Consider the following 111,731-nt stretch of genomic DNA (forward strand, 5'->3'; position numbering starts at 1 on the left):
GATTTCCACCCGCCCAACGCAATACGGCCGCGGCCAAATGGGGCGGTGGCGTCGCGGTCACCGGTGCGGCTTTCGCGCTGATCACGATCACCGTGCCGTGGGTGAAGATCTACTACCGCACCTTCACCCTCGGCGAACTCGCCGACTCCGGTATCGGCGGATCCATCAGCGGATCCGCCTCGGCGGCAGTGATTTTCTATCTACTCGGCGGCCTCACCGCGGCCGCACTCGGCATTATCGGAATTGCGGCCAGCACGCGGAATTTGATCACCATCGCGGCGATCGGCACACTCGTCGCCGGACTCGTCCTCGCCGTGGCCACGATGATCGGCCTGTCGATGTTGGACGAACTCGGCCCCGACAGCGCCAGTGGCGGATTCCTCCTCGGCGGATTCGCGGCCCTGGTCACCTTCGCGGGCGGCGCGGTCCTGCTCGCCGGTCGCGGTTGAACCGTCGACCTGACACGCCGCTCGATTCAAGCATCTTCGATAAATCCACGAAGCACGAGAATTCCGGAGGAACCATGTCTGTCACCACGCACCGAATCACCCGATACATGGCGATCATCACGGCATTGGCCGCGTTGACCGGTATCACCACAGCAACCGCGACCGCGACCGCGGGAAATCCCCCGTGCTACCAGAACTTCTGTCTCTACGATCAAGACATCGACCAATACAGTATTTCCTGGGGAATCCCCAGCGACGGCAGATGCTACAGCCTCGCACCGGACACAGCACGCTACGTAGAAAACGGGACCGATCGAGAGTGGGAGGTCTTCTCGAACGCCGAGTGTTCCGAGGGTTCGGCCAAGATCGTTCCCCCGGGGTACTCCGGCCCGACTCCACTGCCCACGCAGTCCGTTCGCGCGGTGTACTAGAAAAACAGTGAAAGGTGCCCCGACCTTCGACGATGCAACTCGCGAAAGTTGAATCTCGAGGGTCTGGGCGCCGCATACCCGCCCTGAGCTGGGCGTATGGAGTTGTACGGACCCCGCGGAATCGCTGGGCGAGACCCCGGTCGCACGGCCATCGTCGAGGAACCACACCGCGAAAGGTGCTGGTGTCCCCCATGGTCGAGATCGATGGAGTCCCGCATGTACGCCACAGACCATCCCTACACCGAATGGCTCGGACGACACCTGGCCGAGGTACCACCCAACGAGCAGTCTCGGGTGTTCGAGTGGGTATTCGGAGCCCAGTTGGCCGAGATCACCCGGTATGCCGAACGGTGCGCTCGCAGTTCCCTCGCCCCGCACCTGCGCCCGCACGCGGACGACATCGCGTCCCGAGTCGCCGAGGATCTGGTGCTGAAACCGCTTCCGCCAGAGCCGGTGCGGAGCTGGCGGGTGTATGTGGAAGTCAATGTGCGACGGTGGAAAGTGAAGGAACTGATGCGGCGCGAGAGCGCGCGTAAACGCGACGCGGGCTGGCGAGTCGATGATGACGAATTGCTGGCGGGCGCGGGTGGGGATTCCGCGACGGACAGTTTCGCCCTATTCGACACCGTCGAATTCTATGCCGCGCTACTCGCCCGGATGCCGGACAAATACCGGACCGTATTCGCGACCATTTTCGTCGTCACACCCGACGGCTACGACCGACGAACGATCATGGAGGTCGCGCGGATGCTGTCGGTCCCCGATGGCACGATCCGCAGACTCAGCGCGGAGGGCATGCCGTTGCTGCGGGAGATCACCCGCGCCGAACTGGGTGCGGCCGCCTGACGAGGCGGGCTACCCCGAGGACAGACGCTCGGCGGTGCGAGGAGGTGCTGTCGCGCGGATCCTCGCACCCCGAGGCGTCAGGTCGTGTTCAATAACGGTGTGCATGGTATGGGTGGGGATTCACCGAATGTCGTTGTCCTGCAAATCGAATCACGCGAACAGCTCGGTGCGGAATTGACCAGGATCCGAATGGCCGCGGGTCTGTCCATCCGCAAGGTCGCCGACCGGGCCGGTGTCCCCGCGCCGACGCTGGGCGGCTGGTACGCCGGTAAGGCCGTGCCCGCGATCGACGCCGCCGCCTACCTGGCGGCGGTGCTGCGGACCTGCGACGCGGCCGAGGAGTTCGATCGGTTGTGGGAGGCCGCGAACCGGCTCCGGAGTACCGCCCGTCCCGCGCGTCCGACGAACTCGCCTTACCGCAGCCTCGAGCCGTACCGTCTGGAGGATGCCGCGCTGTTCTTCGGCCGCGACGATCTGATCGAAGATCTCCGCTCGCGAGTCGAGCGCGCGCTGGCCGGCGAGGGACCGCGCCTGATCGGGGTGCTCGGCTCGTCGGGATCGGGCAAGACGTCGTTGCTGCAAGCCGGGCTGCGACCGAAACTCACTGTGCCGGTGCGGTATTTCGCGCCGGGCGCGGATCCGGTCGGTCGCCTCGATTCTGCACTTGCGGCGTCCTCGTCGGAGGGCCCGCCGTCGGTAGTCGTGATCGACCAGGCCGAGGAGCTGTGGACCTACCGCGCGGCCGCGGAGAATTCCGATGCCCACCCGGTTTCGCCGAAGGAGTTCGTGGACCGACTCGTGGCGGTGACGGAAGCGGGCACCGTCGTGATCTTCGCGCTGCGCGCCGACTTCTTCGAACGCGCGTTGGACGTCCCCGCGTTACGGGAGCCGATCTCGAAAGACGCGGTGGCCGTGGGGCCGATGAGCCGCGAGCAGCTCGAGCAGTCCATCGTGCTGCCCGCGAAACGCGCCGAGGTGACCGTCGAGCCCGCGCTGCTGAGCGTGCTGTTGGACGAACTGGCCGTCGCCGGTGGCGGCGCGCACGACCCGGGCGCGCTCCCGCTGCTGTCGCACGCGTTGCACGCGACCTGGGTGGGTCGAACCACCGCCTCGGCAGTACTGACTGTCGAGAACTACCGCAGTGCCGGAGGCATCCGGACCGCAGTCGAGCAGACGGCGGAGAAGGTATGGGACGGGCTCGGTTCCGAGCAGGCGCAGGCGGCGTGTGAGCGGCTGTTCGTTCGCGCGGTGCACCGCGGCGACACCGCGTTGGCTCGCATCGTGGTCGACCCCACCGAACTGATCTGGTCCGACATCGACAGCGCGACAACGGCGACGGTCGTGGATCACTTCGTCGAGGCCCGCCTGCTCACCACCACCAACGGCGGGGTGCAGATCACCCACGAGGCCCTGCTGCACGCGTGGCAGCGGCTCGGGGATTGGCTCGCCGAGGACGCCGAAGGGCACGCGCTGCACCTGCGCCTCATGGCTTTCGTCCGGGCCTGGGATCGGTCGGACAGTTCCACGCTGCTCACGGCCGCCCGGACCGAGGAGTACCAGCTGTGGTTGGGCAAGCCGGGTCGTCGGCGGGGGTTGACCGTGGCCGAGGGTGAGTATCTGGCGGTGAGCGCCGCGCACCACGAGGCTGTGGCACGGGCCGAGTTGTGGCGGGTGCGACGCCTCTACGCGCTGGTCGGGGCGCTGTTTCTCGTCGCTGTCGTGTCGATCGCCGCGACGCTTGTCGCGGTGCAGTCCTCACGCGCGGAGGCCGAGCAGTTCCGGGTATCGCACGCGCACGAGCAAGCCTCGGCGTCGTACGCGGTGCGCTCCGGGGCGCCGGACGTCGGCGGATTGCTCGCGGTTCAAGCGTTCCGCTCGCAGCCCGACGTCCAGACCCGCAGCGCCCTGCTCGAAGCCCAGGCCGACCGGTTTCTCGGCCGGATCCCGGCGAGCAAGGAGCCGCTCTACGGCGTGGCGTCGAGTCCCGACGGAACGCTGATCGCGGCATCGAGCTATGACGGGTTCGTTCGACTGTTCGACGCGCGGACACGCCAGGAACTGCATCGCTGGCGCAACGGCGAATACGGCGGCTCCGCAATGGCGTTCAGCCGCGACGGCAAGCGGGTAGCCAACGCCGAGGACGAGACCCTTCGGGTCTGGAGCACCGTGGACTACACGCTGGTCGGTGAAGTTCGCGATATCGAAGGCGGGATGGCCAATCTGGCGTTCAGCCCGGACGGGCGCGTCCTGGCCGCGTTCGCCTACAACCGCGACGGCCCCACCGATATTCGCTTCTTCGACGCCACCACACTGGAACCCGTGGCCGGGCCCCGTGGTGATATCCCCGACATCGCGGGCCCGCTGGCCTTCGCGACGGATTCGGGAGCTTTCGCCGTCGCCGGTACGGGGCCGGTACAGGTGTGGCGCCACGTCGACGCGGACCCGATCACGCTCCCCCGACCGTGGGCGGACCGCAAAGCGGTCGCGCTGGGTATCAGCCGCGACGGGCAGAGCGTGATCGCCGCCGACGCCACCGGCTGGACCACCTGGTGGAGCCTGAAAGACGGGGTGCGGGAGATATGGACCGAGAAGTTCGATTCGGCCGCGTGGGGCCTGGACTTCAGTCGAGACGGGTCCGTGCTCGCCATCGGTCTCGACGACCGCACCGTGCGACTCTACGACGCCGACTCCGGAGTAGGACCGTTCACGACGCTGGTCGGACACAGTAAGTCCATTCACCGCATCGCTTTCACCGAGGACGGAACGAAACTGCTCACCTCGAGCTCGGATGGGTCGGTGGGGATCTGGGACACCTCCGATCTGGCGCTGCGGGCCGTACATCCGATCGCGCCGGTGCGCGCACTGGCGCACGGTCTCGGCGGTGCCGTGGCTGTCGCGGCGACCGACGGCAGCGTGCATCAGTGGGACGCGATCTCCGGGCATCGACGCCGGTTCGATCCACGCTGGCGGGAGCCGGTCGCCCTGGCCTTCGCCGCGGGCGATCGCTTCCTCATCGTCGGTGGGCGACACGGTGTGTCCGCGCTCGACACGACCACCTCCTCGATCGTCACCCTGAGTGCCACACCGGTGGTCGACATCGCTGTCAGCGGCGACACCAACACTCTCGCAGTCGCTTTCGATGATCAGACAATCCGACTGTGGGACACCCGTGACTGGCGACCACTCCCGCCCGTTGCCGTACCGGAGGGCGAAGTCCTCGACGGACTCGCCTTCGGCGCGAACTCGATGCTCGCCGCCCACGCCTATACCAACGAGCTGATCGTGTGGAATCTCGCGGACAACGACCCCGGCCCCTCGGACCTGTTCGAGACCGACATCTCAGCGGTCGCTTTCAGCCCGGACCTGCGATTTCTCGTCTACGCCACCGACTCCGGGCAGATCAAGGTCCACACGATCGCGCCGGATCTGCGCGTGAACCGAGACCCGATCGCCGACCTGGCCCTGCTGCACCCGGCCGCGACCGATCAGCGCTCGGCAGGACTACGCCACCTCATCAGCACCCTGACCTTCAGCCCCGACAGCCACCTGCTCGCCGCCGTGAGCGACGACGGCATCACCCGCGTCTGGACCGTCGACAACGACGGCGCCTTCACCCCGCACGCAATCCTGCAGGGCCACAACGGCACAACCACCACCGCGTCGTTCGAACCCACCGGCACCCACCTCGTCACCACCGGCACCGACGGAACGGTACGCCGCTGGGACCTCGACACCGACCGCGCCCTCGCCCGAGGATGTACTGCGGCAGCCACCTCCGACCCGTCGAGATGGCTCCCGCGTGACACCACCCTGCTCGATGGGAACGGCTGTTAGCGGCACGATCGGCGCCCCTAGTTCTTGAGATACCAACGCTGGTCGATGCCGACGAAGCACTCGGGAATCAAGGCGATTCCGGGGTTTCCGTCGGAATCGTAGGGAATTCGAATGCCCATCTCGCGGGACTTCTGGCGGCACTCACACCTGGTGTCGAATGGCCCGTGGTAGACAGCGTCGTAGTCATCAGCACGAGCGATGCCAGCGGGTGCCGAGCTGATGAGAATTGCGGTCAGGACCGAGAGAACTATTTTCACGACGCCCCCTGCGAATTCGGCGAACGAGGTTGTACTGATCAAGATGCGCGGTAAGCGCTATTCGCCTGGTAGGTGCGGTCGCTGGTGGCGCGCGCACCTATTCCAGTAGAACTACCGGCCCAGGTTCTCGATGATGTAGACCAGGTTGGCCAGGGCGGCGGTGGCGTTCGCGGCCAAGGCTGAGCCGGAATTGAGGATCGCGGATCCCAGGAAGAGCGCGTTCATTTCTATCCCCTTGTGTTCTGCCACGATTGCGGCGGAGAATCATCGGACATAGTGGAGATGCGGCTCGAGCTGGAATCGGTTCAAGCGCGGCAACGCCACTCCTGATTCCTCGAGACCCCCCGCGCAATGAAAAATGTTGCGGCTCTTGCAGACAACTCAGTGCACTGATATCGCGTCGAAGCGATGACCGACGGACTCGGTCACTGGACGAGGTGCACTTCGAAGGTCCAGGTCTTCACGGCTGTGCCGTCCGCGCAGGAGGCGACGCGGCCGGTTCTGGTGTTCGTGCCCGCGGTCGGTGTCGAGCAGATCCAGTCCGGGGTGGCGATCCAGTTGGTGTTGCCCGCCGTTGCCGGTGGGTGGTCGCGGTACTCGGTGTAGATCTGTTCGGCTCGGGCGCAGGTGATTTCGCCGGTGAGGGCGCGAATCTCGGCAGCTCGGCCATCGGGCAGGGTGAGGCCGGCGCAGGGTTGGGCGGGGGTCGCGGGGTCCGCCGGGGAGTCGTGGAACGGGTCGGTCTTGTCGGTGGTGCCGGCGGGGACGCGGCGTTCGGTGTGTGGGCAGTCGAAGGGGACGAGGGCGGCGTGGGCGTAGGCGGGGATCGGTTGATTGTCGCGTGAAGTGCCCTGCTGCCAGGTGTTCGCGTCGCGGAAGTGGTGGTCCAGTTCGTAACCGCTCGCCGCGGTATCGCCGATCGAGTCGCCGCCAAGCCGCGTGATCGTGCCCGGCTGATCGGGGGCACACCGGAAGGCTCCGTAGTTCGCGCCGTGGCCGCCGTAAATCGCCCAGGTTTCAGCGTCCGAGTACATTCCTTGCCCGCCGGGTGCCGCGACGATCCGCAACGCGCCGTCGACCACGGTAAGGACCCGGTACCGTGCCGACTGCTCGACGCCGCCGATCCAGAAGATCAACTCCGGCACCCCGTCACCGCTCAGATCGGTCGCCGCGACGAGCCCCTTCTCCTGCTTCTCCACGAAGGTGCCCTCCGGGCCAAGACCGTCGCTGGCCTCGTAGTAGTCGCCGAGGCTGCTCGAGTAGCGGGCGACGGTGTCGGGCAGGCCGACCAGGAGTTCGTAGGACGGCGCTGTCGACAGGGCGATGGCGATCGGGTTCACGGCGTCGGTGCCGCTGATCGGGGCTACCGCGACCACCCTACACATCCGGCCGATACCGTTGCGGCCGGCGCAGGGGTCCTGGCCGGTGTAGTCGGCGGGGTTCACCGGGTCCGACAACGAGTCCCGCGACGGCGGCGAGTCGCCTTCCGGGAGGCAGCCCGTCATCGCGGCGACTGACGTCAAGAGGGCGAGCGCCATGCCAAGGCGGATCACACGTCGGCGTATCTGCATGAACTCTGAGATGCGATCGGGGACGCCGCCGGTTCATCGCGGCCGGATGCGCATCCGGCGGGCAAGTCGTGGTGGTATGTCGAGTTGTTCGAGGACACGGGCCAGGGTGGGTTGCAAGGCGGACCGAAGGGCCGGTGGTGGTTGGTTCAGGTCGGCGACACCGCGCAGCAGTGATTCCGGGGGCATTCCCGCGTCGGAGCACAGGGCGAGCAGGGTAGCTCGGTGGCGCCCGCGCAGGCCGGCGAGCGCGGTGGTCAGGCCGCTCGGGTCGGGCGGGTCGGCGAGGACGCGCGCGGTCCAATCCAGCCGTGACCCGGCGGCTCGGTTGACGATCCGGGCGCGGCGCACGGCGTCTCGGGATTTCGACGCGGCCCGCAGTCCTGCGGCGAACAGGACGTAGTCGCCGCAGGAGACGGCACGCGGCCACAGCGGCGGCCACTTCTCGATCAGTTCGGCGGTCATGGCGTCGGCGAGGGCGGTGGTTCCGGCCGCCCGAATTCGGCGCAGGCGACGCCACGACGGTGGTTGATCTCGGGCGAGGAGGTCGTCGAGTGCGGCGTCGGTCTCCACCTCGGTGGCGGGCGACCGCGATCCGATCGTCCACACACGCGCGGTCTCGAGCCACTGAATATGCTGTGGTGCGCTGTATTTCGTCGGGATCGACAGATCGCGCGCGGTGGGGTCCAGGTCGATCGCGGTCGCGATGGCATGCGGGACGCTCGCCTGCGCCAGCAGCAGTGCGAGCGCGGCCGCGAGGTCAGGGGCGGCGAGATCCAGCTCGGATACGAGGGCGAGGACGGCGGTCGGATGCCAGCGGCCGCGCACGGCGATGTCGGTGACGAGCCGCGCGATCGAGGGCGAGGGTGCCGAGCGCAGGACGAGGTCGAGATCGGGGCCGAGAATGGCCCTTGTCGAACGACTGCCCGTCGCACGCTGGACCAGCAGATCGACCGTCCGCCGCGGTTGCGTCGACACCGCTTCCGCGAGCACGGTACTCGGTGCCGAAGTGCGCGGATCGTCCAGTTCGGCGCGCACACCCGCCTCGAACAGCGAATCGCTCCCCGCGCGCACGGCGTGTACCCGCAGTACGGGGTGGGTGCGAAGATGGTCACCGACGCGTCGCCGGGGCGCACCGTCGAGGTTCCACTGGTGAATCAGCAGCGGCCAGACGTCGACGGCGTCGGTCGTCGAGATCGGCGCGCCGCGATCAAGCGTCGCCGAGATCGCCCGTCCCAGCAGTGTGGCGGTGTCGAGGCCGAGCCGTGTTCCGATGGTTCGCGCGTGTTCTCGGCCGTAGCGACCGGAGTCGATTCCCGCGTTCAGGTCCCGCTCGACACGCTCGCGCAGCGGCGGCGCCGCGACAAACCGTGACAGTACATCAGCAGGAACGGAATCCGCCAGTGCCGCAGTGAGAATCGCCCCCACCACGCCCTCCTGATCACGCCACTGGGTCGGCAGATCGGGGTCGGTCAGCACCAGCCGAAGCTGTCGGGCATCGAGGGTGGTGGGGTCGAGTCGACGCAGTGCTCGGCGGTCCAACCAGCGCTGGATGTCGCCGACACTGTCGAGCCGATCCGGCAGTGCCACTCCGGTTTTCCAGGCTCGGACAATCGTCGCGCCGAGGCCGGCGGGCGCACCGGGCTCGTCGGGACAGATTCGGCGCCGACCGCTGTCCGACGCGCGCGCCGGTCGCACCGAGACGACGATGATCGGCCCCGAACCCGACGGCGGCACCGGCGTCGCGCCGGCCGCGAAGGTGAGCTCGCCGAGCAGCGCACGGGGCAACACCTCATAGACCGCTCGCAACATCGCGATGCCCTCCGCGAGTCCCGCAACACACAGCTCCAGGTCGGGCCCACCCGAATCAGCCTGTGCCAGAACGGCGTCGATCAGCGCGGGCAACCACCCTCGGTCCACGATCGCGGCCACCGTGTCGGCGAATCCGGGCGCTCGCCCCGACCAGATGAGCGGGGCGAGGCGATCGGTCGGCGTCATCGGATCCTCACTCGACAGCTCACGCACGAACACCTCGGCCGCGTACAACTGCAGCGCCGTGTACCCGTCGAGCACGGCGGGATCCCCGGCGACGAGATGGCTCACACACGTCCCGGGCCGGGCTCGTGACGGCGACTTCACCCCGACGACCGCCACGCCCCGCCCGAGCGTGAACTCGAACGCGAATGGTTGCGCGGCATCGGCGACAAGGGTGACCATCGGGCCGAGCTCACGCGCCGTGCGACCGAGCTCGTCAGGCCAGTTCGCCGAACGCGCCACGACCCCGACACCGGCGCCGGAGGAATCGAGTGTCGCCCGAGCCCACCCTGAGATCAACTGGGGGAAAAGGACTTCCGTGCTCATCGCGGCACGTGCAGTTCATGGATCGAGTTGAGCATGAGCACGGCGGGATCGACCACCCCGAACGGCTTGAACACGGGAAAGGAGTCGTCGGACTGTTTGCTGCACCCCACCGCCGACACCGGGAAGTACCGATTGTCGCTGAACTCGGTCGCCATCTTCGCGTCGACCGCGGGAAACAGGGAGCGCACGACCTCGCGGGTCGCCCAGCCGCGCCGCGCGATCTGACCCAGGTTGTAGAGGTTGCCGCTGTCCGCACCGTCGTCGGTGGCCCAGGTGGACGGCGGCGCGACGGAGCCGATGTCGGGGAACTGGAGCAGCGACAACAGGTCGGACTTCGCGACGATGGTCGCCGCGTGGAAGCCGTCGCGCGCGATCGGTACGTTGCGCGGAAATCCGTTGGCCTCACGCCACAGCGCCGCGACCTGATCAATCATCAAGATCGTGCGCTCGACTGTCTGCGAGTGCTCGACCGCGTTGTCCAGGCTCGCCTGATCGACCTCGCCCGCTCCCGCGCGCATCTGGGCCAGGTACCGCTTGTTCAGGGTGGACGGCACCACGCACCACAGAAAGTCGGTGATCGCCAGGTGTGGACTCACCTTCGCCGCGACCTCGGCGTCGGCGATGTCTTCCCCGGCGACGTCGATGAACGCCAGATTGACTGAGGCGCCCGTATACAGCGAGGTCACCTTCACCAGCAGGGGTACCCGAGGTTCGAGCCCGGTCCCGCCCGGCGAGTTGCCGTCCTCGTCGCCTCCGTTCTGCCTGGGGCGGAACCGCGCGCCGCGCGGCTCGTGCCGATTTTCGCTGCCCGCGTGCACAACTCGGCGTGGCGCCGTGGCGTCGAGCGCGCGGCGGGTGTCGACGAGTCGGTAGCGCAGCCGATCCCACAGCGCCACCGAACGCTGCGAGATCGTCATCGAGCAATCGCGATTCAGCAGTGGATCGTTCATCATCGAATAGATCATCGAAACGATCAGATGGCTCTTCGACGACGCGGACTCGCCAATGAACGAGACGACCTTCGTCGGTCGCGCCAACAGTTCCGCGTCGAGCTCGCACCCGTTGGGGCAGCGGGCCGAAAGGCGGTCGGCGAAGGTCCTGACCCGCTTGTCGTAGCCGCCGCCGCTGTGCCGGATCGTGCTCACCCAGCCGGGACCGGACTCCTTGAGTTCGAAGTCGGTGATGCAGTTCAAGCAGACGATGCGCATGATTTCGCCCCTAACTCACGACCAGCAAGGTCAACAACACCAGGGTCGCGACGAACGAGCACACCGACACCCGGAACGCGACACGCAGCCAGTGGGCCGAGCGAGCACCGGGGAACAGAACCTGCTGCCAGGGATGACGATTCATCGGACACCCGTTCCGCTCAGACCGAGAAGATTCACCGCGATCGCGAAGACCGCGACCGCGAGCGCGACCCCGAGCAGGGTCGCGACCGCGAGCAGCGCGGTCACGTACAGCACGTCGTCGCGGTTGAGCGCGGCCAGTAGTCGATTGCGTTCAGCCCGCAGGACGGTCCCGGGTTCCACCTGCGGCGGCGCCGGGAACGGCACCGGCCTGATCTCGGTGGGCCCGACCAGGGTCACGTCGCGCAGGACCGTCCGCTCGGCTTCGCGGGCCGCCGCCTCGAAATCAGCGAGGAACTCGTGCGCCGAGGCGTACCTGGCGTTCGGATCGGCGGCCAGCGCACGATCCAACACCCCGCGCAGTCCGCCGGTGATCGGGGAATCCGGGGGGATCCCGTCCTGCGGTCGGGCGGGGGCCCGATAGCGGTACAGCAGCAGTTCGATGGTCTCCACGCAGACCATCGCCGCCGCGAAGATGTCACTGCGCTCGGTGGCAACGGCGGTCAATCGGTACTCCGGCGCCCAGTACATGCGGGTGCCGATCATGACGTGCAGGCCGGTGAGGTGCGAGGGCCGGTCGATGTCGACGGCGATGCCGAAATCGGTCAGCTTCGCGGTGCCATCGTGGGTGACCATGATGTTGTCGGGTTTGATGTCGCGGTGCAGAATTCGGTTGTCGTGGGCGTAGGCCAGCGCGCGCAGTACCCCTGCCAGCAGGGCGAAGACGTCACCGGGCAGCCAGTGCGCCTGCGTGCGCAGATAGTGGCGCAGGTTGTGCCCGTCGACCAGTTCCATCACCAGGTAGTGCAGGGGGAATCCACGACCGGAGTCCGTCCCGGTCGCGTGGACCCGCACGATGTTGGGATGACGCAGCCGCGCGCTGACGCTGTACTCGAGTTCGAACCGCTTGACCTGCTTCCACCCCGGCTCGAATCCCTCCCCCTCCCTGCTGGAGTCGAGCAGCTTTACCGCGACATCGTTGCCGTCGGCGTCGCGGGCGGCCCACACCTGTGCCATCCCGCCGCGTCCGATTCTCCTCGACATCAGAAATCGTCCGTCTATCACCGTGTTCGCTGTCACCGGCTCCCCTGAGTGCAATGCCCGGTCTCCTTCTCGGTCGCGCCGCGCCCGACGCGTGTGCCCTTGGACACAGTGATGCGGAACGGGCCGACAACGGTTCGAGGCCGGGTCCTACACCTATGGAGATGCGATCGCGACGAATGAGGTTCAGTACCAGTTGAACTCGAGACAGCCAGCCCTCGCCGACATCATCAGGAGTTCGGGCAGGCGCGCACCGGCGAGCGGCCGGGTAGCGCGCCGACCCACTCGTGCGCGGTGATCTGCGCCGTGCCACTCGCGCAGATTCGCCGCGCCTCCGCGTCGGCGTCGGTACTCCACTGGCGCAGCGAGCCGTCGGCCGCGGATTCGATCAGTCGGCCCCCACCCGACGAGAACGCGAGCATCGTTCTCTGCCAGTGCCTTTCAGTTCTGACGATCGCGGCCCTGACGGTGGGTCGGTTCGCGTTGGTGTAGTCCCACAGCAGGATTCGGCCACTGATGATGTCGTCCACGGCGAGTAGCGTGCCGGTGGCGTCGAAGGCGACCGCGCCCACGGGGCCGCTGACACCGGCAGGAGTCGGAAGTCGACGGGGTTGGGTTGTCGCACCCGGCAATTCGTAGAGGAATACGCCGGAACCGGCACCGACGGCCAGGGTGTTCCGGGAGCTCAGGGCAACGGTGAGGTCCCGGCCCCGCAAGCCGACATCGGCGATTTCGGCGAGCGGGGAGTCGCTGGGGGCATCGAGGTCGTAGACGGCGACGGTGCCGGTGCGGTGGCTGCCCACGGCCAGGGTGTGGCCGTCGGGGCTGACCGCGAGGGCGGTCGGAAGACCTCGGCCGAATCGAATGGTCGAGGCGAGGGTGGGGGTTGACGAGTCGTCGATGTCCCAGAGTTCGACCGACTCGGTCAGGCCCCGCCCGACCACCACACGGCCGTCGAGGGTGAAGGTCACACCGCGGATATCGACCATGCCGTTGCTGATCGTGCCGAGCGGGCGCGCGGTGGCGGGGTCGCTGATGTCCCAGACCGCGATCTCATGTGTGTTCAGGGTGGCTGCCCTGGTGCCGTCGGGGCTGATCACGATGGTGTCGAGGAGGCCCGAGGGATCGCCGTTCACCAGGTTCGGCACCCGCGCCGAGGTCGACAGTGCGCGCAGGCGGCGCGGCAGTGCGCTCGGTTCGAGGCCGGAGACCGGTTCCGATCGCGCGGGTGGCAGTCTGACCACGGTCAGCGCACCCACGGAATCGGTGGGTCCGGGGAGCTCGAAAACGTGGACCGCCTGGTCGAATCCGGTGGTGACGAGGGAGCGACCACCCCGAAGGAACCGTGCGCGGGCAACGGAGCCGCTCGGGAACGCGGCGAGTTCGGCGCCGGTGGTGAGGTCGATGACGCGGGCGCGGAAGTCGCCCCCGACCACCACGGCCGTCTTTGCGTCCCGATCCGGCGAAACATCGAAATACTCGTTGGGACCTCGAAATGTCGAGGGGATCGACACCGGCCGGGTGAGATCGGCCCCGATCCCCCATCGGGCGATCTCGCCGGGGTTGAGTCCTACCGACAGCACGCTCCCGTCAGCGCTGAATTCCGCCGATCGAGCTTGCGCGCCGTGCGGCCCGGTCAGCACACGGTCGAAGACGGGCCGCTGGTCACGCTCGAAAGTGCTGGTGTCCCAGGCACGCACGGTCGTCATCCAGCCCGGTGCCGACACGGCCGGGACCGCCGCGACGAGCGCGCGGTCACTCACCGCGACCTGCGCGTACTGCCCCGCGACCCGCAGCGTCGGCAGCGCGGTCGCCCGCGCGGCCTCGAGTCGCCAGGTGAGGATCGACCCGCCGTGGGTTCCGATCGCGAGCAGTCGCGGATCCGGGCTGAACGCGACCGACCACGGCAACTGCCCATCGAGCGGAAGTTGCGTGGCCGCAGTCGGATTCGCCGGGTCGGCGATATCCCAGAGCACGGCCCGCTGATCGCCGGCGACCACCGCCCACCGCTGATCCGAGCTGATCGCCAGCGCCCGAACCGGACCGCTGTCGGCCGCGAATCGTGACCACCGATCGACTCCGGTCTCGTCGACGCCCACCAATTCCACAGTGCCGTCGGCTCTTCCGATCGCGATCGTCGTCCCGTCGGCGGTCGTCGCGATTCGCGGCGCGTCCGCACCGAGCACCGTCGCGTCGCCGAGCCGCACCCCCGGCGAGATCCGCGTGGGGGTGTTGATCGCGGACAACTCCAGCAGGGCGGACCGCGCGTCCTCGGTCGAGCTGGTGCGGTAGGCCGCCACGGCGATCAGTTGGGCCAGTGCGGGATCGACGTCGGCGCTGCCCCTGGCGACGCCGGCGAACAACCGGGAGTTCGACTCGGCCCTGGCCGCCGCGTTCTCGACGCGGGTCCGCACGAGATGGGTCACCGACACCACCGCCATCAACACGGCCAGGACGCCCGCGAGCGAAACGAGCCAGAGCGCGAGATTCGCGCGGGTGCGGGTGCGGGCGATCGCCTCGCTCACGGTGCGCGCGGGCGCGATCCGATCGGTGTAGTTCTGTGGCGCCTGCGCGGTCGCCTCGTCGAAACCGTCGGCCGCGACGACGACCCGCAGCGAAGCGCGTTGCGCGGCGGCCAGTTTGCCTTCGTACCCGCCGACCACCGTCAATCCGGTGTCGGCCAGGCCCGCGGTCACCGCGCAGGTCGGGTCGAGGCGTCGGGGTCGCAACCAGCGCAGCACGTGGCGGCGCGGCGCGAGATCGTCCAGTGCCACCGCGATCGCCGCGCCCATCGACGGCCCGTTGATGTCGTTCGCGGGCGCCCGCCCTGTGCCCGACACCGACCACAGCACACACGCGTCGGTGGTCGCCGATCTACTCACCGACCACGCGCGGGCGAGACTGTCGGTGAACTCCTGATCGGCCTGCAGAAAGCCCATGCGCGCGGGGTCGGGATGCAGCCCGCTCGGGCCGCCGCGAACCTGCTCCACACGCAGCACGCCCACCTGCCCGCAGCCGCTGATATCGACGAACAGGACACTGACCCGCGCCACCCGAACGGTGGGCGGTCGACTGCCCGACAGCTCGAGCGCGGTCATGATCGCGAAGCCGCGCGCCGACCGACCGCCCTGGCCGAGCAGATGCAGCACGACCTCGCCGAGCGGGCCCGCAGTGCCGGTGATCGGTCCGGCGGGCAGCAATTGCGTTCCAGCCGAACGCAAACCGGCCCGCTCCGCGTGATCCAGAAAGATCGAACACGCCCGAGCTGGGTCGAGGTGACCGGTCAGACCCTGCGCCAGCGACGCGATGGCGCGCGCGGCCGAGACGTCCGCGGTGACCCGGCCGCCCTGCAGGTCGGGCTCCTCGGACTCCTCCTCCAGTGGATCCTCGTCCACGCCGAGGGTTTTCCACCGCGCCAACGACTGCCGCGCCAGCACCCCGGTCTCGCGACGTCGTTCGAGTAGCAGCCCCGTCGCTTCGGGACCGTCCGCCACCGCGCGGCGACACAGGGCGAGCCAACCCTGGCGGGCCCCGGTCAGCTCTGCCAGCAGTGCGTCGTCGTGTTGGTCCGCTGACAGCAGCGTCACGTGTGCCCCCCTCGCTCCTCGGCGACGCTGCCGGTTCCCGTTAGGCTGGTGTGCCGATCGCGTCACCCACATGATCGCGCGCACGTCGATCGACCGCACCACCGACCGTCCCGGGGGACCCGCTTGTCCAGACCATTTCTCGCCGCGTGTGGCCTGTCCGCAGCGGTCGCCGCGGCACTGCTGACTGGCTGTTCGACAGCGGACAGCTCGGCCGCGACACCCAGCGTCGCTGTGCCGACCTCCCTGGCCGAGGCACCGCCCTCGCTGCTGACACCCGAAGCGGTCACCGAGCTGATCGCCCGACTGCTGGACCCGACCGTGCCGAACTCGGCGAAACTCGACAGCGTGCAGGGCATCGCGGCCGACCCCGGTCTGCCCAACCGCGTCGCCGAGAGCCCCGGCCGCAACGGCGCGCGGATCACCGTCGCCATCACCGCGACCCGGCTCGGTGCCCCCGGCATGCTGGCCGAGGGCACCGGGGCGATGAACGACGGCCCGCCGCAGCCGGTGATCGTGAATTTCGTGGCCGAGGACGGCACGTGGAAGATCGAGAAGACGTGGTACTGCCAGATCGCCTACTCGTTCATGGTGGCCTCTCCCCTCTGCCCGAGCTAGTTCAGGCGCGACGACTGGGGTGAGATCGCGAATCCGTGCGTGCCGTCGGTGCAGTGCACCGATTCCGCGTCCGTGACCGTGCACCACACGTTCTGCACGAACAGGGTGTCGCCGACCGCGAGCGGTTTCGTCTCGGGTCGCTCGGTGTCGATGTATCGCGGATCGCCCGCGTTGTAGAACGTGGCCGCGGACCCGGCGTCGAAACCGATCGTGTTCGCCTTACGGGGGCTGGCACCGCTGTAGTTGCCGGGCACGACAGGGGTGTCGGCGGGAAGACCGGATTCGGCGCCGCCGTGGCATCCGGCGGTGGTGTCGCGGGTAGTCGCGAGGTTCGACAGCACGATGGCACACCGGAAAGTGCTCGCCGGTGTGCGGAAATAGTAGTAGTGCGACGAGGAACCGGTCGGGATGATCTCGTAGTCGTAGTCGGCGTCCACGACATTGCCCAGGATCGGTTTGGTGGGATCCTTCACCAGGATCTCGTCGGCGCCTCGGGTGCAGGAGATGGTGTAGCCGTTGGTGTTGGACCGGGCGAATGTGGGCGTGGTGCACTGCCAGCCGTCGACGGTGGCATGACTGGACTGTCCGCCCTTGGCCGTGGCGGGGTCGCGGTAGGTGGTGACGACGGCGACGGCCGCGTCGCAATCGAGCTGGCCCCGGTTCACGATGACGTTGTCCGCGCCGGATTTTCCGCAGAGCGTGCCCGGTCCCTGTGCCGGTTTCGCGGGCGTCGAGGTGGGGCCGGCGGTCGGCGCGGGGATGGTGGCCGAGGTGCCGTCGAACGCGAACGAGCCCGTGGGGCCCGCGCAGGTGAGGGCGGTGTCGGAGATCGCGGTGCACGACAGTTCCCCGATGACGAGGCGATGCCCGGCGGGCAGGACCCGGACGCTGGTCAAGTCGCCGCCACCGGAGACATCGAGAGCCAGGCGCGCTCCGGCCGTCTCGATGCTGACCGCGTTCGCGGGCGCGACGATTCCGGTGACCGGGTCGGTGATCGGCGGGTCCGTGCTGGGCAGCGCAAGATTGCAGAACATGTTCGGGCCGGGGTCGTTGCCGAAGTTGAACGAGCACTTGCCGGTTCCGGTCCCCAACCGGAAGGCGTGCTTACCGTCCCGGATGAGGTAGTCGTCCGGGTTCGCGTCCGTCACCGCCGGGGACGACGCGGCCGGATCCCCACCGTCCGTACCGGTTGCGCTGTCGTCGTCGGGCCCGCAGCCGCTGGTCACCGCCACCGCCGCGACCGCGAGCACGCAGAGCAGGCGGGCGAGTCGAGGCGGTGGGGTCGTCGCGTGTTCATCCAGTTCCACATCTAGATGATGCGCGCGGCCCGGTCGGCGGTTCGCGGCACCTCGCGACCGAGGAGCAGCGGCGCCGAGCAGGGGGCGTGAACCGTATCCGCCCCGAACGCATCTCCCCGGTTACCTAGTTCGACAAGCCCAGAAATCGAGGTCACCATGATGAAGAAGAACGCTCTGGCGGCGATTGCGATCACGATGTTCTGCGCGATCGGCTTCGCCGGTCCCGCGAACGCGGACAGCTACGGCCCCTACGCCGAATACGAGGAGTGTGTCGAGGCCGCCTACGACTACGCCACCCAACAGGAGATCGAAGAGTACGACGACGGCGGGTGGACCGACGGCGGCGGCATCTACGAGGACGGGCAGTACTCGTACTGGGACGACGAGGGACCTGATAGCTTCTCGCCGTGCTACCAGGACTACGACGGCTACTGGTACTTCACGGTGTAGTGGCGGCGGTGGGACCGTTGCGTGGCAGCGGTCCCACCGCGCCGACGAACCGTTCGGGGCGGCCAACGCATCTGTGTAGGAGCCCGTTCCGCCGATGGGGAGCGGAACCGCACCGACGGGAGTCGCACGATGAATTCTGCCCCGGAGCGATACTCGGCCAGGCCGAATCGCCCGGTGGCGCGCGCCGCCCCGCGCCTCGCCGTGGCGAATTCCCCTCGCGTCCCGAGGTATCCGGCCGAGTGGGGGTACGAGTTGAGTCCTGATCCCGCCGACGAATGGCTCGGCACGCGCTGGGACGACATTCCCGAACAACTCCGTCCGGCCGTGGCGGAATACATCTTCGGCGCGGACCTGGTCACCATGTCGACCTACGCGGCCGCCAAGGCCCGCTATCTGCTCGAACGGATCGATCCCGATCGGCGATCCGATTTCGAGGACGTCGCGCAGGACACCATGGTCGAGCTGACCACCATCATGCCGACCGAGCGGATCCGGCACTGGAAAGCGCTGGTGCTCAAGCAACTCCAGTGGCAGGTGCTGCAAGACCGGCGACGACGAACCGCCGAGAAACGACACCCCGGTCGTCGAGTCGACTACGAATCGGCGGTGCTGGTTCTCGAAGACCAGACGACACGCGGTTGCGACAGTCGGCTCGTCGACCGCGCCGTCCTGCGGATCGCGCTGGACTCGATCGCCCACGAGGAAACAGCGGCCGTGCTGCGCGCGACCTTCGTGATCGCCTCGGACGGGAGCTACGCCGATGTGCAGACCACCAAGGAAGTCGCCGATGACCTGGGGATCAGCCAGGAGAAGGTGAAGCGGCTCCGCGCGGCCGGGGTGAAGATGCTGCGCGCGACCCTGCGCACCCAGCTCGACACCCCGGATACCGACAACGAGGAGGAACAGTGATGGCGCGGGACCGGGACGCGACGCGGCTGAACCTGCCTGTCGACCTCGACGTACTGCTCGCCTGCGCCGAAGCCGACGACAACACGGCGTCCGACGCCGAGGCGGCGACCGCGGGCGCGCGCGTCGCCGAGCGACTGTTGCGAAGCGATCGTGGCGCGAATTCGGCGACCGTGACCGCACTCGAGTCACGTCGTGAACGGATGCGAGTGCCGGGGTGGACCGTGCGGCCGCTGGCCGCCTCCGCCGACGACGTGGCGACGCACCACGCGGTGCAGCGGCAGGTCGACCGGGAACTCGGCGTCGAGTTCGTCCGCTCCCCCTCGGGTGCCGCGCGGACCCGGATCTCGGTGCGGGCGTTCGGGGCTCGCGCCGTCGCGGGCGATATCGTGCGGGTGGGTGCCGAAGGTACCGAGGTGCTCGTCGTGCTCTACCCCGACGAGGGCGGCACCCTCACCGGTCAGGTGGTCACCCGCGCGCTGACGATGTCGGAGGATCTGGAGATCTCGCTGCTCCCCAGCGCCGCGCTCGACGCACGCCACACGAGCGCGGTCACCGAGGCGGTGCGCTGCTCGCTCACCGCGGGCCGCAACGCGTGGCGCCGAGTCGCCAAGGGCTTACCCAGCGGCGATCCGATCCGGGCGGCGATCGTCGAGGGTTTGAGCTGATTCCCGCGACAGTGGAGCCCGGTTGTCGGAGAACTGTTCTCCGACAACCGGGCTCAGGGACGCCAGGGAAGCGCGGCGATCAGTCGATGGCTGGAACCCCCCTGCGGTTCCACTCCGTCGGCGGCGGTGGCTTCCGGTGGCAATGGTCTCTGCTGTGCCGGTGGCACGTACTCGCAGTAGTGATGCCGTACGGGGGTCGATCGGTTCGCGCGAACCGATACCGGTCCGCGCGGCATCTGTGTGGGTGACGGTCGCGAACGGACCGGTCGTGCGGAACGCGAGGTGACACCCATCGATGAAGGACGAAGCTGGGCTCGCCGTGGCCGCGGCGATGGTTTTCCAGGTCAGCGCGCACGCGCGGGCCGGACAGTGCCTGACGGCACAACATTTCGCGGAGCAGGCGCAGATGTTGCTCGCCGAGGAGGACTCGGCCTATCGCGAGCTGGTGCGCCATGGCGCGGAACCGGTGGTCGAGGCGGCCCGACGGCGGCGGCAGTCGCTCATCGCGGCCATCGCCCGGCACCGACTCGACGAAGACGCGCGGCACCGTCAGCGGGCGGCGGCGATCGAGCAGGCGGAAAAAGCCGCGGAGCGGATGTTGATCGAGGCGAACCGTGGGGATCTGTGCGTACGCCGACCGACCGTGGTCGCGCCCGGCGGGGTGACGGTCGAGGAGTTGGTGGCGGCCTTGGAGTTGGCGGTGCACGAACTGCGGCGTCGGCTGGCGGCCCACCGCGCGGCGATCGAGTCCGATCCCGGCGACGAACGGCGCGTGGCACAGCGGTGAGCTCGACCGATCAGTTCGTCGACGGCGGGATCGCGCGTGAGCGGGGTGTGGGCGGACCGACGCCGAGCCCGCGCCGACTCAGCGCGCTCGCGCCCGAACCGACGACAAGCCGACCCGGCGGCACGTCGAACCACGACGGCGCGACAGCGGTCCGGTCGAGGCCACCGACCCGCTCGTCGACGTCACCCGGCGGCAGCGTTCTGGACAGCGCCCGAGCGTTCGGAATCGTGGTGACGCAGGTCGGTTCGCCCTTCGGTTGAGTCCCCGATCGGCAGAGCCAGCAGCATCCGCACCACCAGCCGCAGGAAATCCAGGTGCGTACGCAGCGCTCGTGGCGATCGGGCGACCGAGGTGACGGTGCACGTGCCGGTGGGCGCGGGCACCCCGGCGAAGCGGTCGGTGATCCAGTCGAGAATCGCTGGGACGATGAGGAATTCGAGCGGCAGGTGCGAGCCCCGCCGGATCCGCAGATACCGCACCGTCGCCCCGGCCCGCCGATATCGCTCCACGTGGGCGTCGATATCGGCAACCGCGATCACCTCGTCACGCACGCCTTGCAGAACGAGCAGCGGGGCCGAGGGCGCGCGGGTGCCGGGTTCGATGTCGGACAGCACCCGTTGCAGCACAGGCTCTTCGAGCAACTCGGCCAAGCCGTCGCGCAGGTGATGGGTGATGTCGCGACGCAGGAACCGCAGCAGCAGGGCGAAGGTGCTGCGTTCCTCGGCTTCGGCCAGCAGCGCGCGGTAGTCGACATCGAGGTGTTCGTTGAGGACCGCGCCGAGTTCGGGGTAGGCATGGCGCAATCCCGCGACGAACGCCGCCGGAAAACCGGCGAACCACCCGCCGTTGAGCCGCACGAACGCCGCGGCCGGATCGCCCACCGGCGACCCCGCCGCCGCGCCGACGATATTCAGCTCCGGCGCGTAGTCGGCGGCCAGTTCCGCCGCCCACGCCGTCGCCAATCCGCCCCCGGAATAGCCCCACAGCGCGACGGCAGTGGTCGCCGTCAAACCCAGCGGCGCGTACCCCAGCGTGGCCCGGATACCGTCCAGCGCACGGTATCCGGGCTCGCGGGCGGCGCCGAACCGACCACCCAACCCCTCGTGATCGGGCACCGAGACCGCCCATCCCTGCGCCAACGCCATCGCGATGATGGGCAGTTCCAGCGGCGCGATGGACCCGATGGTCCGCGCGCCGCGACGCAGGGCATAGGACGGAAAGCACTGCGGGGCAACGGCATCGATCGCACAGTGAAACGAGACCAGGTGCCGGGGCCGCGCGGGCAACCCCCACGGCAGCAACACCGTCGTCACCGACACCTCCGGCGCACCGTCGAGATCGCAGGTGCGATACAGCAACTGCCATGCGGTGATTCGTTGGCGCACCACCCCGAACAGCGCGACCTCGACCGGCCTGGACCGCACCACCGCACCCGGTGCGAGCAGGTCCAGATCGGGCGGGGTGGCGTAGAAGGGGTCGTCGGGCGGGAGCAGCGGCGCGTCCCGCCATGCCGCCGCGAGTTCGAGCCTCACAAGCTGCCGCCGCCACCGAAGAACCACGGGTTGAACGTGCAGACCAGCGCGGGAGCGTGGGCGGGGTCGAGTGCGCGCAGGGTGATCGAGGCGACGCGCGGGGAGTACATCATGGTCAGGTGGTCGGAGATGTCCTGCTCGCAGCCGTCCTGCAGGGTGATGTTGTCGACGGTCGCGTTGGGTCCGGCCGTCAGGAACGCCCAGTCGTAGGGGTTGGTCACCTCGTCGTAGCGGGTGGCGACCGAGGTGTAGGAGACGCCCGGCACGGTGTCGCCGTTGGCGTTGAGGGTGGCGTAGAACTCCGAACCGACGGCCTGTTCGATATTGGCCACCCCGACCATCGGCCGGTAGAAGCCGAGAATGTCGATGCCGATGTTGTTGATCATGCGACCGAGGGTGGCCAGGCCCATCAGCGAGGTGCCGTGGTGGGTGGCGCCGAAGGTGACCAGCTTGTCGACCTTGGCCTGGCCGCCGTTGAACTTGAGGAAGTGGTTGGCCACGGTGCCGCCCTGCGAGTGCCCGACGATGTCGACCTTCTCGGCGCCGGTCGCGGCCAGGACGCGATCGACGAAGGTGGCGATCTGCGCCGACGAGTCGACCATCGAACCCACCCCGTTGCGACCGGGCAGGATCGGCGCGATCCCGCCGCCTTCCAGCAGCCCGGACTTGCCGAAGTTGAAGGTGAACACGCAGTACCCGGCCTCGGCCAGGCGCGGGGACAGGTACGCGAAGGTGTCGTAGGCGTTGAGCCAGGTGCCGTGCAGCAGCACGACCGGGCGCGGGTGCGCGGCCGAGGGCTCGCACCCCCACCGGTTGGCGCCGGCAGGCGAGTCGTCGGGATTGACCAGGCCGTGCACCAGCGCGGGCAGGTAGGCCGACATCGCCGGGCCCTCACGCAGGGCGTCGGTGGCTCGGCTCAGCGAGGCCGAGCCGGAGCTGCTGCCGGAATCGGCGATGACGGTGGGGGTGCGACCGTCGGCGGCGGGGTGCAGGCCCGCCTGGATGAATTCGGCCAGCGAGTCGAGCGTCGGTTCCAGCGGGGTGGCCACCGCCGGTGCGGAGCCCAACGCGGTGGCCGCGCTCAGTACCGCGGCCAGACCGAGCCCACACAGGGCACGACGAAGAGAGTGCGACGTTGCAGTCATGGGTATCACTTCCGTAGATCCGCGCCGGTGAGCAGGGAGCTCGGAGGCGCTCTGCGAATCTATGACCGGCGACACAGTGATGTCACTGCACCCGGAAACGAGAAAACCTGGACCGGCTTGTCGCGGGAACCAAGTTCTGTGCGGATTCGATCTGGCTGCCCCTGTACGGCCTGTCTTCGGTCACAATCGAGTCATGCTCGCTGAACACCCCGTTTCCGCACCCCCCGCCGTGTCGACGCTCACGGCCCGCCTGCTGACCCGCTGGCCGCAGATCGCCGAGCGCATGCTCGCCGAGGGTCTGGGTTCCACGCTGTCGGAGGAACTACCCGACGGGCACTTCACGGCCGAGGTGTTGCCCACGATCTACGCCTGCGGGCGGGCCGTGCTCGAGGCGATCGGCGCCGACCGGGAGTTCTCCCAGGCCGAGGTCGCCACCTTCGTCGGCCCGGTCGCCGAGCGCCACGCCGAGGACCGGTTGCCGCTGCCGATGCTGATCGGCGCGATCCACGGGTCGGCGCAGTCGGTGTTCGCGGAGATGCTGATGGTGGCCGAGCCCACCGAGAGCGCGGCGGTGGCGGTGGTCGGCGCCCGCCTGCTCGACCTGCTCCGGCACATCAATATGACGGTGGTGGAGACCTACACCGAGGTCGAGCAGTCGATCTACCACGCCGAACGCGAGGCGCGGCGGGAACTGTGTTCGGCGCTGGTGCGCGGTCTGCCCGCCGAGGAACTGGCCGCGCGCGCCGACACCGTCCTGGCCGAGCGGTACACGGTGCTGGCCATCCACCTGAGCGAGCCCGCGCGCGTGGGCACCGCCGCCAACCTGGTGACCCGCCGGCGCATCCGGGTGTTGCAGCGCGCGCTCGACGAACTCACCGGCACCACCACCCCGGCCACCTTCGACGGCACCCGCGGCATCGCGCTGCTGAGCGACAACGCCGACACCGATCTCGTCGACGCGCCGAAGTTCGACGAACTCGCGCAGCGGCTGGCGGCCCAGTTCGGGGTGGCGGTCTATCTGGCCGAATTCCCCGGCGTGGAACGCGAACACATTCCGACCACCGCCCAGGACGCCACGGAGCTGACCGAACTCGCGCGGCTGCGCGGCAAGCCCGGCGGCTGCTATCGACTCGACGATCTGCTGCTGGAATATCAGCTCACCCGGCCGGGCCCGGCCCGAGAACGCTTGGCGCAGCGCGTGGTTCCGCTGCTGAACAGCCCGCACCTCATCGAAGCGCTCGAGGCCCATCTGCGCCACGGCGCCGACCGCAAAACCGCCTCACGGCGAATTCACGTCCACCCCAATACTTTCACCTACCGGTTGCGGCGCATTGCCGAACTCACCGGTCTCGACCCGTCCGATCCGACGGATTCACGCATGCTCGCGGCGTCGTTGACGGTGTATCGACTGGATATGTTGGACAACGAAAAAACCCGCTATTCGACGTGTGCATCGAATAGCGGGTAATTCGTTTCCCGACAAGGAAAGTCTTTATCGAGCAGCGGCCTTACAGGTAGGCGCCACACACGGGCCACGCGCCGGGGCCCTGGCCCGCGAGGGTGTTCTCGGCCACGCGGATCTGCTCTTCACGGCTGGCGTTGTGGGCCTGGCCGGTGCCACCGTAGGCTTCCCAGGTGCTCTGCGAGAACTGCAGGCCGCCGTAGTAGCCGTTACCGGTGTTGATGTTCCAGTTGCCTGTGCTCTCGCACTGCGCCACCGCGTCCCAGTTGTTCGCCGAGGCGGTCGCGGTGGTCAGACCGGCCGGAACGGCGATCATCGCGCCGGCGACAGCGGCGATACCAAGGGCACGGGTGGTGAACTTGCGATTCAAAGACATAGAGTATTTCCTGCCTGCGCCCACCGACTCGGTGATGGAAACTACCGCGTCCCTGCCCCTCAGTCATGTCGGGGATCCTCGAATCGCGGGGCAGGATTTCCGGCGTTCTGCGATTCGATTCGGCTCGGGTTGTTGTTCAAGCCGTGATCGAATGTAGCCCGAATGCGCCGAGAGATCACGTACCGATTACGGGGCTTTTTGTAGCGCGCATTGTCCAAACGAACACTGTTCCTCGCAGGTCGGCCGTGACAAATCCGTAATAACATTACTGTGGTTAAGGCCCGTAATTGTGATGGGGCTCACCGGCAACGAGAGACCCCGATCACTCGATCTCCCGGCAATTCGGACACCGAGATCAGGCGAGAAGTCGCTTCTCGGTGGCGACCGCGACGGCCGCGGCGCGGGTATCGACGCCCAATTTGTCGTAGATGCGGCCCAGGTGCGTCTTCACCGTGGCCTCGCTGATGTGCAGGGCGCGGGCGATCTCGCGGTTGCCCAGGCCGTGCGCGAGTTGGCCGAGGATGTCGAGTTCGCGGGCGGTCAGGGTCGGGCCGGGGTTGCGCATTCTGGCCATCACCCTGGCCGCGACCGGCGCGGACAGTGTCGTCTGCCCGCTCGCGGCGGCGTGGATGGCGGCGAACAGCTCCTCCGGCCGCTCGGCTTTGAGCAGGTAGCCGGTGGCGCCGGCTTCGATCGCGCGGGTGATGTCGGCGTCGGTGTCATAGGTGGTCAGGACGAGCACGTGCGGTGCCTCGGCCGAGCTGGTGATGCGGCGGGTCGCTTCGACGCCGTCCATCTCCGCGCCCAGTTGCAGGTCCATGAGCACGACGTCGGGTCTCAGTTCGGCGGCGAGCGCGACCGCGCTCGGTCCGTCGGCGGCCTCGCCGATCACCTCGATGTCGGGTGCGCTGGCGAGCAGGGCGCGCAGTCCGGCGCGCACGACGGCGTGATCGTCACAGATCAACAGGCGCACAGTGGTCACGACGGCGATGCTAGCGGGCGCAAGGGTCGCCGCCCGTCGTGTCCAGCGGGATCGCGGCGGTGAGGACCGTGCCGTCGCCCGGGGCGGACTCGATGGTGCAGGTGCCACCGAGTTGGCGCACCCGCGCGCGGATCGCGGGCAGGCCGTGGCCGCGGTGTTCGGCGCTCGCGGCGTTCGTGGCGGGGTCGAAGCCGACGCCGTCGTCGGCGATGTCCAGCACGATCTGGTCGTCGAGGCTGGTCAGGGTGATCGTGGTGACGGTCGCGCCCGCGTGTTCGCGCACATTGGCCAGCGCGCCCTGGGCCACGCGCAGCAGCGAGGCCTCCACCCGCTGCGGGAGCGGGCCCGGTGTTCCTTCTATATGGCAGCGCACGGTCCAGGTGTCGGTGGACTCGCGGTCGGCCAGCGCGGTCAGCGCGGCGGGCAGGGATCCGCCCGCGGCCAGGTCGGCGGGTGCGAGGTCGTGGACGAAGCGGCGGGCCTCGGTGAGGTCACGTTCGGCGATCGCGGCGGCCGAGCGCAGATGGGTGTGCGCGAGCTGCGGGTCGCTGTCCCAGACCAGGTCGGCGGCCTGCAGCAGCATCCGCTGACTCGACAGACCCTGGGCCAGGGTGTCGTGGATTTCCATCGCGAGGCGTTGCCGCTCGGCCAGGGTGCCCTCGCGGCGCTCGGTGGCCGCGAGTTCGCGTCTGGTCCGCACGAGGTCGTCGATGAGCGCGGACTGCCGCTCGGCCTGCCGACGCATCCCGACGAACAACGCCGTGGTCACCGCCGCCACCGCGGGCGGGGCGAGCACCAGATTGGGATCGAGCCAGCCCGCGATCCGCACCTCGCTGAACACCACCAGCCCGGTGAGCACCACGACCAGGATCACCGCGACCCGCTCGGACAGGATCCGCAGCCCGGTATAGACCAGCGGCACCGCGCACCAGGCGAAGCTCGGCGCGAGCACCACCAGCACCGACCAGGTGAGCACCAGCAGCGAGAACCAGACCAGCCTGCCGGACCGGCGCAGCTCGCTCACCGCGTAGAGCACGGCGATGAGCACCGAGAGCACCACGATCAGCGGCGTCGAACGGGTGTCGCTGTGTTTGATCAGCCAGCGCAACAGCGACGCGGCCAGCAGTACATAGAAGGCACTGTGCACGATCACGGCGAGCAGTCGCGAGTCGTCGCTCTCCTGCCTGATCGCCTGGGTCATACCGGCCATTGTCACCCCGGTCCCGCGCGCGGCGGGTCATCCGATCGGTTGACCCGGGTGTCGACCGATCCGGGCGCCGAGTCCAGCCGCTTCGTCGATTCGCCGACGCCGCCGACCGAACAGGATGGAGAGCACAAGGCCGCGGCACCGCCGAGCGGCCCGAATCCCCTCTAGGAGCAGCTATGACCAGCACGTTCATCACCCGCAACCGTCTCATCGTCGCCGGTGCCACCGCCGCGGTGATCGGCGCGGGCGTGGTCGGCGTCGTATCCGTCCAGGCCCAGGATCAGGACCCCGCCGCCCGCACCCCCGTCGTCGCCGACACCGCCGACGCCAACCTGAGCCGCTCCACCCACCTCACCGTCGCCGCCGCGACCGAGGCCGCCCAGGCCGCCCTCGACGCCGCCGCGAAGGAGAACCAGCGCGTCAGCGTCGCGGTGGTCGACCGCAACGGCAACGTCATCGTCACCCTGCGCGGCGACGGCGCGGGCCCGCAGTCCTACGACGCCGCCCAGCAGAAGGCGTTCACCGCCGTCTCCTGGAATGCCCCCACCAGCGAACTGTCCGAGCGCCTGAAGTCCGCCCCGCACCTGGCCGACATCGACGGCACCCTGTTCCTCGGCGGCGGCGCCCCCGTGAAGTCCGCCAACGCCCCCATCGCCGGCATCGGCGTCGCGGGCGCCCCCAGCGGCGACCTGGACGAGAAGTTCGCCCAGGCCGGCGTCGCGTCACTGGGCAACTGACACCCTCAGCGGCCGCGCTGTAACGTCGCGCGGTTTCGCGGGCACTCCACACCCATGACGCAGATCCGCACCACTGTCCTTGTCGCCGAAGGTAACCCGTTCCTTCTCGAACTCGTGGGCCGCCACCTGCGCAGTCTCGGCTTCGCTGTCGAATCGGGGGACCGGCCGGGTTCGCTGCGGATCCGGTGCGCCGCGACCGCCGAGCCCGACGCGCTCGTCGACGGCGCGATCCGGGTGTTGCCGACCGCGCAGCTGGTCTATCTCGACGACGTGGCGGTGGGGCTCACCGTGCGGGAGTTCGCGCTGCTGGTGTTCCTGATGCGCCATCGCGGCCAGGTGTTCACCCGGCCCGAGCTGTTGCGGTTGGTGTGGGGCTGGGAGGTGGGCGATCTGTCGACGGTGACGGTGCACGTCAAACGTCTGCGCGCCAAGCTGGGCGAACACCACCGCATCGACACCGCGTGGGGTCGCGGCTACGGCTGGGCGCGCGGGGACGCCGGCGAGCAGGCCGGATAGCTCAGCGGTGCTGGAAGTACTGCTCGAGGTGGGTGCGCACCGCGGCGCGGGCCCGGTGCAGGATCACCCGCTGATTGCCCGCGGAGATCTCGAGCAGTGCGCACACCTCGTCGCTGGAGTAGCCCTCGATATCGCGCAGGGTCAGCACCGCGCGGTGTCGTTCGGGCAGCGCGGCGACCGCGGCGGCGAGTCGGCGGCCGAGTTCGGCGCGTTCGGCGGCGTCCTCGGGTTCGGACCAGGGCTGGGGTTTCTGGCCGATCGCCCAGTGGCCCGCGTACCGGTCGCCGGGCGGGCGGAAGCGGTGCGGGTCGACGGCCGGGGCCTCGTCCTCGGGCAGCAGGGTCGCGAACGGGACCGTGCGATGCTCCTTGATCCCGCGTTTCTTGGCGGTGTTGACCAGGATCCGATACACCCAGGTCTTCAGCGAGGACCGCCCCTCGAACCGGTCGATGCCCCGCACCACCGCCAACCACGCCTCCTGGACCACTTCCTCGGCCGAGGCGTCGGTGGAGACGAACGACCGCGCCAACCGCACCATCGACCCGGACCAGGCGTCGACGACGAGAATGAACGTCGAATCGGCCCCGGCGCGCAGTTCGGCGACGAGGACGTCGTCCGGGGGCAGGGTGCCGTGGTCTCGCACGGCGCCAGATTACCGCCGCGGATCGGTGTAACGCGCGGGCCGGGTGCGGGAACGGAACAGCCATGGCAGACAAGGAGAACACCGTGAACCACCGTCGCACCGCGCTCAGCGTCCTGGCGGTCGGGCTCGTCGCCGCGCTGGCGATCGGGCTGTATCTGTTCCAACCGTGGCGACTGTTCACCACGACGACCGTCGACGAGGCGCCGGTCACCGCGATGGGCGGCACCGCGCTGACGGTCCTGGCGACCGGCGAGTTCGTCTCGCACGAACACGCCACGACCGGCACGGTGCAGTTGCAACGCACCCCGGAAGGCACGCTCGTCCTGCGGATCAGTGATCTGCGCACCTCCGACGGGCCCGCGCTGCGGGTGTGGCTGACCGATCAGCCGGTGACCGACGACTGGCACAACTTCGACGACGGCGACCACGTCGACCTGGGCGCGTTGAAGGGCAACGAGGGCAATCAGAACTACGAACTGCCCGCGGGCACCGAGATCTCGACCCTCGAGTCGGTCAGTATCTGGTGCGCCCGATTCCACGTGTCCTTCGGCGCGGCGACGCTGAGCAAAGCCTGAGCTCAGGCGGGGCGGTGCCAGTCGCGAAACGCGGCGAGCAAGGTGGTGCGCGCCTCGCCCGAGAGCTGTTCGGGGCCGAGTTGACCGAGGTCGGCGGTGGTGCGGCGGATCTGATCCAGATACACGTCGCACCCGTCGCACTCGGCGAGGTGGGCGAGGAACGCCGACTCGGTCGGCTCATCGAGGGCGCCGTCGAGGAAGCGGGTGACCAACTCGACGAATTCGTCGCAGTCCATCCGGTGGCTCCTCTCTCGCTGGGCCCAGCATAACGCCGCCCCTGTTCAGAGCCGGTTCGGGCCGCGGCGTTACGCCTGCTCCGCGCGGCGGGCGCGGGCGCGACGTTTGCCCTCGTGCATGGCCTGGACCCGCGCGATCGGGATGGTGTGGCCTTCGTCGATCAGATCCTGCGGAAGTGCTTGGGGCGCGGGCATTTCCGTGGCCCACGGGTCGTCGTCGCCGAGCAGTTCCTCGGCGGTGCGCAGGGTGAAATCGGCCGGGGTGACCGAGTCGATGTCGTTCCAGCGCAAGGGAAACGAGACCGGCACGCCGGGGCGGATGCGGGGACTGTAGGCGGCGATCACCGTGGCGCCACCCGCTCTGGTCGAATCCAGGAAGACCTTGCCGTGGCGGTCCTCCTTGATGAACGCGGTGGTCCCGACGCTCGGATCGATCCGCTCGGCCCTGGCCGCGATCGCCCGGGTGGCGGCCGCCGCGTCCTCGATGGCGACGCCCGGTTCGACCGGCACGAAAACGTGTAAACCCTTGGCACCACTGGTCTTCACCGCCCCCGCCAACCCGTCGGCCGCCAACGCCGCCCGAATCAGCTGCGCCCCCGCAGCCGCGTCCGAGAAGCTCTGTCCCGGCGAGGGATCCAGATCCAACACCAGATGCGTCGGCCCCGCACTGTGGTCCACCGGCAACAACTGCGGGTGATACTCCACCGCCCGCTGATTCCCGAACCACAACAGCGTCCGCACATCATCGCCCACCGCGTAGGTCACCTCCCGATGCGAACTCTCCGCCCACACCGTCGCCCGCGGCACCCACTCCGGCGTGTACTTGGGCAGATTCTTCTGCATGAACGGCTCCTGCCCCGGCCGCACCCGCACCACCGACAACGCCCGCCCCCGCAACACCCCCACCATCCGCTCCCCCACGAACTCCAGATACTCCACCAATTCCCGCTTCGTCACCCCCGCCCCATCGAACAACCCCTGATCAAGATTGCTCATCTCCACCCCACCGCGCGACTCTTTGCTGGTCATCCGCCCACCCTCCCCGCGAACCCGAACCAGGTCAACCACCACTCCGGTGGGTCAGCGCACAGTCGGCGGCATCGCGAAGATCTGGTGCGTCACGGCGCAGGTGATATGCCGGAGGGTCTGGTGAGCCGGTGTCAGCGCCGGTTCGAGGCATCGGTCGACGTCACAACCCGAGAACCAGTCGGACCGCGCCCTCGACTCGTCGCAGCTCGTTCGGCGCAAGCAATCCCAGTCGTCGTCGTAGCCGCGTTTTCGCCACGGTGTGCAAGTCCGCACAGTTCACGTATGACTCGTCGTACTTGGTCAGTCCGCAGTCCGCCCCGATCGGAATGTGCGTGGTGCCCGGCCCTGAAGTGCCGGTGATCAGAGCAACGGACACCGCAGTCAGCGGTTCCGCGATCCGATTCACCGTCAACACAACCACGGGATGGGGCCCGAGAGGATTCGACAACGCGCACGCCCATACCTCGCCTCGCAGCGGCGTGCCGATGTTCACCACGGCATATCGTCCGCTGCCGCAAGTTCTGCGGCGCTGGGTTCCACCACACCATCGGGCAGCGGCGCATGTTGCCCGTAGAACGCGCGAATCTCCTCTGCCGCGTCGATCTCGGCCGCTTCCCGAGCCAGTAGCCTCAACCCCTCCCGGAGCGCATCCGACGTCGAACCGAGCTGAAGCGTCCGCATGACCTGCTCGAGCGCCTCGATTTCGTCACTGCGGAGCCGAACCTGAGCTAGCCTGCTACGCCCGAGCACTGCGCCGGATTCACGCTTGACCGGCACAGGCTTCTTGCCTGCCCGCTTCCGCGATGTTGCGGAGGACCTTTTCTCACCGTCCTGTCGTACAGATGTCATACACACAGCATGGACCGAGGGACGACACGCGTCAAGCGCGGGGCCGCGACTCGACCGGTCCACCAGCGGGACGTCCGACCACTCGTTTTGGTCGATCGACAGGTTGTCGGCTATCGTATGTTCCGCGCGGTTCACCGGTGGTGGGCTGTGGTTCTGGCCCCGTCGTCTAGCGGCCTAGGACGCCGCCCTCTCAAGGCGGTAGCGCGGGTTCGAATCCCGTCGGGGCTACCAGGAACTCCTCGGTCATGTGACCGGGGAGTTTTTCTTTGCCCATCGTGCAACGTATTGACAGATGTTGCATAGTTCATACACTGTAGGAAACGGTGCAGGGAGGTGACGTGATCGAGCAGACGGCGTTGGCCAGGCGGCTCGAGGAAGCGGCGGCGCGTCCCGATGCGGTGAGTGCGTTCCGGGCCGCGCGGGCGGTGTTCCTGGCGGGGCAGCGGCTCGAGATGAAGGAACTGGCGGTCGCGCTCGGGGTGAATCGGGCCACGCTGTTCCGGTGGGTCGGCGGGCGCGACGAACTGCTGGCCGAGGTGATCTGGTCGGTGGCCGAGCCCACGTTGCGGCGCGCGGCCGCGGCGGCGCCGGGTACCGGCGCGCACCGGATCGCCACCGCACTGGGCGATTTCGCGCACGCCACCAACACCAGCGACGCGTTTCGCCAGTTCCTGCTGCGCGAGCCCGAACGCGCCCTTCGTCTGCTCACCACCCGCGCCGGTTCCGTGCAGCACCGGATCGTCGCGATCGTGGAAGACTTGCTCGCCGAAGAGATTTCGGCGCGGACACTCGATCCGCTGCTCCCGGTGCCGGAGTTGGCGCTGCTGCTGGTGCGGATCACCGAGACGTTCATCTACACCGATGTCATCAGCGGTGCCGAACCCGATGCGGCCAAAGTCGTTCAGGCATCGCTGGTTCTGCTGGGCGAACGGCCCGAAAAGTATGTCAGGGAAAGGACACCATGAAGCGCTCCATCTACACCGAGGACCACGAGGCCTTCCGCGCCTCGGTCGCCGAGTTCGTCAAGCGCTCGATCGAGCCCAATGCCGAACGCTTCGTCGAGGAGCGCGCGATCGACCGTGACACCTGGCTCGCGGCAGGCGAATTGGGCTACCTCGGCCTCGGTGTGCCCGAGGAGTTCGGTGGCAGCGACGCGGGCGACTACCGGTTCAACGCGGTGTTCGGCGAGGAGCTGTCCAAGGCGAGCGCCGCGCTGGCCTCCTCCTTCGGCATCCACTACGACGTGTGCGCGCCGTACCTGGTCGAGCTGACCACCGACGAGCAGAAGCAGCGCTGGCTACCGAAGTTCTGCACCGGCGAGATCATCACCGCCATCGGCATGACCGAGCCCTCCGGCGGCTCGGACCTGGCCGCGCTCAAGACCACCGCCGTGCGCGACGGTGACGACTGGATCATCAACGGCTCGAAGACGTTCATCACCAACGGTTTCAACGCCGACCTGGTGATCGTGGCCGCCCGCACCAGCCCGGAGAAGAAGGCCAAGGGCATCACCCTGTTCGCGGTCGAGACCGGAATGGAAGGGTTCACCCGCGGGCGCAAGCTCGATAAGGTCGGCCAGCCCGAATCCGATACGGCCGAACTGTTCTTCGACAATGTGCGCGTCCCCGACGCCAACCGTCTCGGCGAGGTCGACCGCGGCTTCATCGCCATGATGGAGCGCCTGCCGCAGGAGCGCGTCGGCGCCGCGGTCTCCAATCTCGCGCACGCCGCGGCGATTCTGGACGAGACGCTGCAGTATGCCAAGGAGCGCAAGGCTTTCGGGCAGCAGATCGGCAGCTTCCAGTACAACAAGTTCCTTTTCGCCGAACTGGTCACCAAAGTCGAAGTGACACAGGCGTTCGTCGACCAGTGCATCGCCGCGCACGCCGAGGGTGAGCTGTCGGCGGTCGACGCCGCGAAGGCCAAGTGGTGGTCGGCGCAGGTGCAGAACGACGTGCTCGACGCGTGCGTGCAGTTGCACGGCGGCTACGGCTACATGCGTGAATACCGGGTCGCGCGAGCGTGGATGGACGCGCGGGTCACCAAGATCTGGGCCGGCTCCAACGAGATCATGAAGGAACTGATCGGGCGCGATCTGGGCCTGTAGTGCGGCCGCCGCGCCCGGTTCGCGAGAACCGGGCGCGACGATCGACTCAGTTCAGAATGATCGGCAGGGCGGCCAGGTCGTTCTGGGTGAGCACCGGCAGGTTGCCGATCTCGCTGTCGGGCACCGCGAGTCGCAGCTGCGGGAAGCGGGCGAACAGCGCGGGCAGCGCGATCGCGGCCTCGAGTCGCGACAGGGCCGCGCCGGGGCAGATGTGCGGTCCGTAGCCGAAAGCCAAGTGGCGGTTGGCCGTTGCGCGGGTGACGTCGAAGTCGTCGGCGGTCTCGCCGTGCACGGCGGTGTCGCGGCCGATCGCGCGGTAGGACATCACCACGCCCTCACCCTTGGCGATCACGGTGTCACCGACGGTGATGTCGTCGGTGGCGAAGCGCATGAGCAGGTGCGACACGGGGCCGTCCCAGCGCAGCGATTCCTCGATGACCTGCTTCCATTCCACGTCGCCGGCAAGGACTTTCGCCAACTGCTCGGGCTCGCCCAGCAGCGCGCGCACCGTGTTGATGATCAGGCTGACGGTGGTCTCGTGCCCGGCGGCGACGAGTGCCTTGATATTGCCGATCGCCTCCTCCTCGGTGAGCGGTTCGCCGCCCTCGTCGGCGGTGATGAACGCCGAGGTGAGGTCGTCGGCCGGGTCGGCGATCTTGGCCCGCACCAGGTCGGTGAAGTACACGTCGAGATCGCCGATGACCTGTAGTCGCTCGTCCTGCGGGGTCATCACCGAGAAGAACTTCTTGTACCAGTCGAGCAGCTGCTCGTGGTCCTCGCGCGCGACGCCCATCAGGTCGCCGACCACCCGCATCGGCAGCGGGTAGGCGAAGACCTGCTTGAGGTCGACCGGGGCGCCGTCGGCACCGGCGGCGGCGAGGTCGTCGAGCAGTTCGGCGGTGAGCTGTTCGATCACCGGACGCAGCTGCTCGAGCCGGCGCGGGGCCAGCGCCTGGGCGGTCTTGAGCCGCAGGCGGCGGTGCTCGGCCCCGTCGACGCTGAACATCGAGCGGTCCACATCGACCATGCCGATCAGCGGCCACTGGTTGTTCACCACGCCGTCGGCGTAGAGCGACCACGCGTTGATGTCCTTGACCAGTCGGGTGTCGGTGGTCAGCTGGCGCGCGATCGCGTGATCGGTGATGGTCCAGGCGGGGACACCGAGCAGGTCGATCTTGGTGATCGGGCCGAGTTCACGCAGTCGGGCGGTCTCCGCGTTGAGGTCACCGACCATGGGATCGATGGCGAAAGGGCATGGGGAACTCACGAGAAACCTCCGACGGGTCGAACCGGTGTGAAACGAACGGGCAGTGCGGACATGCCCCGAAGGAAAGCCGAAGGTCGCCGGGTGAGTTGATCGGCGGGTACTGCCAGGTCCATGTCGGGCAGCCGGTCGAGCAGCACCTCGATCCCGGTCCTGGCGATGATCTCGGCGATCTGCTGCGCCGGGAAGGGGCAGCGGTATTCGCCGTAGCTGAACGCGAAGTGGGCGTTGTTGCCCGTGGGCACCGAGCCGCCCTCGGAAAACGATTGCCGCACATGCGGATCGAGGTTCGCCGCGGCGAGCCCGAGCAGCAGCATGTCGCCGGCGCGAATCGTCTTGTCGGCCAGGCGGGTATCGCGCGCGGCCCAGCGACCGGCCAGGATCGAGGTGGGGCCCTCTTCCCACAGCACCTCGCTCATGGCCTCGCCGACGCTGCGTCGGCCGCCGCCGAGCGCGTTGGCGAAGCGGTCGTCGGTGAGCATCAGTCGCATGGAGGTGCCGAGCCAGTCGGCGGTGGGCAGGTGACCCGCGGCGGTGATCGCCATCAGGTCCATGATGTATTCCTCGTCGGTGAACGGCTCGGGATCGGCCAGCATCAGCGACACCAGATCCCCACCGGGACGGGCCTTCTTGGCCGCGAGCAGCCGCGCCATGTGTTCGCCGAAGCGCGCGTGCCCGGCCTGGGCGTCGGCGCCGCCGTCGGCGAGCATCTTGATCACCAGGGCCAGATCGGCCGCGTCGACATCGGGCAGGCCGAGGATGCGGGCCAGGGCCAGCACCGGCAGCCGCACCGCGAACTCGGCCATCAGGTCGGCGGTGCCGCGACCGCAGAACCCGTCGATCAGCCGATCGGCGATTTCCTCACAGGCACGGCGTAATTCGAAGTGGTCGACCGCGTCCAGCGCCGGTTCCACCATCGCCAGATGACGGCGGTGTTCGGCGCCCGCGGTGAAGTAGATCGAGGGCATGGGCCGCCCGACCATCGGCAGCAGCGGCCAGTCCTCGGGCACCCGACCCCACTGGTTCCACAGCGACACATCGCGCGGGAACAGCAGCGGATCGCTGGTCACCTGGTGCAGTTCGCGGTAACCGATGATCAACCACGCCGGAAACCCGCCGGGCAGTTCGACTTCCACGACGGGACCGTGATCGCGGCGCATCCGCCGGTAGACCTCGTGCGGTTCGATGTGGAACTCGGGGCCGCTCAGCGGCACCGCGCCGGTGATCGGGCAGGCGCCGGTGGGGGTGCTCATCAGACTGTCTCTTCCTGTGGGACAGCGGAATACAGGTGTTCGACCAGGGCGATCAACACCTGCTTGCTCGATTCGCGCGAGCGCGCGTCACACATCACCAGCGGCACCGCCGGATCGAGGTCGAGCGCCTCGCGCACTGTGTCGGGCGAATGCGACTCACCGAAGTCGTTGCAGGCCACCACGAACGGGGTGCCCTGGTGTTCGAGTCGGTCGATCGCGTACCAGGAGTCGCTGATCCGGCGCTGATCCACGAGCACGATCGCGCCGAGCGCACCGGTGAACAGCCGGTCCCACAGGAACCAGAACCGTTGCTGCCCCGGCGCTCCGAACAGGTACAGCACGTGTTCTTCGTCGAGGGTGATGCGGCCGAAGTCGAAGGCGACGGTGGTGGTCGACTTGCCGGGAATGCCGGCGGTGTCGTCGACCTCGGCGCCGACATCGGTCATGGTGGCTTCGGTGTCGAGCGGGCGGATCTCGCTCACCGAACGCACCAATGTCGTTTTACCGACACCGAATCCGCCGATGATCACGATCTTGAGCCCGTGCCGTGCGGTGTCGTGCAGCGGGGCTCTCGACCGCTCGGGCACGTTCTCAGAGCTTGCGAAGTCCAACGAGCACCTTCTCGAGGGTGGAAGCATCCAGCGACATCGCCGCCGACAGTGGTGGGCGAACGGTGATCTTGCCCGCGAGCAGCAGATCCGAGAGCACCACGGTGGCGACCCCGACGGGCAGGCGCAGCTCGGCCGCGATCTCCACCACCGCGGTCGGGGCCCGACACATCTCCAGGATCGCCGTCTGCTCGGAGGTCATGCCCGCCACCGGCGCGGATTCGCTGACCACCAGCGTGACCAGGTCGAAGTCCTCGGTGACGGGGGCGCGGCCGCCGGTCAGGGTGTAGAACCGGTCGGGGTCGTCGTCGCGCCCCGCCCTTGTCATCGCGCACCCGCCACTCTCGGCTGGGCCGCCAGGTGTTCGCCGAGCTGTTCGACCAGTTCGTGCATGGTGTGCCCGACCAGCCCGGCGTCGGCGTCCTCGGCGGCGACCACCGCTAAGTGCGCGCCGCGTCCCGCCTCGACCACGAACAGGATGCCGCCGTAGAACTCGGTCATCGACTGGCGAACTCCGCCACGCCCGTCACCGAACTCGACGGAAGCCCCGTGCGACAGGCTCTGGAATCCGGCGGCGATCGCGGCCAACTGGTCGGCGCGGTCGACGTCGAGTTCCGGGGTGTGGCAGATCTTCAGGCCGTCACCGGACAGCAGCAGGGCGTGGCGGGTGCGCGGGGTGCGGGCGAGCAACTTCTCGAGCAGCCAACCGAGGTGTGCTGAGGCAGTGGTGGTCATCGGTCCTCCAAGGGGTCGGGAGCCGTGGCGGCGCTGCCAGGTTCGTCGGATGTGGGATTGCGGCCCGGCGCCGAACGCTGAAAGGCCCCGAGCGCAGCGGGTTTCGACGGTGGGGCGGTCGCGGGTGTGGTGTTGGTGAGTCCCTCCGGGTGGACCCGCGCCAGGGTGTCGCCGCGGCGACGTTTCGGCAGCGAGGGTGTCGCGCCGTTGGTCTCGGGGCGCGCGTGCTGACCCAGCGCTTCCACGGCGTCGGTGTCGAAGGATTCGCCGAATTCCATGGTGCCGGTGTCGGTTCGGCGCGGGATGGGGCTGTCGAACTGGCTCAGGGTGGGTTCGGGGGTTCGCGGGGCGGGGAGCACGTGGCGGCTGCGGCGTTCGGCGCGGGCGGTGAGCTCGCGCGGGATGACGACGACCACGGCGGTGCCGCCGATGGCCGAGGGCCGATACGACACGGTGAGTTCGTGTTTGCGCGCCAGGTGACCGACAACGGCGAGCCCGAGCCTGGTCCCCGACAGCGACGCCAGATCGGCGCCCTTGCCCTGCAGGTTGCGCCCGCTCACGGCGGCTTCGGCCCGACGCAGCGCCGAATCGCTCATGATCAGGCCGCTGTCCTCGATCGTGATCACCACGCCCGCAGGCACTTCCGCGGCGTAGACATGCACCTCGGTGGTCGGCGGGGAGAAGTTGCAGGCGTTGTCGAGGAGTTCGGCCAGGGTGTGCATGACGCCCTCGGCGGCGTGCCCGGCGATGCCGATCTCGGCGATGGCACGCAACCGCACGCGCTGATAGCCGGCCACCCGACCCATCGCGCCGCGCAGAATCGATTCCATCGCAATGGGTTTGGCCCAGCGCCGACCGGTGCGGGCGCCGCTGAGCACGGCGATGCTGTCGGCGAGGCGACCGGCCTGGGCGGTGCGGTGGTCGATGTGGAGCAGGTCGGTGAGCACGCGCGGGTCGGCGTGGCGGTGTTCCATCTCGCGCAGCTCGGCCAGCATGGAGGTGGTCATCGCCTGGATGCGGCCCGCGGCTCCCGAGAAGGCGGCAAGGGCGGCGGCCCCGCGTCGCGAATTCTCTTGTGCTTCCCAGGCATACGCGGCGGTGTGTTCGTCGGCGCGGGCCACCCGCTCGTTCGCCTCGGCGACGGTGGCGGCCAGCTGCTGCTCGGCCCGCTCGGCGGCGGCGGCGCTGTCTCGCGCCCGTGCGCCCTGGCGCTGCGCGAACCACACTGCGGGACAGCCGATCAGCGCCGCGGACAGGGCTGCGGCGAGGACCGGGAATCCGATGTGCGGTGGTGCGAAGACCGTGGTCACGATGCCGATCGCCACCAGCGCGACAGCGGCGCCGATCACCGCGAACCCGGTGCCACCGGCCTGTTCCGACGCAGCGTTCGCCGGTGCCGTCGGCCGTACTTCCGCAGTACTCACAGTCCCCCAGCCATCCGGTTGTGAACTCGAACACGCAGCAAGGCAGCCTGTTCCAATTTCGGAGTGAGCATAACGAGGGCTCACGTCGCTTGCCACTCGAGGAGACGGGGTTCACTACTCGTTCCGGCCCGTGTCACCATAGAATCTGGTACGGTCCAACAGTTTTCCTCAGTCCAGCACCGCGGTGGCCTCCACTTCGACCAGCAGGTCCGGCTCGCCCAGTGCGGCGACACCGATCAGGGTGATCGGCTTGACCGGATCCACCCCCAGCTTCGCCGCCGCCCTGGCCACCCCTTCGCCCAACAGCGGATATTTCTCCGGGCCCCAATCCACGACATAGATGGTCAGCTTCGCGACATCGTCGAACGAGCCGCCGATACCCGCCAGCGCGGTACCGATATTGAGATAGGCCTGCTCGACCTGCGCCGCGAAATCGCCTGCCCCCACCGGGTTTCCGTCCGCGTCGCGCGCCACCTGCCCGGCCAGGAAAACCAACCGCGTGCCCGTGGCGATCGAGAGTTGCCGATACACCTCCGGTGCGGGCAGTCCCGCCGGATTGACCAGTTCCACCGTCATGCCGTCTCCCATCGTCGGTTGGCATTTACCATAGCAATGTTATGTATTCTGTGGCTATGGCCAGGACGAAGAATCCCGCGGTGCGATCGATGCTGATCGACCGGGCGGCGCTGCTGTTGCGCGAGCGGCGGCCCGTCACGCTGCGTGGACTGGTGGCCGGGACCGAGGTCTCGACGATGGCCGTCTACACCTATTTCGACGGCATGGACGGTCTGTGGCGGGCGGTTCGCCAGGAAGGTTTCACGCGTCTGGCTGCCCGGTTGGCCGAGGTCGTGACCACCGACGATCCCGTGCACGACCTGGCCGCGCTCGGCAGTGCCTATCTGGCGAACGCCGTGGCCAATCCCGATCTCTACCGGGTGATGTTCGATGCCGGGTTCGAGCTCGAGGACGCGCGAGCCGCCGATGCCACTCTCGAACGGCTGGTGAGCGCGGTGGACGCGGGGCGTTCGGCCGGCCGGTTCCGCCCCGCGACCGACCCGCTGGACCTGGCCACGCAGAGTTGGGCCGTCGGCCACGGGCTGGCCGGGATGGTCGCGACCGGTCCCCTGCCCGCGGCCGCGCTGGGTTACGGCATCCCCATGCTCACGGCGCTGTTCGTGTCGGCCGGTGATGAACCGTCGCGTTGCGCGGCGTCGGTTGCCTCGGGTTGGCGTCTACGTTGAGCGCGTTGCCGGGGATGCCGATCCGACGCTCGGGCGTGGTTCAGAGGGCGATGCAGCCGGAGCCGGTGTCGATGCCGGAGCCGACGCTGACGGGCAGTCTGGTTTCGGGCCAGGCGTCCGGCTGAACGGCGTAGATGTAGGTGATGTCGGTCCTGGACGGCACCCAGGTGGCCGACGCGACACCGTCGACGGGGGTCGCCTCGGCGAAGCCGCTGGGACCCTGGCCCTCCTCGAAGAAGTAGACCTTCTTGGAGTTGTCGTCCACGGTGACGTTGACGGTGTAGGAGCAGGTCGTGCCGTAGGGATGCAGGCCGAAGGAGGCCGAGGGCGCGATGTCGATGCCGGTGACGGTGGCCGACGCCGGGGGCGCGGCGACGGCGGCGAAGCCCGCGACGACGGCGGCCGCGCAGGCGGTGCGACGCAGGGTAGCGGGGGCGGTGAGGGTTCGCTTCATGGGTGAATCTCCTGGTCAGTGAGCCGATCGGGCGCGGGTGACGGGCAGAAGTGTCTAGTCATTTGATCCCGTCGACGGCGACTTTCGTTACTTCGGCTACGAGATCGTTGGATGGTTCGGCGTCCTGTTCGGACTTGGTGGTCAGGACCGCCAGGACCACGGGAGCGCGCCCCGGCGGCCACGCGACGGCCACGTCGAGAGCGGAACCGTAGGCCGGGGTGCCGGTTTTGTCGCCCACCTTCCAGTCGGTCGGCAAGCCCGCTTCGATGCGTTCGGCGCCGGTGGTGTTGGCGAGCAACCAGTCGGCGAGTTGGGTGCGTTCGGGTTCGCCGAGGACGTCGCCGAGCACGAGCGCGCGGTAGTCGGCGACCAGGGCGGCGGCGGTGGTGGTGTCGCGTTCGTCGCCGGGGACGGCGGTGTTGAGCTCGGGTTCCCAGCGGTCGAGGCGGGAGACGGAGTCGCCGAGGGTGCGCAGGAACGCGGTGAAACCCGCTGGGCCGCCCAGCAATCGGAGGATGAGGTTGCCCGCGGTGTTGTCGGAGACGGTGATCGCGGCGTGGCAGATCGCGGCCACGGTCATGCCGGTGTCGGTGTGTTTCTCGGTTTCGGGCGAATTCACCACGATGTCGGCGGGGGTGTAGTGGATGACCTGGTCGAAGTAGCCGGTGGCGAGCGGATGTGCTTGCAGCAGAGCGCCGCACGCGAGTCCCTTGAAGGTCGAGGCCATCGGGAAACGCTCGTTCTCGCGATAGTTCACGGTCGCACCGGAACCGGTGTCGACCACCGAGAGTCCCAGTGTGGCACCATATTTCGTTTCCAGATCGGCGAAAGACGGCGTGGCCGTGACAGTTGTCGTCGGGGCCTGTTCGGTGGTCGAGCAGGCCGTGAGGGCCGAGATCGCCAGGGCGACGGCGGCGATCCGAATGTGCGGGCGGGGTACGCGGGTGGCGGTCACCGGTGCACGACATCACCGAGAGCCGGTGCGTGGCCAATATCGGACAGCACCCTGGACGAGTCGCGGTTGATATCACCGCAGGTAGGGGCTGGTAAATCGGGGGCGACACCGGTGCGCGACCGGGCCGTCCCCGCCGTTCGACCGAGTCGCGGCGCGGGCGCTGGTTCAATGGCGTGATGGATCTGATCCGCCACCTCCGGTTCTTCGTCTCCGTCGCGGAGGAAGGCCACTTCGGGCGGGCGGCAGCGGCTTTGGACATGACCCAACCACCCCTGTCGCAGGGCTTGCGGCGCCTCGAACAGCACCTCGATGTCGAACTCATCCACCGCACCAGCCAGGGCGCGCTGCTCACCACCGCCGGCCGCCAACTGCTGCCGCGCGCCCGGTTGCTCGTCGACGACGCCGACCGGCTGCTCGCCGAGTCCCAGCGGATCGCCCAGCTCAGCGGCACCGTGCGGTTCGCGGGGACGAGCGCGCTGTCCGACCGGTTGGTCGCCGCCTGCGTCGCGGGACTGCGGGCGGCGGGCGGACGGGTGGCGACCACGCTGGGCTCGACCGTCGATCTGGTCGCGGACGTGCGTGCGGGGGTGTGTGATGTGGCGGTGGTCGAGCATCCGGCGCTGGTCGACGGGGTGGAGGCCGGGCCGGTGGTGAAGTTGCCGCGCTGGTTGGTGGTGCCGGCCGATCACCGCACCACCCGCACCGAACGGCCCACTTTCCCGATGCTGGCCGGGCTACATTTCGCCCATCCACCACGGGCGGCCAACCCGCCCGCCTTCGACGCGATGGTCGATCTGCTGCGGGAGCGGGGGCTGGATGTGCCGTCGCTGGCAGCTCCCGACGACCGCGCGGTGTTGGCCGCGGTCGCCGCCGGAACGGGTTTCGGCGTCACCGCCACCTCCCCGACGCCGATGCCCGGAGTCGCGTGGTTGACCCTGGCGCCGCAGTCGGTGGCGTTGCGGGTGCGGGTGATTCGGCGTTCCGATGCCGGTGCGCAGGCCGAGGTGCTCGATCGGGTGCTCTATCGAGAGCGGTTGCGATGAACGGTCCCGAGCGCCACGGTTCCGGATCGGACGACGGGACCGCGGCGGCACGGATTCGCGCGGTGTTCGCGGACGCGGGGTGTGCGGGTCGGCTGCATGCGCGGCGGTGTGACGGCTCGCCCGGTGAGGTGTGGGTGGGCTCGGACGAGCGGGTGGTGATCGCGTCGGTGTACAAGTTGCTGCTGTTGGCGGCGTTCCTGCGCCAAGTCGACCGGGGGCTGATCGATCCCGCGCACCGCCTCACCATCGACCCGGCCGACTGCACGCCCGGCCCGACCGGCCTTGCCGCACTGCATGATCCGGTGACGCTGAGCCGTCGCGACCTGGCCACCTCGATGATGACCGTGTCGGACAATGCCGCCGCCGATGTGCTGCTCGGCGAGGTCGGGCTCGCGGCGGTGAGCGAGCTCGTCGACGAACTCGGACTCACCGGCACCCGTATCCTCGGCGGCACCGCCGACCAGCATCGCAGCCTGGTGCGCGATACCGACACCCACAGCACCGCAGACGCTTTCGCGGCGCTGGCCGACAATGACGAGGCGTGGACGGTGTCGGCCTACGACCCGTCCTATGCCAGTGCGACCACGCCCGAGGAGATGACCCGGTTCCTGGGGAAGCTGTGGTCGGGCGAGGTGGTGTCCACGGCGAGTACGGCATTCGCGCGGGCGGTGATGGCCAAGCAGATCTGGCCGCATCGCATCACCGCCGCGTTCCCGCATCGCGGCGTGCTCGTCGCGGGCAAGACCGGCACCATCGGGGTGATCCGCAACGAGGTCGCGGTGATCGAGTTCCCCGGTGAGACACCGGTGGCGGTCGCCGTGTTCACCCGCGCCGCACGGGCCGATCCGGTGCTGCCCGTGGTCGACGCCGCGATCGGCGAGGCGGCGCGGATCGCCGTCACCGAACTGCGCCGTCCGCGCTGACCGCGAGCCGCCCAACGACCATGGTTAGCATCGTCGTTTGTGGGTGGAGATTCTTCCGGCTTCGGCCGAGTACGCAAGGTCGGAATCGCGGCGGGGGCGCTGAGTGTCGCGCTGGCGGTGGCGACTCCGCTACTGCCGGTTCACCAGCAACGCGCCACCTTGGACTGGCCCCAACCCCAATCGCTGCAACTCAGCGCCCCGCTGGTGGACTACGTGCCGCTCTCGCTCGAGCTGAGCATCCCGTGCACCGCCCTGCGCGATATGACCGGCGGAACCGTGCTGTCCACGGTCCCCGCGCAGGCGCCACGCGCGGGGTCGAAGGGGTTGGTCGCGCGGATCGAGGAACGACCGGGCGACGGTCGAACGCTGTCGGTGGTGTTGCGCGACAAGGTGCTGTTGAGCGCGCCGATCACCGATATCGCCACGCCCCGTCCGCCGGCCGAACCCGATTCCGACGCCGAGGGTCCGCAGGCTCCGGCCGCCAGAACGGGAGTTCCTTCGCAGCCGACGGGTGCACCCGCTGGAGGTGGTGCCCCAACGCCGGCCGGTCCGGCTCAGGACGCGACTCCGCCGAACGGCGCACCGCCCAACGCCACCCCACCGAATGGCGGTCCGCCCGCCGGAAACGGCGCTCCGGCGACCGGCGCACCCGGCGCGGGGTCCGGCCGCCCGCCCGCCGCTGCCCCAGCTGGATCGACGCCGCCGAGCAGTGCGCCGACCGCACCCGGCGCCGGTTCGCCCGCAGCAGCCCCACCGGCGGCAACGCCCCCGGCGGGCAGCGAGGCGCCGTCCGGCTCGGCNNCTCGGCCCAGCCGCCCGCCGCTCCCCCGGCAGGGTCGACGCCGCCCAGCGGAGCCGGTAGCGCGCCCGGCGCTGGTTCGCCGGCAGCCCCACCCGCGGGGACACCTCCGCCGGGCTCGGCCGCACCGACTGCCGACCGGCCCAGCACGCAGGCCGCCTGCGACGCGCTCACGGTGGTCTCCACCGCGACGAGTACGACGGCCGAACTGACCGGGATGAACGGACCTGATGGGCAGCCGTTGAAGGCGACGGTCGCCGGTGATGTGCGGCCGCAGGTCGTGGGGGTCTATACCGAGTTGGATCGGGGGCGGATGGGGGATGCTCGGCTGCGGGCCGAGATCGATGCGCGGTTCTCGTCGAGTCCGAGTGGGTGGAAGCTGGGGGCGATTCTCGGGGCGGTGTTGTTCGCGCTGATCGCGTTGATCTGCTTGCACCGCGGCGATATTCGCGATGGTCGGCGGACGCGACGGGTGCTGCCGGCGCGCTGGTGGCGGTTCACGGGGCTCGATGCGACAGTGGCCGGGACGCTGGTCGTCTGGCATGTGATCGGCGCCAACAGTTCCGACGACGGCTACATCCTGACGATGGCGCGCGCGTCGAAGGAGGCCGGTTACACGGCCAACTACTACCGGTGGTTCCAGGTCGCGGAGGCCCCGTTCGGGTGGCCCTACGAGGTGCTCGCGCAGCTGACGCGGATCAGTGAGGCCGGGGTGTGGATGCGGTTGCCCGCGCTGCTGGCCGGGTTCGTGTGCTGGTTGGTGCTGAGTCGGGAAGTGCTGCCCCGCTTGGGTTCCGGGATTCTGGCGAGTCGAACAGCGCGCTGGACAGCGGCTTCGGTGTTCCTGTCGATCTGGCTGCCCTACAACAACGGCCTGCGCCCCGAGCCGCTGATCGCGGTCGGCGCCCTGCTCACCTGGTGCTCGATGGAGCGCGCGATCGCTACCCGTCGACTGCTGCCCGCCGCCGTCGCCGTGCTGGTCGCCGCGTTCTCCCTGGCAGCGGGACCGACCGGATTGATCTGCGTCGCAGCGCTGTTGGCCGGTTCGCGACCGGTGCTGCACACGATCATCGCCCGCGCCGCCCCGGCATCGGGCGGTTCGCGCGTGCTGCGCTACGCCGCGCTGCTCACCCCGATCCTCGCCGCGGGCACGCTCGTCCTGGTCGTCGTCTTCGCCGACCAAACCCTCGCGACCGTCCTGGAAGCCACCCGCGTGCGCCAGCTCGTCGGCCCCGATATGGCGTGGTTCGAGGAACGCACCCGCTGGGATTCGCTGCTGTCGGTCAACCCCGACGGTTCGCTGGCCCGACGGTTCGGTGTCCTCGCCATGCTCGGCTGCCTGGCCGTCGGCATCATCGTGACCCTGCGCCGTGGTCGCGTCCCCACCACCGCGCGCGGCCCGGTCACCCGGATTCTCGCCGTGGTGTTCATGGCACTGCTGCTGATGATGTTCACCCCCACCAAGTGGACCCACCACTTCGGCGTCTACGCGGGCCTGGCCGCCGCCCTGGCCGCGATCACCGCTGTCGCCCTGACCCACACCCGCCGCGACTATCTGCGCACCCTGTTCGCGGCGGCGGTCCTGTTCCTGCTCGCCGTGACCTTCACCGGCTCGAACGGTTGGTGGTACGTCTCGGGCTACGGCGTCCCCTGGCCCAACCGGGCCCCCACCCTCGCCGGTGTCGAGGTCTCGACCCTGTTCCTCCTCGCGACAGCGGCAGCCCTGATCACCGCCCTGGTGCAGTACTACCGGGCCGCCTTCACCACCGCCGATCGCCCTCAGCGCAGGATCTCGGGCGTCGCGCCGCTGACGGCGGCCGCGGCGGCCATGGTTCTGTTCGAGGTGGGATCGCTGGTCTCAGCCGCGATCTCGCAGTACCCCGCCTACTCTGTCGGCCTCGCCAACCTGCGCGCGCTGAGCGGAGACCAGTGCGCGATGGCGGATGACGTTCTCGTCGAAACCAGTACGGCGGACTCCCTGCTCACGCCCTACACCGGATCCGTCGCCGAGGGGTTGGCCGCCGAGAACACCGGCTTCACTCCCGATGGCATCGGAAGTCTCGCTCCCGACCCTGGCCCCGGCCAATCCTCGGCTCCCCCTTCGGGTTCCGGACCTGGTCCTGGTGGTGCGGGTCCCGGCGGAGGCGCCCCTGGCGGCCCCGGCGGTTCGGCCCCGAGCGGTCCGTCAGCGCCGAGCAGCGGTGCGAACGGCTCCGCACCCGGTGGCGCGAACGGGACGCCGACCAGCCCCGGAAACGGCGGTGCCCCGACCGGCTCGTCAGGCGGTGCGAACAGCCCGGCTCCCGGCGGCAGTTCAGCCCCGAACGCAGGACCCCCTGGAATGCCAGGCTCATCCGCCCCAGCCGTGGCAGGCGTGAACGGCAGTTCCGTGGCCTTGCCCTTCGGTCTGGCCCCCGAACGCACGCCGGTGCTCGGCAACTCCTCGACGGGCGCGCCACAGCGATCACAGTTGACCACCCAGTGGTACAAGCTGGATCTGGCTGCCGCACAGCAGAATCCGGCGTACCGCGTCCTGATCCTGACGGTGGCCGGGCGCATCGCGGGTGTCGGCCCGGATGGTTCGCCGATGCCGGGACAGAAGGTGCGCGTCGAGTACGCCACGCGCACCGACGGCGGAACCTTCACCGCCCTGGGCGATTCGACCCCGCCGACGGTCGGCGGAGCACCGGGCTGGCGAAACCTCCCGATCGACCTGGATCGAATCCCCGCGGGCACCACGGCAGTTCGTCTCGTCGTCGAAGCGGGTGAACCCGACCCCATGCAGTGGCTGGCGATCACCCCACCACGCCTGCCGAAGCTGTCGACCCTGAGCACCGTCGTCGGCAGCACCGACCCCGTTCTCGCGGATTGGCATGTGGGCCTGGCCTTCCCGTGCCAGCGCCCGTTCGATCACCGCGACGGTGTGGCGGAGATGCCGATCTGGCGGATCCAACCCGACAAGCTCAATGCCCAGGTCTCGGAGACCTGGCAGGGCGAGACCGGCGGCGGCCCGCTCGGCTGGACCGGCCTGCTCATGCAGTCGCGCACCATTCCCGCCTACCTGGCCGAGGACTGGACCCGCGACTGGGGCGAACTCCAACGCCTCACCCGCATCGTCACCGCTCCCCCGGCCGACATCACCGTCCACACCGAAACCCGCTGGGGCCTGACCGAGGGCTCCCCCATCCGAACCGGCTAGCCGACGGACAGCGCGACCCGCAGGGCGCAGGGATCTCGCCGGAGAAGCACGAAACCGCCACCACGAGAACGACAGTGGTGGCGGTTTCGATTCCGGCGGTGACTACTTCGGCGGTTCCCCACCGGCAGGCGGCCCACCGGCGGGCGGCCCACCGGCGGGCGGCGCACCGGCGGGCGGCGCACCACCGGCGGGCGGGGTCGCCCCGGCGGGCAGCGGCTTACCGATATTGCGGGCCATGTCCGGCATCAGGCGAATGGCGACCTGTTCCCAGGTACCCCAGTTGTGGATGCCGATCTCGGGGAAGTCGTAGCTGACGTTCTCGTAACCCAGTGCGGTGACACGCTTTTCGAACGATCGGGTGTTGGCCAGCGCGATCGCCTCCAGCGGCATGCCCTGGGTGATCGCGTCGATCGAGGACAGGTCCTGGTCGGCGGGTGTGGCGCTCCCGGAGGAGATGTAGAGGCGGGTGTTGTTCGCGATCAGTTTCTCGGCGAACCCGTAGGGGTCCATCCGACGCCACTTCTCGCTGCCCGCGGGCGCCATCGCCTCGATGTTGTAGCCGCCGCTGGCGATCATCGCCCCGGCCAGCGCCTCGCGCATCCCGGGCATCGACATGTGCAGGTAGCCCGACAGCGACCCGGCGTAGGTGAACTGCTCGGGGTAGTAGGCCGCCATCAGCAGCGCCGCGCTACCACCGCTGGACAGGCCGACCACACCGTTGCGGGTGGCGCTGAACCCGAGCCGGGACTTCAGCGCGTCGGGCAGGGTCTTGGTGATGAAGGTTTCCCACTGGTAGGTGTTGGTCTTGCCCTGGGTGTCCTCCCAGCCGCCGATCGCCGAACCGGAGTCGGCGCTGGGCAGCAGCGAACCGTCGGGGTTGGTGCCGAAGAAGTTGCTCGGCTGGTCCCAGTCGGCGTAGAAGCTGGACTGCCCGCCGACCGGCATCACCACATTGATGTTGAACTTGGCCATCTGGGCGGGGATGGTGGTGTGCTTCTCCCAGCCGTTGAGGTCGTTCTCGGCGCGTTCGCCGTCGAGCAGGTAGACCACCCGATCGGTATTGCCGTCGGCCGCGCGAATGATCCTGGTGTTGATCTCGCCCATCGCCGAGTCCACCCGGAAGTCGATCGCCGACGGATCGGCGTCGGCCGCCGCGGGCGCCACCGACGCGCCGAACGGCAACACCGCCACCACCGCCCCGGCCAGCACCCGTCGGGCCAGCCCTCGGCGCCGCGGCGCCCCTCCCACAATTACGCCACGCATGATCGGTGTGCAGACCTTTCGTTCGTGCGGCCCAGCCGCGTCCCCGCTCGCCCCACCGCGGCAGTTTCGCCTGCGGGTGGGACCCTGCCGGGCAGCATAGCGCGCCCCTGTTCGCACCGGCACATCGAATTGTGATGCCGGGCAACAGCTTCACCCGGGGCGACCGATCAGGGTCGCGGCTGTCGCCTGCGCCACAGTGCTGAGCCGGGCGTGACGCGGCTAGGCTGGCGGTTTATCCGTGGCCACCGGTTCCTCCTTGGCGGCCCAGCCAAGGGACGGGATGTCGTGAAGCTCGCTGTTCGACTGCTGATGATGCTGCTGATTCCGGCGGCGCTGTTCGCCCTGCCCTGGTGGATGCTGGTCGCCGCGCCCACCGGCGGCTCGGGCCCGCTGTTCTGGGTCGGCACCGCGGTGTGCCTGCTCGGCTTCGCGGCCCTGCCCGCCGCGATGTTCCTCGGCCACGGCCCGGCGCAATCCGATCCGGCGGTGATCGTCGGTGACACCCTGCTCGGCGTGGTGTGGGTGGTGTTCGCGTGGTCGGTGATCGGGCTGTTCGCGCGGGGCGCGCTGGCGGTCGGCGGGGTCGACGGGACGCGGGTCGTCGCCGTCGGGGTGCTGGTCGTGTCCGCAGTACTGGTCGCGTGGGGTGTGTACGAGGCGCGCCGGATCCCCCGGGTTCGCACGGTCGATGTCGGGATCCGCGGGCTGGCCGACGGGCTCGACGGGTTGCGCGTCGTGGTCGTCACCGACACCCACTTCGCGGCGCTGGATCGGCGACGTTGGTCCGAGCGGGTCGTCGAGGTGGTCAACGCGCAGCGACCCGATATCGCCTGCCACGCCGGTGATCTCGCCGACGGTTCGGTGCTGAAACGGCAGGCGCAGGTCGATCCGCTCGGCAAGGTGGAGGCGCCGCTGGGCCGGTTCTACATCACCGGCAATCACGAGTACTTCGGTGACGCGCAGGGCTGGATCGACTACATGGCCTCGCTGGGCTGGCAGCCGCTGCACAACGAGCACCGGGTGCTGACCCGCGACGACGACCGGCTCGTCATCGCCGGTATCGACGATCCGACCGGGGTCGGCCTGCCCGGTCACGGCCCCGATCTGCCCGCCGCGCTCGCCGGCGTCGACGCCGCGCTGCCGGTCGTGCTGCTGGCCCACCAGCCCAAACAGATCGCCGACAGCGCCGCGGCCGGGGTCGCGTTGCAGATCTCCGGGCACACCCACGGCGGCCAGATCTGGCCGTTCCACTACCTGGTCCGCCTCGATCAGCCGGTCGTCGCCGGTCTGAGCAGGCACGCCAACGACACCCAGCTCTACACCAGCCGCGGCACCGGTTTCTGGGGCCCGCAGCTGCGGGTGTTCGCACCGAGCGAGATCACGGTGTTGGTGCTGCACCCGCAGCGCTGATCACCGGTGCGGTTGGGTGACCTCCGACGGCAGCGGGCCGCTCATCGTCACACCCGAACCGGTCCACGAGTAGGTGATGGTCGCGGGTCCGCCCTGGGGCGCGGCGAAGGGTTCGTCGGCGACCAGCCAGCGGTAGTTCACGGTGACGGCGTCGCTGCTCGAACCGACCACGCTGGTGAAGGCGTAGGGCTCGGACGTGCCGGTGCCCAAGTACTTTCCGTCGTGGAAGAACAGCACGTGGATCGGGGCGCCCGCGGAGTTGCCGCCGATCGCGCGCAACCAGAGCAGGTTGCCGCAGTTACCGGGCTGATCGGTGGAGCCGTCCCCGGCGACCCAGCTACCCTCCAAGCCCGCCAGGGCGTTCTGCACGCCCGTCGAACTCGGGTCGAGGCACAGTCCCGAGCCGCTGATGTCGTCGGCGGGAGTGGTGGGATCAGCTGTGGCCGAAGGTGTTTCGACTACCGTCGAGGTCCCGGGCGCGGGCTCGGTGTCGCTGGGCGTTTGGGTGACCGGAGCCTGCGTGGTCGACACGGAAGGTGTTGCCCCCGAAGTACTCTCGCTGTCGCACCCGACCACCAACGCCGCGGCAACGGCGATCAGCGCACCCATCCGAATTGTGTTCTTCATGGTTCCTCGATTCCGTGTCCCCTACGCGCGGTGGCGCGCTGTATGCAGGCTTCATCGGGACACCCCGGGCGACCGTTAGGCAGTTGAACGAGATCCTCACCCTAGGGTGGCGTCATCATCACCCTGATACCTAGGTCTGCTAGGTTACGACCTAGATCTTCTAGGTACAGGAGTGCGATGCGGATAGACAAGGATCTGGTGGCGGCCTCGGCGACGCCGCTGGTACTGGGCATTCTGGCCGAGGGCGAATCCTATGGTTACGCCATCCTCGCGCAGGTCAACGAGGTGTCACGCGGGCGGATGCAGTGGACCGACGGGATGCTGTACCCGCTGCTGCACCGCCTCGAACGGCAGGGGCACGTGTCCTCGACCTGGCGGGTGTCCGAGGGAGGGCGTCGCCGCAAGCACTACCTGATCACCGATTCCGGGCGAGCCGCGCTCGCCGAGCGGCGGGCACAGTGGGGCGTGGTCGCCGAGGCGCTCGAGCAGGTCTGGCGCGGGGCGACCCAGCCGCCGGCGGCGGGGTGGGCGTGATGACCCTGCAGGTACTCGTGGACGAGTGGCGCGGCTATGTCCAGCGCCATCGCGCGATCTCCGCGGCCGACGTGGACGAGATGGAAGACCATCTGCGCGAACAGATCTCGACGCTTCAGCAGGCCGGATTGACCGACGACGAGGCGTTTCTCGTCGCGGTCAAGCGGATGGGGAGCGTGGACGCGATCTCGCGGGAGTTCGCGCACGAACATTCCGAAAGGCTGTGGAAACAGCTGGTTCTCGTGCCCGAGGACGACGAGAACTCCACGAAGTCGACCGAACTGTGGGTGGTGCTCGCGCTCGCCGTCGTGGCCGCGCTCGCGGTCAAGGCCGGGTTCACCTGGCTGCCCGGAGAGCGGTTGGCGCTCAACATCAGCCTGCTCGTCCTGCCTTTCCTGGCAGGCTATTTCGCGTGGAAGCGGCAGGTTTCGGTGCGGGTGGGCGCCGTGCTGGTCGTGCCGTTCGTGCTCGCCGCGCTGGTGTTGAACCTGTATCCGTTCGAGTCCGGCGGGTCGACCGAGGTGATCGCCGGCATCCACGCGCCCATCGCACTGTGGTTCGTGGTCGGACTCGCCTACGCGGGCGGTGATTGGCGCTCGGGTCGCCGGCGGATGGACTTCATCCGGTTCACCGGCGAATGGTTCGTGTACCTGACCCTGCTCGCTCTCGGCGGCGGTGTCCTGATCGGGTTGACCGTCGGCGCGTTCAACACCCTCGACTTCGATATCGAACCGATCATCGAGGACTGGGTGCTGCCCTTCGGCATGGCGGGCGCGGTGATCGTCGCCGCCTGGCTGGTCGAGGCCAAACAGAACGTCGTGGAGAACATCGCCCCGGTGCTGACCCGCGTGTTCACCCCGCTCACCATCATCATGCTGTTCGCCCTGCTCATCGCGTTCTCGACCACCCCGAGCCCGACCGGCGTCAACCGCGACCTACTGATCCTGATGGACCTGATCCTGGTCCTGGTCCTCGGCCTGATCCTCTACACGATCTCCGCCCGCGACCCCCTGGCCCCACCCGGCCTCTTCGACCGCCTGCAACTCCTGCTGGTCGTCACGGCCCTCATCGTCGACCTGATGATGCTCACCGCCATGCTCACCCGCATCGCCGAATTCGGCTTCACCCCCAACAAACTCGTAGCCCTGGGCCTGAACCTCGTCCTCCTGGTCAACCTCACCTGGTCCGCCCACCTCACCGTCGGCTTCCTCCGCCGCACCCGAGGTTTCGCCGCCCTCGAACACTGGCAAACCCGCTACCTCCCCATCTACGGGATATGGGCCGCGGCGGTGGTCGTCACCGTCCCCGTGCTTTTCGCCTTCGCCTGAACCGGAGCCCATCGGCACGTAGGTGCTACGCGGAGGCGGCTATGGTCGGTGGTTGGTATCCGTTTCGTCTGGTGCGCCACTCAGCTCGACCGCTTTCACTGATCTCGACGCCGCTCACCAGTCGTAGTACGAGACGGCTGTCGACCAGGCGTGGTGCGGTGTCCATGCGCGGCTACCGGATCTCGCGGCCGACCTCGTTGAGGTGGGTCATGGCCTGGCGGTAGGACTCGAACAGGCCGGTTTCGCAGTAGGGGACGTCGATTTCGGCGCAGAACTGGGCGACCAGGGGTTGGGCGCGGTGGAGGTTGGCGCGGGGCATGTTCGGGAACAGGTGGTGTTCGATCTGGTAGTTGAGGCCGCCCATGGCGGTGTCGACGAGGAAGCTGCCGCGCACGTTGCGGGAGGTGAGGACCTGGCGGCGCAGGAAGTCGGTGTTGTCGCCCTCGGGCAGGACCTCCATGCCCTTGTGATTGGGGGCGAAGGTGGAGCCCATGTAGAGACCGAACAGGCCCTGGTGCACGAGGATGAACACCACGGCCTTGCCGGGCGAGAGGACCAGGAACACCGTCGACGCGTAGCCGATGGCGTGGGCGGCCAGCAGCGCGCCTTCCCAGCCGCGGTTCGGGATGGGCCAGCGGAACACCGCGACCACGCTCTTCCAGTGCAGGCTCCAGCCTTCGAGCAGCAACAGCGGGAAGAACAGCCACGCCTGGTAGCGGAAGATGAATCGGCGCCAACCGCGACCGGCTTTGGCGCGGTCGCCGGAAAAGGCGAGCACGCCCATCGCGTCAGGGTCGGCGCCCTCGGTGTTGGGGTGGGCGTGGTGGCGGTTGTGGTTGCTGGTCCACCAACCGATGCTCAGGCCGATCGCGAGGTTGCCCGCGATCAGGCCGTAGAGGTAGTTGGGTCGGCGCGCGGCGAAGATCTGCTTGTGCCCGGCGTCGTGGCCGAGGAACGCGATCTGGGAGAAGGCCACGGCCAACACCACCGCGGCACCGAGGGTCCACCACGAGTCACCGAGCGCGACGAACAACGCCCACCCCGCGAAGAAGACGACGGCGGTCAGCGCGCTCTTCCACCCGTAATACCGCACTTGCCGGTCGAGCAGGTCCGCCTCCCGGATGCGCCGCAACAGGACCGAATACTCACTGCCGCGCACGGGAACGACATCAGACGCGATAACCACGGCACAAGCATGGACTACGCGGGCCACCACCGGGTGAACGGGTACTGATCGATGCCACATCCGCATGACAAATGTCGATAGGTTAGCCTTACCACATGCGAATCGTCACATTCGGCTTCCAGACCTGGGGACGCAGGACTCTGCAGGCGCTGATCGACTCCCGGCACGAGGTCGTGCTCTCGGTGACCCACCCGGCCAGCGAGTCCTCCTACAAAGCGATCTGGAACGACTCGGTCGAGGAGCTCGCGCGCGAGCGCGGAATCCCGGTGCACCTGACCGAGCGGGCCGACGAGGCGACGATCGATCTCGTCAAGCGGGCTGAACCCGACATCATCGTCGTGAACAGCTGGTACACCTGGATGCCCGCCGAGCTCTACGCGATGCCCCCGCACGGCACCGTGAATCTGCACGACTCCCTGCTGCCCAAGTTCACCGGCTTCTCGCCGGTGCTGTGGGCGCTGATCAGTGGCGAGGCCGAGACCGGCCTGTCGGTGCACCGGATGGACGAGACCCTCGACACCGGCGACATCATCGTGCAGAAGTCGCTGCCGATCGGCCCGACGGCCACCGGCACCGAACTCGTGCTCGCCGGCATGGATCTGATCCCCGCCGCCCTGAACGAGGCCCTGGACGCGATCGAGAACGGCACCGCGGTCTGGCGGCCGCAGGACCGGGCCGAACGCACCTACTTCCACAAGCGCTCCGAGATCGACAGCCGCATCGACTGGACCTGGTCGGCGGTCGACCTCGAACGGTTCGTGCGCGCGCTGTCGGACCCGTATCCGCCCGCCTTCAGCTTCTACCGTGGCCGTCGGGTCGAGATCCTGACCGGCGCCGTGTCGGACTACCGTTTCGGCGGCACGCCCGGTCGCGTGGTCGTGGTCGACGGTGCGGCGGCGGTCGTGTGTGGTCCCGACAGTTTCCGTGGCGGCAACCACGCGCTGGTGATCACCGCCCTGCGCGACGCCGACGGGGTCGACCAGGACCCGGCCCAGTTCTTCGCTCGCGGTGGGTATCTCACCGATTCGGAGTAGTTCCAACGCGATTCGCCCCCATCGATCCTTTGATCGGTGGGGGCGAATCGCGTTGTGGGGTCAGGCCACGGCGGGCAGTAGGCCGGTGGTGACGAAGCCCGTCACGTACCGGTCGAGGACCTCGGTGTCCAGGGCCGGGCAGCGCACGCCGGTCGCCGCCAGCACCGGGCGGGTGCGCTCGTCGGTGACGACCAGGTCGGCGGCGCCGCCGAGGAAGTTCTCCGCCAGCAGGGCCGAGCGCAGCAGGTCGGCGTGCCCGGCCAGGCCGCCGACGCTGTCGGCGAGCAGCTCCGTGGCCCGGGTGGTGTCGACGGTGTCGATGCGATAACCCTTGGCGCGCACCACATCCAGGATGTCGGCGACCTTGGTGGGCGCGGAGTTCACCAGGTGGTAGGTCTGCCCCTGGGCCGGTTCGGTGGTGGCGAGGGTGACCAGCGCTTTCGCGATGTAGTCGGCCGGGGCCAGGGTGACCTGGGCGTCGCCGAGATCGGGGCACACGCCCAGATGCGCGGCGGTGCGGATGAGGGTCCAGAAGGAATCGTCGGACGGGATGACGCCGCTGGCGGTGGCGCCCGAGACCAGGCCGGGCCGGTGAATCATCACCGGCAGGCCCCGCTCGGCGGCGGCCCGAACCAGTTGTTCAGCAACCCATTTGGTGGCCAGGTAACCGTGCTGGGGCACCTGCGCCGCCTCGATCACGCTGTCCTCGGTGACCACGGTGGCGCTGTCGTGGTCGTTGCCGACGGCGGCGGAGACGGTGGAGACGAAGTGCACGGTCGAGGCCCGGTGCCGGGCGGCCAGGCGCAGCACCTCCACGGTGCCGGCGACGTTGGCGGCCCGCATGGCGGCATACGGCTCGAGGTGGTTGACCTTGGCGCCGTTGTGGACGATCGCGTCCACGGTCGCGGCGAGGTCGTCGAAGGCCTGCTCGGTCAGGCCGAGTCGGGGTTCGGCCAGGTCGCCGAGGACCGGGACCACGCGATCCAGCTGGTGGGTCGGCAGCTCGAAGCGGGCCAGGGTCGACGCCAGGCGGGCGCGGCCTGCCTCGGCGTCGGCGGCGCGGACCAGGCAGTAGACCGTCGCCTCGGTGGTGTCGAGCAGTTCGGCGAGCAGGTGGGCGCCGACGAAACCTGTTGCGCCGGTGAGCAGCACGGAGTCGAAGGCGTCGTGGTGCTCGGCGGGGACGGTGATCGCCGGGTCGAGCGCGCAGTCGGCCTCGAGCATCTCGGCCCAGTGCTGCGGGGTCAGCTCGGCGGTGGCGGCCAGGGCGGCGACGAGACCGCGCGGGGTGGGGTTGTCGAACAGCAGGCGCGGCTCGACATCCAGACCGAGCTGGGACTGGAGTTCGGCGCGCACCGAGAACACCAGCAGCGAGGTGCCGCCGAGGTCGAAGAAGTTCTCCCCGACGCCGAAGGTGGGGCGGTCGAGCACGGCGGCGAAGACGCGGGCGACGGCCTTTTCGGGGGCGGTGGCGCGGGCGTGCGGGATCACCGGGGTCGCGGTGGGTTCGGTGGTCGCGCTCGCGGGGCGGCCGGTGGCGTCGATGGCGAGCGGCGCGGTCGAATCGGTGACCAGGACCCGGAGTAGGCGCGCGTATTCCTCGGCGAGGTCGCCGATGGTCTGCGCGTCGAAAAGGTCGGTGGCGTAACGGAATACCGCTGTGTAGCCGTGGTCGCTCTCGCGCAGGGTGAGGGTCAGGTCGAAGTGGGTGGTTTCCTGCTCGATGTCGAACACTTCGGCCCGCGCCTGGCCGAGGGTTGTCGACGGGGGCAGTGCGGGCAGATTCTCGTAGGCGAACACGGTCTGGAACAACGGGTTTCGGGTGTCGTCGCGGCGCGGGTTCACCGCCTCCACGATGTGGTCGAAGGGCACGTCGGCGTTATCGAGGGCCGCCACCGTGGCCGCGCGAGCACGGGCCACCAGGGCATCGAAGGACTCGGCGGGATCGACCGTGGCGCGTACCGGCAGGGTGTTGACGAACATGCCGATGAGCGGCTCGATCGCGGGGTGGGTGCGACCGGCGACCGGGGTGCCGATGACGATGTCGGTGTCGCCGCTCACGTGCGAGAGCAGGGCCAGGTAGGCCGCGCAGGTCACCATGTACGGCGTCGCGCCGTGGCGTCGGGCCAGTTCGGTGACAGCGTTCGCGGTGTCGGGGTCGATCGTGAAATCGACTGCCGCGCCACGGGTTCCGTCGGTGCCGGAGACGCGCACGCGATCGACCGGCAGGGCAAGGCGGTCCGGCGCGTCGGCCAGCGTGCGGGTCCAGTAGTCGAGTTGCCGGGCGGCCATGGACTCGGGATCGCGGCGGTCGCCGAGGCGATTCTGTTGCCACACTGTGTAATCCGCGTACTGGACCGCCAGCGGCTCGACCTCGGGCGCGAGTCCGCCGGTGCGGGCGGCGTAGGCGGTGGTCAGGTCGAGCACCAGCGGGCCGAGGGACCAGCCGTCGGCGGCGATGTGGTGCAGCACCAGCATCAGCACGTACTCGTCGGCGCCGAGGCGGAACAGGCGGACCCGGAACGGGAGCCGGCGGGTGAGGTCGAAGGACTCGGCCGCGAAACGGCGCAGTGCGGGCTCGAGCTCGCCGTCGAGGTCGACCGTCTCGATCACGGCCTCGCCCGCGGGATGCACGCGCAGTGTGGGGCCGGTGGCGGTGCTCGGGTAGGTGGTGCGCAGGACCTCGTGCCGGTCGACCAGGTCGCCGAGGGCGGCGGTGAGTGCGGCGGTGTCGAGCGGTCCGGTCAGGCGCACCGCGATCGGCAGGTGGTAGGCCGACGACTCCGGGTAGAGCTGGTTGAGCAGCCACATGCGCAGCTGCGCCGGGGCGGGGGTCACCGTTTCCGGGCGCCGGCCGGCGACGGGGCCGCTGTCGTGATCGCCCTGGTCGAGGCGGCGGGCGAGATCGCCGACGGTCGGCGCGTCGAACACGACCCGCACGGTGACGCCGAGTCGCGCGGCCACCTGGGTGGCGGTGAGCGAAGTGCCGCCGAGGGCGAAGAAGTCGTCGGTGACGCCGATCCGCGACGCCTCGAGCACGTCCCGGAATGCCTCTGCCACAGCAAGTTCGGCCGGGGAGGTGGGGGCGACGTAGGTGCCGCGACCGAAGACGGGCGTGGGCAGGCGGCGGGTGTCGAGCTTGCCGTTCGCGGTGCGCGGCAGTTCCGGCACCGCCACATACGCGCTGGGGCGCAGGTAGCTCGGCAGCGATCCGGCGATCCGCTCGCGCACAGCGTCGAGATCGAGGTCGCCGGACGCGACCAGGTAGGCGACCAGGTGGGCGCCGCGCGCGTCCTGGTGGGCGGTCACCGCGGCGGCGGCGATCTCCGGCAGGGCGGTGAGCGCGGTTTCGACCTCGCCCGGTTCGATGCGATGACCACGCACCTTGATCTGGAAGTCGCTGCGGCCGTGGTAGATCAGGGCCGGATCTTCGCCGACGGTCACGGTGACGAGGTCGCCCGTGCGGTAGAGGCGACCGCCCCGCGGACCGAACGGGTCGGCGATGAAACGCCCGACGGTCAGGTCGGTGCGGCGGTGGTAGCCACGGGCCAGCGCGGGCCCGCCCAGATACAGCTCGCCGGTGACACCGGGCGGCACCGGACGCAACCGGTGATCGAGGACCACGGCGTGGAATCCGCGCAGTGGTGCGCCGATGGTGACCGCCACCCCGGGCACGAGTTCGGCGATGGTGCCGATATCGGTGGCCTCGGTGGGTCCGTATCCGTTGCGCATCAACCGATTCGGCGCCCACGCGTCGACCAGATCGCCGCGAATCGCCTCACCGCCCACGCCGAGCACCCGCAGGCCGGGCACGTCGGCCGGATCCAGAGTGGCCAGCACGGCCGGGGTGATGATGGCGTTGGTGACATTCTCGCGGCGCATCAGCGCGGTCAGGTCGGGTCCGGCGACCTGGTACTTCCCGGCGATGACCAGCGTGCCCGCACCCGCGATGCCACACAGGATCTCACCGACGGCCATGTCGAAACCCGGTGAGGCGTGGTGCAATACGCGCGGAGTGCGCCCGCGCGCGGGGATGAGGTCGTATCGGTCGCGGCGCTCGGCGGCCAGATTCGCCAGGCCGCCGTGGGTGACGACGACGCCCTTCGGCGTGCCGGTGGAGCCCGAGGTGTAGATCAGGTAGGCGGGGTTGGTGCTGCGCAGGGTGCCCGGTCGTTCCGCGGAAGTCAGTGGGGTGCCGGGGAATTCGGCGATGGTCTCCGGCGCGTCGATGATCAGCCAGTGGATGCTGTCGGGCAGGTCGGGGCGCTGGGCGGCGGTGGTGATGCCCACGGGAGCGCCGCAGTCGCCCAGGATGTGGGCGATGCGCTCGGCCGGGTAGCCGGGGTCGATCGGGACGAAACCGGCGCCGGTGCGGGTGATCGACCAGATCGCCGCGACCGAGGAGTCGGAGCGTTCCAGCACCATCGCGACCAGCACTTCCGGTCCCGCGCCCGCCGCGAGCAGGGCTCGGGACAGGCGGTTGGTGTGGGCGTCGAAATCACGGTAGGTCCACCGGTTTTCGCCGAAGACGACGGCGGTGGCGTCGGGGTCGATGGCGACCGCCTCGTCGATCAGGTCCGCGAGGGTCGCCGGGGTGGTGGCGGCGGGCCCCTGCCACGGCACCAGGGCCGCGGTCTCGGCGGGGGTGAGGACCGGCAGGCCCGCGACCTCGGTGCCGAGCTCGGCGGTGCCGAAGGCGGTGAGGAAATCGGTGAACCGGGCCAGGTGGGCGGCACCCTCGGCCTCGGTGTAGCGGTTGCGGTTGAGTTCCAGCTCGACGCGCAGTCGTCCCGCGCCGGGATACAGGTTCAGGGCCAGGTCGGTGACCGGGCCGGTGCTCACCAGGTGCAGGGTGCCGCTCGCGCCACCGAGTTCGATGCCGGTGCGGAAGTTCATGATGTTGACCGCGGGGCCGAAACTCGCGGCGGCACTGGTGAATCCGGCGTCGCGGAGCATGTCGGCGCCGCGATAGCGCTGGTGTCGCAGGGCGCCGCCGAGTTCACGGCGGGCCGCGTCGACGACTTCGGCGATGGTGCCGAGGCCGGGGGCGCGGACCGGGACCACGTTGGAGATCATGCCCGCGCTGCGGCGCATGAGGGCCGTGGTGCGCGCGGTCATCGGCAGGCTCAGCGCCACCTCGTCGGTGCCGGTCATGCGCGCCAGGTAGGCGGCGAACGCGGCCACGACGACCGGGGCGAGACCGCTGCCGCCGGAGCGCGCGTCCAGGGCTGCCACGAGTTCGGGGGCCAGGTCGGTGCCCAGGATCAGCGGCAGCGGGTCCGGGTCGCCGGTGCGGGTGGCGAGGCTGACGGGTTCGGGCAGGTCGACGAGGCGGTCGGTCCAGTAGGCGCGGTCGGTTTGATAGCGGGTGGAGGTCTCGTAGTCGGCCTGCGCGGTCGCGAGCACGGCGGCGGAGTCGATGTCGGCCCGGTTCGCCGGTTCCTCGCCGCGCAGCAGGGCCTCGTAGTGCTCGGCGGTGCGCTGCTGGAACTGCGTCGCGCCGTACCCGTCGAGGGCCACGTGGTGGGCGCGGGTGTAGAGCAGGTGGCGGTCGGCGCTCAGGCGCAGCACGGTGGAGCGGATCGTCGCCAGGGTGAGCGGGTCGAACTCGCTCGACTGGTCGGCGCTCATCCACGCGAGCGCGGCCGCGTGCGGGTCGGGTTCGGCGCTGACGTCGATCAGGGCGGTGGCGTCGGCGAGACCGGTGTCGACGATCTGGACGACCTCGCCGTCCGACAGCTCGAAGCGGCGGTAGGCGCCCAGGTCACGGGCCGCGCGCCGACCCGCGGTGGCATACGCCTCGGGGTCGAAGGGGCCGCGCAGGTCGAGGTACTGCGCCACGGCCAGCGGAATCGGAGCCAGCAACTGCTGGGCGAACCACATTTCTCGCTGCGCCGGGCTCAGGGGCAGGTGGGGCGCCGTCGGATGGGAAGAACTCATGGCGCCTCGATATCTCGACATCAACTGAACGAGAGATAGGGTAGCCTATCCTCCGCTATGTGACGTGGGCGGGTGCGGTTGCCAGCAGATCACTGACCGCGTCACCCAGCCGCTCGGCGGCGGTGGGCAGCGCGGCGATCTCGTCGCGAGGGGTTTCGGCGGACCGCCGGAAGCGGGGATCTACCAGGAGTCGGTGCACGGCGTCGGCCACGGCCGCGGCGGAGACCGAGGCGGGTGACAGGGTGAGGGCGGCGCCGGTGCGCAACGCCGCGGCGGCGTTGACGAAGTTGTCGGCGGCCTGCGGGAGAACCAGCTGGGGCACACCGTGCGCGAAGGCGGAGAACGTCGTTGCCGCGCCGCCGTGGTGGATCACCGCTCGACATCCGGCCAGTCCCGGAAAGTGCTCGGCGACATGGACATTCGACGGTTGCGAACCCAGGGCCTTCGGGTCGGCGCCGACCACGATGTCCAGGTGCTGGAGGCCCCTGAGAGCTTCGGACAGCAGTCGCGGTGCGGCGTTGTTGCCGAGGGTCAGGTAGACGAAGTCGCCTCCGGTATCGCACTGCACGGCGGGACGAATCGACAGGCTGCGGGCAAATGCCGTGTCGGCGTTCGGGATTCGCAAGGAAGGTGGGCAGGGATCGAGATAGAGGGTCTCGAACAGGTCCGTGTCCGAAGGACCGCCCCAGCGGGCAATGGTGGCTCGCGCGGCGTGTTCGAGCAAACGGCGTTGGGGCGCAACGGGAGTCACGCCGATGCCGTGCACGACCCGGGCCGCGTCGACGGTCCGGGCGATCACCGGGGCGGCGAATTCGGTCGGGTCATGGACGACGAGCTGCGGATTCCACTGACGCATGAGAGGGCCCAGCTCCGTAACCCGGCCCGCGGAGGCGGTGCCGAACACGGCGTGGATGTCGGTTGCCATCTGGTGGGCGGGCGGGAGTGCGTCGAAGTTCTCGCGGGCGCGGCGGAAGTTTCGCATGTCCGCGAAGGTCGGACCCACGGCCCAGGTCGTGAATCCGCGACGGCGCAGGAGCGGGGCATGCTCGGGCGCGGCGGCGAGGACGACCTCGTGGCCCTGCTCGCGCGCGGCCGTCGCCAGGGGCAGCAGGGGCGTCATGTGCCCCGGGTGAGCACTGAAGAGGATTCTCACGCGCGTCCCGTCGACGGTTAGAATGAACCTAGCTCCATTAGTTTGAAGGTGATTCAATCCAATTGTCAACCGTTCAGGAGATCAGGTGACCGACAAGCGTCGATACTCGACGACCCTGCGCACCCAGCAGACCGCGCTCACCCGCGCGCGAGTCATCGACGCCGCCCGCGAACTGTTCCTCGAACACGGCTACATCGGCACCACCGTCGCCGCCATCTCACGCTCCGCCGAGGTCAGCGTGCAGACGATCTACAACACCGTCGGCAACAAACCCGCCCTGCTCAAAACGGTCTACGACACCATGCTCGCCGGCGACGACGAACCGATCCCCATGATCGACCGCCCCGAATTCCGGGCCATGCACGCCGCCGAGACCGCCACCGAATGCCTCGCCCACTACACCGCCATCGGCCGCATGCTCGCCCACCGCGTCCTGCCCCTGGTCTCGATGGCCCTGTCCCAAGCCGCCACCGGCGACCCCGACCTGCGTGCTTTCACCGACACCATCGAAAACGAACGCAACTTCGGCGCCAACCACCTCGCCGCCCACCTCGACCGCCACTTCGGCCTGCGCCCCGGCCTCACCGTCGCCGAAGCCGCCGACACCCTCTGGGCGCTCACCGCCCCCGAACTCGCCGACCGCCTGATCAACCGTCGAGGCTGGAGCTGGGACAAATACCAACACTGGCTCTACACGGTCGCCACCGAATCCCTGCTCGGCCCCAACCCGTGATCATCGAGCCCCTCTCGATCCCCCGCATCGCCGAGGTCATCGCCCTGACCAACACCGGCGCACCCCACCTGCTCCCCCGCACCCGGTCGGACTACTGGGCCTACGCGACCCTGTTCTCCACCACCTGCCCGGTTGCCATGATCGATCAGCGCGTCGTCGGCTCGGTGATCGCCTTCCGCAGCCAGGACGATCCCGACGACATCTACATCCAGGACGTCATCACCCACCCCGACTACCGCCGCCGAGGCATCACCCGAACCCTCATCGACACCGTCGCCGGGCGGGGTGTCGAATGGGGTTGTCGCAGGCTGTATCTGACCTCCGAGCCCGACAACGTGTCCGCCCACGCGGCATGGACGGCGCTCGGATTCACCAATGCCGCAGGCGATTACGAGGTCGGCGGCATCTCGGTGATCACCGACTACAAGGGACCGGGACGATCGCGCGCGGTCTACGAACTGCCGCTGGACCCCGCATGAGCCCCCGCGTTCATCGCCGCTTGAGCACGATCCCGCTCATCCTCGACACCACCCCGAACAACCGAATCGTCGGTCCCCCAGGACGTTTCGGCGGACCGGCCTTGTCCTTGAGACTCGACCACCCCCTGACATCCACACCGCCGTACTGAATCTCCTGATCGGGCCCGACCATCACCTTGACCGTCGACACCGACATCTGCACCTCGACATCGACTGTGTCCCACTCGAACTCGGCCTTGACGAAATCCAGATCCACCGTGCCGAACGACCCGGTGAACAACATCCGAGCGGGCGGATGCCACACACCCTTACGCCGCACAGTCGTCCACTCCGCCGACAACACCACCGGCTGCGCCCCGAACCGAGCCAACACCGCCGGACTCGCCTCCGCCACCACCTCGGGAAACAACTGCACCGCCGTGGGAAGCTGCGCCAACACCCGCCGAAGATCACCCCTGGTCCGCGCGGTATAGGCCAGCGCGGACCGCTCCTCGAACTCGGCAACATCGAGATACCCCGCCGAAAACGCTTCGACGAGCAGCCCTATGGCGCGTTCACGTTCGGGGTTGCCGACCCGAAGATCGTCGTCGGGAAGCGGTTCGGCCATGAGCTACACCCTAACGAAGGGTCACCCACCCCCCGCGAGGCCGTTGGAGGCAACACCGATCACCGCGTGCACGGGTGACATGACCTATCGATCGCGGTTCGCCCGCTCCGCACGCGTGCGTCGATACCACTCCTCGTATTCGGTGCCGACCATGTCGTCGTGGAACCGCTCGGGCTCCTCCTCGCCTGACGACTCACCCTGCGCTCGGGCCTGCGCCCGCAACGCATTCCCCCTGGCAAATGCCGCCTCAGCCTCCGCGAGGAGCTCAGGATCGATCGGATCCGACGAATACTCGAACGTTTTCCCAAAGGCTCTGATCTTCTCGCCGGACATCAGTTTCAACCACTCCCTTGTTGCTATTTCTCGATCATTTCGATGACAGTGCGGCCGGTCTGCCAGTCAGTGTATCGTTTCGTTACGGTGAACTGAGTCTCCGGTTTGAACAGAACTTCCGGGTTCCCTGGCGCAGAGTGCTCGGCAATATCCTTACCCGTCTTGGAGAAGATTCGCATCTCCACCTCCCCTGAGCGAACACCACCTCCATTTGCCAACGGCGATGTCGAGGTGAATCCATGCTCGGTGACTGTAGAACCCGGTGTGTACCGGTCGATTCCACCGGGCGGCAGATCAGTCACTCGGGTCACCTCGCCACGATAGTCAGGCAGCTTGTCCAGTGCGCTGTTCAGCGTGTCGACCCGCTGTTGCGTTGCGGGCGTAACCTCACCTGATCGCAATTCCCCATTGATCTTCTGATGAGTGGATCCGGTGTAGTCGGCGATCTCGTCGAGTTCGCGTTGACTCATCTGGGTCGATGAGGCGGGTCCTGACGGTTTCTTTCCACCTGCATCCGAGGTTTTTATATTGTCGCGAAGTTTTGCGATTTCCCGGAGGCTCTTGCCGTGCGTGGCGAGGTCTTGTTCCTTTTTCACACCGCGGGCGATCCTGCCCGCTTTGAATCCATTCGCGAGTGCGCGAATCGGGATGGCGAACTTCGCCACGATAGCGGTGAACCGAGCACTCGCGACCACCGCGCCGATCCCGAAGGTGACCGTTGACGCGAGCACACCGATGGCCACGGAGATGACGAGTTCCTTCGCCAACTCCTCGACGATGTCCTCACCCATCTTCGCCAGCTCTGTGGCGAGCTCGGCGCGCAGGGTATCCAGGTCGCTCTTGTGCTCACGCAACGACGTCGACAATTCGCCGAAGGCGGCGATCAGGGTGGTCGCGGCATTCCGCAGCTCCGCGAAGTCGGCATCGATGACATCGGTCTCGGGACTCGTGATCTCGGCGAACATCTGCGCCGCCCGGTCCAACTCCGGGACAAGGTTGGCGACAGCGGGCAACGATTGGATCTGGGTCCAGATAGCGGCCGTGGCCTCGAGTTTCGTCGTGTCACCGTTCGGGATGGTGATGCCGACCGCTTCCGCGATCTTCACCACGCCGTCATCGACAAGACCATTCGCGGAACCACCGGCCGATGGCAACGGCACCCGGCACACATAGGCGCCGGCACCGGCGGGCTCGCCCGGCGGCGCGGGCGCGGTCGCGGAGTCACGCATGGTGGCGTTGTACTCGGCGATAGCGTGGTTGTGTCCCATCTGCCGCAGGACCGTCGCGTAGGCATCAACAGCCTCCGCTACGCCGCGGGCGGTATTGAGCACCTCGAAAGCGCGGTCATCGTAGGACGTTGCCCACGTGCGGGCTTCTTCGTATGTTCCGGCCATCGCATTGCCGTTGGTACTGAGATCCGACCACTTGCCGTCGATCTCGGTGTAGAACGCTGCGGCAGCGGTATTGAGTGTGCTCGCGGCGTCGTAGTAAACCTGCGGCGCGATAGTGAGTACCGTCATCGGCTCATCGCCTCAGGATCTGCAGATTTGTTGCCACGGCCTCGTTGTAATGACCGTGCGCCGCGGCCGCAGCGGCCCGCATTTCCTCCACACCCTCGCGGACCTCGCCCGCCGCGGTCATCCATTCCTTATGCGTCGCGGCGTGCGCGACAGCCGCCTCGCCGGTCCAAGTCTGGTGCGCGGCCGCGATGCGGGCATCGAGACCAGCCAATGAGTCCTCGACGAATCCGACCAGTCCCGCGATGCGCGCGGTAACAATGTCGAGGTGTTCCAAATCGACCTGGAAGCTGCCGTCATTCGCCATGATGTCGAGTCCTGTCTCAGATGTTGAGCGTGGGAAGGTCGAGCGAGCTCGCGACGGCCGCGGTATCGGCCGCGTTGCGGTCGTCCACGTCCGACGCCGCGACGGCGGTGACACCCAACAGTTCGGCCATCGTCTCCAGTGCCTCGAGCACGTCCACGGCACCGTCGCGCGCCTCGTCCCACCCCGCGAGGTAGGCGGCGGACGCGCGCCCCTTCCACGTCGACATCAGGCCCTGAATCTCGAGATCCGCCGATCGGATGCCGTTCACCAGCGCCGTCGCGGTCTGCTGGACGAACTTGCCCGCGTCGGAGACATCTGCCGGAACGATCGCGAACGTCGTCGCAGGACTCTGCGAGTCCGTCATGACAGGACCTCCCCCTCTGATCGATGCGATGGACAACAAGCCGCGTGCTTGCTCGAACCTTCCTTATGGAACCGCCGAGCCATGCTACGGAAGACAGCTCCATCCTCAGCAGAGGGGTATTCACATCAGTTCATCCGGCACGGTCGGTAACCGCTCGGCGATCAGCTGCGGTTCGACGCTCCACCGGCGGACGCCACTCCTACAGATTTGACCGGGTCAGACACGTAGCCAGTTGTCGGTGCAACCGCCAGGATCGTGACTCGGAGTGGGTGAGCTCCGGTGCGATCGGACGGCGGATGACCTCGCGCTGGAAGCCCATGCAATCGCGCTAGTTGCTCGCACATAACTCGCGGATCGCACAGACCATCTGGTCGGTGATCGGATCAACCCATACGGGAATTCCATCGACCCGCCGGGGCCTCAGCAGGTGGCGGCCGTGTGAGGGCCACTGCACGAACTCGTACCCCGCAAGTTCGCCCTGCACCGTATCCGCCACCCACACGGCCGCATCACCGAAATCAGCGCCCATCGGCACACCCTCACCCTTCGTGAATCCGCCGAGATCTGAGCCCGGCCGCCAGCCGATCGCCACCGTGTACGCCGCCCCGATAGAGAACTCCCACACCAACCGATCGAGGACGACCTCACGTCCGAACCGCAAGCAGCCCATATCCCCGGCCACGGCGACCACAGCATCCATCCACGCCTGCGGAACATCCAGCCCCGTACCCGGAACCTCCAGATACTCAGGGCCGGACGCACCCACGCGAAAGGCCCACACCAAGCGGTCCTCTAGTTCCGGAATCACATAGGGCACGCCTATCACTCTGACAGTGATCGTCGTCGGGATGCGGTTCGACCATGAGACACGCTGCCGAGCAGACTCGGTGATCCACCTGACGCTCGGGGCACCGAGTTGTCCGGACTGGCTCTGTCGCCCGAGCGGTACCCGTTGGAGACAGAGCCGATCACTGATATTGTAGGTACGTACCTACACAAGGAGTGGTTGCGATGCCGTCGATGAGCGCCCGAGAATTCAACCAGGATGTGAGCGCGGCGAAAAGGGCTGCGGCCGAGGGGCCCGTGATCATCACCGATCGAGGTGAGGACGCTTTCGTGCTCTTGTCGATCGACGAGTATCGACGCATGAAGGCAGACAGCCAAGATCTCGTATCCCGGCTGAGCATGGACGACGATATCGAATTCGAGCCAGCACCACTGCAGGTAGAGCTCAGGGTCGCGGACCTGTGACCTTCCTCCTCGATACCAACGTCATCAGCGAATTGCGCAAGTCACCGCACTCGGCGAATCCAGCGGTGCGCTCATGGGTGGCGCAACGACGACCATCCGATCTATTTCTGAGCGCGATCACGACCATGGAGATCGAAATCGGCATCTGCCGGATAGAACGGCGCGACCCCGTCCAAGGAAGTCGGCTACGCACCTGGCTCGAAGCCGACGTACTCGATGTCTTCGCGAATCGCATCCTGCCCCTCGACGTCGCCGTCGGACGACGCGCCGCGCGCCTGCACGTGCCGGACCCGCGCCCCGAACGCGATGCGATGATCGCGGCAACGGCGAGCGAGCACGGCATGACGGTGGTGACTCGCAATGTCAAAGACTTCGAGCCGATGGGCGTACCAGTTATCAACCCATGGGGGGACTTCTGACTGTCGGTTGATCTGTGCCATCAACAGATACCGGGGAATACCGGCTGCGGCGTGCTGGATTCGCTTGTCGCCTCCGCGTCGACGGACCCGGACGTGGCCGGCATCGTGACCACCACGCACCCGTGGGCCATAATCACGATCAGCGCGCGGCGTTCGCCGAGCCACGTCGGAAGGCGGATCGATGACGGCAGTCGCGTTGGTGTTCGTCGGGATCGCTGTGCTGCTGCACGGCTACATCTTCGTCATGGAGTCACTGCAGTGGACCGCGCCGCGCACGCGGGCGACGTTCGGTATCAGTGCGCAGGAAGCCGAAGCTACTCGCGAAATGGCTTTCAATCAGGGCTTTTACAACTTATTCCTGGCCATTGTCGCGGCGGTAGGCATGGGCTTCACCGCCTTCGGTGACGCTGGGATCGGGCTGGCGCTGGTGTTGGCCGGCGCGGGTTCGATGGTGGCGGCGGGGTTGGTTCTGCTCGTCTCCTCACCGGACAAGGCACGTGCCGCCCTGATCCAACTGACCCCACCGCTGATCGGCTGCGTGGCGTTGGTGATCGCGCGCCTCTAGGGAAGTCGCGATTCGAGGGTGCCGCAGACTGAGGTGTGAAGTCAGTATTGCGCCACCCGGTTCTTCAACGTCGCGACGGCGAGGACACCGAGTTGGGTGGTGAGCGCTTCTTCGAATTGCAGTGTTCCGTCGGTGGCGCCGCTGGCCGCGTGGGTGAGTTCGTGGAGCAGGGTTCCGCAGTAGGCGACAGCAGTGCGGAGCTGGTCGCGGCGGATCACAACTCGTTGATTCTCGGGCTCGTATACGCCAACGACCTGGCCACCGGAATCGTTGAGTCGCATGGTTTCCGAGATGTGGATCGACTTCACCCTGATACGGGACAGGTCCAGACCGGCTGCGGCGATCACCGGCCCGGTGAGCTCGAACACGTCGTGCTCGGCCGCACTGAAGGCGGACGGGTCGACGAAAGTGAAGGAGAAGCTCTCGTTCCAGTTCTGACGGTATTGGTCGAGGTCGACCAGCGGTTTGCCCTCGAAGTCCGCGAGGCCGCCGAGCTTCTCGGCGATGTTGTCGGGTACCACGACCAGTCGGTATCCCTCGTCACGCGCGTAGTCCACCTGCGGTCCGCCGTAGTGGAGATCGAAGGCGGTCACGAAAACGACCTTCTCGTGGGTGGCCAGCACTTGGCACGCGTGCAGGGCGACGTCGAGCCAATTCAATTCGTCGTGGATCCGGCCTGTCTCGTAACCGCCCAGGCCGTCGGCCAGCGCACCGGCGACCTCGGCGGATCGGCTGGCGATCAGGATGGACTTGATTCGGTCGGTGTAAGCGCTGCGACCCACGTTGCTACGTTCCCGATTCAGAGCTTGGCGCAACTTCTTGGTGAGGCTGGTGATGTTGTAGGAGAACAGAAAGTTCTCCTCCTGGGCGACGAGCAGGCCCTTGACGTAGATGTTGCCGGGCGCCTTCTTGTCCTGACGCGCGAGCACCTGGCCGTATTCGCAGTCCTCGAGCACCGTATCGCCGCTGTATCGCAAGAAGTAGTGTTTCGCCGCTTCGATATCGCTGTCGGCGACACCGCGCAGAATCACGGTTGTGCCGACGCGCCGCGGATCGCTGGGCGGGCTCACGGCAGCATGCAGGGTGACGATGTCGGGAAAGCCGTCTTTGGGCCGCATCGTGGTGGTGATGTCGCCGTAGCGGGACTGGATACGCACACCGATGCCTCGGCGATGGAACACCGCGAGGGCGTCCTTCAGTCCCATCCCGAACTGCCCGATCACACCGGGATGCCCTCGCTTCTCGGCGTTCTCGTTCTGGGTGAGGTGCTGATACCGGACACCGCGCCCGTAGTCACTGATCTCCCAGACGGCGTCGCCCAGTTTGACGATCGCCGGGTCGGGAGTTCCGGTGATGGCATACTCATCCAATGCGTTCGCGATGATCTCACGGATGGCGAACGGCACCGGCCAGTGTTCGAGAACCTCCTCGATGTTCAGATCGAAATACTGCACCGCTGCGCTGACATCCACCATCGCAGAGACTCCTCTTACGTGAGTTGAATTGGCGCGGTGGACATTACGCCCACCGCCCGACGCATCCGAGCAGTTCTATCGAGAAACTTCCGGCTCGAATGCACTCTTCCGTAAAAAGTGGCGTCCAGTTCGGAGTGTCCGAATGCTCTCAGCGGGTCACTGGTCCGCAGAACCGCGCCGAGACGCCGAGATGCGCCGGAGGCGAAGCAGCTCCGGCTGCCCGCCCCGACAGGAAGAACCGAGCCGTCCGAGAAGGCCGCTCACCCGTCGGAGCTTGTGCACCAGTTAGAGCCTTGCATGAGCGTGGGCCGGGTAAGTTGCATGTCCAACACCGTCAGGCGCCCTGAACTGTGGCAGGCTACCTAGACCGAAAGCTCGCTACCATTGGACTCCCGCAGCTGCACGCCGTCCAGACGGTAGGGACTTTGTGAGACTGGCGAGCTGGGTATCGAAAAATACAGAACTGCAGCAACACACGTCAATGTATGCGATCGCCCAACCTATACAGTGAAAACTGCGACAGGTCGGGCCGCAAGACCGCAAACTCGGTACCGCACTGATATCAAGTCAAGCCGTAACGAACAGTCGAAGGGGTTGACCTAATGAATTATTTGCGGCCGGACATCGCCCAAGCGAAGTCGAAGATGTCATCCAAGCTCGGAGCAGGCAGGGAGCTCAAGAAGCTTGCCGGTTACCTTTGGGAAGCTGAAACTGTCGACCTCCTCGCGAGTGGCTGGTACGGCTCCGGTACCGGACTTGTCGCTTTGACCGATCGACGGCTGATTTTCATCAAAGACGGCATCATGAGCCAAACGTTGGAAGACTTCCCTCTGGAAAATATCTCGTCCGTACAGTGGTCAGCGGGAATGCTTTTCGGCACCATGACCGTGTTCACCTCCGGAAACAAGGCCGATATCAGCCAGATGCAGAAGCCCGATGGCAAAGCAATTGCCGACAAGATTCGCCAGTTGATCTCTGCGCCTACGGATCCCCCAACAGAACCAAGCCACCCTTCGACGCAATCTCCAAGCATCCCACCCACGCTCATCGCTGACGAACTGCGCAAGCTTGCCGAGCTACGTGAGTTAGGTGTACTGACCGATGATGAGTTCACCGCCCAAAAAGCAAAACTACTCGCCCAATAGAAGAACAAGATAACTTCGCAGAATGGTTACACGCGTTCCAACGTCGGCAGGCTGCTCAACAGCTCACCTTGATCATCCTTCCTGGGCCGGGATCAGTCGTCGTGTTGTTCGAAGTCCGGCTAGTTCGCTCACCGAAACCTTCGGCATCTCGATCAACTCCAGTCGTCGCCGCCTCTGAAGCCCCAGACCCCGCCGGGCACAATCACGATCAGCGCGCGGCGTTCGCCGAGCCACGTCGGAAGGCGGATCGATGACGGCAGTCGCGTTGGTGTTCGTCGGGATCGCTGTGCTGCTGCACGGCTACATCTTCGTCATGGAGTCACTGCAGTGGACCGCGCCGCGCACGCGGGCGACGTTCGGTATCAGTGCGCAGGAAGCCGAAGCTACTCGCGAAATGGCTTTCAATCAGGGCTTTTACAACTTATTCCTGGCCATTGTCGCGGCGGTAGGCATGGGCTTCACCGCCTTCGGTGATGCTGGGATCGGGCTGGCGCTGGTGTTGGCCGGCGCGAGTTCGATGGTGGCGGCGGGGCTGGTTCTGCTCGTCTCCTCACCGGACAAGGCACGTGCCGCCCTGATCCAACTGACCCCACCGCTGATCGGCTGCGTGGCGTTGGTGATCGCACGCCTCTAGGAAGGTCACGCTGCGATGCATCGGTCCTGCGGCCCAGCCACTACTGGGCGCATCACCGTGCAGGTCCCGTGCATCGAGGGCCACGTCCTAGAGTTGTCCCATGGCTCGTACGTACTTGGAGAAGACGATCAAGTTGTTGTTTGGCGGGGCACGCAGATGCGCGTTCCCAGGCTGCGACACAGCGCTAATCTTCGAGGACCGGGGCGCGTTTTCTGTCGTCGCCGAGATCGCGCACATCCGTTCGGAGAAGCGCAACGGGCCGCGATTCGATCCCACATATCCGCTAGAGGAGATCAATCTACCCGAGAATCTCTTGCTCCTCTGCGGAGTACACCATAAGCCGGTCGACGAACATGCTTCACGCTATCCAGTGCCAGAATTGCTGCGCTGGAAGGCTCGCCAAATATCCGACGGAACGATGCGAAATCTGTCTGAGCGACAGGTGGCGCAGATCTTCCAGCACTACGAGTTGAATGCACTCGGCCCCGAGGGATTTTACAAGACCTGCCAAGCCTTGGCGGTCCACGCCCTCGGGCCTGATACTGATGTCAGCCCCAGCATGTGGGGGCCCGGGCGATACAACGCGACACTCGATGGACGCGCTATCGGTTACCCCAGTGCCGAGGTGCCGTGGGATGGATTCATCGTCCTTGATACCATGTACTTCATCCACCCCGATCAGACGCGACGCGCGCTGCTCATGTTGCGGAAAAGGATAGATGACCGCTTCCGTCGTTGGTTTCAGAACGACGGAAGGTACAGGCGTCCCGAGTACGTCATCCTTGCCACCAACCTCTCATTTGCTTCGACATCCGATCAACGCAGACGAGAATTGGCCGAATTGCACTACATGCTCGAAGTAACCTCTGAACGGTTTGGGCTGAGGGATATCGCGATCTGGGACGAAGCTGTAATCGCCGATCTTCTCGAAACCTACGCAGAAGTTCGACATGCTGTCAGCACTCTGACTGCATCGAATGACCTGCTGAATAGCGTACTTGGGCGGACAACTACTGCTGGTACGTAGTTTACCGATCGTCAACCGTATCCGCCCTCAACTGCGACCTTGGTCCAAGGCCGGACCTGACCTCCTGTTTCTGAGGAGCCAAAGAGGACTCACCCCCGATCATCACAGTGTCAGCGTGAGGATCGGGGCGTACCGGTGCATTCAATGCCTACCAATACGTCCGGTTGAGTGCCGAGCCGGGCGGCGGTCTGCTTGTTGTCGAGCCATGCCGGTGACGGCACGGTCACGCCGTCACTCCCAACCGCCCGGCCAGTGCTCGCGATTCGCGCTCGGTGATCCGGCCCCCATGGGAGACGAGTTCGCCCACCAGTGACCGCGCCAACGGATGGCAGCGCATCGACTCCTCGCTGACGCTTGTCCCGGTTCGCAGCGCGCCGAGCGTGCCCAACCAATCCTGTTGTTGGGCATACGCTCTCGCCAGTTCGAGCCACAGCCGGGCGCGGCGGTCGACCGACGGGACCGCGTCGGGGTCGATGATGCTCGCCGCGTCCAGGGCGCCGCCGGACTTGCGGAGGTCGACCTGTACCGATACCGCCGATATTTCGGTGTTCGCGACGCCGAACAACGTCCACGGGTGCGCGGATCCGGCGGGCAGGGCGCGCGCCATGCCCATGGCCTGGTCGATCCCGCGTAGGGCGTCGCCTTCACGGCCGATGCGGGCGGCGGTGATCGCGCCGTGGAGCTGGCACGCTCCCCACAGAGCTTGTGCCGCTTGGTTTCCGTCCAGGTGGGAGTCCAGCAGTGCGACGGCGTCGGCAGCGAGTTGGTAGGCGTCGTCCTCACGGCCGGTCGAGCGCCACACGTTGCCCAGCACCCATGATGCAGCGGCCAGGGTCACCGGGTCGTCGGCTATCTCGGCGGCCGACATGCACCGGTCAGCGGCGAGCCACAGTAGCGGCGCGTCAGCGACCCACGCAAGGACCTGTTCGGACAGGGCGTAGGCGCCGGACAAGGCTGCCGCGGCGGCCCGGCAGTCGCGGCCGTCGAGGGTTCGCAGTGCGCGACGGCCGTCGCGGATGAGGTCAGGCAGCATCGCGCCGGCATCGGCACGGGGAGTCTCGGAGGTGTGCCACAACCTCCACGCGCGTTCGACCCGGGCGGCCAATTCGGTGGTGTCGATCGGCGACGGGGCCGGGGTGAGGTCGACCCCCTCGATGGCCGCACGGATCGCGGGCACCACGGGATGCCCGGCGCGGCGGGAGATGCCGACCAGCAGCTCGTGTCCGCCGGTGATCTCGGTCAGGTCCCGCACGCCAAGCGCTTGGCCGATCCGCAACAGCATCTCAAGACCGGGCGGGTGCTGGAGGCGCCCTTTCTCGACATCGCGTAACCAGTCCTCGGACCGGCCGACCAGGCCAGCGACGACCGCACGAGTACGGCCTGTGCGGGTGCGGATGGTCTGGATGCGTTCGCCGATAGCCTTCGCGGCGAGTTCGTCAGGGGTCGGCATAGCGGCCTGCCTTCTTCGCGGGGGTCGACCACTTCGCGGATGATCCCGGTCCGTCGACCGGGGTCGGTGTCCACCGCGAAGAGATTCTCCCAGGATAAGGCCGGTCGTGGTAGGCCACCAGATATTCAGGTAGGGGGAATCTCCCCACCGCGCAAGGTGGTTCGCAGTCACCGGCTCCGGCTATCTGCAGGGCGCATTGTTGGTCGCAGCCCGCCGCCGGGTGGCTCATCCTCCTCGGCGGGGGAGCATTCCAACCCTTTGGGAGAGAGGGCGCCAATGTGGGGACAGACGAGCAGCGTGCCGAAACAGCCGACGGTGTGGGACATCATCGCGCGCCTGGCGCAGGAGGCCGAACAACAGGGACAACCGTCACCAGTGCTCGATCACGTCGCGCCTGCCGTGCCGCTGACCGCACGTCAGGCGCACACGGTGATGCAGACGCACCGGGCCTGTGAGCGGTGGCAATGCGCGCGGAAGGCGGCGGCGTGGGACGTGCTCGTCGCAGTAGGCAAGGTTGTGCCGCGACCAAGGAACGGGGCGATGTGAGCGACGAGACCATGCCTCAGCTCGATACCTTGAACAAGCGGGCCGCACGCCGATCCATGGCGATTCGACGATCAACCGAACCGCCGTTCGGGTGGGAGTTGCACAGTCCGTTCCGAGTGGTGTGCCATGGGTCGCTGGACAACGTGGCCGACTGGTTGACCGCCGCCGAGCAGCGCGACGAACAGCCCCGGCCGATCCGGGCGATCGGAATTCGGGCCGACGGATGAGCGTCGTCGGCGAAAGGATTCGGCAGATACCAACCGCTGCTCGGCTCAGGTGTGTGGGCGTGTCGATGCATCTGGTCAATCCGGCAGCCGCCAACGACGCAGCGGCCAGTACGTGCCATGAAGCGGCCGTACTTTCCGGCCACGCTGTCACAGCGTCATAGGCCAATGATCGAGTGCCAGTTGTGAATTCGCGTTGCTCCGGCTGAGCACGATGCGGTCGAGGACCTCCGCGGAGCACTCGAACTCGATATTGCCGACCGTTCGCGACGCGTGTAGTGCACTGGCGCAACAGATTTGCTGCTATGTCGGGGGCTCGTGACACGATCTGTGGATGACAGGGACAAGGGCGCGGCGCGGTTGGTCGGCTGCGGTAATGGTGGTCGTCGCGGCATCGGCTTCGGGGTGCGCATCAGATGAGAATGGTTCTTCGGCAAACGAGCCGACAAGCCGGACCGTGAGCACTCCCACACAACCTCAACCGTGGACGACGGTCGCTGACGGCACATGGACGCAGAGCGGAGGCATCGCGATCGGTCAGCCGGTCCTGTCCCGATACAGCGACTATGCGATCACTGTCGTCGATCGCCCGGTGCTCACGACCGAGGATGACGGAAAGACCGTCACCATGTTCTCGTTGATCAAAGTTGAACGGCGCAGGGAGCTCGGTCAGTACACGTCGGCGGGCGAAGCACTAGAAAAATCTGACCACTTTATCTTCATTCCTGGGAACCGGAGCTACCCCCGGCACGACGAAGTGTACGGACTCGATGTTGCCGTCGAGTGCGGCGACCTGCCGCGCTTGGTCGGAGAAGCTGCGGACTGTGCCATCAGCTTCTCCGCTCCAGCCGATGAGATCCAGAACTCCTACTGGGAGATCAACGGCTCCGACGCGGCCGCGTGGCCGTCGCAGAGTTGATCAGGCTTTGACCGCGGGGACCTGACATGAGATCCGTGATTACGCAGCGTGAGCCACGTATTGGGTGCGCGGTCGGTTTCGTAGTCGGCAGGGCCGAGGCAGCCTCAGTGGTCTAGCGACGCAATACGCGGCGAGCCTTACACCGAGCCTTCCGGTCGGCTCAGATGGCACATACGCAGCAACTGCTCACAGAGGAATCGAGCGGGATTCCGGCTCAGGAAACAACAAAAGGTCCGGCTCGTAAGCCGGACCTTTTGTTAAAAGTGGAGCTAAGGGGACTCGAACCCCTGACCCCCACACTGCCAGTGTGGTGCGCTACCAGCTGCGCCATAGCCCCGTGTTCTTTTGTTTCAGCGGCTCTCGCTGCTGCCTGAATGAAGTTACACCATGGTTCTCGGCGACAACAAATCGGCTGGTAGGGGGCGTAAATGTGGGGTTGTCAGGGGGTGGTGGGGTGGGGGTGGGAGGGGTAAGGGGGTGACCGACGGAGCGGGGAGGTGGTGAACCTCACAGGGGGTCAGGGGGCCAGATTGGTGACCCAGTTTTCGTCTCGCCAGTCGATGGAGGTGGTGCCGTTGTAGAGGGAGGGGGTGGCGGATTTGCCGCCGGTGCGGGAGTCGAGGTCGGCCAGGTTTTTGGCGGCGGCGGATTTGGCGGCGTCCTGTTGGGTGCCGTTGGTGATGCAGGCGGCTACCGATTCGGGGGCGCCGGAATCGGTGGCGATGGTGGCCAGGGCGGGGTTGGAGAGGTCGGCGGCGCCTTCTTCGGGTTGTTTCTGGGTGAAGAGGGCTTCGTGGAACTTGCTGTAGGTGGGGCCTGAACCTGTTTGGGCCACACAGAGATTCGCGGCGATGGCGCGGGTGGAGTAGTCCTTGCTCTTGGACTGGGGGTCGAGGAAGGCGACCAGGTGGTAGTTGACGGCCAGTTTGCCCTCGTCGATTTTTTGGGCGAGTTCCTGGCCGTAGCTGGTTTCCATGACGCCGCAGGCGGGGCAGAGGGGGTCTTCGAAGATGTCGACGGTGGCGGGGGCGTCGGGGCGGCCCAGGCGGATGACGCCGTCGGGGGTGGTGGTGACCACGACGGCGGCCTCGCGGACGGGGCCGTAGCCGTCGTTGCGGACCGCGGGCGGGGGTTCGGCGCTCCACTTGTAGGCAGCGAACACGAGCAGTCCGATCAGGACTGCCGCCACCGCGGCCAGGGCGTAGGTGGTGTTGCTGGAAACGGGACGTGGATTGTGCTGGGAACCGGCGCTGCTCACCCGTCCACTCTGCCTCGAGGCGGCGGCGCGGCGCCGTCCGGGCGGGTCGAAACGGCGTTGACCAGCGGATCAGCGGTTGCGATCGGCCAGGCCGTCGCGGACGACGGGGACGCCGTCGGGGGTGCCGTCGCAGGAACACTGGGGGTCGATGCCGTCGCCGGCGTGGTCGGGGTGCTCGGGATCGTCGGGGTGGACGATGCGGGAGGGTTCGGGGGTGAACAGCCAGACCACCGCCGACAGGGCCAGGATCGCGCCGGTGACGGCCATGCCGACGCCGAACGAGGTGCGCTCGGCGAGCCGGCCGATGATGATCGGGCCGAGGACGGTGCCGAGGTCGGCGGCCATCTGGAACGCGGCCAGCACGGGGCCGCCGCGGGCGCGATTGCCGATCACGTCGGCCAGGGCGGCCTGTTGGACGGGGCTGAACATGCCCGAGCCGAGACCGGCGATGAACGAGGCGATGAGGAACCACGCCAGGTTCGGGGCGAAGCCGAGGGCGCCGGTGCCGAGGGCACAGATGACGGATCCGGCGATCAGGAACGGTTTTCGACCGAAGCGGTCCGAAAGTCTGCCGGACAGGAACAGCACGGCGGCGTTGCCCGCGGCGAACACGGTCAGGGCCACGCCCGCCATGCCGACGTCCTGGTGCAGGGTCTCCACCACGAGCAGGGGCACGAAGGCCATACGGACACCGAACACCGCGACGCCGCCGGCGAAGCTCGACAGCACCACGGCGCGGTAGGCGGGTTCGGCCCAGCCCTGGCGGAAGGTGAACTCGACGGGTTCGGCGCCCTTCGCGGGGGCGAGCACGGGTGACTCACGCAGGCCGAAGAACACGATCACGCACACGATGAGCAGCGCGGTCATGTAGATGACGAAGGGGGCGCGCAAGCCGAATCCGACCAGGGCGCTGCCGACCAGCGGGCCGAACAGCGACCCGATCAGAAAGCTCGACGAGTAGATCCCGGACACCCGACCGCGCGCGGCAGGCGGCGAGATGCGGATGATCAGCGCCATCGACGACACGGTGAACATGGTCGAGCCGATGCCGCCGAGCGAGCGCAACACCAGCAGTTGCCAGTACGTCTGTGCTAGCGCGCAGGCGCCGGTGGACAGGGCCACGATCGCGATGCCGGTGAGGTAGACGCGGCGTTCGCCGAGTTTCTGCACGAGCCGTCCGCTGGCGGGGGCGAACAGCAAGCGCATCAGCGCGAAGGCGCTCACGATCGCCGAGGCGGCCGCGATGCCGACGCCGAACTCGCGCGCGTACTGCGGCAGGATCGGGGCCACCAGGCCGAAACCGATGGCGATCACGAACGCGGCCGCGATCAGGACCCAGATCTCGCCGGGTAGTCGAACCTTGGCGGGTGCGCTCACCCGCCCAGCGCCTGGTTCACCATCTCCTCGGCGGCGGCCTGAACCTGGGTGAGATGCTCGGGGCCGAGGAAGGACTCGGCGTAGATCTTGTACTTGTCCTCGGTGCCCGAGGGGCGGGCGGCGAACCAGGCGTTCTCGGTGGTCACCTTCAGCCCGCCCAGCGCCGCGCCGTTGCCGCGGGCGGTGGTGAGGATGCCGGTGATCTCCTCGCCGGCGACCTCGGTGCCGGTGACGGCCTCGGGACTCAGGCGCGCGAGTTTCGCCTTCTGGTCACTGGTGGCGGCGGCGTCGATGCGCGCGTACGCGGGGCTGCCGTACTGGCGTTCGAGTTCGCCGTAGCGGGCCGAGGGGGTCTGGCCGGTGACGGCGGCGATCTCGGCGGCGAGCAGGGCCAGCAGGATGCCGTCCTTGTCGGTGGTCCACACGGTGCCGTCCATGCGAAGGAAGGACGCGCCCGCGCTCTCCTCACCGCCGAAAGCCAAACTGCCGCTGAACAATCCGGGCACGAACCACTTGAAGCCGACCGGCACCTCATAGACGTCGCGGCCGAGCACGCCGACGACCCGGTCGACCATCGAGGAGGTGACCACGGTCTTGCCGATCTTGGTGAGCGCGTCCCACCACATGCGGTTGGCGACCAGGTATTCGATCGCCACGGCCAGGAAGTGGTTGGGGTTCATCAGGCCGCCGTCGGGGGTGACGATGCCGTGGCGGTCGGCGTCGGCGTCGTTGCCGGTGGAGATGTCGTAGTCGTCCTTGATGCCGACCAGGGCGGCCATGGCGTGACGCGAGGACGGGTCCATGCGGATCTGGCCGTCGCTGTCGAGGGTCATGAAACGCCAGGTGGGGTCGACGAACGGGTTGACCACCTCGAGTTCGAGATCGAAGCGCTGGCCGATCTCCTCCCAGTAGTCCACGCTCGCCCCGCCCATCGGGTCGGCGCCCATGCGGATGCCGGCGCCGCGGATGGCGTCGAGGTTCAGCGCGTTGGGCAGGTCGGCGACGTACTTGTCGAGGTAGTCGTAGCGCTGCACGTGGGTGCGCAGGGCCTGGTCGAGCGAGACGCGTTTGACCCCGGCGAGGCCGCCGCGCAGCAGCTCGTTGGCGCGCGCGGCGATGGCGTCGGTGGCCTTGGTGTCGGCGGGGCCGCCGTGCGGGGGGTTGTATTTGAAGCCGCCGTCGCGGGGCGGGTTGTGCGAGGGGGTGACGACGATGCCGTCGGCCTGGTGCTTGGTGCCGCCCCGATTGTGGTTCAGGACAGCGTGACTCAGGGCGGGCGTGGGGGTGTAGCGGCCGCGCGCGTCGATCACGGCCGTGACGTCGTTGCCCGCCAGGACCTCGAGCGCGGTGGTCCACGCGGGTTCGGACAGGGCGTGGGTGTCGCGCGCGAGGTAGACCGGGCCGGTGATGCCGCGGGTGGCGCGGTATTCGACGATGGCCTGGGTGATCGCCATGATGTGGGCCTCGTTGAACGCGCCGTCCTCGCTGGCCCCGCGATGCCCCGAGGTGCCGAACACCACCTGCTGGCTCGGCTCGGCCGGATCCGGCACGAGGCTGTAGTACGCGGTGACCAGGTGGGCGATGTCCACCAGGTCGGTCGGGCGGGCGGGCCGTCCGGCGCGATCGTGGGCCATGGTGGGTGTTCCCTTCCGTGTCGGCTGCGCGCGGCTGGTCATGAGGATCATGCGCACAACCACTGGGTCAGGGACGCGGCGGCGTACACCGCGGCCAGGCTCGCCGCGACGCTGATCACGACATTGCCCACGGCGTACACGTAGGCGCCCTCGGTTACCAGACGGACCGTCTCGTACCCGAACGTGCTGAACGTGGTCAGCGCACCACAGAAGCCCGTTGCCGCGAATGCCAGCAGCGCACTGCCCGCACTCGCGCCGATCAAACCCCCGAGCAACGCCGAACCGACAATGTTAACGGTAAGCGTGCCCCATGGCAGCCCAGTCGGAAACCGGGCCGACATCCAGCGATCGATGAGGTATCGGGCCGGGGCGCCGAGCATCCCACCCGCGCAGACCAGGACCGCCGTCATCGCGGACCTCCCGGTGTGGGGGTCGCTGTCTCGACCGTGCGCGGGCGCCCTCGTGTCGTGGAAGTCACGCGAACCCCCGTGCCCGCGCGGCCCATCGGGTCATGCCGATCGCGACCGCGACAGCGCCGAGTCCGGCGAGTACCGACAGCGCGGCGTAGGACAGGGCGGTGAGGGCCGCGCCGTGGTCGAGGAGGCGTTGGGTCTCGAGGCTGTAGGTGGAGAAGGTCGTGAAACCGCCCAGCACACCGATTCCCAGGAAGGGGCGCACGAGTTTGGGCGCGGCCAACAGCTCGGTGACCACGACCATCAGGACGCCGATCGCGAAGCAGCCCACCACGTTCACCACGAAGGTGGACCAGGGGAATCGGCCGACGGGCACCGGCCAGAAGTGGCTGATCGTGTACCGGGCGGTGGCGCCGAGACCGCCGCCGACCGAGACCGCCGCGAGCACGGACCCGTCGAGGGTCGGGGGTCGCGATGCCATGCGCCCTCCCGTGTAGCCGATCCGAGTTGATGGTCGTCGCTGATGGTATCGAGACCCACCGACACAACGGGCAGCGGTGCGGTCGACGGCAAACTCTCAGCGTCCCGACCGGCCGATGACGATGGCCCGAACCGTATATCGGTCCGGGCCATCGTGTCGACGGGATTGTGGATCAGTGCGCCAGCACCGGCTCACCTTCGGCCGGGGCGGGCACCGTGTTCGGCATCAGCACGCCGATCACCAGGGCGCCTGCCACGAAAATCGCGCTCGCCCACCAGAAGCTGGTGGTGTAGCTCTCGATCGCGCCCTGGGCCGCGGTGAGCGGACCCGGCTCGTGCGACGACACGTACCCGGTCATCGCCGAGGCGGCGATGGTGCTCAGCAGCGCGGTGCCGATGGAACCGCCGACCTGCTGGCTGGTGTTGACCATCGCCGAGGCGACGCCGGCGTCCTCGTGCCGCACACCGGCGGTCGCGCCCTGGAAGGCCACCGACATCGCGCCACCGAGACCGAGACCCAGCAGCAACAGCGCGGGCAGGATGTGGGTCACGTAGCTGGTGTCGAGGCCGATCTGGGTGAGCCAGACCATGCCGGCCGCGGCGATCAGGAAGCCACCGCTGATGACGACCTTGGGGCCGACGCGGGGCAGCAGCAACGAGGGCGCGGTGGTCGAGGAGGCGACCATGCCCGCCACCATCGGCAGGAAGGCCAGACCGGTCACGATCGGCGTGTACTGCAGGGTCAGCTGCATGTAGAAGGTGAGGAACAGGAAGATCGCGAACATGCCGACGCCCATGACGAACACGGTCAGGTACGAACCGCCGCGGGTGCGGTCGGCCACGATGCGCAGCGGCAACAGCGGGTGCGCGACCTTGGTCTCGATCCAGCCGAACACCGCGAGCAGCGCGACGCCGCCGAGCAGGAAGGCCAGGGTGACCGGGTCGCTCCAGCCGTGGGATTCGGCGTGGGAGAAGCCGTAGACGATGCCGAACAGCGCGGCGGTGACGGTGACGGTGCCGTACCAGTCGAGCTTGGGGCGGGTGGTGGCGGTGTGCTTGGCCAGCAACAGCATCGCGCCGACGAGGGCGACGGCGGCGAAGATCAGGTTCACATACATCGCCCAGCGCCACGACGCCCATTCGGTGAGCACGCCGCCGAGCAGCAGGCCGATCGCGCCACCGGTACCGGCCACGGCGCCGAAGATGCCGAAGGCCTTGGACCGCTCACCGGGTTCGGTGAAGGTGACCGTGAGCAGCGACAGGGCGGCGGGGGCGAGCAGCGCGCCGAACACGCCCTGGCCGACGCGGGCCGCGACGAGCATTTCGAAGCTGGTGGCCGCGCCGCCGATGGCCGAGGCCACCGCGAAGCCGATCAGGCCGACGATGAAGGTGTTGCGGCGGCCGAACAGGTCGCTCAGGCGGCCGCCGAGCAGCAGCAGGCTGCCGAAGGCCAGGGCGTAGCCGGTGATGACCCACTGCCGGTCACCGTCGCCGAAGCCGAGGTCGGCCTGGGCCGCGGGCAGGGCGATGTTCACGATCGTCGCATCGAGCACGACCATCAGCTGGGCGATGCCGAGCACGGCCAGCACCCACCAGCGCAGGGCGTGCGAGCCGCGGCGGCCGGTGGCCGCGGGGCTCTTGGGCCCGGTGTCGAGTGTGGTGGTCATAACTTCCCCTTGCGAGTGTGCGGGTGGTTTCGGGTGGCATAATCGGAGATACCGCCTCCGCTTTGTTCAAGCTATCAGAGTAACGGAGAAACCACCTCCACTTAATCCCCCCGATTGGTAGGATGTACCTGTGAATCACGCCACGACGACCGCCACACCACCCCGCCGACTGCGCGCTGACGCCGCTCGCAATCAGCAGCGCATCGTCGCGGCCGCTCGCGAGCTCTTCGCCGATCACGGCCTCGAGATCACCCTCGACGATGTGGCCGAGCGCGCGGGCGTCGGCGTGGGCACCGTGTACCGGCGCTTCGCGAACAAGAAAGAACTCATCGCCGAGGTCTTCGACCAGCACGTGAAGGACTTCGCCGACGCGGCCGACGCGGCGATGGAGAACCCGGACCCCTGGCTCGCGCTGGTCGAATTCTTCGAGAGCGCGTGCAAACACCTGGCGACCAATCGCGGTTTCGGCGAGGTGATGCTCGAACTGGAGGAGGATCCGGCCCGGTTCGCCGAACTGCGCGACCGGATCCACCCCTCCGTAGCCGGGCTGATCGACCGCGCGCGCGAGGCCGGTGCGGTGCACGCCGATATCGCGACCTCGGACTTCTTCGCGCTGATCCACATGGTCAACTCGCTGGCCGAGTTCGCCGGGCCGGTGAATTCCGATGTGTGGCAGCGGTATATGGCCATCACGCTCAACGGCGTGCGCACCGACGCGGTGCCGCGCAGGCCGCTGCTGGTGCCGCCGATGACCGACGAGGAAGTCGAGCGGGCCAAGGCCGTGTCGTGCCTGGGCCGTCGTCGCTGAGCCGCGCCGCCCGCGCAGTAGCGCTTGTCACATCCGATCCACTAATGTTGGTCATATGACCAAGAGCACCTGGGTGAACTGGGCAGGCGAACAGCGCTGCACACCCGCCGTCGTCGTCGCGCCGCGCGCGGTGGAGGAACTGGCCGCGATCGTCGCGGAATCGGCCGACGCGGGCCGCACCGTGCGCGTGGCCGGATCGGGACACTCGTTCACCGACGCCGTGCTCACCGACGGCACGCTCATCGACCTGTCCGGGCTGAACAAGGTGCTCGACGTCGACGCGAGCAAGGGCCAGGTCCGGGTGGAAGCCGGGATCTCGCTGCACGCCGCCAGCCCCCTGCTGCACGATCACGGGCTGGCCTTCCCCAACCTCGGCGACATCGACACCCAGAGCCTGGCGGGCGCCACGGCCACCGCCACCCACGGCACCGGCTCGCGCCTGCCCAATATCTCCGCCGCGCTGCACTCGGTGGAGGTGCTGCGCGCCGACGGCACCCGGGTCGAGCTCAACGAGCAGACCGACCCCGAGGGCTGGAAGGCCGCGCGGGTGAGCATCGGGGCGCTCGGGATCGTCACCGCGGCCACCGTGCAGCTCGAACCCGCGTTCGTGCTCGAGTGCGTCGAGCAGCCGGTACCGGTCGCCGACATCCTCGCCGATATCGACGAATTCGCCGACGGCAGTGACCATTTCGAGTTCTTCGCCTTCGCCCACAGTGCCACCGCGATGACCAAGTCGATCAACCGCACGCAAGAACCCGAACAGCCGCGCGGCAAGGTGACCGAGTGGTTCAACGACATCCTGATCGCCAACCACCTCTATGACGGCATGTGCAAGCTGGGTCGTCGAATTCCCGCCGCCATCCCCATGATTCACCGTGCGGCCACCATGGCGGGCAGCAACAACCGCCAGATCGACCGGTCCTACCGGGTGTTCTCCACACCGCGACTGGTGCGGTTCAACGAGATGGAATACGCCATCCCGCGCGCGCACGCCGCCGACGCGATTCGCGAGATCCTGGAACTGAGCAAGCGATTCGGCACGCCGATGCCGATCGAGGTGCGCTGGGTCGCCCCCGACGACGCCTTCCTGTCCCCCGCAGGCGGTCGCGAGACCTGCTACATCGCGGTGCACCAGTATCAGGGCATGGTGTGGGAGCCGTACTTCCGCGCGTGCGAGGCCGTGTTCGATTCCTATGCGGGCAGGCCACATTGGGGCAAGCGGCACTTCCAGACCGCCGAGACGCTGCGCCCGCGCTACCCCGACTGGGACCGATTCACCGAGGTCCGACGGCGTTTCGACCCCACCGGGGTGTTCGCCAACGACTACGTCACGCGGGTGCTCGGCGCGCTGTAGCGGGGACGACACCGCGTCCGGATGGAATGATGTGGGTGATACCCGAAGCGCCACAAGCACTTCGACCCTGCGCCGAAAGGGCGACCATGGCCCACACTCCCCGCGTGTTGTTCGTCTGCGTCCACAACGCCGGCCGATCACAGATGGCGGCGGGACTACTCCGGGCAATGGCCGGTGACCGGATCGAGGCGCGGACCGCGGGCAGCGAACCGGCCGACGCGCTCAATCCGGTCGCGGTGGCGGCCATGGCCGAGATCGGGATCGACATCTCCGGGGCCAGGCCCGTCGCGCTCACCGACGACGCGGTCGGGCTCGCCGACGTGGTCGTGACCATGGGATGCGGCGAGGTGTGCCCGTATTTTCCGGGGATCAGCTATCGCGACTGGGTGCTCTCGGATCCGGCGGGGCAGCCGATCGAGGTGGTGCGCGGGATTCGCGAGCACCTGCGGATCCTGATCGGCAACCTCATCGCCGAATTGGTGCCGGTGCCGACGCGGTAGCGTCCGATTCGTTCAAGACCCGGTCGGGTTCGGGTGCCTACGCTGCGAGGATGACTCCACAGCTCGATGTCGTCTCCGTGATCGTTTCCGATATGGCCGCCTCGCTGGCCTTCTACCGCCGCCTCGGGTTGGTGTTTCCCGCCGGCGCCGAGACCGAGGGGCACGCCGAAGCGGTCCTGGCCGGTGGGCTGCGCCTGGCCCTGGACACCGAGGCCACGATCGCCTCGTTCACGCCCGGCTGGCAGCCCCCAGCCGGACCGGGTCGCAGCAGTCTCGCCTTTCGCTGCGCCGATCCGGCGGAGGTCGACCAGCTCTACGCTGAGCTCGTCGACGCGGGCCACCACGGCGAACTGGCGCCGTGGGACGCCTTCTGGGGCCAGCGCTACGCCTGCCTGGCCGACCCCGACGGGCACGGCATCGACCTCTACGCGCCGCTACCGGGGGTGTAGGCCGACCAGTCGTGCGGGGCGCGCTGGAGCTGCTGATAGCGGCCGAGGATCTCGCGGACCTCGTCGCTGACCGGCGGTTCTCCGGTGAGCCTGGTCCACAGGTGCGCGTCGTGGTCGGTCAGGGTGACCGGGCCGGTGGCGGCCACATCGACGACGAAGGTGTACTGCCTGGTCAGCGCGCCCGTGCCGGTCAGGTAGTCGAAATCGCCGAGGTAGTCGGTGACGCCGGTGACCTCCAGGCCGGTTTCCTGGGCGACCGCGCGCACCAGCGCGTCGTCGAGGGCCTCCCCCGGCTCGACGACGCCGCAGGGCAACTCCCAGCGGCCGGGCAGTGCATCCGATCGTCGACGGCGCAGGATGAGCACGCGCTGGTGGCGGACGACGATGGCGCCGACGACAAGCCGACGGATTTCCTCTCGTTCGGCTTCGATTCGGAGCGTGGAATACACGGATTCGTCGATCATCGGTTCACATCCTCTCGTCGGTGTTCGGACTGGCCTAAGCACTTGCGACGGGGCGTGCCTAGTGAGCGTAACCCTCCGTCACGATGATTCCGAATGAGACTTTCCGGGCAGCGGATCGTCGTTATCTACGGCGCGCGGGGAGCATCCGGCCAGCTCACGGAACTCGCGCGCGAGGTGGGCCTGGTCGGCGAAACCGGTCTCCGCGGCCACCCGCGCGGCGGGCAGACCGGCCCGAACCGCCGCCAAGGCGCGCTGAAATCGCAGAATACGGGCCAACATCTTAGGGCCGTAGCCGAAGGCGAGCAGGCTGCGGCGGTGCAGTGTTCTGGTCGACATTCCGGTGTCGGCGGCGACCCGGCCGACCGTCGATCCGGCGGTCAGGCCGTCGACCACGGCGGTGATGGCGGGATCGACAGTGCCCTGATCGGCGGCGAATCGTAATGCGATCGCCTCCATCGCCGCCACGCGGTCGGGCGCGTTGTCGAGGCGGTCGACCAGTTCGCGACTGAGCGACGGCGCGGCGATCGCGGCAAGGTCGACGCGCTGGTTCACCACCTCCACGGCCGGAATGCCGAGCAACGTCGGTGCGGTGCCCGGCGCGAATCTGATGCCGACGAACTCGCTCGAGCGGGCACCCGGGGCGAGGAAGGGGTGGCTGTCCGGGCCCGCGACCAGGAGGGTGCCCTCGGTCCAGATCAGGTCCATGCAGCCGTCGGGGAACACGGTGACCGGGCCCGCCGCACCCGTTCGCGACCACAGCACAGCCCGGTCCAGACGTGACGGGCGCTCGCGATATCCCTGCATGCCCGTGACGGTAGACCCGTGCACCGACAGGTCGTTAAGATCTGGCGGCACGAACGTTCGGCCAGGCAGAGGGGTGCCCAGTGCAACCGACAGCAGCAGTGCGGGGTGAGCGGCCGCGGGTCGTGGGGTTCCCTGGGGCCGATATCGATCTCGAACCGGATGTGTGGTCGGGGGCGGCGGTGTCGGAGGACCGGGTCAGGGCGTTGGCCGTCGGGGCGTACTACGGGCGCAGTTGGGGTGCGCAGTGCGACGGGGTGGCGTTCGCGCCCGAGGAACCGGGGAGTGCGGCGACGCGGCGGGAGACCGCGATCGAGGGCCTGCACGAGTCATGGGGGGTCGACAACGCCGAGGACGCGCACGACACCGTGCGGCGGTTGCTGGTGGGGATGCACGCGCCGCTGTTCGAACTGATTCATCCGCTGGCCGTGACCGCGGCGACGGCGACCGGGCGCGTCGATCGGTCGGGAGTCGCCGACGAGCATCGCGAATTCCTGCACACGCTCTCGGGTTTTCGCGGGTATCGCGGGCCGTCGGGGATCGATCGGGACTACGACGCGTGGTTGCAGGCGATCAAACTCGGGATCACCGACAGCCTGCCCACGCCGCTGCACACCGACGCCACGGCCTGGGATCTGGCGCGACTGGTGTTCATCGCCCGTGCCGCCCACACCGCCGGGTACCTCAGCGAGGACGAGGCGTGGGAGCACATGGCGACCGGGCTGGATCGGGCGCGTCAGCACTACCGCAACTGGCGACAGTTCGGCGACGGGTTCCTCACCGGGGCCATCTTCTGGGCGGCGACTCAGGACCTGTCGGCCGCGAAAGATCAAGTGACGCAGCGGCGCCGGATGATCGCCGGGTTACATCTGCGGCCGTCGAGTCCGTGGCGGCGGGTCGCCCTGCACGCGGGGGCGCCGGTGTTCAGCCCGGCATCGTGAGCATGATGCCCACGGCCTGACGGCGGAACGGGTCGTCCTCGACCATGCCGAGTTTGCGACGTTCGACCAGTAGTTGCCACTCCTCGAACAGGTCGGTCGAGGACGGCAGGGACTGGGTGATCGCGCCATCGACGTGCTCGATCTCGCACGCCACCCGGACGGCTTCGGTGAGGCGGGTGAAGTCGCCGGGTTCCCAGTCGAGGAAGTCCAGGTCGGTGCCCGCGCCGGAAATGCGCAGGGTCGCCACCTTTTCCATGGTGACGACCGCGCCGGTGAGGACCGCCACCGGGAATTCGTAGACCGCCCACGCGGAGACGAACAGCAGGCGCAGGGTGGTGATCGCGACCAGGCCGGGGGCGCCGAGGTGGCCGGCCTGGGCGAGTTCGAGAACGTACTCGTCGGGGCGGGCGCACTCGTGCAGGATGTCGATCTCGCGCGGGCAGTTGCTCGGCTGGCGCATGCGGTGGGCGGCGGCGGTGACATCGGGGCGTTGCGGGCCGTTCGGGCCCGGAATTAATTGCGGTGGTATGAGATTCGGTCTCGGGGGGAAGACTCGGCGCAGGCTGATCAGGTCGCGTTCGACCGCGCGGATCAAGGCTTGGGCCTGCTCGCGCAGATCGGGTTCCAGATACACCGGCACCGGATGACGGTGCGTCGGTTCACCATTGACCACGAACTGGGCCGAGCGGAAGAACAGCAGCAGCGCCATTCGGTCGTCGTCGGTGCCCGCCAACGCGATTCGGCTCAGCTCGGCCACGCCCACGTCGAGCGCGGCGTCGTTGTCGGCGCGCAGCGGCGTCGTCACCAAACGACCGTCCGCGTACCGGACCGCGACCTGTGTACCCCACACTTCGATCACCGCCACATCCCTCCTGGCTAGCCCCGCATCGGTGGATCGTACCGGCGGGCATCGGCCGCGCCGACAACCGGATTGGTTCCCCGGCGTCGAGGTGGCAGGCTGGGCCCATGCCCGATGAACAGGAAGTCTCCACCGCAGTGACCGGTGATGCGAACGAAACCCCGCAGGAGGCGACCAAGCGGCGGTTCCGCGAGGCACTCGAACGCAAGAACGGCCACGCCAGTGCGGCCGGGGCCGCCCAGAACTCCGCGAAAGTGCGTGGGACACAGGCTCAGGCCGGCGGGAAGCGGACCTTCCGGCGACGCGCGGGCGGGTAGGCGCTCACTGCAGGCGGCGGGTCTCGGCGTCGGCCTCGGTTCTGATCGCGGTCTCGAAGTCGGCGTCGCTGTCGGCTTCGCTGAACACCAGCCAGCAGCCGCGGATGCCGGCGAGTAGGTCCTCGAGCAGGTCGATCGCGGGGCGGGTGGGGTCGAGGCGGCAGATGCGGTAGCCCTCGGTCCAGTCCTCGGGGTCGTCGTCGTGTTCCTCGAATTCCTGTGCGGCGTCGAGGATTCCGTCCAGGTCGCGGACCTTGCCCGCCGAGACGGCGATAGCGTCGGCGATCAGGTCGACGACCACCTGGGTCGGGGTCTCGCCCGCGTCGAGTCGCTCCAGGACCACGGTGGGAGTTTCGACCGGCAGTGCTTCGATGTCGTCGGCCTCGGCGACCACGTCGACCGGGTCGATGCTCGCGACCTCGCCCGCCACGGTGGCGGCCGCGCGCAACCAGTGCGCGGCGGCGACCGAGGCGGCGGCGGGGTCGAGTTCGGTGAACAGGTCGACGCTGCCCAAGGGGTCGGCGCGCAACAGGGTGTCGGCGGCGTGCACCTGGACCGGGGAGATCTCGGGGCGGGTGAGTTCGACGGCCTGCCGTGCCCGACCGGCCAGATCGCCGAGTTCGGCGGCGGTGATCGCGGCCTGCTCGGTGAGCACCTCGACCACCACCCGGTCGACCAGATCCTCGTCACCGATCGCGTGCAGCACCCGGCCCACATGGTGCGCGGCATCCTCGATCGGGCTGTAGAACACGAGCATGCACCCGTCCTCATCCGGCAGATTCGGCGTGCGCACCGCATCCTCCACCTTCGCGAACCGCCCCCGCTCCTCCTGCCGCCGCCACGCCTCCCCGTTCTCCACATCGGGATCCCCCGCCGCGGTCGCCGGATGCGTATACGTCCGCCACTGCGCCCGCGCCAACCCCGCCAACGCCGCCGCCAACGCGATCCCATGATCGCGCCCCGCCGTCGGCAACACCGCGACCGTCTCAGCAACATCGCCCCGCCCGGTCCCCCACGTGACAACCAGCGAACCCGCGCTCGGATGATATGCGTACCGCGTCATCGCTCAGTTGTACGTGGTGGGAGGAGGGTGCGGTCGACCAGGGTGCGGCGGGTCGCTTCCCGTCGAGCCCACCACGGCCGGATCGGGCAAGATGACTGTGTAGGCGCTGTCGATAGCACTGCGTGACAGGGGGCTCGTTGAATCTCTACGCATCCCCTATTTCGACAGCGTCGGCCGACCTTACAAGGAACGACTCGAGACAGCGAACGTCCAGGTGCGGCTCGTGTGTGAGTATCCCGGGACCAAAGACGCCGCCGCGCTCGTGGTCGCCGCCGCACGGCAAGTGGCCGCCGCCCGCGCCGACTACAGCGCTGATGAGATCGATGGCGCGCTCTTCGACCGATTGTGGTTGGCGCAGTACGACTTCCTCACTGCCGCACGCAGAGAGGTCGGGCTGAAACCCCTCCCGTACGAAGGCCGTCGCAGCCCTGTCCAACCGGCTTCCAGCGGCTGAGGGCCTCCGCTCAGAGGTCGCGGTGTACGTCGAGCCGCCGGCCGACTTTCACCACCAGGATCACCAGGACGTCGTCTTGCACCTGGTAGACGACTCGGGACCGGCCTACTCGCAAGCGGTAGGCGTCAACGCCGACCAGTTTTCGGATGGCGAGGTTCTCGGTGTAGGGGTCGTCGCCGAGGGTGGTGAGGGCGGTGAGGATGCGCATCGCGTCACGTTGTTCGAGGTCACGCAGTTCGCGGCGGGCCGATTCGTGGAATCGGAACTCGTACTTCACCTACGCGCCTCGAAGATGTCGGCGAGTACCTCGGCCATGCCGACGGTCGCGCTGCCGTCGGCCAACCGGGCGGCGGCCTCCCGCGCCAGCAGGGTGTCCTCGGCCTCGTCGACGGCTTCCACCACGGACAGCGGCACCAGCGCGGCGGCCGGGGTGCCGTCACGAAGGATGATCACTTGCTCGCCGGCTTCAGCAGCGTCGAGATACTTCGCCAGGTTGGCACGCAGTTCCCGGGTACTGATCTCGTCCATATCGCCAATGTACACCCCATGGTGTACACACCTCGGCGGAGCGTGAAAAAGCCCCTCACCTGGGGGTCAGGTGAGGGGCTCTGGGTGGAGCTGCCGGGAATCGAACCCGGGTCCTCCGTCGTGCCATCAGGGCTTCTCCGTGTGCAGTTCGCTATGTCTCTGCTTGGATCTCCGGGTCTCGCGAACAAGCTCGGATGACGATCCCAGTCACTGTTGGATGTTCCATCCGACCCCGCGACCGGGCCGGACAGTGAGTCTCCCTAGCTGATGCCAGGATCCGGGTCGAGAGACGAACCCGGTCTGACAGAGACGACCTGGCTACTTAGGCAGCGAGGGCGTACTCGCGCTGATTGGAATCGGCGCTTAATTGGTTGCAGCGACGCTTACGGTGGTCTCTTGCCTGCACCGACACGCTTCCCCTGAATCAACGTACGCAGTCGAAACCGTTCAGCCCCGTACGTCCCGCACCGTGCGGGCTAGTCATATTAACACCCGGGCGGCGTCGGATCATCCCGTTATTTCCGGACGGTTCCAGGGACGGGTGCGGTGATCTTGTGGCGAATCACGGTGGACCGAGTCGGCGAAACGGGGTAGGAGGGCCGGTCGTGGCGGGTATTGTTCCCGATCGGCCGCTCGGAAACCGTGAAATGTCCTGGGCGACTGGAGCAAGGAGCTACCTCATGGCATACAGCAGTCGACGTGGACTGCGTCGGTTGGCGACGATCTCGGCGGTCGCGAGCCTCGTGCTGGCCGCGGCCTGCTCGTCGGACGAGTCGGCCGCCGGTCCCGGCGTGAGCTCGCAGCCCTGCCCGGACTCGACCGAGAAGGAACGCGGCTGCATCTATCTGGGGGTGCTCTCGGACCTGGCCGACGGGCCGTTCAGCCCGCTCGGCGCGTCGATGAACGACGGTCAGCTCGCGTTCTGGCGGGAGGTGAACGCCAGGGGCGGCATCGGCGGCTACGACATCGACATCAGCACCTACGCCCGCAACACCGCCTACGATCCGCGCACGCACCGCAGTGCCTACGAGGAGATCGCGCCGCACGTGCTGGCGTTGTCGATGAGTTTCGGGACCGCGCAGACCGTCGCGATGCTCAACCGGATGGACGCCGACGACATGGTCAGCACCGCCGCGACCCAGTGGTCGGGCTGGAACTATCGCAGCGCCGACCGCAATCTGGTGCTCAGCGCGGGCTATTCCTACTGCACCGAGGCGGTCACCGGGCTCGACTGGTTCGCCGAGAATCACTACCGGCCCCGCGATATCGCGATCGTGGCCTATCGCGGCAACTACGGCGGCGACTATGCCACCGGCGCGTCGAAGTGGGCGCTGGCCAACGACGCGATCATCGTCGATCGCATCGACACCGGGCCCAATACCGAGGTCGGCGATCAGGACGGGCCGGTCGAGGAGGTCCTGGCGGCGTCGCCGGATCTGGTGTTGCTGGCGACCGGCCCGGCCGAGACCGCCGAGATCGTGGGCAAGCTGGTGGCGGCGGGTTTCACCGGGCGGTTCCTCGGCTCGGTGCCGACCTGGAACCAGGCGCTGCTGCGCAGTCCCGCCGCCCCGGCGCTGGCCGCGCGCTACAACTACACGACCCCGGTCGACAGCTGGTTCGGCGACAGTGCGGGCGCCAAGCACGCGCGCGCGGCGGCCACCGGCGAGCCGACCAACTTCGGGTACTCGCTCGGGTGGGCGATCAGCTATCCGCTCCAGGCGCTGCTCACCACGGCCGCGGCCAACGGCGAGCTCACGCGTGCGGGGTTGCGCCGCAGTGTCGGGGCGATGGAACCCGACGGGGAGGGCATGGTCGTGATCCATCCGGCCGGTGCGGCGGGGCCGGAACCGGAGAAGGAGTGGTTGTCGGTGTACGAGCCGGACCAGTCCGAGCCGATGGGCGCCAGAGCGGTCGGGGTCGGGTATCGGGGTGCCACGCTGGGGCGGTTGGGGCTGCACGAACCCTGCACCCGGTTGTAGTCAGTTCGCGGCGATCATGCCGACGGCGACCAGGGCCAACACCATGCCCGCCTTCTGGGCGTTGCTGATCCGTTCGCCGAGCAGGACCATCGCCAGCAGCACGGTCGCGGCCGGATAGAGCGAACCGATCACGCTGACCACCGACAGCATCGCGCCGTGGAAGGCGTAGAGCAGGGCGGCGTTGGCGATCACGTCGAGCACGCCGATCGCCAGGGCCAGCCGCAGCGGTTCGCCGTGCAGGCCGCGGAATTCGCCCGCGACCAGCGCTGATGTCCACACGACGGCGGTGGCGGCGCCGCGCTGGGCCAGTAGCGGCCACAGGCCCGCGCTCGGCGCGGTCTCGTGCAGGAAGTAGAACGCGAAACCGAAGGCGGCGCCGGAACCGACCGTGAGCAGGGCGACGCGGCGGGTGAACCGCAACGGTCGACCGCCGGTGATCTCCTCGGTGGTCTCGTCGGGGGCTTCGCGGCTGACCAGGACCACCGCCACCAGGGCGAGCGCGATGCCGGCGATCGCGATCGGGCCGGGGCGTTCGCCGAGGAAGAACCCGGCGATCACCGGGATGCCCGCGACGAGCACCGCGGTCACCGGCGACACCACCGACATGGGTCCGTCGGCCAGTGCGGCATAGAACCACCACACCGCCAGGCCGCTGGCCACCCCGGCGGCCAGCCCCCACAGCATCGACGCGGTGTCGGCGTGCCCACCGACCAGCGGCGCGATCAGCAGCACCAGAAGCACCGAGAACGGGTAGGACACCACGACCACGCGCAGGGCGGTGACCCGGCGCGCGGCGATCCCGCCGAAGAAGTCGCTGACCCCGTAGCCCGCCGCCGCCACGAGGGCGAGCACGACGGGGATCAACGCATGCCTTTGACCCGCCGACCGATCTCGCGGGTGACCTCGCGCTCGGCCTGACGGCGAGCCAGGTCCTGGCGCTTGTCGTAATCCTGCTTGCCCTTGGCCAGGGCCAACTCCACCTTCACCTTGCCGTCGGAGAAGTACATCGACAGCGGCACCAGGGTCTGATTGCCCTCGCGCGACTTGCCGACCAGGTGCTCGATCTCGCGCTTGTGCAGCAGCAGCTTGCGGGTGCGGCGCGGGGCATGGTTGGTCCAGGTGCCGTGACTGAACTCCGGGATGTGCAGGCCGCGCAACCAGACCTCACCGTTGTCGACGGTCGCGAAGGCGTCGACCAGCGAGGCCTTGCCTTCGCGCAGGCTCTTCACCTCGGTGCCGACCAGCGCGATCCCGGCCTCATAGGTGTCGAGGATCGTGTAGTTGTGCCGGGCCTTGCGGTTGGTCGCGATGACCTTCCGGCCTTTCTCCTTCATGACGCAACTGTAAGTGACGGCGCGAGCGGTTTAATCCATGCCTGACTCAGACGCGAGCGGCCTGCCGGGCCAGCGCGCGGTCGCGTTGCTCCTCGAACCGAGCCGCCTTGACCTCGAGGTCGAGGATGTAGGCGTGCAGCTGGTCGCGGGCGATCTCGCCCTCGGGGCCGAAGTCGGTGCGCTCGAAGATCCGCCAGGTGCGCAGGGTGGGACGCAGCACGACGTCGAGGTGTTGGCGCAGGTCGTAGACGCCGTGCTTGGCGAGCAGGACCGCGTTGCGGCGGAAGTTGGGCTGGTTGAGGCCGGGCATCTGGAAACGCAGGATCACGTCGGTGATGGCCTGCATGGCGGCGTCGGGGGTGAGGTCCAGGGCCGCGGCGCACAGTTTGCGGTAGAAGATCATGTGCAGGTTCTCGTCGGCGGCGATGCGGGCCAGCATGCGATCGGCGACCGGGTCGTTGCACAGGGCGCCGGTGTTGCGGTGGCTGATGCGGGTCGCGAGCTCCTGCAGGGTGACGTAGGCGACGCCCTTGAGGAACTGCGAACCCTTCTCCGGCTTGGCGATGCCCGCGGTCATGTGGGTCATCCTGGCCTCCTCGAGGGCGACCGGGTCGACCGCGCGGGTCACCACCAGGTAGTCGCGCAACACGATGCCGTGGCGGTTCTCCTCGGCGGTCCACCGGCCGACCCAGGTGCCCCACGCGTTGTCGAAGCCGAAGGTGTCGGCGAGTTCGCGGTGGTAGGAGGGCAGATTGTCCTCGGTGAGCAGGTTGGTGATCATCGCCGCCTTGGCGACCTCGCTGAGCCGGGACTGCTCGGGATCCCAGTCCTGGCCGCCCATCGCCGCGAAATTGCGGCCCTCGTCCCACGGCACGTAATCGTGCGGGTGCCAGGTCTTGGCCTTGGCCAGGTGGTCGTTGAGGTTGGCTTCGGCGGTCGACTCGAGCTCGGCGAGGATGGTGCTGTCGGACATGGTGCGCGTCATGGGTCGACGCTAGGAGCGCGGTGTCGACGGCTCCGTTCGGTTGCCGGGTTTCGTCGACTAGTCATGACGTCGGCGCGCGGTGTCGATGATCGGTCACAGCGGGCGCGGACCGAAACTGTCGATCCGCAGCGGGATCGCCGACCACTGGGCGCGGTCGGGGGTCAGATCGCCGACGACCTGCACGCCCGCGTCGGCGAACGCCCTTCTGGCCCGGTCGATATGGTCCTCGGAGGTGACGAGCACGACCGAGCCCAAGCCCCGGTCGGACAGGATCGCGGCGGTGTTGCGGGCGTTGGCGACGGTCGACTCGGCCTGCGATTCGCGCACGATCCGGGCCGGGTCGACGCCCGCGGTCACCAACCAGTCGGCCATCGCGTCGGCCTCGGACAGGCCGGCCTGCGGGTTGCCGCCGGTGACGATGATCGGCGACCACGGGGCGAACGCCGACTGGGCCAAGCCCGCCTGGAGGCGGCGGACGAGTTCGTCGCGCATGGTGCCCTCGGGGGTGAGGCCGTAGCCGAGGACGACGACGGCGGTGTCGGGGCCGTACACGCCGGGCAGGTCGGGGTGGACCAGGACGCTGGTGATGTCGAGGCCGGGCGGGGCGGGGAGTTCGGCGGCGGCCGGTATGGGCACGGCACTCAATCCGGTCGCCGCGATCGCCGCGCACACCGCCCGCCTACCCCACGTCCACCGCACCATTGCCGTCGCCTCCTCGCGCTCGGGGCGATCTGGGTGATCGGTCCCGCTCGGCAACGGTGCGCCGTGATTCGTCGGCCGGCAGCGCTATGACCTGCGGCTACGACTATTCACATCCGTCGGTGAGCCGGGACTGGTGCGCGGCATCGCAAAAATTCCGGTGGGTGAGGGGTTCAGCTGCCAGGGGTGAAGACGAGGTAGAGGATCAGGGCGGCGGTGAAGATCGCGATGAGGGCGAGGGTGGACCAGCGGGGGCGGCCGCGGTGGACGACTCCGTGGCGGGTGCCGAGCAGGTGCGGGGCGACGGCCGGGTCGACATGGCGGTGCGGGGCGGGCGGGCCAGGGGCGTCGCCGCCTGCGGTGGGGCCGTTCGACGAGTCGTCCGAACCTTCATCGTTCGACATGATTCGACAGTAACCCTGTCACGTCGGATTCGTCGCGGGTTCCGGCTCGGCGCGCGGTGATCGGCAGTCCTCGTGCGGGGGTGCACTTCTCGACCGAGCCAGTCAGCATGCCTCGGCCGGACGATGACCCGCGGTCCCTCCGGGCCGGCTCGTTCTCGGCTGAGGTCGTCAGCATCTGCGCGGTGACCTGCGGTCCCCACGGGGCGGCTCATTCCTCGGCGAGGGTCGTCAGCACCCCCTCGCCGTAGCGGGCCAACTTGTTCTCGCCGACGCCGGCGACCGTGCCGAGGGCGGCGAGGTCGGCGGGTTTGCGGGCGGCGATCTCGCGCAGGGTGGCGTCGTGGAAGACGACGTAGGCGGGTACGCCCTGTTCCTTGGCGGTGGCCGCGCGCCAGGCTCGTAGGCGTTCGAACAGGCCGAGGTCGGCGGCGGGCAGGTCGACGGCGGGTTTGGCCGCGCGGGAGGTGCGGGCGGGGCGGGCGGCGCGTTCGGGTTCGCGGCGCATCGGCACCTTGCGGCCTTCGAACAGGACCTCGTTGCTCGCGTCGGTGAGGGCCAGGACGCCGTATTCGCCCTGGACCGCGAGCAGGCCGCCGGCCAGCAGTTGGCGGACCACGCCGCGCCATTCGGTATCGCGCAGGTCGGTGCCGATGCCGAAGACCGAGAGTTCGTTGTGGCGGTGCTGGGTGATCTTGGGGCTGGACTTGCCGAGCAGGATGTCGACCAGGTGGCCGGCGCCGAAGGCTTGGCCGCGTTCGCGTTTGAGCCGCAGCACCGTGGACAGCAGCTTCTGCGCGGGGACCGTACCGTCCCAGGTCTCGGGCGGGTTCAGGCACACATCGCAGTTGCCGCAGGTCTGGCCGGTCTGGCCGAAGTACTCGAGCAGCCGGGCCCGACGACAGCTGACCGTCTCGCACAGGGCGAGCATGGCGTCCAGGTGCAGTTGCAACTGCCTGCGGTGGGCGGCGTCGCCCTCGCTGGAATCGATCATCTTGCGTTGCTGCACAACATCATTGAGGCCGTAGACCATCCAGGCGGTCGAGGGCAGACCGTCGCGGCCCGCACGGCCGGTCTCCTGGTAGTAGCCCTCCACCGATTTGGGCAGGTCGAGGTGGGCGACGAACCGCACGTCGGGTTTGTCGATGCCCATGCCAAAGGCGATGGTGGCCACCACGATCAGGCCCTCCTCGCGCAGGAACCGGGACTGGTTCTCCGCGCGGGTACGGAAGTCCAAGCCCGCGTGATAGGGCACCGCGCGAATGCCGTTCTCGTTGAGCATGGCCGCGGTCTTCTCCACCGAATTGCGCGACAGGCAGTAGACGATGCCCGCGTCGCCGGGGTGCTCGGCGCGGATGAAGTCGAGCAGTTGGCGGTCGGCGCGGTTCTTGGATTCGATCCGGTACTGGATATTGGGCCGGTCGAAGCTGGAGATGAACTGTTTCGCGGCGCGCAGATCGAGCCGCTCGACGATCTCGGCGGCGGTCTTCTCGGTGGCGGTGGCGGTGAGCGCGATGCGCGGGACATCGGGCCAGCGCTCGTGGACCAGCGAGAGCGCGAGGTAGTCGGGGCGGAAGTCGTGGCCCCACTGGGAGACGCAGTGCGCCTCGTCGATGGCGAACAGGGCGACCTTGCCGCGGTCGAGCAGGCGCAGCGTGGCTTCGAGCCGTAGGCGTTCCGGCGCCAGGTACAGCAGGTCCAGTTCGCCGGCCACGAACTGGGCCTCCACGGTGCGCCGCTGATCCGGCGACTGGGTGGAGTTGAGGAAGCCGGCGCGCACGCCGAGGGCACTGAGCGCGTCGACCTGGTCCTGCATGAGCGCGATCAGCGGCGAGACGACCACGCCGACACCCTCGCGGACCAGGGCGGGGACCTGGTAGCACAGCGACTTGCCGCCGCCGGTGGGCATCAGGACCAGCGCGTCGCCACCGTTGACGACCTGGTCGACGATGGCCGCCTGGTCGCCGCGGAAGCTGTCGTAGCCGAAGACCCGACGCAGGATCTCGTCGGCGGTCTCGGCACGCGCGGGAGCCGCGACCCGGCCCGGGGTGGCGGGGGCTAGATCGTCGAAGTGGAAGTCGCCGTGGTCGGCGAAGTCGTGCTCGGAGACGTACCCGTCGTCGGACGGGTACGCGTCGTCAGGCGGGAAGTCCTCGTGGGGGAAGTCTTCGACATCGGTGGCGCCGGAATTGCTCACCGGGCCATCCTACGAGCGAGCGCCGGGCCCGCATCCGGTCACCGGAGCGCGACGGCGGCCGATGCGGAAGTTGTCCACATGTGGATAACTTTTTCTACGCCCGCAACCGGGCCAGGATCTCGTCGTGGAGCAGGCCGTTCGTCGCCACGGCATCGCCACCGTGCGGCCCGGAACGCCCGTCCAGGGAGGTGAACGTGCCACCCGCCTCGCGGACCAGGATGTCGAGGGCGGCCAGGTCCCACAGCGAGACCTCCGGCTCGGCGGCGATATCCACCGCACCCTCGGCGACCAGGCAGTAGTTGAAGAAATCGCCGTAGCCGCGCAGCCGCCACACGTCGTCGGTGAGGTCGATGAGCTGGTCGCGCAGGCCGCGCTCGTGCCAGCCCGAGAGACTCGAGATGGCCAGGCTCGCGGCGTCGAGGTCGGCGACCGCGGACACCGAGATCGGCCGGGGCGCGCCCGGGTGGACCTGCGCCCACGCGCCCGACCCGGCGGCGGCCCACCAGCGCCGCCCCAGCGCCGGCGCGCTCACCACACCCACCACCGGGACGCCGTCCTCGAGCAGGGCGATCAGGCTCGCCCACACCGGCACCCCGCGCACGAAGTTCTTGGTGCCGTCGATCGGGTCGACCACCCACTGCCGACCCCGGAACTCCGCGTCGCCGCCGAACTCCTCCCCCAGCACCGCGTCCCCGGGCCGCTGTTCGGCCAGCACCCGCCGGATCACCTGCTCGACCGCCAGATCGGCGTCGGAGACCGGGGTCAGGTCGGGCTTGGAGTCGACCTTCAGATCGACCGCGCCGAACCGCACGCTCGAGATCGCGTCGGCCTCGTCGGCCAGTCGCAGGGCGAGGTCCAGGTCAGCGGAGTAGGTAGCCACGCGGAGAGTGTATTTGGGGAGCCCGCGCCCTCGCGGTCGCGGCCCGCCGACCTCGCGGTCAGGCCACCACCGGGGCTGTCTTCGCCGCGACCAGAGCGCTTGTCCACCAGTGCAACTGGTCGAGCAGCGCCGTCGCGGCCGCCGCGGGCTCCTCGGGGTCGCGCAGGCGGCCGTCCTCGTCGAAGAGCAGGTAGTACCGCGGGAACGAGACGTAGTCGCGCACGGTGTGGGCGTTGAGTTCGGTGAAGACCTGGCGCAGGTGTTCGATGGCGAGCAGCCCGCCCGAGGCCCCGCTGTAGCCGACGAAGCCGATGGCCTTGGTCTCCCACTGGGTGTAGTGCCAGTCGATCGCGGCCTTGAGCGCGGACGGGTAGCTGCGGTTGTAGTCGGGCGTGACGATGACGAAGGCGTCCGCGGCGGCCAGGCGGGCGCTGAGGTCGCGCATGCCCGCCGGGCGGACAGGGTCGGGTTCGAACATGGGCGAGGTGGCGGGCAGGGCGTGGGGTAGGTCGGCGTCGGCGAGGTCGATGAGGTCGACCTCGAAGCGGTCGTCGACCTGATCGGCGAACCAGTTCGCGACCACGGGACCGAAGCGGCCCTCGCGGACACTGCCGATGATGATCGCGAGCGTGATGGTGGACACGGTGTCTCCTCTGCGTCGGACCGGCCGAAACAACCGGTAGACCGAATCTCGCCGATCGCGACCGTGCCAGGGAGACCACGCGCAGAGTGGTAGTGCCACGGCCACTCTCCGCGCCGCCGCGCTCGGTACCGTCGATGAGGTGAGCGACAACGAACTCGGACTGTTCCTGCGGACCCGCCGCGAGTCGATCACGCCCGCCCAGGTTGGGTTGCCCGCAGGCCAGCGCAGGCGCACGCCGGGACTGCGCCGCGCCGAGGTCGCGATGCTGGCCGGGGTGAGTGTGGAGTATCTGATCCGGCTCGAGCAGGGGCGCGATCGACATCCCTCGCCGCAGGTATTGGGGGCGCTGGCGGAGACGTTGCGGTTGACGCCGCGCGAGCGGGTGCATCTGCATCAGCTCAGCAAGGGCACGGATGGGTTCAGTTGTGGGGCGGCCGAGCAGGGGCCCAGTCGCCGTGTGCGGCCGACGATTCTGGCGGTGCTCGACCAGCTCGAGCCCGCGCCGGCCGCGATCTCCAATCGGCTCACCGAGGTTCTCGCGTGCACGGACGGATATCGCAAGGTGATGGGGCCCGCCGGGCTGTTCGAGCAGGGCGAGCCCGCCAACATCGCGCGGTTCGTGTTCACCCATCCCGGTGCCCGTGAGCTGTATGCCGACTGGGATGCCGCCGCCGACAAGGTGGTCGCCGCGCTCAAGCAGGGGCCGTTTCGCGCGGATCCGATGGTGGCGGCGCTGGTCGATGAGCTCACCGTCACCGCGGGCGGCGCGTTCACCGACCGGCTCGCGACGCTGCCGGGATTGCCGCCCTCGGGCGGGGTGGATCGGCTGAATCATGCCGAGGCGGGTGTGTTGCGGCTGGCCTACGAATCGCTGGAGCTGTCCATCGATGACGACCAGTCGCTGTCGGTGCTGCTCCCGGCCGACGAGGCCAGCGCGCGGGCGCTGGACCGGCTGGTGGGGCGTCGGCCGGGTGGACTGCGCGCCATCGCGAGCTGACGCATGTTTCGCGGTGTCGGTGGGGACCGGTAGCCTAGGACATCGTGCATCCTGACGTTATCGCCGACCTCGCCGAACTCGACACCACGCTCAAGACGGTCGAGTCGGTCCTCGATGTCGAGGAGCTCCGCCGTCGCATCGACGAACTCGAGCACCAGGCCGCCGATCCGGAGCTGTGGAACAACCAGGAACACGCCCAGCAGGTGACCAGCGAGCTCTCGCACGCGCAGAGTGAACTGCGCCGCGTGGAGGACCTGCGCCAGCGGCTCGAGGACCTGCCGGTGCTCTACGAGCTGGCCGAGGCCGAAGAGGACGCGGCCGCCGCCGAGGCCACCGCCGACGCCGACGCCGAGCGCGCCGCACTGCGCGTCGACGTGGAGGCGATGGAGGTGCGCACGCTGCTCTCGGGCGAGTACGACAAGCGTGACGCGCTGGTCAACATCCGTTCCGGCGCCGGTGGCGTGGACGCCGCCGACTGGGCGATGATGCTGATGCGCATGTACATCCGCTGGGCCGAGCGGCACAAGTTCCCCGTCGAGGTCTACGACACCTCCTACGCCGAGGAGGCCGGGCTCAAGAGCGCCACCTTCGCGGTCAAGGCGCCCTACGCCTACGGCACGCTGTCGGTGGAGATGGGCACGCACCGCCTGGTGCGGATCAGCCCGTTCGACAACCAGGGCCGCCGCCAGACCTCCTTCGCCGAGGTCGAGGTGCTGCCCGTGGTGGAGACCACCGACCACATCGAGATCCCCGAGGGCGAGATCCGGGTCGACGTGTACCGCTCCTCCGGCCCCGGCGGCCAGTCGGTCAACACCACCGACTCCGCGGTGCGCCTGACCCACATTCCCACCGGCATCGTCGTGACCTGCCAGAACGAGAAGTCGCAGCTGCAGAACAAGATCTCGGCCATGCGCGTGCTGCAGGCCAAGCTGCTCGAGCGCAAGCGCCAGGAGGAGCGCGCCCAGATGGACGCGCTCAAGACCAACGAGGGCGCCTCGTGGGGCAACCAGATGCGCTCCTACGTGCTGCACCCGTACCAGATGGTCAAGGACCTGCGCACCAACCACGAGGTCAACAACCCCGGCGCGGTGCTCGACGGCGATATCGACGGGTTCATCGAATCCGGGATCCGCTGGCGGATGCGCGACCAGGCCGACGCGTAGCCGGAGATTCGCCCGCCGACCGAGCGTTCCCGCAGGTTTGACCGCACGCCGTGACCGACCTGTAACCTTTCTGGTGTGTGTTCGACCGAACCGAAACTGTGCCTGTGCGGGTCCTTGGAGGAGACGCGATGACCGAGGTCCTCGCGGCCAACAGCGGATCCGACATCGCCGCCTGGATGCGTTCCAGCGGTCTCGAGATCGTGCTGTTGATCGTCGGCGCGATGCTGTTCGGCCGCTTCGCCGCGTTCGTCCGCGACCGGGTGACCACCAAGATCGACTCGGGCTTCCAGACCAGTGACGCGCTGGTCCGCACCGAGGCGGCCAAGCATCGCCACGCCCTGGCCCAGGTGGTCACCTGGGTGGTGCTGACCATCGTCTACGTGCTGGTCGGCATGGAAGTGCTACGGCGGCTGGGGTTCTCGGTGACGGGCCTGGTGGCGCCCGCCGCGGTGCTCGGCGCGGCGCTCGGTTTCGGCGCCCAGCGCATCGTGCAGGACATCCTGGCCGGGTTCTTCCTGATCACCGAGCGCCAGTACGGCTTCGGTGACGTGGTGCAGATCTCGGTCACCGGCTCCTCGGAACCGGCCGAGGGCACCGTCGAGGACGTGACCCTGCGCATCACCACGCTGCGCAACTCCGACGGCGAGGTGATCACGGTGCCCAACGGGCAGATCGTGAAGGTCACCAACCTGTCCAAGGACTGGGCGCGCGCCGCGATCGACGTGCCGGTCTCGGCGCAGGCCGACATCACCAAGATCAACGAGATCCTGCACGAGGTGTGCCAGAAGGCCTATCAGGATCCGCGTCTGGAACCGCTGCTGCTCGACGAGCCGTCGGTGATGGGCGTGGAGGATCTCTCGCTCGACGAGATGAACATCAGGATGGTTGCCCGCACATTGCCGGGCAAACAATTCGAAGTGGGCCGCGACCTGCGCGTGCGCGTCGCCGCGGCCCTGCGCAAGGAGGGAATCAGTGAAACCACGTAAGTCCACAGCGATCCTGATGGCGGCGTGGCTGTCGACGTTCGTGCTGTACGTGTTCGTCAAGCCGGTCGACAAGACCGATGACGGCCCGTCGTTCCTCAACGCCGTCCCGAGCTGGGTCGATGGCGATCCCGAACGCTGATCCGCGCGTCGCTTCCCGGGGTGCGGCGGCCCGCGCTGGCTACACTGGCTCCCCGTGATCACCCTCCGCAACGTCAGCAAGTCGTATCCGACCTCGACGCGACCGGCGCTGGACAACGTTTCCGTCGATGTGGACAAGGGCGAGTTCGTCTTCATCATCGGCCCGTCCGGTTCGGGTAAGTCGACTTTCATGCGGCTGCTGCTCAAGGAGGAGGCGCCGACCTCCGGGGAGATCCGGGTGGCGGACTTCCGCGTCGACCGATTGCCGGGGCGCAAGGTGCCGAAGTTGCGGCAGCGAATCGGGTGCGTGTTCCAGGATTTTCGGCTGTTGCAGCAGAAGACGGTGGAGCAGAATGTGGCGTTCGCGCTCGAGGTGATCGGCAAGCGCCGTCAGTTCATCGAGCGCACGGTGCCCGAGGTGCTCGACATGGTCGGGCTCGGCGGGAAGGGGCAGCGCTTGCCCTCGGAGTTGTCCGGTGGTGAGCAGCAGCGGGTGGCGATCGCGCGCGCGTTCGTGAACCGGCCGCTGGTCCTGCTCGCCGACGAGCCGACCGGCAACCTCGATCCCGACACCAGCGCCGACATCATGGCCCTGCTCGAGCGGATCAATCGGGTCGGCACCACGGTGTTGATGGCCACGCACGACAATCACATCGTCGACGCCATGCGAAGGCGGGTGGTGGAACTCGACCACGGCAGACTCGTGCGCGACGAGGCGACCGGCGTCTACGGGGTGGGTCGATAATGCGACTGAGCTTCCTGTTCACCGAGGTCGTCGACGGCCTGCGCCGCAATCTCACGATGACCATCGCGATGATCCTGACCACCGCGGTGTCGCTGATGATGCTCGGCGGCGGTCTGCTGTCGGTGCGCATGGCCGACAAGACCGAGAACTTCTTCATCGGCCGCCTCGAAGTGCGCTTCTACCTCGACGACGCGGTGTCGGAGACCGATATCGACTGCGCCGCCGACCCGTGCAAGGCGCTGCTGGCCGACATGAAATCGACCCCCGGGGTCGAGAGCGTGCAGTTCCTCAACCGGGCCGCCGCGCTCGAGGAGGCCAGGGAACTCTTCGCCGATCAGCCCGAGATGTTGCAGTACATCACCGATTCGCCGCTGCCCGCCTCGCTGCGGGTGAAGATGACCGACGGCGATCAGTATCAGCACATCTACGAGAGTTTCGCGACCAGACCCGGTGTGCGGATCGTGGCCAATGACAAGGAGATCGTCGACCGCCTGACGAGCCTGTTCGACGGTCTACGCAATGCCGCCTTCGGCCTGGCCCTGGTGATGGCGCTGGCGGCGATGCTGTTGGTGCTCAACATGGTTCAGATCGCCGCGTTCACCCGCCGCACCGAGGTCGGCATCATGCGCCTGGTGGGCGCGACCCGCTGGTATACCCAGCTCCCGTTCCTCCTCGAAGCCGTCGCGGCCGCGTTCGTCGGCTCGGCCCTGGCGGTCCTGGGCCTGGTCATCGCCCGCCCGCTCGTCATCGACCGGGCGCTGGGCCCCCTGTTCGACAGCAACGTCTTCCCCCGCATCACCGGCGACGACATCGCCGTCGTCGCCCTCACGATCGCCCCCGTCGGCATAGTCTTCGCCGCCGTCACCGCGTACCTGACGCTGCGCTTCTACGTCCGCGAGTGACCTGGGCAGTTGATCACCACGCTCTGGTGACGTTCGTACCGGCGAATCGATACCTGAGAGCGTGGTGATCAACCGTCCAATGGGTCAGCCGAGGGTGCGGAGGGTGGGCCAGAGTTGGGACCAGGGGCGGCGGGGGTGGTGGCAGAGGGTGAGGGGGGCGCCCTGTTCGTCGTTGTCGATGTTCAGGGCGTTGTCGAGGGTGCCTGTGGGTTCCACTCCGGTGCAGAGGTCGGTCAGGCGGGCGGGGTCTATGCCGACGACGAGGACTTCGGTGGCGGTGTCGGGGGGTGGGCCCCACCACCAGTAGGCGTTGTGGCCGGAATGGGGTGTGGGGAGGCCGTATTCGGCGCCGTAGCGTTCGATCGCGCCCGCTTCGCCGTAGTTCGCGGTGAGGATCGCGGCGCCGGGTGGGTAGGCGGCGGCGATCTGGGCGACGTAGCGGGGCCAGCCGATGGTTTCGCCGGCGTCGTAGTTCACGGCCAGGGTCGGTGAGTCGGGGATCGCTTCGACCGGGAGGACCGGCAGGAACAGCACGGCGGACAGGGCGGCGTTCACCGCGACGACGGAACCCACTGCCGCCCACCGTGTTCGGCTCTCGCGCAGCCACGCGGTCAGTCCCACCACGCCGGCGGCGAGCAGTACCGGGTACATCCCGCCGAGGTAGTACGCCTTGCCGCCGGTGAGCAGGAACACGACGCACAGCAGCGCGTAGGCGACCGGGAAGGCGCGGTAGGTCCGCCACAGTCGCCACAGGCCGTAGATCCACAGCGGGGCCAGCAGCGGGCCGAACAGGCCGAACTGCAAGAGCACGAACATGATCGGCGAATCCGAGGTGCCCGAGGAACCGGCCGCGATCGCGCGACTCAGCGCCCACTGGGGCCACCCGTTGCTCGCCTGCCACCACAGGTACGGGGCCACCAGCAGGGCCGCGATGCCGACGGCGGCCGCGAAGTACCTGGTGGCGAACAGCTTTCGCTGACCGGTGCTCACCAAACCCACGGCGAGCGCGCAGACCGGCACGATCAGCAGGACCTTGTTCTGGAGGCCGAGACCGACCACCAGCCCGATCGCCGACCACCAGCGCACGTCTCCGGTGCGCAGCATTCTCAGCACCAGCAGGCAGATCAGCGACCACGCCGCCAGGTCGAACACGGTGGTCCCGAACAGGTGTCCGGCGCCCTGGACCAGCGCCGCGCTCGCCACCGTCGCGGCGGCCAGCGCCTTGGCGCCGCGCCCGCCGCCGAGTTCTCCGGCGATCCACCCGGCGCACAGCACCACGACCGTGGCCGCCACGACCGCGGGCAGGCGCAGCAGCGGCAACGAATCGGGATCGATCCACGACAGCACGCGGGCGATCGCGGGGGTGAGCGGGGGCTGATCGGGGTAACCCCAGTCCAGTCGGCGACCCGCTGTGAGGAAGTACAGCTCATCGCGGTGATAGCCGTATCGGGCCGAGGTGGCCAGCAGAATGAGGGCGAAGGCCGAGGCGACGACGAACACGTCTCCAGCCTGACACGCTCGCGACGAATTCGTCGTTCGCCATTGCGCTTCTTACTCCGGAGTAAGATAGTCTTACCGAAGAGTAAGATAGCTGGGGTCGCAACCGCCCCGACAGCCGAGGAAATCAGGTGATGATGAGCACTCGAGACAGCGCGACGAAGCGACGTCCGAACGACACGTCCGCGGTCGGTCTCAGCCAGCCCAAGCGGGACTGGATGGGCGCCGCCATGCGCACTTTGACCACCATTACCGGGTCGGAGCTCGCCGAGAAGTACAACCTGCGCAAGCCGATCGAGCGCGTCACCTACGAGGGCACCAAGACCGGTTTCCGCACCCTCGGTGCGGCCACCCGCGCCTTCGCCAAGGTCGCGGGCGGCGGTCAGCCCAAGCGGCTGGCCGACAACGAGTCCAAGACCAAGGACTACTTCGACCTCACCCCCTCCGACGAGCAGCAGATGATCGTCGAGACGGTGCGCGATTTCGCCGCCGAGATCCTGCGCCCCGCCGCCTACGACGCCGACAACGCCGCCAAGGCCCCGCGCGACCTGCTCGAGCGCGCCGCCGAACTCGGCATCACCTTGATCAACGTCCCCGAGGAGTTGGAGGGCGCGGCCGCCGAGCGCGGCGCGGTCACCAATTCGCTGGTGGCCGAAGCACTCTCGCACGGCGATATGGGTCTGGCGCTGCCGATCCTGGCGCCCAGCGGTGTCGCGGTCGCGCTGTCGCAGTGGGGCACCGACGCCCAGCAGCAGACCTACCTGCCCGCCTTCACCGGTGAAGCCGTACCGCAGGCCTCGGTGGTCATCAACGAGCCGCGCGCGCTGTTCGACCCGTTCGCGCTGCAGACCAAGGCCGTTCGCTCCCCCAGCGGCTACCGGCTCAACGGTGTGAAGAGCCTGGTCCCGGCCGCCGCCGACGCCGAATTGTTCATCGTGGCAGCCGAACTCGACGGGCGCCCCGCGCTGTTCATCGTCGAGTCCGACACCGCCGGGCTGTCCGTGGAGGCCGACCCGAGCATGGGTCTGCGCGCCGCGGGCCTTGGCCGCCTGATCCTGGACAACGTGGCCGTCGGCACCGACGCCATCCTCGGCGACAGCGACGCCAAGACCCGCGCCGCCGAATACGGCGACGCCGTGCAACTCGCACGCTTGGGCTGGGCTTCGCTGGCCATCGGCACCGGTCAGGCCGTGCTCGACTACGTGATCCCGTACGTGAACGAGCGCGAGGCCTTCGGCGAGCCGATCTCGCATCGCCAGGCGGTGGCGTTCATGGTCGCCAACATGGCGATCGAACTCGACGGCCTGCGCCTGGTGACCCTGCGTGGCGCCTCGCGCGCCGAACAGGGCCTCTCGTTCGCCCGCGAGGCGGCGCTGGCGCGCAAGCTGGCCACCGACAAGGGCATGCAGATCGGCCTCGACGGCGTGCAGCTGCTCGGCGGCCACGGCTTCACCAAGGAACACCCGGTCGAGCGGTGGTACCGCGACCTGCGTTCGGTCGGTGTCGCCGAAGGCATCGTGCTCGTGTAATCGGCGCGCTGGTGCGCGCGGGCTCGCGGCCCCGACGGGCCTCGATTCTTCCCTCCTCCGCTCAGTCGCTTCGCCGCATCGCTCCGTCAGTCCGGAATCGAGGCGGGCCGCGAACCGGCTTTCTCTCCTAGGAGACCCTTACATGATCAATCTCGAACTCCCCAAGAAGCTGAAGGCGAGCGCCAACCAGGCCCATCAGGTCGCCTCGCAGATCTTCCGTCCCGTCTCGCGCAAGTACGACCTGGCCGAGCACGCCTACCCGGTCGAGCTCGACACGATGGCGGCCATGATCGAAGGGCTCGCCGATTCCGGCACCCAGAAGATCGGTGGCGCGGCCGGTGGTCGTAACGACGAGAACGCCGCGCTGTCCGGTAATGCCAACGGCGGCAACATGTCCGCGCTGCTCAACTCGCTCGAGACCTCGTGGGGCGATGTCGGCCTGATGCTGACCATCCCCTACCAGGGCCTGGGCAACGCCGCGATCGCCGCGGTGGCGACCGACGAGCAGCTGGCCCGGTTCGGCAAGGTGTGGGCCGCGATGGCCATCACCGAGCCGTCCTTCGGTTCCGACTCGGCCGCGGTGACCACCACCGCCACCCTCGACGGTGACGAGTGGGTGCTCAACGGCGAGAAGATCTTCGTCACCGCCGGCGAGCGCGCCACCCACATCGTGGTGTGGGCCTCGGTGGACAAGAGCCTGGGTCGTGCCGCGATCAAGTCCTTCGTCGTCCCGCGTGACGCTCCGGGTCTGTCGGTGGCGCGGCTCGAGCACAAGCTCGGCATCAAGGCCTCCGACACCGCGGTGCTGCTGCTGCAGGACTGCCGCATCCCGGCCGACAACATCCTCGGTTCGCCGGAAGTCAACGTGGAGAAGGGTTTCGCGGGGGTCATGCAGACCTTCGACAACACCCGTCCGCTGGTGGCGGCCATGGCCGTCGGCGTCACCCGCGCCGCGCTCGAGGAGCTGCGCGCCGTCCTCACCGAGGCCGGGATCGAGATCTCCTACGACACCCCCGCGATGAACCAGTCGGCCGCGGCCGCGGAGTTCCTGCGCATGGAGGCCGACTACGAGGCGGCCTACCTGCTGTCGCTGCGCGCCGCGTGGATGGCCGACAACAAGAAGCCGAACTCGCTCGAGGCCTCGATGTCGAAGGCCAAGGCGGGCCGCACCGGCACCGACGTCACCCTCAAGGCCGTGGAGCTGGCCGGTTCGATCGGCTACTCCCAGCGCACCCTGCTCGAGAAGTGGGCCCGCGACTCGAAGATCCTCGACATCTTCGAGGGCACCCAGCAGATCCAGCAGCTGATCGTGGCTCGCCGCGTGCTCGGCAAGACCAGCGCCGAGCTCAAGTGAGCTGATCGTCGGGCGTGCACCGGTGTGAGTCCTCGTGGCTCGCACCGGTTTCGTCGTTTCTGGGGCCGACGCTCAGAGGCGGGTTCGGTCGTCGGCCTCGCGTTGGCGGGCCAGGCGGTCGGGGTTCACGTCGAACAGGGCGCGGTCCCAGTCGGCCAGTTCGGCGGCGGCCTCGTAGGTGGCGCGCAGGAAGTGCGCGACGGTGGCGTCGGGATCCGCCGAGGCGGTGACCACCTCGTAGGGGAGGATGAATTCGCCCAGGGTGGCGTCCCAGTGCGCGCCGTCGGGACCGGCCGGACGGTCGGCGTAACCCTCGGGTTGGGGGTAGGAGTAGGCGTAGAAGGCGCCTTCGCCCGCGCCGCCGGGCCAGAAACCGCCGCTGGCGCATTCGCGGTTGTACGCCTCGAGATTGACCCATGTCGGACAGTGCGGGGCGCCGCCGGGATGCGGCGGGGCGGCGCGACCGGAGAACAGGGTGCAGGCCATGTCGAGCCCGCCCCACCAGACCTGCACGGGGCTGCCCTTGCCCGCGAAGCCGGCGCGCCACCGGTTCAGCACCCGGTCAGCCTGGATGAGCTGGCCCCAGAACGCGCGGACCGCGTCGGCGTCGTAGGCGTGGTGGGTGGTGTCGTGGGCGAACGGGATCGGATCGGCGATCTCGTTGGGCGCGGCGTGGATGTCAACGTAGATCTCGAGGCCGACCAGCGCGCTGCCGAGTTCGGCGTAGAACTCCGCGATCGACCGGGGTCGCAGGGCCACCGCGGCGCGTCCGCCCGCACTGGTTCGCAGCACCAATTCCGAAGCGAGGAAATCGAATTCGGCGTCGAAGGCGACGCCGTCGGCCGACATCGTGTTGGTGCGCAGGCCGCGGGCGCTCACCTCGAAGGCCACATTCCACCACTGGTTCACCAGCGGCGTGCACGCCATCTGCACCTTGCCCACGATCTGGGTCATCAGGTGCAGGGTGTCGCGGGTGTCGGTCCAGGAATCGACGAGCAGCGGCGGCCAGTTGGCGCCCGCCGGGGTCAGGCGATGGGTCATGGCGAATCCTCACTCTCGCGGGTGGGTCTCGTGACGACTCATCGTAGCCCCGTACGCACTGGTCACCGGGCAGGCCCGAATCCGCACCCGGGGTTGTGTGAGACTTGCGGTCTCATATAACGTGGGAGCTGCGTCACACCGAAGGAGACACCACTGATGCTGTCGACAGTCAAGCCAACGGCCACCGATCCCGAGTACCACGAGATCCTGCGCGGCCTGTCCGAGGGTTCGGTCAATCGACACTTCGACCCCTACGTCGACATCGACTGGAACTCCCCGGAATTCGCGGTGCACAGCGACGATCCGCGCTGGATCATGCCCGCCGAGGACCCGCTGGGCCGCCACCCCTGGTACCGGGCCCAGCCGGTCGAGAAGCAGATCGCCATCGGCATGTGGCGCCAGGCCGGCATCGCCAAGGTGGGCCTGGACTTCGAACAGCTGCTGATCCGCGGACTGATGCAGTACCTGATCGCGGTGCCCAACGGCGACCCCGAATTCCGCTACATCACCCACGAGGCTGCCGAAGAGTGCAACCACACGATGATGTTCCAGGAGATGATCAACCGCATCGGCTACCTCGATGTGATCGGGATGGGCACCATCGATCGCAAGCTCACCATGATCATCTGGCCCGCGGTGAAATACTTCCCCGAACTGTTCTTCACCATGATCCTCGGCGGCGA

General features: G+C 68.3%; 111 protein-coding genes, 2 tRNA genes, 1 other RNA gene and 2 pseudogenes (2 of these 116 cut by a window edge). 52 read left to right on the plus strand and 64 right to left on the minus strand.

Annotated elements, in window-relative coordinates:
- The 3 genes from ACFP3H_RS08335 to ACFP3H_RS08345 all read left to right on the plus strand — a co-directional run.
- Positions 1-449, plus strand: partial view of a hypothetical protein gene (locus ACFP3H_RS08335; RefSeq protein ID WP_378601980.1) — the 3' portion only. It extends 4 nt beyond the left edge of the window; 449 of the gene's 453 nt are visible here — the last part of the coding sequence; the start codon falls outside the window, past its left edge; its stop codon occupies positions 447-449.
- A 647-nt stretch (positions 450-1,096) separates the two neighbouring features.
- Entirely contained in the window at positions 1,097-1,726 is a 630-nt protein-coding gene (locus ACFP3H_RS08340) for a sigma factor-like helix-turn-helix DNA-binding protein (protein ID WP_378601983.1), read from the plus strand.
- Between the two features lie 108 nt (positions 1,727-1,834).
- On the plus strand, positions 1,835-5,560 hold the full coding sequence (locus tag ACFP3H_RS08345) for an nSTAND1 domain-containing NTPase (protein ID WP_378601986.1): 3,726 nt from the start codon (positions 1,835-1,837) through the stop codon (positions 5,558-5,560).
- A gap of 17 nt (positions 5,561-5,577) precedes the next feature.
- Here the strand turns inward: ACFP3H_RS08345 and ACFP3H_RS08350 are convergent, their stop codons facing one another.
- The 7 genes from ACFP3H_RS08350 to ACFP3H_RS08380 form a co-directional block, all read right to left on the minus strand.
- Positions 5,578-5,817: a hypothetical protein gene (locus tag ACFP3H_RS08350; RefSeq protein ID WP_378601989.1), complete on the minus strand. Its 240-nt coding sequence runs from the start codon at positions 5,815-5,817 to the stop codon at positions 5,578-5,580.
- Between the two features lie 425 nt (positions 5,818-6,242).
- Positions 6,243-7,322: a hypothetical protein gene (locus ACFP3H_RS08355; RefSeq protein ID WP_378601992.1), complete on the minus strand. Its 1,080-nt coding sequence runs from the start codon at positions 7,320-7,322 to the stop codon at positions 6,243-6,245.
- Between the two features lie 99 nt (positions 7,323-7,421).
- Positions 7,422-9,746 (minus strand): hypothetical protein, encoded by a 2,325-nt coding sequence (locus ACFP3H_RS08360; protein ID WP_378601995.1) that lies wholly within the window; start codon positions 9,744-9,746, stop codon positions 7,422-7,424.
- Positions 9,743-10,954, minus strand: coding sequence for a hypothetical protein (locus tag ACFP3H_RS08365; protein ID WP_378601998.1), 1,212 nt, complete (start codon positions 10,952-10,954; stop codon positions 9,743-9,745). The genes ACFP3H_RS08360 and ACFP3H_RS08365 overlap by 4 nt, the downstream gene beginning before the upstream one ends.
- A 10-nt stretch (positions 10,955-10,964) precedes the next feature.
- Positions 10,965-11,099, minus strand: coding sequence for a hypothetical protein (locus ACFP3H_RS08370; protein WP_378602001.1), 135 nt, complete (start codon positions 11,097-11,099; stop codon positions 10,965-10,967).
- On the minus strand, positions 11,096-12,139 hold the full coding sequence (locus ACFP3H_RS08375; RefSeq protein WP_378602004.1) for a serine/threonine-protein kinase: 1,044 nt from the start codon (positions 12,137-12,139) through the stop codon (positions 11,096-11,098). The genes ACFP3H_RS08370 and ACFP3H_RS08375 overlap by 4 nt, the downstream gene beginning before the upstream one ends.
- Positions 12,140-12,366: 227 nt before the next feature.
- Positions 12,367-15,723: a hypothetical protein gene (locus ACFP3H_RS08380; protein WP_378602007.1), complete on the minus strand. Its 3,357-nt coding sequence runs from the start codon at positions 15,721-15,723 to the stop codon at positions 12,367-12,369.
- 231 nt (positions 15,724-15,954) lie between these two features.
- Here ACFP3H_RS08380 and ACFP3H_RS08385 point away from each other — a divergent pair, with 231 nt between their 5' ends.
- A complete protein-coding gene (locus tag ACFP3H_RS08385; protein ID WP_378602010.1) occupies positions 15,955-16,338 on the plus strand; it encodes an MTB12 C-terminal domain-containing protein in 384 nt (127 codons plus the stop codon).
- Here ACFP3H_RS08385 and ACFP3H_RS08390 read toward each other — a convergent pair.
- Positions 16,335-17,645, minus strand: a complete 1,311-nt coding sequence (locus ACFP3H_RS08390) for a hypothetical protein (protein WP_378602013.1) — start codon at positions 17,643-17,645, stop codon at positions 16,335-16,337. The two genes, ACFP3H_RS08385 and ACFP3H_RS08390, sit on opposite strands and share 4 nt — an antisense overlap.
- A 150-nt stretch (positions 17,646-17,795) precedes the next feature.
- On the opposite strand from ACFP3H_RS08390, the gene ACFP3H_RS08395 reads away from it, so the two are divergent.
- From ACFP3H_RS08395 to ACFP3H_RS08410, 4 genes are all read left to right on the plus strand, one after another.
- Positions 17,796-18,086: a hypothetical protein gene (locus ACFP3H_RS08395; RefSeq protein ID WP_378602016.1), complete on the plus strand. Its 291-nt coding sequence runs from the start codon at positions 17,796-17,798 to the stop codon at positions 18,084-18,086.
- A 129-nt stretch (positions 18,087-18,215) separates the two neighbouring features.
- Complete coding sequence (locus ACFP3H_RS08400; protein ID WP_378602019.1) at positions 18,216-18,995, plus strand: sigma-70 RNA polymerase sigma factor region 4 domain-containing protein; 780 nt, start codon at positions 18,216-18,218, stop codon at positions 18,993-18,995.
- Entirely contained in the window at positions 18,995-19,660 is a 666-nt protein-coding gene (locus ACFP3H_RS08405) for a hypothetical protein (protein ID WP_378602022.1), read from the plus strand. The genes ACFP3H_RS08400 and ACFP3H_RS08405 overlap by 1 nt, the downstream gene beginning before the upstream one ends.
- Before the next feature lie 319 nt (positions 19,661-19,979).
- On the plus strand, positions 19,980-20,447 hold the full coding sequence (locus tag ACFP3H_RS08410) for a hypothetical protein (protein ID WP_378602025.1): 468 nt from the start codon (positions 19,980-19,982) through the stop codon (positions 20,445-20,447).
- Between the two features lie 182 nt (positions 20,448-20,629).
- Here the strand turns inward: ACFP3H_RS08410 and ACFP3H_RS08415 are convergent, their stop codons facing one another.
- A complete protein-coding gene (locus ACFP3H_RS08415) occupies positions 20,630-21,979 on the minus strand; it encodes a lipase family protein (RefSeq protein WP_378602028.1) in 1,350 nt (449 codons plus the stop codon).
- Positions 21,976-23,124, minus strand: coding sequence for an esterase/lipase family protein (locus ACFP3H_RS08420; RefSeq protein ID WP_378602031.1), 1,149 nt, complete (start codon positions 23,122-23,124; stop codon positions 21,976-21,978). Before ACFP3H_RS08420 ends, ACFP3H_RS08415 begins: the two co-directional genes overlap by 4 nt.
- Before the next feature lie 193 nt (positions 23,125-23,317).
- Between ACFP3H_RS08420 and ACFP3H_RS08425 the strand changes: the two genes are divergently transcribed.
- Entirely contained in the window at positions 23,318-24,592 is a 1,275-nt protein-coding gene (locus ACFP3H_RS08425) for a PucR family transcriptional regulator (RefSeq protein ID WP_378602034.1), read from the plus strand.
- A gap of 43 nt (positions 24,593-24,635) precedes the next feature.
- Here the strand turns inward: ACFP3H_RS08425 and ACFP3H_RS08430 are convergent.
- From ACFP3H_RS08430 to ACFP3H_RS08440, 3 genes and pseudogenes are all read right to left on the minus strand, one after another.
- Positions 24,636-24,962: pseudogene (locus tag ACFP3H_RS08430) on the minus strand (transglycosylase family protein); the annotation flags it as partial.
- 355 nt (positions 24,963-25,317) lie between these two features.
- Entirely contained in the window at positions 25,318-25,944 is a 627-nt protein-coding gene (locus ACFP3H_RS08435) for a response regulator (protein WP_378602037.1), read from the minus strand.
- A gap of 10 nt (positions 25,945-25,954) precedes the next feature.
- The gene (locus ACFP3H_RS08440) at positions 25,955-27,145 is read right to left on the minus strand and encodes a sensor histidine kinase (protein WP_378602040.1); all 1,191 of its coding nucleotides are present in this window, start codon (positions 27,143-27,145) and stop codon (positions 25,955-25,957) included.
- Between the two features lie 182 nt (positions 27,146-27,327).
- On the opposite strand from ACFP3H_RS08440, the gene ACFP3H_RS08445 reads away from it, so the two are divergent.
- Both ACFP3H_RS08445 and ACFP3H_RS08450 read left to right on the plus strand, forming a co-directional pair.
- Positions 27,328-27,888: a GlcG/HbpS family heme-binding protein gene (locus ACFP3H_RS08445; protein ID WP_378602043.1), complete on the plus strand. Its 561-nt coding sequence runs from the start codon at positions 27,328-27,330 to the stop codon at positions 27,886-27,888.
- 54 nt (positions 27,889-27,942) lie between these two features.
- The gene (locus ACFP3H_RS08450; protein WP_378602047.1) at positions 27,943-28,404 is read left to right on the plus strand and encodes a winged helix-turn-helix domain-containing protein; all 462 of its coding nucleotides are present in this window, start codon (positions 27,943-27,945) and stop codon (positions 28,402-28,404) included.
- Position 28,405: 1 nt separating this feature from the next.
- Here the strand turns inward: ACFP3H_RS08450 and ACFP3H_RS08455 are convergent, their stop codons facing one another.
- Positions 28,406-29,047, minus strand: a complete 642-nt coding sequence (locus ACFP3H_RS08455; RefSeq protein WP_378602050.1) for an RNA polymerase sigma factor — start codon at positions 29,045-29,047, stop codon at positions 28,406-28,408.
- Positions 29,048-29,109: 62 nt separating this feature from the next.
- On the opposite strand from ACFP3H_RS08455, the gene ACFP3H_RS08460 reads away from it, so the two are divergent.
- Complete coding sequence (locus ACFP3H_RS08460; protein ID WP_378602053.1) at positions 29,110-29,622, plus strand: DM13 domain-containing protein; 513 nt, start codon at positions 29,110-29,112, stop codon at positions 29,620-29,622.
- A 2-nt stretch (positions 29,623-29,624) separates the two neighbouring features.
- Here the strand turns inward: ACFP3H_RS08460 and ACFP3H_RS08465 are convergent, their stop codons facing one another.
- The 4 genes from ACFP3H_RS08465 to ACFP3H_RS08480 all read right to left on the minus strand — a co-directional run bounded on the left by ACFP3H_RS08465 (position 29,625) and on the right by ACFP3H_RS08480 (position 31,736).
- Positions 29,625-29,858: an anti-sigma factor family protein gene (locus ACFP3H_RS08465; protein WP_378602056.1), complete on the minus strand. Its 234-nt coding sequence runs from the start codon at positions 29,856-29,858 to the stop codon at positions 29,625-29,627.
- 69 nt (positions 29,859-29,927) lie between these two features.
- The gene (locus ACFP3H_RS08470) at positions 29,928-30,887 is read right to left on the minus strand and encodes a DNA polymerase domain-containing protein (RefSeq protein ID WP_378602059.1); all 960 of its coding nucleotides are present in this window, start codon (positions 30,885-30,887) and stop codon (positions 29,928-29,930) included.
- Positions 30,888-31,047: 160 nt separating this feature from the next.
- Complete coding sequence (locus tag ACFP3H_RS08475; protein ID WP_378602062.1) at positions 31,048-31,383, minus strand: type II toxin-antitoxin system PemK/MazF family toxin; 336 nt, start codon at positions 31,381-31,383, stop codon at positions 31,048-31,050.
- A complete protein-coding gene (locus tag ACFP3H_RS08480) occupies positions 31,377-31,736 on the minus strand; it encodes a hypothetical protein (RefSeq protein ID WP_378602065.1) in 360 nt (119 codons plus the stop codon). Before ACFP3H_RS08480 ends, ACFP3H_RS08475 begins: the two co-directional genes overlap by 7 nt.
- Before the next feature lie 155 nt (positions 31,737-31,891).
- Here ACFP3H_RS08480 and ACFP3H_RS08485 point away from each other — a divergent pair.
- The 3 genes from ACFP3H_RS08485 to ACFP3H_RS08495 all read left to right on the plus strand — a co-directional run bounded on the left by ACFP3H_RS08485 (position 31,892) and on the right by ACFP3H_RS08495 (position 33,843).
- Positions 31,892-31,967, plus strand: a tRNA-Glu gene (locus tag ACFP3H_RS08485).
- Between the two features lie 107 nt (positions 31,968-32,074).
- Positions 32,075-32,701: a QsdR family transcriptional regulator gene (locus ACFP3H_RS08490; protein WP_378602068.1), complete on the plus strand. Its 627-nt coding sequence runs from the start codon at positions 32,075-32,077 to the stop codon at positions 32,699-32,701.
- A complete protein-coding gene (locus tag ACFP3H_RS08495; protein WP_378602071.1) occupies positions 32,698-33,843 on the plus strand; it encodes an acyl-CoA dehydrogenase family protein in 1,146 nt (381 codons plus the stop codon). Before ACFP3H_RS08490 ends, ACFP3H_RS08495 begins: the two co-directional genes overlap by 4 nt.
- Positions 33,844-33,889: 46 nt before the next feature.
- Here the strand turns inward: ACFP3H_RS08495 and ACFP3H_RS08500 are convergent, their stop codons facing one another.
- The 7 genes from ACFP3H_RS08500 to ACFP3H_RS08530 form a co-directional block, all read right to left on the minus strand.
- A complete protein-coding gene (locus ACFP3H_RS08500; protein WP_378602074.1) occupies positions 33,890-35,110 on the minus strand; it encodes a cytochrome P450 family protein in 1,221 nt (406 codons plus the stop codon).
- Positions 35,107-36,360 carry a cytochrome P450 gene (locus ACFP3H_RS08505; RefSeq protein ID WP_378602077.1) on the minus strand — a complete coding sequence of 418 codons (1,254 nt, stop codon included), beginning with the start codon at positions 36,358-36,360 and terminating at the stop codon, positions 35,107-35,109. The genes ACFP3H_RS08500 and ACFP3H_RS08505 overlap by 4 nt, the downstream gene beginning before the upstream one ends.
- A complete protein-coding gene (locus tag ACFP3H_RS08510; protein WP_465263753.1) occupies positions 36,360-36,947 on the minus strand; it encodes a GTP-binding protein in 588 nt (195 codons plus the stop codon). The genes ACFP3H_RS08505 and ACFP3H_RS08510 overlap by 1 nt, the downstream gene beginning before the upstream one ends.
- A gap of 4 nt (positions 36,948-36,951) precedes the next feature.
- Positions 36,952-37,296 carry a DUF742 domain-containing protein gene (locus ACFP3H_RS08515; protein ID WP_378602083.1) on the minus strand — a complete coding sequence of 115 codons (345 nt, stop codon included), beginning with the start codon at positions 37,294-37,296 and terminating at the stop codon, positions 36,952-36,954.
- The gene (locus ACFP3H_RS08520) at positions 37,293-37,703 is read right to left on the minus strand and encodes a roadblock/LC7 domain-containing protein (protein ID WP_378602086.1); all 411 of its coding nucleotides are present in this window, start codon (positions 37,701-37,703) and stop codon (positions 37,293-37,295) included. The genes ACFP3H_RS08515 and ACFP3H_RS08520 overlap by 4 nt, the downstream gene beginning before the upstream one ends.
- Positions 37,700-39,127 carry a sensor histidine kinase gene (locus tag ACFP3H_RS08525; protein ID WP_378602088.1) on the minus strand — a complete coding sequence of 476 codons (1,428 nt, stop codon included), beginning with the start codon at positions 39,125-39,127 and terminating at the stop codon, positions 37,700-37,702. The genes ACFP3H_RS08520 and ACFP3H_RS08525 overlap by 4 nt, the downstream gene beginning before the upstream one ends.
- A gap of 168 nt (positions 39,128-39,295) precedes the next feature.
- On the minus strand, positions 39,296-39,703 hold the full coding sequence (locus tag ACFP3H_RS08530; protein WP_378602090.1) for a RidA family protein: 408 nt from the start codon (positions 39,701-39,703) through the stop codon (positions 39,296-39,298).
- Between the two features lie 56 nt (positions 39,704-39,759).
- Here ACFP3H_RS08530 and ACFP3H_RS08535 point away from each other — a divergent pair, with 56 nt between their 5' ends.
- Positions 39,760-40,368: a TetR/AcrR family transcriptional regulator gene (locus ACFP3H_RS08535; protein WP_378602093.1), complete on the plus strand. Its 609-nt coding sequence runs from the start codon at positions 39,760-39,762 to the stop codon at positions 40,366-40,368.
- A gap of 40 nt (positions 40,369-40,408) precedes the next feature.
- Here ACFP3H_RS08535 and ACFP3H_RS08540 read toward each other — a convergent pair whose 3' ends face one another.
- Together ACFP3H_RS08540 and bla are read right to left on the minus strand one after the other, a co-directional pair.
- Entirely contained in the window at positions 40,409-40,822 is a 414-nt protein-coding gene (locus tag ACFP3H_RS08540) for a hypothetical protein (protein WP_378602096.1), read from the minus strand.
- A gap of 58 nt (positions 40,823-40,880) precedes the next feature.
- A complete protein-coding gene (gene bla / locus ACFP3H_RS08545) occupies positions 40,881-41,777 on the minus strand; it encodes a class A beta-lactamase (protein WP_378602099.1) in 897 nt (298 codons plus the stop codon).
- A 176-nt stretch (positions 41,778-41,953) separates the two neighbouring features.
- On the opposite strand from bla, the gene ACFP3H_RS08550 reads away from it, so the two are divergent.
- The 4 genes and pseudogenes from ACFP3H_RS08550 to ACFP3H_RS08565 all read left to right on the plus strand — a co-directional run bounded on the left by ACFP3H_RS08550 (position 41,954) and on the right by ACFP3H_RS08565 (position 47,741).
- Entirely contained in the window at positions 41,954-42,820 is an 867-nt protein-coding gene (locus ACFP3H_RS08550) for a LysR family transcriptional regulator (RefSeq protein ID WP_378602102.1), read from the plus strand.
- Positions 42,817-43,743, plus strand: a complete 927-nt coding sequence (locus ACFP3H_RS08555) for a serine hydrolase (protein WP_378602105.1) — start codon at positions 42,817-42,819, stop codon at positions 43,741-43,743. The genes ACFP3H_RS08550 and ACFP3H_RS08555 overlap by 4 nt, the downstream gene beginning before the upstream one ends.
- 117 nt (positions 43,744-43,860) lie before the next feature.
- A pseudogene (locus tag ACFP3H_RS26335) lies at positions 43,861-44,112 on the plus strand (hypothetical protein); the annotation flags it as partial.
- Positions 44,113-44,435: 323 nt separating this feature from the next.
- Entirely contained in the window at positions 44,436-47,741 is a 3,306-nt protein-coding gene (locus ACFP3H_RS08565; protein WP_465263755.1) for an arabinosyltransferase, read from the plus strand.
- Between the two features lie 102 nt (positions 47,742-47,843).
- Here ACFP3H_RS08565 and ACFP3H_RS08570 read toward each other — a convergent pair whose 3' ends face one another.
- Positions 47,844-49,004, minus strand: a complete 1,161-nt coding sequence (locus tag ACFP3H_RS08570; RefSeq protein ID WP_378602111.1) for an alpha/beta hydrolase — start codon at positions 49,002-49,004, stop codon at positions 47,844-47,846.
- A gap of 285 nt (positions 49,005-49,289) precedes the next feature.
- Between ACFP3H_RS08570 and ACFP3H_RS08575 the strand changes: the two genes are divergently transcribed.
- On the plus strand, positions 49,290-50,414 hold the full coding sequence (locus ACFP3H_RS08575; protein ID WP_378602113.1) for a metallophosphoesterase: 1,125 nt from the start codon (positions 49,290-49,292) through the stop codon (positions 50,412-50,414).
- Here ACFP3H_RS08575 and ACFP3H_RS08580 read toward each other — a convergent pair whose 3' ends face one another.
- Positions 50,415-51,041: an LppP/LprE family lipoprotein gene (locus tag ACFP3H_RS08580; RefSeq protein WP_378602116.1), complete on the minus strand. Its 627-nt coding sequence runs from the start codon at positions 51,039-51,041 to the stop codon at positions 50,415-50,417.
- Between the two features lie 177 nt (positions 51,042-51,218).
- Between ACFP3H_RS08580 and ACFP3H_RS08585 the strand changes: the two genes are divergently transcribed.
- Positions 51,219-51,575 (plus strand): PadR family transcriptional regulator, encoded by a 357-nt coding sequence (locus tag ACFP3H_RS08585; RefSeq protein WP_378602119.1) that lies wholly within the window; start codon positions 51,219-51,221, stop codon positions 51,573-51,575.
- The gene (locus ACFP3H_RS08590) at positions 51,575-52,903 is read left to right on the plus strand and encodes a permease prefix domain 1-containing protein (protein WP_378602122.1); all 1,329 of its coding nucleotides are present in this window, start codon (positions 51,575-51,577) and stop codon (positions 52,901-52,903) included. The genes ACFP3H_RS08585 and ACFP3H_RS08590 overlap by 1 nt, the downstream gene beginning before the upstream one ends.
- Positions 52,904-53,075: 172 nt before the next feature.
- On the opposite strand, the gene ACFP3H_RS08595 is transcribed toward ACFP3H_RS08590, so the two are convergent.
- Entirely contained in the window at positions 53,076-54,089 is a 1,014-nt protein-coding gene (locus ACFP3H_RS08595) for a fatty acid desaturase family protein (RefSeq protein ID WP_378602126.1), read from the minus strand.
- A 95-nt stretch (positions 54,090-54,184) separates the two neighbouring features.
- On the opposite strand from ACFP3H_RS08595, the gene ACFP3H_RS08600 reads away from it, so the two are divergent.
- On the plus strand, positions 54,185-55,123 hold the full coding sequence (locus ACFP3H_RS08600) for a methionyl-tRNA formyltransferase (protein ID WP_378602129.1): 939 nt from the start codon (positions 54,185-54,187) through the stop codon (positions 55,121-55,123).
- Positions 55,124-55,183: 60 nt separating this feature from the next.
- Here the strand turns inward: ACFP3H_RS08600 and ACFP3H_RS08605 are convergent, their stop codons facing one another.
- Both ACFP3H_RS08605 and ACFP3H_RS08610 read right to left on the minus strand, forming a co-directional pair.
- Positions 55,184-61,063: an amino acid adenylation domain-containing protein gene (locus ACFP3H_RS08605; protein ID WP_378602132.1), complete on the minus strand. Its 5,880-nt coding sequence runs from the start codon at positions 61,061-61,063 to the stop codon at positions 55,184-55,186.
- 55 nt (positions 61,064-61,118) lie between these two features.
- A complete protein-coding gene (locus ACFP3H_RS08610) occupies positions 61,119-62,183 on the minus strand; it encodes a glycosyltransferase (protein WP_378602134.1) in 1,065 nt (354 codons plus the stop codon).
- A gap of 118 nt (positions 62,184-62,301) precedes the next feature.
- Between ACFP3H_RS08610 and ACFP3H_RS08615 the strand changes: the two genes are divergently transcribed.
- Entirely contained in the window at positions 62,302-62,949 is a 648-nt protein-coding gene (locus ACFP3H_RS08615) for a TetR/AcrR family transcriptional regulator (protein WP_378602137.1), read from the plus strand.
- On the plus strand, positions 62,946-63,428 hold the full coding sequence (locus tag ACFP3H_RS08620) for a GNAT family N-acetyltransferase (protein WP_378602140.1): 483 nt from the start codon (positions 62,946-62,948) through the stop codon (positions 63,426-63,428). The genes ACFP3H_RS08615 and ACFP3H_RS08620 overlap by 4 nt, the downstream gene beginning before the upstream one ends.
- 10 nt (positions 63,429-63,438) lie before the next feature.
- Here ACFP3H_RS08620 and ACFP3H_RS08625 read toward each other — a convergent pair whose 3' ends face one another.
- The 6 genes from ACFP3H_RS08625 to ACFP3H_RS08650 form a co-directional block, all read right to left on the minus strand.
- A complete protein-coding gene (locus ACFP3H_RS08625) occupies positions 63,439-64,035 on the minus strand; it encodes a DUF1707 SHOCT-like domain-containing protein (RefSeq protein ID WP_378602143.1) in 597 nt (198 codons plus the stop codon).
- A gap of 84 nt (positions 64,036-64,119) precedes the next feature.
- Positions 64,120-64,368, minus strand: coding sequence for a hypothetical protein (locus ACFP3H_RS08630; RefSeq protein WP_378602146.1), 249 nt, complete (start codon positions 64,366-64,368; stop codon positions 64,120-64,122).
- Between the two features lie 23 nt (positions 64,369-64,391).
- The gene (locus tag ACFP3H_RS08635) at positions 64,392-65,888 is read right to left on the minus strand and encodes an ADP-ribosyltransferase family protein (RefSeq protein WP_378602149.1); all 1,497 of its coding nucleotides are present in this window, start codon (positions 65,886-65,888) and stop codon (positions 64,392-64,394) included.
- Positions 65,889-65,892: 4 nt separating this feature from the next.
- On the minus strand, positions 65,893-66,192 hold the full coding sequence (locus ACFP3H_RS08640) for a WXG100 family type VII secretion target (RefSeq protein WP_378602152.1): 300 nt from the start codon (positions 66,190-66,192) through the stop codon (positions 65,893-65,895).
- Positions 66,193-66,208: 16 nt separating this feature from the next.
- Entirely contained in the window at positions 66,209-66,556 is a 348-nt protein-coding gene (locus ACFP3H_RS08645) for a WXG100 family type VII secretion target (RefSeq protein WP_378602155.1), read from the minus strand.
- Between the two features lie 328 nt (positions 66,557-66,884).
- Complete coding sequence (locus ACFP3H_RS08650) at positions 66,885-67,373, minus strand: hypothetical protein (RefSeq protein ID WP_378602158.1); 489 nt, start codon at positions 67,371-67,373, stop codon at positions 66,885-66,887.
- Positions 67,374-67,567: 194 nt separating this feature from the next.
- Between ACFP3H_RS08650 and ACFP3H_RS08655 the strand changes: the two genes are divergently transcribed.
- The 3 genes from ACFP3H_RS08655 (at position 67,568) to ACFP3H_RS08665 (ending at position 68,791) form a co-directional block, all read left to right on the plus strand.
- Positions 67,568-67,807: a type II toxin-antitoxin system Phd/YefM family antitoxin gene (locus ACFP3H_RS08655; protein ID WP_378602161.1), complete on the plus strand. Its 240-nt coding sequence runs from the start codon at positions 67,568-67,570 to the stop codon at positions 67,805-67,807.
- On the plus strand, positions 67,804-68,226 hold the full coding sequence (locus ACFP3H_RS08660) for a type II toxin-antitoxin system VapC family toxin (protein WP_378602164.1): 423 nt from the start codon (positions 67,804-67,806) through the stop codon (positions 68,224-68,226). Before ACFP3H_RS08655 ends, ACFP3H_RS08660 begins: the two co-directional genes overlap by 4 nt.
- A gap of 181 nt (positions 68,227-68,407) precedes the next feature.
- Entirely contained in the window at positions 68,408-68,791 is a 384-nt protein-coding gene (locus tag ACFP3H_RS08665) for a DUF1304 domain-containing protein (RefSeq protein ID WP_378602167.1), read from the plus strand.
- A 41-nt stretch (positions 68,792-68,832) separates the two neighbouring features.
- Here the strand turns inward: ACFP3H_RS08665 and ACFP3H_RS08670 are convergent, their stop codons facing one another.
- Positions 68,833-70,266, minus strand: a complete 1,434-nt coding sequence (locus tag ACFP3H_RS08670) for a hypothetical protein (protein WP_378602169.1) — start codon at positions 70,264-70,266, stop codon at positions 68,833-68,835.
- A 602-nt stretch (positions 70,267-70,868) separates the two neighbouring features.
- On the opposite strand from ACFP3H_RS08670, the gene ACFP3H_RS08675 reads away from it, so the two are divergent.
- From ACFP3H_RS08675 to ACFP3H_RS08685, 3 genes are all read left to right on the plus strand, one after another.
- Positions 70,869-71,411, plus strand: coding sequence for a PH domain-containing protein (locus ACFP3H_RS08675; RefSeq protein WP_378602172.1), 543 nt, complete (start codon positions 70,869-70,871; stop codon positions 71,409-71,411).
- Positions 71,412-71,661: 250 nt separating this feature from the next.
- Positions 71,662-72,045 carry a DUF1304 domain-containing protein gene (locus tag ACFP3H_RS08680; RefSeq protein WP_378602174.1) on the plus strand — a complete coding sequence of 128 codons (384 nt, stop codon included), beginning with the start codon at positions 71,662-71,664 and terminating at the stop codon, positions 72,043-72,045.
- Positions 72,046-72,145: 100 nt separating this feature from the next.
- Positions 72,146-73,072, plus strand: a complete 927-nt coding sequence (locus ACFP3H_RS08685; protein WP_378602177.1) for a hypothetical protein — start codon at positions 72,146-72,148, stop codon at positions 73,070-73,072.
- Positions 73,073-73,295: 223 nt separating this feature from the next.
- On the opposite strand, the gene ACFP3H_RS08690 is transcribed toward ACFP3H_RS08685, so the two are convergent.
- Positions 73,296-74,522, minus strand: a complete 1,227-nt coding sequence (locus tag ACFP3H_RS08690) for a helix-turn-helix domain-containing protein (RefSeq protein ID WP_378602180.1) — start codon at positions 74,520-74,522, stop codon at positions 73,296-73,298.
- Positions 74,523-74,819: 297 nt separating this feature from the next.
- On the opposite strand from ACFP3H_RS08690, the gene ACFP3H_RS08695 reads away from it, so the two are divergent.
- The 3 genes from ACFP3H_RS08695 to ACFP3H_RS08705 all read left to right on the plus strand — a co-directional run bounded on the left by ACFP3H_RS08695 (position 74,820) and on the right by ACFP3H_RS08705 (position 76,211).
- On the plus strand, positions 74,820-75,068 hold the full coding sequence (locus ACFP3H_RS08695) for a hypothetical protein (RefSeq protein WP_378602183.1): 249 nt from the start codon (positions 74,820-74,822) through the stop codon (positions 75,066-75,068).
- The gene (locus tag ACFP3H_RS08700; RefSeq protein WP_378602186.1) at positions 75,065-75,295 is read left to right on the plus strand and encodes a hypothetical protein; all 231 of its coding nucleotides are present in this window, start codon (positions 75,065-75,067) and stop codon (positions 75,293-75,295) included. Before ACFP3H_RS08695 ends, ACFP3H_RS08700 begins: the two co-directional genes overlap by 4 nt.
- A gap of 454 nt (positions 75,296-75,749) precedes the next feature.
- Positions 75,750-76,211, plus strand: coding sequence for a hypothetical protein (locus ACFP3H_RS08705; RefSeq protein ID WP_378602189.1), 462 nt, complete (start codon positions 75,750-75,752; stop codon positions 76,209-76,211).
- 264 nt (positions 76,212-76,475) lie between these two features.
- On the opposite strand, the gene ACFP3H_RS08710 is transcribed toward ACFP3H_RS08705, so the two are convergent.
- From ACFP3H_RS08710 to ACFP3H_RS08740, 7 genes are all read right to left on the minus strand, one after another.
- Positions 76,476-76,548: transfer RNA gene (locus ACFP3H_RS08710), tRNA-Ala, on the minus strand.
- Between the two features lie 180 nt (positions 76,549-76,728).
- Positions 76,729-77,469 (minus strand): DsbA family protein, encoded by a 741-nt coding sequence (locus ACFP3H_RS08715; protein WP_378602192.1) that lies wholly within the window; start codon positions 77,467-77,469, stop codon positions 76,729-76,731.
- Between the two features lie 69 nt (positions 77,470-77,538).
- Positions 77,539-78,846, minus strand: coding sequence for an MFS transporter (locus ACFP3H_RS08720; protein ID WP_378602195.1), 1,308 nt, complete (start codon positions 78,844-78,846; stop codon positions 77,539-77,541).
- On the minus strand, positions 78,843-80,480 hold the full coding sequence (gene pgm / locus ACFP3H_RS08725) for a phosphoglucomutase (alpha-D-glucose-1,6-bisphosphate-dependent) (protein WP_378602198.1): 1,638 nt from the start codon (positions 80,478-80,480) through the stop codon (positions 78,843-78,845). Before pgm ends, ACFP3H_RS08720 begins: the two co-directional genes overlap by 4 nt.
- 47 nt (positions 80,481-80,527) lie before the next feature.
- Positions 80,528-80,890, minus strand: a complete 363-nt coding sequence (gene crcB / locus ACFP3H_RS08730) for a fluoride efflux transporter CrcB (protein ID WP_378602201.1) — start codon at positions 80,888-80,890, stop codon at positions 80,528-80,530.
- A gap of 64 nt (positions 80,891-80,954) precedes the next feature.
- On the minus strand, positions 80,955-81,374 hold the full coding sequence (gene crcB / locus ACFP3H_RS08735) for a fluoride efflux transporter CrcB (protein ID WP_378602204.1): 420 nt from the start codon (positions 81,372-81,374) through the stop codon (positions 80,955-80,957).
- A 172-nt stretch (positions 81,375-81,546) separates the two neighbouring features.
- On the minus strand, positions 81,547-83,040 hold the full coding sequence (locus ACFP3H_RS08740) for an MFS transporter (protein ID WP_378602207.1): 1,494 nt from the start codon (positions 83,038-83,040) through the stop codon (positions 81,547-81,549).
- A gap of 130 nt (positions 83,041-83,170) precedes the next feature.
- On the opposite strand from ACFP3H_RS08740, the gene ACFP3H_RS08745 reads away from it, so the two are divergent.
- From ACFP3H_RS08745 to ACFP3H_RS08760, 4 genes are all read left to right on the plus strand, one after another.
- Positions 83,171-83,848, plus strand: coding sequence for a TetR/AcrR family transcriptional regulator (locus ACFP3H_RS08745; protein ID WP_378602210.1), 678 nt, complete (start codon positions 83,171-83,173; stop codon positions 83,846-83,848).
- 55 nt (positions 83,849-83,903) lie between these two features.
- Positions 83,904-85,202, plus strand: a complete 1,299-nt coding sequence (locus ACFP3H_RS08750) for a D-arabinono-1,4-lactone oxidase (protein ID WP_378602213.1) — start codon at positions 83,904-83,906, stop codon at positions 85,200-85,202.
- Between the two features lie 86 nt (positions 85,203-85,288).
- Positions 85,289-85,702, plus strand: coding sequence for an arsenate reductase ArsC (locus ACFP3H_RS08755; RefSeq protein ID WP_378602216.1), 414 nt, complete (start codon positions 85,289-85,291; stop codon positions 85,700-85,702).
- A gap of 50 nt (positions 85,703-85,752) precedes the next feature.
- Positions 85,753-86,151 carry a VOC family protein gene (locus ACFP3H_RS08760; RefSeq protein WP_378602219.1) on the plus strand — a complete coding sequence of 133 codons (399 nt, stop codon included), beginning with the start codon at positions 85,753-85,755 and terminating at the stop codon, positions 86,149-86,151.
- On the opposite strand, the gene ACFP3H_RS08765 is transcribed toward ACFP3H_RS08760, so the two are convergent.
- Both ACFP3H_RS08765 and ACFP3H_RS08770 read right to left on the minus strand, forming a co-directional pair.
- Positions 86,127-86,615 (minus strand): NUDIX hydrolase, encoded by a 489-nt coding sequence (locus ACFP3H_RS08765; protein WP_378602222.1) that lies wholly within the window; start codon positions 86,613-86,615, stop codon positions 86,127-86,129. The two genes, ACFP3H_RS08760 and ACFP3H_RS08765, sit on opposite strands and share 25 nt — an antisense overlap.
- Before the next feature lie 78 nt (positions 86,616-86,693).
- Positions 86,694-87,419, minus strand: coding sequence for an AraC family transcriptional regulator (locus ACFP3H_RS08770; RefSeq protein WP_378602224.1), 726 nt, complete (start codon positions 87,417-87,419; stop codon positions 86,694-86,696).
- A gap of 122 nt (positions 87,420-87,541) precedes the next feature.
- Here ACFP3H_RS08770 and ACFP3H_RS08775 point away from each other — a divergent pair, with 122 nt between their 5' ends.
- The gene (locus ACFP3H_RS08775) at positions 87,542-88,357 is read left to right on the plus strand and encodes a DUF1266 domain-containing protein (RefSeq protein WP_378602227.1); all 816 of its coding nucleotides are present in this window, start codon (positions 87,542-87,544) and stop codon (positions 88,355-88,357) included.
- Here ACFP3H_RS08775 and ACFP3H_RS08780 read toward each other — a convergent pair.
- Positions 88,341-89,162, minus strand: a complete 822-nt coding sequence (locus ACFP3H_RS08780; RefSeq protein WP_378602230.1) for a hypothetical protein — start codon at positions 89,160-89,162, stop codon at positions 88,341-88,343. The two genes, ACFP3H_RS08775 and ACFP3H_RS08780, sit on opposite strands and share 17 nt — an antisense overlap.
- Before the next feature lie 161 nt (positions 89,163-89,323).
- Here ACFP3H_RS08780 and ACFP3H_RS08785 point away from each other — a divergent pair, with 161 nt between their 5' ends.
- A complete protein-coding gene (locus ACFP3H_RS08785; protein ID WP_378602233.1) occupies positions 89,324-89,533 on the plus strand; it encodes a DUF5302 domain-containing protein in 210 nt (69 codons plus the stop codon).
- A 4-nt stretch (positions 89,534-89,537) separates the two neighbouring features.
- Here ACFP3H_RS08785 and ACFP3H_RS08790 read toward each other — a convergent pair whose 3' ends face one another.
- Entirely contained in the window at positions 89,538-90,596 is a 1,059-nt protein-coding gene (locus ACFP3H_RS08790; RefSeq protein ID WP_378602236.1) for a hypothetical protein, read from the minus strand.
- A gap of 223 nt (positions 90,597-90,819) precedes the next feature.
- Between ACFP3H_RS08790 and ACFP3H_RS08795 the strand changes: the two genes are divergently transcribed.
- Positions 90,820-91,050, plus strand: coding sequence for a hypothetical protein (locus tag ACFP3H_RS08795; RefSeq protein WP_378602239.1), 231 nt, complete (start codon positions 90,820-90,822; stop codon positions 91,048-91,050).
- A 10-nt stretch (positions 91,051-91,060) separates the two neighbouring features.
- On the opposite strand, the gene ACFP3H_RS08800 is transcribed toward ACFP3H_RS08795, so the two are convergent.
- The 3 genes from ACFP3H_RS08800 to ssrA form a co-directional block, all read right to left on the minus strand.
- Positions 91,061-91,327 carry a type II toxin-antitoxin system RelE family toxin gene (locus ACFP3H_RS08800; RefSeq protein ID WP_378602242.1) on the minus strand — a complete coding sequence of 89 codons (267 nt, stop codon included), beginning with the start codon at positions 91,325-91,327 and terminating at the stop codon, positions 91,061-91,063.
- On the minus strand, positions 91,324-91,578 hold the full coding sequence (locus ACFP3H_RS08805) for a type II toxin-antitoxin system Phd/YefM family antitoxin (RefSeq protein ID WP_378602244.1): 255 nt from the start codon (positions 91,576-91,578) through the stop codon (positions 91,324-91,326). The genes ACFP3H_RS08800 and ACFP3H_RS08805 overlap by 4 nt, the downstream gene beginning before the upstream one ends.
- An 82-nt stretch (positions 91,579-91,660) precedes the next feature.
- Positions 91,661-92,033, minus strand: a transfer-messenger RNA (tmRNA) gene (ssrA, locus tag ACFP3H_RS08810).
- A gap of 225 nt (positions 92,034-92,258) precedes the next feature.
- On the opposite strand from ssrA, the gene ACFP3H_RS08815 reads away from it, so the two are divergent.
- Positions 92,259-93,557: an ABC transporter substrate-binding protein gene (locus ACFP3H_RS08815; protein ID WP_378602247.1), complete on the plus strand. Its 1,299-nt coding sequence runs from the start codon at positions 92,259-92,261 to the stop codon at positions 93,555-93,557.
- Here the strand turns inward: ACFP3H_RS08815 and ACFP3H_RS08820 are convergent, their stop codons facing one another.
- From ACFP3H_RS08820 to ACFP3H_RS08855, 8 genes are all read right to left on the minus strand, one after another.
- A complete protein-coding gene (locus ACFP3H_RS08820; protein ID WP_378602250.1) occupies positions 93,558-94,409 on the minus strand; it encodes a DMT family transporter in 852 nt (283 codons plus the stop codon).
- Between the two features lie 8 nt (positions 94,410-94,417).
- Positions 94,418-94,891 (minus strand): SsrA-binding protein SmpB, encoded by a 474-nt coding sequence (smpB, locus tag ACFP3H_RS08825; RefSeq protein WP_357395681.1) that lies wholly within the window; start codon positions 94,889-94,891, stop codon positions 94,418-94,420.
- Between the two features lie 46 nt (positions 94,892-94,937).
- Positions 94,938-95,876 (minus strand): acyl-ACP desaturase, encoded by a 939-nt coding sequence (locus tag ACFP3H_RS08830; RefSeq protein WP_378602254.1) that lies wholly within the window; start codon positions 95,874-95,876, stop codon positions 94,938-94,940.
- Between the two features lie 93 nt (positions 95,877-95,969).
- Positions 95,970-96,578 (minus strand): YdcF family protein, encoded by a 609-nt coding sequence (locus tag ACFP3H_RS08835; protein WP_378602257.1) that lies wholly within the window; start codon positions 96,576-96,578, stop codon positions 95,970-95,972.
- 170 nt (positions 96,579-96,748) lie between these two features.
- The gene (locus tag ACFP3H_RS08840) at positions 96,749-96,979 is read right to left on the minus strand and encodes a hypothetical protein (RefSeq protein WP_378602260.1); all 231 of its coding nucleotides are present in this window, start codon (positions 96,977-96,979) and stop codon (positions 96,749-96,751) included.
- A 208-nt stretch (positions 96,980-97,187) separates the two neighbouring features.
- Positions 97,188-99,173, minus strand: coding sequence for a DNA helicase RecQ (recQ, locus tag ACFP3H_RS08845; protein WP_378602263.1), 1,986 nt, complete (start codon positions 99,171-99,173; stop codon positions 97,188-97,190).
- Positions 99,174-99,267: 94 nt separating this feature from the next.
- A complete protein-coding gene (gene hisN / locus ACFP3H_RS08850) occupies positions 99,268-100,053 on the minus strand; it encodes a histidinol-phosphatase (RefSeq protein WP_378602266.1) in 786 nt (261 codons plus the stop codon).
- A 58-nt stretch (positions 100,054-100,111) separates the two neighbouring features.
- Complete coding sequence (locus ACFP3H_RS08855) at positions 100,112-100,696, minus strand: NADPH-dependent FMN reductase (protein WP_378602269.1); 585 nt, start codon at positions 100,694-100,696, stop codon at positions 100,112-100,114.
- Between the two features lie 139 nt (positions 100,697-100,835).
- On the opposite strand from ACFP3H_RS08855, the gene ACFP3H_RS08860 reads away from it, so the two are divergent.
- From ACFP3H_RS08860 to ftsX, 6 genes are all read left to right on the plus strand, one after another.
- Positions 100,836-101,693, plus strand: a complete 858-nt coding sequence (locus ACFP3H_RS08860; RefSeq protein WP_378602272.1) for a helix-turn-helix transcriptional regulator — start codon at positions 100,836-100,838, stop codon at positions 101,691-101,693.
- Positions 101,694-101,737: 44 nt separating this feature from the next.
- Positions 101,738-102,856, plus strand: a complete 1,119-nt coding sequence (gene prfB, locus ACFP3H_RS08865; protein WP_378602275.1) for a peptide chain release factor 2 — start codon at positions 101,738-101,740, stop codon at positions 102,854-102,856.
- A 128-nt stretch (positions 102,857-102,984) separates the two neighbouring features.
- Positions 102,985-103,842, plus strand: a complete 858-nt coding sequence (locus ACFP3H_RS08870) for a mechanosensitive ion channel family protein (protein WP_378602278.1) — start codon at positions 102,985-102,987, stop codon at positions 103,840-103,842.
- On the plus strand, positions 103,829-103,981 hold the full coding sequence (locus tag ACFP3H_RS08875; RefSeq protein ID WP_378602281.1) for a hypothetical protein: 153 nt from the start codon (positions 103,829-103,831) through the stop codon (positions 103,979-103,981). The genes ACFP3H_RS08870 and ACFP3H_RS08875 overlap by 14 nt, the downstream gene beginning before the upstream one ends.
- Before the next feature lie 54 nt (positions 103,982-104,035).
- Complete coding sequence (gene ftsE / locus ACFP3H_RS08880) at positions 104,036-104,725, plus strand: cell division ATP-binding protein FtsE (RefSeq protein ID WP_378602284.1); 690 nt, start codon at positions 104,036-104,038, stop codon at positions 104,723-104,725.
- Entirely contained in the window at positions 104,725-105,627 is a 903-nt protein-coding gene (ftsX, locus tag ACFP3H_RS08885) for a permease-like cell division protein FtsX (protein ID WP_378602287.1), read from the plus strand. Before ftsE ends, ftsX begins: the two co-directional genes overlap by 1 nt.
- A gap of 84 nt (positions 105,628-105,711) precedes the next feature.
- Here the strand turns inward: ftsX and ACFP3H_RS08890 are convergent, their stop codons facing one another.
- On the minus strand, positions 105,712-107,127 hold the full coding sequence (locus ACFP3H_RS08890) for a glycosyltransferase family 39 protein (RefSeq protein ID WP_378602290.1): 1,416 nt from the start codon (positions 107,125-107,127) through the stop codon (positions 105,712-105,714).
- A 131-nt stretch (positions 107,128-107,258) separates the two neighbouring features.
- Between ACFP3H_RS08890 and ACFP3H_RS08895 the strand changes: the two genes are divergently transcribed.
- Both ACFP3H_RS08895 and ACFP3H_RS08900 read left to right on the plus strand, forming a co-directional pair.
- Complete coding sequence (locus ACFP3H_RS08895; RefSeq protein ID WP_378602293.1) at positions 107,259-108,653, plus strand: acyl-CoA dehydrogenase family protein; 1,395 nt, start codon at positions 107,259-107,261, stop codon at positions 108,651-108,653.
- Between the two features lie 142 nt (positions 108,654-108,795).
- Positions 108,796-110,007, plus strand: coding sequence for an acyl-CoA dehydrogenase family protein (locus ACFP3H_RS08900; RefSeq protein WP_378602296.1), 1,212 nt, complete (start codon positions 108,796-108,798; stop codon positions 110,005-110,007).
- Between the two features lie 72 nt (positions 110,008-110,079).
- Here ACFP3H_RS08900 and ACFP3H_RS08905 read toward each other — a convergent pair whose 3' ends face one another.
- Positions 110,080-111,048 carry a DUF5996 family protein gene (locus ACFP3H_RS08905; RefSeq protein ID WP_378602299.1) on the minus strand — a complete coding sequence of 323 codons (969 nt, stop codon included), beginning with the start codon at positions 111,046-111,048 and terminating at the stop codon, positions 110,080-110,082.
- A gap of 156 nt (positions 111,049-111,204) precedes the next feature.
- Here ACFP3H_RS08905 and ACFP3H_RS08910 point away from each other — a divergent pair, with 156 nt between their 5' ends.
- Positions 111,205-111,731, plus strand: partial view of an AurF N-oxygenase family protein gene (locus tag ACFP3H_RS08910; RefSeq protein ID WP_378602302.1) — the 5' portion only. Its footprint extends 457 nt past the window's final position; only the first 527 of its 984 coding nucleotides appear in the window; it begins with the start codon at positions 111,205-111,207; the stop codon falls past the right edge of the window.

It is taken from the genome of Nocardia lasii (assembly GCF_042658545.1).
Lineage (GTDB): Bacteria > Actinomycetota > Actinomycetes > Mycobacteriales > Mycobacteriaceae > Nocardia > Nocardia lasii.

What these genes read in the sequence shown, in the direction of transcription:
- ACFP3H_RS08835 (WP_378602257.1), bottom strand. Translation starts at nt 96,578, where the DNA reads ATGGTGCGGTGGACGTGGGGTAGGCGGGCGGTGTGCGCGGCGATCGCG.
- ACFP3H_RS08670 (WP_378602169.1), bottom strand. Translation starts at nt 70,266, where the DNA reads ATGGTGGATGTCAGCGCAGCGGTGCAGTATTTCGATCTGAACATCGAG.
- ACFP3H_RS08470 (WP_378602059.1), bottom strand. Translation starts at nt 30,887, where the DNA reads ATGACCAGCAAAGAGTCGCGCGGTGGGGTGGAGATGAGCAATCTTGAT.
- ACFP3H_RS08370 (WP_378602001.1), bottom strand. Translation starts at nt 11,099, where the DNA reads ATGAATCGTCATCCCTGGCAGCAGGTTCTGTTCCCCGGTGCTCGCTCG.
- ACFP3H_RS08420 (WP_378602031.1), bottom strand. Translation starts at nt 23,124, where the DNA reads ATGACTGCAACGTCGCACTCTCTTCGTCGTGCCCTGTGTGGGCTCGGT.
- ACFP3H_RS08375 (WP_378602004.1), bottom strand. Translation starts at nt 12,139, where the DNA reads ATGTCGAGGAGAATCGGACGCGGCGGGATGGCACAGGTGTGGGCCGCC.
- ACFP3H_RS08505 (WP_378602077.1), bottom strand. Translation starts at nt 36,360, where the DNA reads ATGAGCACCCCCACCGGCGCCTGCCCGATCACCGGCGCGGTGCCGCTG.
- crcB (WP_378602204.1), bottom strand. Translation starts at nt 81,374, where the DNA reads ATGGCATCGCGACCCCCGACCCTCGACGGGTCCGTGCTCGCGGCGGTC.
- ACFP3H_RS08585 (WP_378602119.1), top strand. Translation starts at nt 51,219, where the DNA reads ATGCGGATAGACAAGGATCTGGTGGCGGCCTCGGCGACGCCGCTGGTA.
- ACFP3H_RS08530 (WP_378602090.1), bottom strand. Translation starts at nt 39,703, where the DNA reads ATGACGGTGGAACTGGTCAATCCGGCGGGACTGCCCGCACCGGAGGTG.
- ACFP3H_RS08675 (WP_378602172.1), top strand. Translation starts at nt 70,869, where the DNA reads ATGAATTATTTGCGGCCGGACATCGCCCAAGCGAAGTCGAAGATGTCA.
- ACFP3H_RS08450 (WP_378602047.1), top strand. Translation starts at nt 27,943, where the DNA reads ATGACGCAGATCCGCACCACTGTCCTTGTCGCCGAAGGTAACCCGTTC.
- ACFP3H_RS08900 (WP_378602296.1), top strand. Translation starts at nt 108,796, where the DNA reads ATGATCAATCTCGAACTCCCCAAGAAGCTGAAGGCGAGCGCCAACCAG.
- ACFP3H_RS08870 (WP_378602278.1), top strand. Translation starts at nt 102,985, where the DNA reads ATGACCGAGGTCCTCGCGGCCAACAGCGGATCCGACATCGCCGCCTGG.
- ACFP3H_RS08760 (WP_378602219.1), top strand. Translation starts at nt 85,753, where the DNA reads ATGACTCCACAGCTCGATGTCGTCTCCGTGATCGTTTCCGATATGGCC.
- ACFP3H_RS08840 (WP_378602260.1), bottom strand. Translation starts at nt 96,979, where the DNA reads ATGTCGAACGATGAAGGTTCGGACGACTCGTCGAACGGCCCCACCGCA.
- ACFP3H_RS08655 (WP_378602161.1), top strand. Translation starts at nt 67,568, where the DNA reads ATGCCGTCGATGAGCGCCCGAGAATTCAACCAGGATGTGAGCGCGGCG.
- ACFP3H_RS08555 (WP_378602105.1), top strand. Translation starts at nt 42,817, where the DNA reads ATGAACGGTCCCGAGCGCCACGGTTCCGGATCGGACGACGGGACCGCG.
- ACFP3H_RS08340 (WP_378601983.1), top strand. Translation starts at nt 1,097, where the DNA reads ATGTACGCCACAGACCATCCCTACACCGAATGGCTCGGACGACACCTG.
- ACFP3H_RS08605 (WP_378602132.1), bottom strand. Translation starts at nt 61,063, where the DNA reads ATGAGTTCTTCCCATCCGACGGCGCCCCACCTGCCCCTGAGCCCGGCG.
- ACFP3H_RS08610 (WP_378602134.1), bottom strand. Translation starts at nt 62,183, where the DNA reads ATGACGCCCCTGCTGCCCCTGGCGACGGCCGCGCGCGAGCAGGGCCAC.
- ACFP3H_RS08425 (WP_378602034.1), top strand. Translation starts at nt 23,318, where the DNA reads ATGCTCGCTGAACACCCCGTTTCCGCACCCCCCGCCGTGTCGACGCTC.
- ACFP3H_RS08815 (WP_378602247.1), top strand. Translation starts at nt 92,259, where the DNA reads ATGGCATACAGCAGTCGACGTGGACTGCGTCGGTTGGCGACGATCTCG.
- ACFP3H_RS08520 (WP_378602086.1), bottom strand. Translation starts at nt 37,703, where the DNA reads ATGACCACCACTGCCTCAGCACACCTCGGTTGGCTGCTCGAGAAGTTG.
- ACFP3H_RS08785 (WP_378602233.1), top strand. Translation starts at nt 89,324, where the DNA reads ATGCCCGATGAACAGGAAGTCTCCACCGCAGTGACCGGTGATGCGAAC.
- ACFP3H_RS08355 (WP_378601992.1), bottom strand. Translation starts at nt 7,322, where the DNA reads ATGACGGGCTGCCTCCCGGAAGGCGACTCGCCGCCGTCGCGGGACTCG.
- ACFP3H_RS08590 (WP_378602122.1), top strand. Translation starts at nt 51,575, where the DNA reads ATGACCCTGCAGGTACTCGTGGACGAGTGGCGCGGCTATGTCCAGCGC.
- ACFP3H_RS08480 (WP_378602065.1), bottom strand. Translation starts at nt 31,736, where the DNA reads ATGACATCTGTACGACAGGACGGTGAGAAAAGGTCCTCCGCAACATCG.
- ACFP3H_RS08395 (WP_378602016.1), top strand. Translation starts at nt 17,796, where the DNA reads ATGAAGAAGAACGCTCTGGCGGCGATTGCGATCACGATGTTCTGCGCG.
- ACFP3H_RS08625 (WP_378602143.1), bottom strand. Translation starts at nt 64,035, where the DNA reads ATGGCCGAACCGCTTCCCGACGACGATCTTCGGGTCGGCAACCCCGAA.
- ACFP3H_RS08405 (WP_378602022.1), top strand. Translation starts at nt 18,995, where the DNA reads ATGGCGCGGGACCGGGACGCGACGCGGCTGAACCTGCCTGTCGACCTC.
- ACFP3H_RS08645 (WP_378602155.1), bottom strand. Translation starts at nt 66,556, where the DNA reads ATGACGGACTCGCAGAGTCCTGCGACGACGTTCGCGATCGTTCCGGCA.
- ACFP3H_RS08630 (WP_378602146.1), bottom strand. Translation starts at nt 64,368, where the DNA reads ATGTCCGGCGAGAAGATCAGAGCCTTTGGGAAAACGTTCGAGTATTCG.
- ACFP3H_RS08740 (WP_378602207.1), bottom strand. Translation starts at nt 83,040, where the DNA reads ATGACCACCACACTCGACACCGGGCCCAAGAGCCCCGCGGCCACCGGC.
- ACFP3H_RS08635 (WP_378602149.1), bottom strand. Translation starts at nt 65,888, where the DNA reads ATGACGGTACTCACTATCGCGCCGCAGGTTTACTACGACGCCGCGAGC.
- ACFP3H_RS08400 (WP_378602019.1), top strand. Translation starts at nt 18,216, where the DNA reads ATGAATTCTGCCCCGGAGCGATACTCGGCCAGGCCGAATCGCCCGGTG.
- ACFP3H_RS08685 (WP_378602177.1), top strand. Translation starts at nt 72,146, where the DNA reads ATGGCTCGTACGTACTTGGAGAAGACGATCAAGTTGTTGTTTGGCGGG.
- ACFP3H_RS08690 (WP_378602180.1), bottom strand. Translation starts at nt 74,522, where the DNA reads ATGCCGACCCCTGACGAACTCGCCGCGAAGGCTATCGGCGAACGCATC.
- ACFP3H_RS08790 (WP_378602236.1), bottom strand. Translation starts at nt 90,596, where the DNA reads ATGACGCGGTACGCATATCATCCGAGCGCGGGTTCGCTGGTTGTCACG.
- ACFP3H_RS08600 (WP_378602129.1), top strand. Translation starts at nt 54,185, where the DNA reads ATGCGAATCGTCACATTCGGCTTCCAGACCTGGGGACGCAGGACTCTG.
- ACFP3H_RS08365 (WP_378601998.1), bottom strand. Translation starts at nt 10,954, where the DNA reads ATGCGCATCGTCTGCTTGAACTGCATCACCGACTTCGAACTCAAGGAG.
- ACFP3H_RS08550 (WP_378602102.1), top strand. Translation starts at nt 41,954, where the DNA reads ATGGATCTGATCCGCCACCTCCGGTTCTTCGTCTCCGTCGCGGAGGAA.
- ACFP3H_RS08680 (WP_378602174.1), top strand. Translation starts at nt 71,662, where the DNA reads ATGACGGCAGTCGCGTTGGTGTTCGTCGGGATCGCTGTGCTGCTGCAC.
- ACFP3H_RS08830 (WP_378602254.1), bottom strand. Translation starts at nt 95,876, where the DNA reads ATGACGCGCACCATGTCCGACAGCACCATCCTCGCCGAGCTCGAGTCG.
- ACFP3H_RS08495 (WP_378602071.1), top strand. Translation starts at nt 32,698, where the DNA reads ATGAAGCGCTCCATCTACACCGAGGACCACGAGGCCTTCCGCGCCTCG.
- ACFP3H_RS08640 (WP_378602152.1), bottom strand. Translation starts at nt 66,192, where the DNA reads ATGGCGAATGACGGCAGCTTCCAGGTCGATTTGGAACACCTCGACATT.
- ACFP3H_RS08465 (WP_378602056.1), bottom strand. Translation starts at nt 29,858, where the DNA reads ATGGACTGCGACGAATTCGTCGAGTTGGTCACCCGCTTCCTCGACGGC.
- ACFP3H_RS08580 (WP_378602116.1), bottom strand. Translation starts at nt 51,041, where the DNA reads ATGAAGAACACAATTCGGATGGGTGCGCTGATCGCCGTTGCCGCGGCG.
- ACFP3H_RS08905 (WP_378602299.1), bottom strand. Translation starts at nt 111,048, where the DNA reads ATGACCCATCGCCTGACCCCGGCGGGCGCCAACTGGCCGCCGCTGCTC.
- ACFP3H_RS08345 (WP_378601986.1), top strand. Translation starts at nt 1,835, where the DNA reads ATGGGTGGGGATTCACCGAATGTCGTTGTCCTGCAAATCGAATCACGC.
- ACFP3H_RS08540 (WP_378602096.1), bottom strand. Translation starts at nt 40,822, where the DNA reads ATGAAGCGAACCCTCACCGCCCCCGCTACCCTGCGTCGCACCGCCTGC.
- ACFP3H_RS08360 (WP_378601995.1), bottom strand. Translation starts at nt 9,746, where the DNA reads ATGAGCACGGAAGTCCTTTTCCCCCAGTTGATCTCAGGGTGGGCTCGG.
- ACFP3H_RS08570 (WP_378602111.1), bottom strand. Translation starts at nt 49,004, where the DNA reads ATGCGTGGCGTAATTGTGGGAGGGGCGCCGCGGCGCCGAGGGCTGGCC.
- ACFP3H_RS08460 (WP_378602053.1), top strand. Translation starts at nt 29,110, where the DNA reads ATGGCAGACAAGGAGAACACCGTGAACCACCGTCGCACCGCGCTCAGC.
- ACFP3H_RS08750 (WP_378602213.1), top strand. Translation starts at nt 83,904, where the DNA reads ATGACCAAGAGCACCTGGGTGAACTGGGCAGGCGAACAGCGCTGCACA.
- pgm (WP_378602198.1), bottom strand. Translation starts at nt 80,480, where the DNA reads ATGGCCCACGATCGCGCCGGACGGCCCGCCCGCCCGACCGACCTGGTG.
- ACFP3H_RS08515 (WP_378602083.1), bottom strand. Translation starts at nt 37,296, where the DNA reads ATGACAAGGGCGGGGCGCGACGACGACCCCGACCGGTTCTACACCCTG.
- ACFP3H_RS08805 (WP_378602244.1), bottom strand. Translation starts at nt 91,578, where the DNA reads ATGGACGAGATCAGTACCCGGGAACTGCGTGCCAACCTGGCGAAGTAT.
- ACFP3H_RS08665 (WP_378602167.1), top strand. Translation starts at nt 68,408, where the DNA reads ATGACGGCAGTCGCGTTGGTGTTCGTCGGGATCGCTGTGCTGCTGCAC.
- ACFP3H_RS08770 (WP_378602224.1), bottom strand. Translation starts at nt 87,419, where the DNA reads ATGCAGGGATATCGCGAGCGCCCGTCACGTCTGGACCGGGCTGTGCTG.
- ACFP3H_RS08755 (WP_378602216.1), top strand. Translation starts at nt 85,289, where the DNA reads ATGGCCCACACTCCCCGCGTGTTGTTCGTCTGCGTCCACAACGCCGGC.
- ftsX (WP_378602287.1), top strand. Translation starts at nt 104,725, where the DNA reads ATGCGACTGAGCTTCCTGTTCACCGAGGTCGTCGACGGCCTGCGCCGC.
- ACFP3H_RS08895 (WP_378602293.1), top strand. Translation starts at nt 107,259, where the DNA reads ATGATGAGCACTCGAGACAGCGCGACGAAGCGACGTCCGAACGACACG.
- ACFP3H_RS08445 (WP_378602043.1), top strand. Translation starts at nt 27,328, where the DNA reads ATGACCAGCACGTTCATCACCCGCAACCGTCTCATCGTCGCCGGTGCC.
- crcB (WP_378602201.1), bottom strand. Translation starts at nt 80,890, where the DNA reads ATGACGGCGGTCCTGGTCTGCGCGGGTGGGATGCTCGGCGCCCCGGCC.
- smpB (WP_357395681.1), bottom strand. Translation starts at nt 94,891, where the DNA reads ATGAAGGAGAAAGGCCGGAAGGTCATCGCGACCAACCGCAAGGCCCGG.
- ACFP3H_RS08440 (WP_378602040.1), bottom strand. Translation starts at nt 27,145, where the DNA reads ATGACCCAGGCGATCAGGCAGGAGAGCGACGACTCGCGACTGCTCGCC.
- ACFP3H_RS08765 (WP_378602222.1), bottom strand. Translation starts at nt 86,615, where the DNA reads ATGATCGACGAATCCGTGTATTCCACGCTCCGAATCGAAGCCGAACGA.
- ACFP3H_RS08535 (WP_378602093.1), top strand. Translation starts at nt 39,760, where the DNA reads ATGGCCAGGACGAAGAATCCCGCGGTGCGATCGATGCTGATCGACCGG.